This window comes from Levilinea saccharolytica (assembly GCF_001306035.1).
Lineage (GTDB): Bacteria > Chloroflexota > Anaerolineae > Anaerolineales > Anaerolineaceae > Levilinea > Levilinea saccharolytica.
Window position 1 is genome coordinate 1 of record NZ_LGCM01000035.1, and the last position, 114,491, is coordinate 114,491.

Sequence of the window (114,491 nt, forward strand, 5' to 3'; positions counted from 1 at the left end):
CGTGTCCCCCCCAACAGCAAAACACCCCCACCCAGCAGCATATACAGGGCAAAGGTCTCCGTCAAGGTCATATACGCGGCGTAAAAACCAGGGGCCAGTCCCAAAGCGCCCGCCAACCAGGCCAACCCGCGCCGGCCCGTCAGGCGGTACCCCAACGCCGCGCTCACCACCGGCACGCCGGCCGCCAGGAGCAAAAAGGGCAGCTTCGCCGCCCAAAAAGAGGTTGTCCCGGATACCAACATGCCCCCCGCCGCCAAGATCGAGGCCAACGGCATCCAATATGCGTGCGAAGGGTGCGGCAGCCCCGCCGGATCATCCAGATAATTCCACAGCACATTCTCCCAGAAGCCCTTCCCTTCGGCCAGATGCACCCCCCCCAGATAATAATAATCCGCATCCATATACCCCGGGGCAGCTTGAAAGCTCGCCCAGGCTGCTGCCAGGATCAGGCCAATCAGATATAGGATGCAGTAGTCTCTTCGTGTCATTCCCACCCGCCCTGCTTCAGGGTTTTTGGTAGCGGCGAATAATCAAATCGTTAAACCGAATTTGTTGCACTTCCTGATACTGCTCCTCCAGCCAGGCCAAAGAGGGGTGTGCGGCCCCTGCGGTCTGGTATTCGGCTTCCACCAAGGCAAACGTCACATAAAAAACATCGTCCGCGTCGCCCACCGCTGTTTCCACAGCCGCCTCCGGCATCAGGTTCATCGCGTTCTGAGTCGCATACGCCAGCGTGTCATTATGCGATCCCGGCTCATCCGCCAGGAATTTCTGCGGCAGGGTAGGGTCGTACACACGGCTGGGGAAAAAGCTCAGTTTATTGTCGTGCACAATCACCGCTCCCGCCGGTGCCTGTTCCCGCAGCCAGGCAGTAGCCTCACGGAATGGTGAGCGCGGAAAAGATGCATAAGTCATTTGATACGGCAGCGAGATTATCACCGCCGCCCCCGTCAGCCCAACCAGAATTGCCGATGCCCCCTTTGGCCATCCTCTTGCTATCACCCATCCACACAATCCGCAATAAAGTAAACCAGAGATCAAAAACCCACGGGTCACAAAGATCGGCCGCATCACATAAGAAACCAGAAACATCACCACCGGTGGCGTCAGGCAAGCTGCAATCAAAAATCCCCGTTCCGCCCCTTCCCCTTTGCTGCGCGCCAGTTCCAAAACCAATAGTGCAGCAATTTGCAGGCTGATGACCGCAGCGGCTGCCATTTGCCACCCCGGCAGCGGCAGCGAAGCGTTGAACAGGATCAGCGTTTGCAGGATTTCAATCAGCCCCGGCCGCGGCGTCCAAAAGGCCCTTTGAATTTTCTCCACCTGCCCTGGGATCATCCACAACCAGGGTGTCGCCAGCAGCCCCACCACAAGCTGTAGGGCTGTCAGCCGCAGCAGCAGCCGCCAATCGCGCCGCACCAGCAAAAACAGGCTGGGCGCCGCCAGGCCGAAGATGGCCAGATTGTGGCTGTACATAGCCGCCGTCCCCATTCCCACCAACCCCGCGCCCGCCCAACCTAAAACGCGTTGATGGGCCTGCCAATGCTGCCAGATGCGGATGAAAAACCACAAATATCCAATCTGGCAGAAAGCCAGCAGCGCGTACATGCGCACATCCTGCGCATGAAAAATTTGCAGGGGTGACATCGCTGCCAGCCCCACCGACCATAAAGCTGCCCGCCGTCCCACCAGGTCGCGCATCAGCAGGTACAGGAACACCAGGCTGCCCAGGTTCAGCAGCGTGGGCAGCAGCCGCAGCCACAGCATCTCGCGGCTCACCATCCCCCAAAAATGCAGCATGAAGTAAAACAGAGGCGGCATGGTATCCGCCGCGGTTCCCGCCACAATATTCGCTAAAGGCTGTTCAGCCAACAGAATCGTAAAAGCATCATCATATTGAATACTGCGCGTCTGGGCAAACAGCAGCCTCAGAACCAAACCGGCCGCCAGTTCCAACCCCAAGATCACCCGTGCGCTCTTCATGGCTCAGAAAATATCTTCGTCGGCAGCGATGGGTTCGTATAAGGTCGCCGGAGGGCTAACCGCCCACCAGCGGATCCAATACAAGGTCACCAGCAGGTAAGCCGGCAGCGGCAGAAAAAGCAGCGCGCTCTGCTGCGGCTGATCCCCATAAGACACCGTGCTGATGAATAACCACCAGATCCCCACCAGCAAAATCAGCAAATTCACACCAGTCAAAGTTTTCCCCGTATTCCGCCAGCGCGCTTCCCAGGTCGCATACACCAGCGCAAGGGCTGGTAAGAGAACAATAAAGTTGCCCGGGTCGGTTTGAATGCCAATCCATTGGCTGACGGTCAGCGTTAAGAAGAACACCCACAAAAAAGCGTGGTAAGGTTTGCTGCGGCCGTAGTTCCATTCCACCAGGAGTACCAGGGCCAGCACGCCCGAAACCACCATGCCGATACGCCGGCCCACGCTGGGAAACCAGCTTGCCAGGGCAGCGGTCAAGGTCCCCGGCGGGTTATACCCTGGGTAACGCAGCACCTCGCGCAGGTTCTCCAGCAGCCAATTGGGCAGCAGCAAGAAGCCCACCGCGATCAAGATCACCTCAGTGCCCACCAGCCAACTCACCAGCCGCCAACGCCGCTGGGTGATGCCCCACACCAGCACCCACGCCACCACCAGCACTACCACCTGCGGCTTGATCGTGGTCAGAGCGAACAGAATCCCCGCCAGCTCATCCATTCGCGCCCGCAAAGCCACCAATCCCCCCACCAGCCCCAAAGCCACCAGGATGACCGCGTTCCCGTTGATCAACGGCCGCACCGAGTGATACCACAGCACGCCAAACACAAAAAAAGCCGCCAATGACAGCAGGCTCGGTTTCCAATTTACCAGGCGAATACTGAAATAAGTCAGCAGCAGCAAAGCCGCCTCCAGCAAAGTCATCCATAACGCCCGCGCCAGGTTAAAATCGTTGACCAAGGCAAATGGGAAAAAGACCGCCACCGAATATACCGGATACGCCACCCGCAGTTCGTGCTCTCCCGGGCGCGCAGGCCGTCCATATGCCATCTCTTGAATCTGCAGCGCCGTTTCATCGCTGTAAGGGCTGATGCCGTCCAATAAAAGGGCTCTCGTCCCCACCCAATGCACCATAAAATCATTTCCCCCCGGGTTCTGGCGCGAAAAATTCAAGTTAACCACCGTCAGACCGGTGAGGATGATCAAAACAAAACCAGCAATACCCAGCACCATCCACAGCTTTTTTGGTTTCGGTTTCAAAGGCTTCTCCTTGTGTTTGGCTGAAATCTATTATATCATTCAGCTATGAACCATCTTGTGGCATTGTTCCAGTTTCAAATCCACCTCGGCCGTCCAGAAGAAAACTTCGCCCGCGCAGCCGAAGCCGCCCAGCAGGCCGCAGAGAACGGCTGCCAGCTGCTGCTCTTGCCCGAACTGTGGAGCAGTGGGTATGACTTACCCAACCGTGCCGCTTATGTCGAGGAAAACGCCCGGCTGCTGCCGCGCCTGCATGCCCTGGCCCAGCAGCACCAGCTTTGGATCGCCGGCTCCATCCTCACCCAGCGCAGCGGCAAATTCTTCAACACGCTGCACTGTCTTTCCCCGGACCCCCTGAGTGTTACGTTCACCTACGACAAATTGCACCCCTTCCCCCTCATGCAGGAGGACGTTTACCTTACTCCCGGCGCGGCGCCCGTACTCGCCGATCTAAATTGGGCGTCTGCGGGCTGCGCTGTGTGTTATGACCTGCGTTTTCCCGAACTTTTCCGACGCTACGCCCTCTCCGGCGCGAACCTCTTCCTGCTCCCCGCAGAGTGGCCTCAAGCCCGCGTTGAAAATTGGAGAACCCTCATCCGCGCCCGCGCCATCGAAAATCAGGCCTTCATGGTAGCCTGCAACACGGTTCAGCAAATCGGCACCGAACGCTTCGGGGGCTTCTCCGCAGTCATCTCCCCTAATGGGGATGTCTTGGCCGAAGCAGACGGCAGCAGTGAAACCTTGCTGATCGCCGAGTTAGATTTTGCCTTCCTCGCCGATCACCGCCAACAGATCCCGGTTTTCACCAATCGCCGCGCGGATCTTTTCGGTTCGTAATCTCGGAAGTTACTCCGTTTCCACCGCCCCGCGCGTCTCCCCCAATCCCACTTCCGCAGGCCGCACCGCCCGCGAAAAGGCGTAATACACCCGGTACGGGCCGATTTCTGCTTCGCTCCATTCCACCCCCAGCCCTGCAAACCCCTCCCGCAGCCACACATCCAGGTTTGGATTGGACGCCGTGATGTACGCGATTTTCTCGTTGGCCTCCACCCGTTCTCGGTATGGCGCATAACGGTCATCCCGCGTGGTGTAGCGCATGTCGTGGTGATACGGCAGCCGTGGGACAAAAATCAGCCGTTCTTCGCTCAAGAACGCCAGCGGATAGGCCACCCAATAGGTGCTGTACCCGCGGGTTTCCCCCTGCTCTTCCAAAAAAGTGATCAATTCCTCCTGGTAGCCGTCTTCGATTACCGTCTGCAAATCAAACTGCGTGGTCAGGGCGGGCGGCTTGCGCAGCGCACAGTCCAACGTCCCTCCCCATTGGTACGCCAGCACCACCGCCAGGGCCGCCAGCGCCCACCAGCGTCTGCGCTGATACAGCCAATCCAGCAGTCCCCCCCCAGCCAAAGCCAATAAAATGGAATACGGCGCAAAGTACCTGCCGGAAGGGTCAATCCCAAAGGAAGTGAACACAAAGCCCGCCGCCAGGGTCAGACCCACCCCGGCTAAAACCCGCCACACCCAGGACTGCGGATGGTTTCCTTTAACCTGTTTGAATCCATATCCCAAAACGCATACCCAAAAAATGAAAATGGCCGGCATCAACGGCAGCAGCAGCCAGCGCACCTCCCAGGGGGGGCGAAACCCTAGCGTGGCCGTCCCGCCCAGCAAAACCAACCGCACCAGGTGGTTAAAACTGCGCAACAGCCAGCTGCCTCCCTCCACAGCCACCGCGCTGCCCAGCAATTCGCCCACAAGGCTTTGCCAGCCGTTGGTCATTCCATAGCCCCAAAACGGCGCTGCCCCTAACACGCCCCCGGAAATCAACGCCCCCCACAGCAGCCCCCGCCGTGTCCATCCGATTCGCGCGCGCACACTGTAGGCTAGAATGGCCAGCCCCACCGGCGCCGCGTACACCAGGCTCAGTCCGTTCGCCCACACCCCTAACCCCGCCGTCAGCCCCCAGACCGCGCCCAAAGCTGCGTCCCGCGCCTCCAACTTCGCAGGCTCCTCTTTTAAACGTTCCACCAAAATCAATCCCATCCAGATCAGCAAATTGCCAATCAGCAGCGCCTCGCCGTATCCCCCCAGGCTCACGGTGGTGTAGAGCGTCAGGTTGACCACCGGGAACACCAGCAGTCCCACCGCCAGCAGTCCCAGCCGCTCCGATCGCAAAATCCGCGCTCCGATGGCATAGGTGCTCAGTAAAATTCCCAGAAATAGCAGTGTCTGCACCAGCCGCACCACCCACACCGCTGGACCAAACAGGGCAAACCCCGCCGCCACCAGGTAGGCGTCCAGGCTGCCCATATACGCCTGCCCATAGAAAAAGGTTGGGCGCGCGCCTGCAAGAATGTGCCGCCCCATCAGGGCCACAATGGCTTCATCCGCGTTAAACGGAAAAGACCCGCGCGCCAACAGCCAGGCCTTCCAGCCCGCCGCCGCCGTTAGCATTCCGCCTAGAATCCATCTTTTGCGTCTCATTGGTTTGAAATATGCCTCATCCCGCTATCAACATTGGGGGTAAAATCACTTGTGACTTTATTGTACCCGCGATCGCCTCAACCGCACTACCTAGGATACCCATGAACCCAATCCTCCTCCATCTCCGCCGTCACGGCTTGTTTTATCTGGGTCTGATCCTCTTCTCGATTTTTTACTTTTCGGGCCTCCCCCAGGTTCCCTATCACCCTGATGAAAGCACCCAGATTTGGATGAGTGAAGATTACACCCAGACCGTCGAAAATGTCCGTGATTTGGTCTGGTCAGGCAAATCGTCCATCGACGCACGCACTCGCTACCGTCTTATTGACGCCCCCATCACCCGCCTGATGATTGGTTTTGGCCGCTCTTTGTCGAATATGCCCGCCACCCGCAACGATTGGAATTGGGGCCGTTCTTGGGATTTCAACGTCCAAATGGGAGCTTTACCCGACCCCGTCTTGCTGAATCGCGCCCGCCTCTCTGTGGCCTGGCTCTTCCCCATCGGCCTGCTGCTCTTCTACCATACTGCGTACAGGCTTCGCGGCTCTCGTTTTGCTTGGCTATGCGCAGTTTTACTGGCCTCCAACGCCCTCGTCCTCCTCCACACCCGCCGCGCCATGGCCGAAAGCGCCCTGCTCTTCGGCCTCTTCGTTTTCTTCTTCGCTATCACCGTGCGTCCCAGCCTGCGCCCCTTCCTGCTGGCCGCCGCGGCAGCCTTCGCCCTCTGTGCCAAGCAGTCCACCGCCCCTCTGATCGTGGCAGGTGCTGTTCTCCTCCTCCTGGATCCCCAATTTCCCTGGCGCCACCGTCTGCTCTCCCTGGCCGCCTTTTTAGGCATTGTTGCGTTGGTATTCATGGCCTTAAACCCCGTCTTCTGGGGCAGCCCCTGGCAGGCAGCCAATGCCTCCTGGCGCTTTCGCACAGATCTCGTCACCATCCAAAGAGCACAAATTCAGAACGTCAGCCCAGACCTCGCCATCCATTCCTACAGCGACCGCATCGCCATGATGCTGGCTCAGTTGTATTTTTCCGTCCCCGCTGTCGCGGATGTGGCCACCTATGTCCGCAGCACCCAGGCCGCTTCTGACCTGTATTTCTCCAACCCCCTCCACCTTCTCTTCCGCGGCTTCCCCGCTGGGATCCTCTTCCTCACCCTCTCCCTTTTCGGCTTACTGCTGATCCTCCGCCATATCTGGAAGGCCGGCCGCCCCTTGGCCTCTCCGCTCTTCTGGCTGATCTTCACCTTTGCCGGTCTGGCTGGCGGTCTGCTGGTCGCCGTCAGTCTGCCCTACCAGCGCTATTCGCTGCCGGTGCTGCCCGCCGTCCTGTTCACGGCCGCCTGGGGCCTGGATGAAATTCTGATCTTGCTCGCAGCGGGACTTCGCAAAATAAAAACCGGACGGCAGCCCGCCGTCCGGTAAACATACAAGGTTACCATCAGCCCTTAAAAGGCCCGATGGAAGATGCGGTGCACTTTGTAGATTTTCGCGCCCAGCGTGATCATGTCTTTGCGCACCTGCTCAGCCGTATCGGCCATCTGCGTCTGTTCAGCGTGCAAAAAGCCGTAATCAGTGATCGTCTTTTGAATTTCATCGTAGAGAATAGCATTCCCGCCCCGCCCGTGGTACTGCGGCAGAACGCCCACGCCGTTCAAAGACACCCATTTGGTGCGCTTCATCTCCAGTAGGAAATCAATCAAGCCCCACGGGGTAATGCGCCCGCCCTGCCGCTGCAGCGCAGCGGAGATGTCCGGGAACGCAAACAGGAACCCGACGATGTCGCCTTTGTACAGGATCACCTTGATCAGCTTGGGATCCGCGATCGTCAGCACGTTCTCAACCACAAATTTCACTTCGCGATCGGAAATGGGATAATATTCCCAGTTGTTGACAAACGCCTGGTTGTAGGCCCGACCAATGCGCTCTCCCCATTGCAGCAGTTCGCGCTTGTTCTTAAAGTCTTTCACCTCAAACGTACCGCGTTCTTTAACCCGCCGCGCAATTTCCTGGGCTTTTTCCGGCAGTCGAAATCCGCTTTGCGGGATGTAGCACGACACAAAATCTACCTCTTTCTCAAACCCCGCCCCCTCCAGCAGTTCGGCATAATACGGGTAGTTGTAATTCATCATCGTCATCATCTGGCGGTGTTCAAACCCCTCCACCTGAACGCCGTATCCGTCAAACCCACTGAAGCCTTTCGGCCCCACCACCTGATCCATCCCCCGTTGGCGGCCCCATTTGTACACCTCTTCAAACAGGGCTTTCACCGCCTCCAGGTCGTTCAAAGCGTCGAACAAATAGAACTGGATCTTCTTGGTGTTGTGGTATTGGTTGAACGGCTTATTTTCCATCGCTGAAACCCGTCCCACCATTTTCCCATCCCGCTCCACAATGAAAAACGCCGCGTCCGAATGGTCGTAAAACGGGTGTTTTTTGCGGTTGAGCATCATACGGATGTCGTTGCGGAAGGGCGGTACCCATTGAGGGCAATTCTTGTACAGATCATAATGGAATTGGATAAATCTTTCACGCTCAGCTTTCTGATCTGGATCAATTTGAAAAACGCGAATCATTGTTAACTCCATTGGAAAAGGGATAGGGTTCGAGAACCCGTTTGGCGGCCCCATGGGGCAGGAACCAGAAAATAAAACTCAGTATACACCCATTACAGAAAGATGCAACTCAATCCCGCGTCTCTCGAACCTTGCGCTGTCCCTGGTAATTTCTTCGCAGATCGCTATAATTGGAGTTAATTACTCTTCTTAGCTGACAGGAAAGTGCTTTATGGCCAACCATCTGAGCAGTGAATCTTCACCCTATCTTCTGCAGCACGCCAATAACCCGGTGGACTGGTACCCCTGGGGAGAAACCGCCCTGCAAAAAGCCCGCAGCGAGGATAAACCCATTTTCCTTTCTATTGGCTACGCCGCCTGTCACTGGTGCCACGTCATGGCCCATGAATCCTTCGAAGATCCCGCCGTCGCCGAGATTTTGCGCGAACACTTTGTATCGATTAAAGTAGATCGCGAGGAACGCCCTGACCTGGACGCCGTCTATATGTCGGCCGTTATCGCCATGACCGGCCAGGGCGGCTGGCCCATGTCCGTTTTCCTCACGCCCGACGGCCGCCCCTTCTACGGCGGCACGTATTTCCCGCCCACCCCTCGTTTTGGCATGCCCTCCTTTCGCGATCTGCTGCTCAGCCTGGCCCAGTATTGGAAGGAACGCCGCCCCGAAATTGAACGTGTGTCCTCCAACCTCACCCAGCACCTGCAGGAAAGCAACCCGCCCGGCTTACAGCCCGCCGCGCCCTTAACCGCAGATGCCCTGGAACACGCTGTCCAGCTCCTATTATCCTCTTACGACCAACAGTACGGCGGCTGGGGCCGTGCCCCCAAATTCCCTGCCGCCATGACCATCCAGTTTTTGCTCCAGCGCGCCTTCCTCGGCGACGCCGCCGCCCGTGATACCGCCCTGCACGCCCTCAAAGCCATGAACCGCGGCGGGATTTTTGATGTGGTCGCTGGCGGCTTTCACCGTTACAGCACCGATAATTTCTGGCGTGTGCCGCATTTTGAAAAAATGCTCTACGACAACGCCCTGCTGGCACGCGCCTACCTGCACGCTTACCTGCTCACCCAGGATGAAAGCTTTCGCGAGACTGCCGTGGCTACCCTGGAATTTATTCAGGCTGAGATGACCCACCCCGCTGGAGGCTTCTATTCCAGTTTAGACGCCGACTCCGAGGGTGAGGAGGGCAAATACTACCTGTGGACTGTGCCAGATATTGAAGAGGCTCTCCTCGACCCCCAGGAAGCCCGTTTGATCCTGGCTGTTTATCACGTCACCGAACGCGGAAATTTTGAAGGCCGCACCATCTTCCAAAAATTGGCTCAGGATGAAGACCTGGCGGATACTCTGGGAATCCCACTGCCGCAGATGCGCCAGCGCCTGGCAGCCGCCCATCAAAAGCTCAACGCCTACCGTCTGCGGCGGGTTCGCCCTCAGACGGATGACAAAATCCTGGCCTTTTGGAACGCGCTGGCCCTGCAAGCCTTTGCCGAAGCTGGCCGCTATCTGAACCGCCCCGATTTTCTCCGCACCGCTCAGAACAACGCCAGGTTCATTCAATCGCATCTCATCGTCAATGGTCAGCTCATGCGCTCTCACCGTCAGGTGACTGTCCCCATTTCTGCCTTCCTCGAAGACTATGCGGCTTCAATTTTGGCCTTCCTGGCCCTGTATCAGGCCGATTTTAACCCGGACTGGTATCAGCAAGCCCAGCGCCTGGCAGAACAGATGCTTGCGCGTTTTGCCGATCCGCTGGGTGGTTTCTACGATTCACCCACCGGGCAGAACGACCTTCTTATTCGTCCCAAAACGATGACCGACAATGCCGTCCCATCCGGCAGCGCATTGGCTGCCCAGGCCCTGCTGGCCCTTTCTGCCTTTGACCCCCGCACCCCCGGTCTCGACACAGCCCAGGCTATGCTCGCCTCCATGCAGGCCTCAGCCGCCGCCCATCCCACCTCGTTCTCCGCCTGGCTCCAGGCCCTTCAAATCGCCCAACACCCCCTCACCCAGCTCGCTGTGCTCTACCCGCCCAATGGAGGCGAGGCTCCTTCACCAGACGTGCAGTCCATCCTTCAAACCTACCACCCTTACCTCTACGTCGCCGCAGCTCCGTTTCCCCCAGAAAGCCGCCATCCCCCCTTGCTGGCGGAACGCTCCCTGGTCAACGGCTTACCCACCGCCTACCTCTGCCAAAACTACACTTGCCGCCTGCCGACCACCGATTTCGCCGCGCTGCGGTCAGAGGTATTAGGGATGAAGAAAATCTAGCAGAATCTGGTTCACCCGCTCCCATTGGTCCACAATCACCGCGTGCCCGCTGTCCGGTACCACCACCTGTTTCGCGCCGGGAATGTTTTGTGCCAGCACATCCTGAATTTCCCGTGGAACGGTCGTATCCCCCTCCGCTGTGATGACCAGTGTGGGTACCTGGATCTCACTCAGCCTACGGCGCACATCAAACACCGCCAGCTGCCGCATGGCCGCCCGGTAAACATTCCGATCCGCCTGCAAAATTTTCTCCACCAAAAGCTGCCGCAGCCCGGCCTGATCCGGTTGAGGGAATAAGCGCCAGGCCACCAATTCCGCCTGATATTTGACCCCGCGCAAGTTCGCCACCAGGAAGCGCCGCACCAAATACAGCCGCTCCGAAAACGTCTTGGGGCGCAAGCAAGCAAAGGTGTTCATCAGCACCAGTTGATCCACGCGTCCCGCGGCCTCAATCCCCATGCTCACCGCCAGCGCGCCGCCCATCGAAAGCCCTACCACCTTAGCAGGCCGCGCCGTCAGGCTTTCCAAAAAACGAAACATCTCACCGCGTACCTCCGCCAACCTCCACCCTTTGCCGCGGTAAATCGAACGGCCAAACCCCGGCAGATCCGGTGCCACAGGCCGCATCCCCGCCTCGACCAGCGCCCTCAGCTGGTACTCCCACGAAGCCCCGTCGGCGCCCAACCCGTGCAGCAGCAGCACACAAGGACTGCCCGTCGGGTTGGGATCCAAAAAAAACATTTCCCCCAACGTCCCCTCGTACATTCGCTCCGCATCCACCGCCCACCCTTGGTCGCTCATCTGCCCCGCCTTCTATACCTTTGAGATACCATCATTATATATCAGCTCAGGATTCAGCAATCGATAGAACATCCTATCCATTCACCTTCCCGCCCGTCATGCCTTATAATTCAAGCAGGAGGAAGCTATGGAACAATTTAACATCGAAGGTGGCGTGCCCCTTCACGGCGAAATAACCCCCGCCGGCAACAAGAACGCAGCTCTGCCCCTCTTGGCGGCCTGTCTGTTAACCGATGAGCCTGTCATCCTCAAGAATGTTCCTGACATCCTCGATGTCAAGGCCATGCGCGCTCTGCTCGTCAGCCTCGGCGTCGACATGATCCCCCTGGAGCCAAATACCTGGAAAATTCAAGCTAAAGAGGTGCGGCCCGCGGATTTGGATCCCGACCTTTGCCGAAAAATCCGCGCTTCCATTTTGCTGGCCGGGCCCATGACCGCCCGCTCCGGCGATTTACACCTCCCCCCTCCGGGCGGCGATGTCATTGGACGGCGGCGGGTGGATACCCACCTGATCGCGCTGCAAAAGTTGGGCGCGGATGTCTCCTATGAGCGCACCTTCCGTTTCCACGCCCCCAACGGCCTGACCGGCGCCGATATCCTTCTGGATGAAGCCTCGGTCACAGCCACCGAAAACGCCATTATGGCCTGCTCGCTGGCGCGCGGCGACTCCATCATTCGCAACGCCGCCTCGGAACCGCATATCCAGGAACTTTGCCATTTCCTCAACACCCTCGGCGCCAAAATTAACAACATTGGCTCCAACACCCTGCACATTGAGGGCGTCCCTCGTCTGCACGGCGGCGAATTCACCATCGGCCCCGATTATCTCGAAGTGGTCAGTTTCATTGGCGCCGCCGTCGTGACGCACGGCTCCATCCGCATTCACAACGCTGGCTCCAAATATCTGGACATGGTTCGCCTGGTGTTTGGCCGCCTGGGTGTCGATTGGATCGTCGAAGGCGAGGATATCATCGTCCCGGCCGAACAACGCCTGGTGGTCGAAAAAGACCTGGGCGGCGCAATTCCTGAAATCAGCGTCATGCCCTGGCCAGCTTTCCCCACTGACTTGATGAGCATCGCCATTGTGGTGGCCACGCAGTCGCAGGGCACCACCCTCTTCCACGATTGGATGTATCCCAGCCGCATGTACTTCACCGACAAGCTGGTCGGCATGGGCGCGCAAATCGTCCTCTGCGACCCCCACCGCTGTATTGTGCAAGGCGCCACGCGCCTATACGGCGAAAAAATGGAAAGCCCCGACATCCGCGCCGGCATGTCCCTGCTCCTGGCGGCCCTCTCGGCTCAGGGCAAATCGGTCATCCGCAACGTCGGCCAAATTGACCGCGGCTACGAGCGCGTGGATCAAAAGCTCAAAGATTTGGGCGCCCACATCCAGCGCGAATGACGCCGCTGGAAATCATCCCCACCCAACAAAAAAAGATCTGCTCCATTCCGGGGCAGATCTTTTCTATCCTCAAGTTAGCCTTCTTATTCAGAAGCAGACGCCACCACATCCATGAATTGAGAGAACAGATCGCGCAGAACAGGTTCCGGCAGCGCCCCTACTTGCTGGTGAACCAGCTTGCCCTTAGCAAAGAAAAGCATAGTCGGAATGCCCTGCACACCGAAACGACCGGCCCAATCAGGGTTCTCGTCCGTGTTCACTTTGGCCACCACCAGCTTGCCCGCATATTCCTTGGCCAGCTTATCCAGAATCGGGGCAACCATCCGACAGGGTCCGCACCACGGCGCCCAAAAATCCACCACCACCGGCAGTTCAGCCTGCAAAACTGTCTTCTCAAAAGCCGCATCAGTCACATGGATGGGTTCACTCATCATCTTCTTGTTCTCCTTGGTGTATTCGGGCCGCCCCGCGGGGCACCCCGTACTCATTTGATAAATTTTACCAAATTTCACAAATTTTTACGACAGCTTATCCGCTTTGACTAATATACACTGCCTGTATTGGATTTCTACAAGCGATGTATAGGTTTTTTATTGGAATCCTCAGTCGTCCGTTCCCTCGCCGCTCTTACGCCGAAAATCCACAAACCGGTATCCCACCCCTCGCTCGGTCAAGATGTACTGTGGGTTCGAAGGGTCTTTCTCCAGCTTCTGCCGCAAGTAATTCACATACAGCCGCACATAATGCGGTTCATCGCGGTATTCATACCCCCATACCTTAGATAACAATTGATCGTAGGTCATCACCCAGCCCGCGTTCTGTACCAGATGATACAGCAAGCGGTATTCCGTGGGGCGCAATTTTACCAACTCCCCTTCCACCCACACTTCTCTGCGCCCAAAATCAATTTTCAAGCGCTCATCCACCTCTATCAGGTCGCGCGGGACGTTACCGGCCGTTTCCGTGCGCCGCAACACCGCCCGTACCCGGCTGACCAGCTCGCGCGGACTGAAAGGTTTGGTGATGTAATCATCCGCGCCCAATTCAAGCCCATGTACGCGGTCATCTTCTTCACCCTTTGCGGTCAGCATAATCACAGGAACCGAACTGACTTCGCGGATCAACTTTAGAACCTCAAACCCATCCAGGTCCGGCATCATCACATCCAGCAGAACCAAATCTGGCATCGCATCGCGCAGAGCCTGTATCGCGGTCATCCCCCGGTAAGCTTCCACCACTTGAAAGCCGTCGTGTTCCAAATTTAAGCGAATGAAGCGCGCCATGCGCTCTTCGTCATCTACCACCAAAATAATGCGGTTGACAAAGGACTCATCTGGCATAAGGGTTCATTTACTCCCGTACAAAGGTGATGATTTCTTCTTCCTCGGCCATCGGCAGCACTTCAATAAAGTTGATCCGCCAAAACGGCCAAACCACCACATTTACGCTGTTATCCAAATAGGGAAGGTCTTTACCGTCACGTTTTCGAGGGTTTTTTACGATTAACACATTGTCCGCCGCGTTTGGCAAGGCGTCCACATCCCCAATCACAGGATCTTCATTTTGAATATGGATAATTAAAGTTGGCATACCATCTTCCTTTACAGGTTCGCGGTATTCTTTCGGCGCATCAATGCCTGAATTTTCAACCGTCCTAAGGCAATCACATCCCCATGATTAATCGGATACTCAATATGCGGGACGATCTTTTGTCCATTGATCCGCGTTCCATTCGAGGAGCCCAGGTCCATAATAACAACCGATTCATTGATGATCTTAATCGAGGCGTGCAGCCGCGAAACGCCCTGCGCGTACGCCTCAAAAGCGGTCAAATCCACGTCAGGCAAAATCGGCTGTCCTTCCGATACCCGCCCCAATGTGTACTCCATCCGCCCAGACAAAGATAAAATTTCTCCACTGTCGAGCATATTCAGCGAAATGAGAGTCTCACCTTCCGCAGCCGCGGCAGATGGGGCCGCCACAGGCCCAGGGCCTTTAGTCCCGGAGATTGGCTCCGAAACCTTCCGGCGAATGTTATGCGTCGTCAGGTGGCCAGTAGTAATGAGCTGCGCGCCGCATTCGCTGCAAAACAACGATCCGGCAATTTCTTCGTGACGGCAGTTTGGACAAATAATCATGACATTTTTTGCTCCAGTCCAGAGGGTAACAGCAAAGCGCGGGTTCCGTACTTAATCCGTTTCTGTCCCTCAGAACTAAAAGAATGACTTTGTTGAATATGCTCTGCCTCTTTTAATACCACATGCGCCAAATCGCGATCGCCCTGCGAGAGCAAATGGGTCGCCAGGTACTGTAAATGTTTGGTGGCCTCACCCACGTCCCCTGCCTCCACCTCTTGCCGCGCCCGTTCCTGCAGCCGGTACAAGGTCATGCGCGACATCGCATCCACAATGGCAGGCGGCGGCAGCTCAGGATCCGCGGTCGCGGAAATCTGCCTCCGAAAACGCACCGGCACACGTATGGAACGGCCGTCGCTCACGCTTTCCATCCGCAGCCTACCCAGGCTGATGTTCACCCGTTCCATATCTTCCGGCACAGGTTGGGTAACAAACTCGAATAGAACTACATGGTTTTGGCCGTAATGCAGATTGCCCAACGAAATCTTATCCGTCACTGGGATCGGACCAACCTCCGGACGCAGCCGAAATACGTAGCGCAGCTTGGCCTGCGGCCCCGAATCCAATTCCAGCGTCACGCTGTTCGCGAATACCTGCTCATACGTCGAAAACTTCTCTTCCAGGTGTTTGTGAATGTCCTGCGCACCGGAAATAAAGAACGAAGTCCCGCCGCTTAACCCCGCCAGGTGATCCATGAAGGTGTCGTTCCATTCATGTCCAATCCCAAAAGCAGATAAGACGATTCCCTCATTGGCTGCCTGCCGCGCAATCGCTAGGCAGGATTCTTCATCGCCGTAAGTGTGGCCGTCAGTTACCAGTACCAAATGGCGCGTGAAAGCCGCGGCGCCCCGCAAATGCAGCATGCTCATCCCCAGCGAAAGACCCTGGTAAATCTCGGTCCCGCCCATCGTTTCAATCAGGCTGATCCGGTCTGCCACCTTGCCAATTTCTGCGATACGCGTTGGCGGAATCACCACCTCGGCCCGGTCGCTGAAGCTGACCACACTCAGGATATCTTTCGGATCCATTTTTTTGATCAATTGCTGCACGCTGGTTTTCACCATGTCCATGCGCTCACCCTTCATCGAGGTAGAGCGGTCCAGCACCAGGCAAATATTCAGCGGAGCGGCCTTCGCCTTATCCGGCTCCGCCCGGCAGGATAGATCCATAAACACGTAAATGACCTGCGGTTCACTCAAGCGCGGTAGAAAAGACGAACTGTACTGCACAGACACCGCCACGGAGGTTTCCACCGCCTCTGGGGGCAGCAGCCTATCATATTCATGCCGCCGGTCCGGGTTCGAAAGCACATCATACGCCGTCTGAATGCGTATAAACTGCTCCGCAGCCCCAGGGTCTGGGTTCGCGTCCGGGTGAAGCTTGCGCGCATACTCAAAATAGGCCTTCCGAATTTCTTCCGGAATAGCGTCTCTTGAGACACCCAAGACCTCATAATGGTTTTGTTCCACAGGCCTTCCGTTTCACTTACAGCAGATACTGCACCAGAACAGCGGTGATGTTATCCGGGCCGCCCGCGTCGTTTGCCGCGTCAATGAGAGATTGGCAGGCGCTAGTCAATGAGGGCGCATTCAACACAATCCGAGAGATCTCATTTTCGTTCACCACACCCCACAACCCGTCCGAGCAGATCATTAAATACCCGGGGTGAGGAAGCAAATAGCTGTTGATGTCCGGGCGGAAGGGTTCGTTCTGGCCGATGGCCCGGTATAACACGTTGCGCTGTGGGTGAACCAGCGCCTCTTCTTCTGTGATCTGCTTCAGCTGCACCAGACGCCGCACCAACGAGTGATCCTGCGTCAGCGCCTGAACCCGCCCATCCGTAAAAAGGAAGTACGCCCGGCTGTCGCCCACGTGCGCAATCGTCACCTGCTCACCAATCACCAGCGCCGTGGTCAAAGTCGTGCCGCCACCTGGTGCTTTGCGGATCACCGCCTGGTTGGCCTCGTTGACACCCGCTTCCATGATCTCTTGCAGGCTTTCCCCTTGCGCCTCCGGCTTCACCCCTGCCAGCGAGCTGTACAGCTTGGAGATCAAATACTCCGCCATCGCCCGCGCAGCCGTGCCGCTGGCCACTTCCCCATATTGGTGACCGCCCATTCCATCCGCCACAATAAAAACGCCAAACGGCAGGTCGGTCATATCGTCCGCCACCACCGCCGAAAGGGTGATCAGCGTATCCTCGTTGTGATTGCGCTGCATCCCCACCGATTGACAGCTTCCCACCAACAGCTGCGCCGGGCGGACCTCTTTCTTAACTTTCGCAACCGCATCCAATTGATCGGCAGACAAAGGCGCTGTCTCAACGTTTACTGTGGTGCTTTTGGGCTTTTCAAAGAGTTGCTTGATAAATTTCAGCACAAATTCCTCCAGCCTACCGATCTCTCAAAGATCAAGGCATGATTGCATACACCATGTGATCCGAGGAGCCAAAATATAACACATCATTACTCACGGCGACGCCCCCGGTAATCGGTCCGCCAGTCTCAAATTTCCAACGCAGCCGCCCCGTGCGATATTCCAGGCAGTACACCTTGCCGTCCGCAGAACCGCAGTACACCGAATCTTTATGGATCACCGGAGAACCGCTCACCTGGTGCTCAGTCTTAAAGCGCCAGACCTCTTTGGCGTTGCCCGTGTCCAGGCAGTAAATGTTTTCATCCGCTGAACCCACGATGATAAAGCGGTCCACCGCGCAAGGCGAGGAAATACCGCCCTTGCCCATGCGGTAGCGCCAGATCACCCATCCCGTTTTCGCGTCCAGCGCGTACACGGTTGAATCCAACGAAGTGAAATACACCACACCATTCGCAACCTGCGGCGATGCCGTGACTGCCCGCTTAGCACGAAAGCGCCAGCGTGTTTGTCCGCGAAAATCGATGCAAAAAACTTCGCCGCTTTCACATCCAAAATAGATATAGTCCCCGCTCACGCACGGCGTGGAACGGACAGATGCCCCAGCATCGACCAACCAAATCCGCCGGTTGGTCAGCGGATTCACCGCGTGCAGATAGCCGTCGTCCGAACCAATGATCAAGTGGCCTTCCGCCATGCGCGGTGAACTGCGAATGGGGCCCTGAGTTTCATACGCCCACAAAGATTTCCCCGTGCGGGCCGAAACAGCGTAAAAATGACGGTCTGCCGAACCAACGTACACCACGCCCTCGTGCAGCAGCGGTTGGCTGACAATTCCGCCTTCCGTGGGAAATTTCCAAATAAAGTCGCCGCTGGTCGAGTTCAGCGCGTACAGGTTGTTATCATACGAACCCACATACAGCACCCCGCCTTCAATCGCCGGCGTCCCCCGCACCTCATCTTCACACCGGAACGACCACAGCGGTTTCACTGCGGTGTCTTTCACCACGGGTTCGCTTTGCATCGCCACCTTGCTCAGCGCCCCCGTCTTCTTTGCAACCAAAAGCAGGGCTTCTTTCATCGCCGCCGCCGAAGGGAAGCGTTCCTCCGGGTTATATTGCAGCGCGGTGTTCACCACCAATTCCATCTCAGGCGACACCGCCGGGTTGTATTTACGTATCGGCCGCTCGGCAAAGGTAAAAGGCGGCTCCAGGCGCGGGTCTTTCCGCGTCAGCAAGTGATGCAGCGTCGCCCCCAGCGAATACAAGTCTGCCAGCGGCGAAGCCTCTCCCCGGTACTGTTCCGGCGGAGAGTACCCCTCTGTGCCGATCATCGTCCCTTTTTGCCCGGCCTTAAAAATCTTGGCAATCCCAAAGTCCACCAGCACGATATTCCCGTGCGTGTTCACCATGATATTCGAGGGCTTCAAGTCGCGGAAAATGATCGGCTCTGGCTTGTGGGTGTGCAAGTAATTGATCACATCGCACAGTTGAATGGCCCAGGCGATCACCTGGTCTTCCGGGAAGTAAGTTTGCGACTCGTTAAGGACCGCATCCAGGTCTTTTCCGCCAACAAACTCCTCTACCAGATAGGAGCGTTCATCATGCGTAAAATAATCGAAAATTTTCGGAATCGAAGGGTGTGCCAGGGTCACCAGAATATTGGCTTCCCGTTCAAAATTGGCCACAATGGTCTGCCGCACCAATGGGTCTGGTGCCTGATTGATCATCTCTTTCACAGCCACCAGCTTCACCACGTTGGGGAAATGCAAATCCCGCGCGCGGTACACAGACCCCATTCCGCCCAACCCCACTACTTCTTGAATGGCATATCGATCAATCAGAATCGTGCCAGGTTGAAGCTGCTTGGCTGGCGTCTGCCCCTTGGGTAGATTGTGCGTCATCCGTTGAGTTTCCAGGGCGTCCTCCAATACACGCTTCAATCCCCTCGCCTTGGACTTTACAGACAATGAATGAATTCAAACAAAAGAATTGAAGCGTCCAAAACACCAGGGTATAGTTAGATATCGGTTAAATTATAAACAGCATACTGTAGATTTGCAACTAAAACGCTTCACGGGTTTCCAGAACTGTTAAGTGCAGCCCGTTTTTGGGCGTTTTTTCGTCAAATTCTTGATACAATCAAAGCAGCAAGTTCATCCGACCCTCCTGATAAGCCGTTCAGCGCCCATGCATCTCCCTTTCTCCACCCCGCTTTAAACCTTGGGCAGTTACAGGAGCCATTATCTATACGCAGCGGAGCGAGAATCATGGATCATCTCATTCAAGCAATTTTTGATGGCATTGTAGACGGCAGCCGCGCCGTTGTCACCCAAAAGGTGCAGGAAGCCCTGGATGCGCATCTGGATCCCCAGACCATCCTCAATCATGGCCTGGTGGACGCCATGGCGAAAGTGGGCCAGCTCTTTGAAGACGGCGAGTATTTCGTCCCCGAAATGCTGGTTTCTGCCCGCGCCATGCAGGAAGGTTTGAATCTGCTCAAACCCCACCTTCTGGCCGGTGACATCAAACCCATGGGTAAGGTTGTCGCCGGAACAGTCAAGGGCGACCTGCACGATATCGGCAAAAATCTGGTTTGTATGATGCTCGAAGGCGCCGGCTTCACCATCCAGGACTTGGGCGCCGATGTTTCACCGGACGCATTCGTCGAAGCCGTCCGCCAGGGGGATGTGGACCTGGTCGCCATGTCAGCCCTGCTCACCACCACCATGGCCAACATGAAAGTCACCATCCAGGCTCTGGAAGAAGCCGGCCTGCGCGGTCAGGTGAAGGTGATGATCGGTGGCGCCCCCGTCACCGAAGCCTACGCCCAACAAATCGGTGCTGACGGCTACGCCCCCGATGCCAGCCGCGCAGTGAAACTGGCTCAAAAACTCATCGCCGCTTGAGATACAAAAGTATCGATAAATTTTCCTCCAGGTGCACGTCTGTGTACCTGGAGGATTTGATTCAGCATCTCACCGCTGAACCCAATCCATCCCTCCAAATTGCACCACCGCCTTGCGCTGAAAATCGCCGCAAGATAAGATAGAATCAAATCAGTTGAGCCGTATTCAGCGCACAGGAGAGTGCCCGATGAATTTTGATTCCTATCAATCGCCATTTTCCTGGCGGTATGCCTCCCCAGACATGCGCGCCCTGTGGAGCGAAACGCATAAACGCCGCCTCTGGCGTCAAATTTGGGTCGCCCTGGCCGAAGCCCAAATAAGCTTTGGCTTGGTCACCCCCGATCAGTTGGCCGACCTGCGCGCCCATGTCAACGAAATCAACATCTCCCGCGCCCTGGAGATCGAAACCCAGATCCATCACGACCTCATGGCCGAGCTGAAAACCTACGCCGAGCAGTGCCCCCTGGGCGGCCCCATCCTCCATGTCGGCGCCACCTCAATGGATATCGAAGACAACGCTGAAGCCCTCCGCCTGCGCGCCGCCTGCGACCTGATCCTGCAAAAACTCCAGTCCCTCTTGCTGACCCTCGCTGATAAAATTGCCGCCTACCACGATCTGCCCCTCATCGCCTGGACCCACCTTCAGCCCGCTGAACCCACCACCCTCGGGTACCGTCTCGCTTTTTACGCGCAAGATTTATGGACCGATTGGCATACCCTCCAACGGGTGCGCGCATCGATTCGCGGCAAAGGCTTCAAAGGCGCGGTCGGCACAGCCGCAGCTTACATGGAATGGACCGGCGCGGACCGCTATCCCGCCTTCGAAGATCACCTCAGCCGCCTGCTCAACCTGCCCTTTTACCCCATCACCAGCCAAACCTACCCCCGCCGTCAGGATTACGACCTCCTGTGCGCCCTGGCGGGCCTGGGCGGCAGTATTTACAAAATTGCCTTCGATGTCCGCCTGCTGCAATCTCCGCCCATCGGCGAAATCTCCGAACCGTTCAGCCAGCATCAAGTCGGTTCGTCGGCCATGCCCTTCAAGCGCAACCCCATCCAATCTGAGAAAATCAACTCTCTGGCTCGCGCCCTGGCCAACCTGCCGCACCTGGCCTGGGATAATGCCGCCCATTCCTTACTGGAGCGCACCCTGGACGACAGTGCCAACCGCCGCGCCCTCCTGCCAGAAGCGTTTCTCATCGCAGATGAACTGCTCATCACCCTCCAGCGCATCCTTCGCGGGCTGAACGTCAATCTCCCCGTGATTCAGCGCAATCTCAACACGTACGCCCCCTTCGCCGGAACCGAACGCCTGCTGATGGCCCTGGTGCAGGCAGGGGCTGACCGACAGGCCATGCACGAAGTTATCCGTCATCACGCTATGAATGCCTGGCAGGCCCTGCAAACCGGTCAGCCCAATCCGCTCATCACCTCGCTGTCTGCCGATCCAGCCGTCACTGCCTGGCTGCCTGCTGAACGCATTCAGGAGCTCATCAATGTGGATCACTATACCGGCATCGCCAGCCAACGCGCCCAACAGCTGGCCGCGGAAATTCACGCCCTGTTTCCCCCATCCCCCCAAAGTCAGGAATAACCCCGTCAAACCTGCGATTTTTGTAACTACCCATGGCCAAACCCGCTGTTGTAGAATGGAAGATATGACGCTTGAAAGGAGTTCACCATGAGTGACTTTGCCGGCAAAGGTGTCGTAGCCGTCCTGAAAACCTCCCCAGAGACCGTTCTGGAAGATATTCACCGCCTGATGAAACTGGCCGGGGTGGAACAGGCCTTGCCCAAAGGCATCACTACCGGGCTGAAGATCAACATCTCCTGGCAAACCTGGTACCCGGCCTGCTCCACCACACCCTGGCAGCTCGAAGGCGCCATCCAAACCCTGCGCGCCCTCGGCTATGACAACCTGGTCGGCATCCACAATGACACCGTCGTGGTGGACACCTCTGTGGGAGAAACCAATAACAAGCACAAATGGGTCACGGACGCCTACAACGTCCCTTGCGAATATCTCTACCAGGAGCAATTTGAGTGGGTGCGCTATCAGCCCAAAACCCCCTTCATGGTTTTGGATCAGGTCTATCCCGAAGGGGTTTACATCCCCCAGGTGCTCATGGGCAAAAACATCGTCCACCTCCCCACCGTCAAAACCCATGTCTTCACCACCATCACCGGGGCCATGAAGAACGCTTTTGGCGGCCTGCTCCACCGCAACCGCCATTGGACCCATTCCGTCATCCACCAGACCCTGGTGGATCTGCTCCAGATTCAGCAAGAAATTCACCCCGGCATTTTTGCCCTGATGGACGGCACCTTTGCCGGTGACGGCCCCGGGCCGCGCGCCATGCGTTGGCACGAAAAGAACATTCTTCTGGCCTCCGCCGATCAGGTCGCCATTGACGCCGTTTCCGCCCGCCTGCAAGGGTTTGACCCGCTCTCTCTCGATTTCATCCGCCTCGCCCATCAGAAAGAATTGGGGGTCGGCGATCCGCGCCAGATCAAGATCGTGGGCTACGATATCGAACAGGAAGAGCCCTGGAACTTTGTTCAGGAAGACACCTTTGCCTCCCGCGGCCAAAAGGCCATCTATCACGGCCCCCTCAAACCGCTGGAGAAAATCCTGCTCCAATCCCCTCTGGTCCCCTGGAGCTTTTTTGCCAGCAATTTCTACCACAACGTTTATTGGTATCCCTTCGTCGGCCGCAAGCGCGTTGAAGCGGCCCTCAACACCCCCTGGGGACAAAAGTTCAAGTCCTACGGGGACGGTCAGGTTGTTTTGCCCGGTGCTGAACCCAAAACCATCATCCAGGCCGCCGTTGGGCTCACCGCCCTGGCTGCTTTGGCTGGCACTGGTCTTTGGTGGTTATCGCGCCGATCAAAAAAATAGTCGAACCCCACCTACTCTCACGTAAATAGGAGCTAGCATGTTCAAAGATTTTGCGGAAGCCGCGGCTTTTGTCCAAAAAAACCATATCCAAATGGTAGACCTGAAGTTCAGCGACCTGTGGGGCCGCTGGCATCATGTCACCATCTCTGCCAGTGAATTTGAGCCGGAATTGATGGAAGCGGGTGTCGGTTTTGATGGTTCAAGCGTCGGTTTAAAGAGCGTGAAATCTGGGGATATGGTACTCGTCCCCGATTTATCCACGGGCTTTGTGGATCCGTTTTGGGAGGCTCCCACCCTCAGCTTCATCTGCAACACCTTTGAAGCCGACACCAAAAAGCTCTTTGCCCGCGACCCTCGCGAAATCCTGCGCCGCTCCGAAGCCTACATGCAGGCCAACGGCATCGGCGACCATACCCTCTGGGGGCCGGAATTTGAGTTCTACGTATTCAACAACGTCTGTATCGAAAACAGTGTCCACACCGCCAGTTACCGCGTTGATTCCATCGAAGCCAATTGGAACACGTGCAGCGGCGGCCACGGGCATTACATCCCCATCCACGGCGGGTATCACGCCATCCCGCCCAGAGACCAGCTCTTCAACCTGCGCACGCAGATGGTCACCCGCCTGGAACAGATCGGTATTCCGGTCAAGTATCACCATCATGAAGTTGGCGGCCCGGGCCAAAGCGAAATCGAAACACCCCTCATGGGCATGCTGACCGCCGCCGATGCCTCCATGTGCATTAAATACATCACCAAAATGGTCGCCCACAACGCCGGGCAAAGCGTCACCTTCCTCCCCAAGCCCCTGTACGGCGAAGCGGGCTCCGGCATGCACTTCCACCAGCAAATGTTCAAAGGTGGCGTAAATGCCTTCTATGATGCCTCCAGCCCCATGCTGCTCAGCGAAACTGCTCTATATTACATCGGCGGCCTGCTCACCCATGCCCCCGCGGTGTTAGCCTTCACCAACCCCAGCACCAACTCCTACCGCCGCCTGGTTCCCGGTTTTGAAGCCCCCGTCAACGCCTTCTTCTCCACCGGCAACCGCTCCGCCGCCATTCGCATTCCCAAATACGCCACCCAGCCCGATAAAGTTCGCTTCGAATTCCGCCCGCCCGATGCCACCTGCAACCCCTATCTGGCCATGGCTGCACAGCTCATGGCTGGTCTGGATGGCATCCGTCGGAAAATTGACCCCACCGCCGCCGGTTTTGGCCCCATCAACGAAGATATCTTCTCCTGGTCGTCGGAAAAACGCGCCACGATCAAAAGCCTGCCCACCTCACTGCTGGAAGCCCTCCAGGCCCTGCGCGAGGATCACCAGTTCCTGCTGGAAGGCGGCGTCTTTGATGAAATCCTCATCAACGATTGGATCAAAGCCAAAGAAAAAGAGGATATCGCCGTGCGCACCCGTCCGCACCCTTACGAAATCGAAATGTATTACGACCTATAAACCAACCTGAACGAACAACAACCGCCCCAACGAACACAACTTCGCTGGGGCGGTTCAATCTCAGGAGCTAACCGATTGCGCTTACTTCTGCCGGCAAGCCTCACACGGACACAAAGCCCGCAGATAGTGCCAGTTATAGATCCCGTAATGATGGCCGTCTTCCCATTCCACGCTGACCGCGTAGGCCCCCACCGCCTCAATCTTGCGCAAGCGCGTCTCCGGCACATCGCCCAACTTCACTGAAAATACTTCCTCATCCGGCTCTGCACGCATATTCTCATGCCCTCCCCGGCAAGAAGCGCAGGGGCAGCCCGCCCGCAGCAGTTCAAATGGGTAGCGGCTGCTGTGGCCGTCGCTCCATTCAATTCCCAAAATCCGCTCGCTTTTATTAGCCCGAATCTGTACCGGCCTTACATCGTTCATTTTTCCTCCCGCTAAGGCACATCTGTAGGTGCTTCAACCAGGCTTAAGTAGGTCGAAGCTGCCCAGCCGCTGCGCGTTTTATCATAAGGCGCCACCAAATACCACCAGGTGTAAGTATTGCCCAGTTTCGGCCCATCTTCCACCTTGAATACTTCCGCCTCCAGTCCCAAAAACAGGGGGGGAAAATCCGTGCTGGGGCCAGAGCGAAGCCTTAATCCCTGCCCCTCAGTGCCGAAAATCTGCACATACGCACCCACCGCAATCCCGTCTGCGCTCACCAGAGCCTGAGTCGGCGTCGGGGTCAGGTACCCTTCCGGCGTCGCGGTCAGCGTCGGCGCAGGGATCACTGTAAAAATAAACGCCGCGTTATCTGTTTCCGCTGGGTTACTCGGGACAGCCAGCCAAAAAACGCCGAAGCACAAAAAGCATAACATCGCCGTCAGCCCCACCGAGCCTGCCAGCATCCAAATATTCCACTTCGGAATGTGCCTGGAAGTATGCATAGCCTCTTATGCGGGCAGCATAAAAAACGCAATGCCCAGGATCAAATAGACCGCCAGCAGTGCCGCCCCTTCCAACCAGTTGGACTCGCCGTCCGCCGAAACCAGGGCTGCGATCAAAACCCCTCCCACCAGCGCCAGCAGCTCAAACTGGTTGAACACCAACGTCAGCGGGTGTCCCATCAACAGGCTCACAAACACCAACAGCGGCGCCACAAACAAGGCAATTTGCAGGCTGGAGGAAACCGCCACTTCCACGCTCAAATCCATGTGGTTGCGTCCCGCCACCTGCACAGCCACCAGGTGCTCTGCCACATTACCCACGACCGGGATCAGGATAATACCCAGGAAAAATTCCGAAAGGCCCAGGCTGGAAGTCACGGTTTCCACCGCGCCCACCAGCAGCTCGCTCATGAACACCACCCCTACGGTAGAAATTGCAAGAATTCCCAGAGCCTGCCCCACGCTCCAGTGCTTTCCCTGATGGTTCTGAGGGGGAACCGTGCTGTCATACGTGATGGGGCTGTTCGCCGCCACTAGGGTGTACACCAGACCCAACGCATACAATACGATCATCACCACGGAAACGCCCAGGCTCAGCGCCTCCACTTCCATGCTGGTTTCTGGCCCAATGGAGTGGCTGAACAGGGAAGGGATCACCAGCGCCACCACCGAGAGCACCAGCAGAATCGCATTGTTGGAAGCCTGTTTGCGGTCAAACCGCTGCACGCCGTTCTTAATCCCGCCGTACAGCATCGCCATACCCAATACCAACAGCAAATTTCCAATGATGGAGCCTGTGATCGAAGCTTTCACCAAATCCAGCAGCCCTGCACGAATGGCCACCAGGGTGATGATCAGCTCCGCGGCGTTTCCCAGGGTAGCGTTGAGCAAACCGCCAATCTTCGGCCCGGTTCGCTCGGCCAACGCCTCCGTTGCCTCACCAATATACCCCGCCAGCGGGATGACCCCCACTGCAGAAAGCGCGAACACCCACAGTCCGCCCCACTCGCCAAATTCAGCCAGCAGCGCGATGGGGATAAACACAAGCAGAGCTGCAATCGGTTTCTTGCGAAGGTATTGGAAGATTTTATTCATAAGGGTCCCTTGCCATGATGAAAAAATGTCCTGCCCAAAAAACATATGCCATTATATTACCATCGAGCCGAATTTTCATGCAGCCGCGGCCCTTGTTGAAAAATTCAAATGGCCCTGAAAAAAAGCCGATGAAAAGCGAACTAATCATCATCACCGCCATCTCCACCACCGCCGCCATCACCTTCCTGTCCCGTTGGATGGCATTGCAGGCAATTGCTAAAGTTCGCAATGCCTTCCTCCGCGTGCTCATTGGCAATTTCCGCCTGGTTGTGGCAGGTGTAACAGGTCCATGTCCTCAGCGTGGGCTGGTGACAATCCGCACAGGTATTCCCTCGGCCACCGTGATTCATCGGGAAGGTGTGCGGGCCGTTGTACGGAGCGGGCCGCCACGCAGTGGTGGTGTGGCATTGAGAGCAAGCCTGCCCGGCAAACATGCCCAGATGATAGTCCGGTTCTCGATGGCAAGAAGCACAAGCAGCAGAAGTACCCTTAAAGACATTATTCGCATGGCAAGCTGTGCATACCACCTTCACATGGGCGCCGTTCAGCGGGAATTGGGTCAAACCGTGATCAAAAGTGACATCCTTCCAATCGGTGACGGTGTGACAGGCTTCGCATGCCGTCCCATACTCGCCCTGGTGTGCGTCATCCTTTTGGTGGCAGGAATAGCAATCTTTTGGCGTGCCTTTAAAGAGCCCGTCAATATGACATTGTTCGCAGGCAGCAGCATCATGCCGACCCTCAAGCTTGAAATCTGCCAGGTTGTGATCAAATTTGGCTGGTCTCCAACCCTCCGACCTATGGCAGGCCCCGCACTGTTGACCAAATCGCCCGGTATGGGCGTCATCTTTCATATGGCAGGATTCACATGCAGAAGAAAGCCCCTGCAAATCCGCCAGCCCGCGCGCATTTTGATGGCACGCGGAACAGACAGCCTCTGCGTGTTTACCCGCCAATGCAAAACGGGTCTGGCTGTGATCAAACTGGCTGAAGCGGTCCTTCCCGTCGTGACAGTCCAAACACTTCACACCAAAATCAAGAAGGTGTGCCGCAGAATACTCAGGATCCATTTCCCCGTGGCAATCCGCACAGATAGCTGGGTCCAATTGGGTGTACCTCTTCTTATGGCAATCCTGACAGACAAAAGTCAATCCTGGCAGCCGCGTTTGATGCGCAGTCAGGGTAAAACCGGTCACTTCGTGAGGAAAAGTTGTCAGCTCCATCACCGTCAGCTCGCCGTCCGCGCCCACATGTTCCGTGTGGCAGTCCTGGCAGCGGAGATTCCTTTGATTCGCCAATGCACCGTGAAGGGTGCTGCGGTCTCCCAATTCCGTTTGGATTTCCGTATGACAATCCAAGCAATAATCAGTCATATGCTTTGCAGACCAAAATGGGGCGTGACAATCCCCGCAGGCCGGATCCAGATCAGCATGAGAGGTATGCAGCGCACCAGGGCTGAATATTGAGCCGCCAAAGAGCAGCAGTGCGCCAATCAGAAGAAGCAGCGCCGCGAACGCGCTGATTAACGCCAAAGGTGAGAGACAACCAAGTCGTTGGTTCATGGTTCTCCACAAAAGATCAGGCTCACATTATCGTAACAGAGTAGCGTAATAAAGCGCGCCGATGATGTGGACAAATGCAGCCGTAAACAGCGCCATACCAATGGGGATATGAATGGTTTGCCAGAGTGCAAAGATGCGGCGGGCATTCGCGAGCGCGGATGCTTTCATCGCCGCCGCCAGACCAGGGTCTTCCGTGCCGTCAATCCGGCGCGGAATGCGGGTATAAATATACCGCCCGGTAAAGCCGCTAAGGACGATGATCCCTGTCAAGAGGATGGTAACGCCTGCCAGACCGTTAAACTTCCAGGAAGAGTGCAGCAGCACCATAAAAGGGCCGACAATGCCGGTGAAGATGTGAAATTGCAGCCAGTCAGCCATCCGCCCCCACCGGGCCAGGCGGCTGCGCTTGCGCAGGCTGTAAAGGCTTTCCGTCATCAGCATCAGAATGAAACCCAAAATGCCCACAGCATGGCCAAAAAAACCGCCAGCGGCCGGGATTTGCCGGGTGAACAGCAAGACAAACCCGTAGCATGCAGAAATGAGAATGCAGGCCAAAAGTGCAAGGAGAAGTTCTTTTCCACGGATCATGGCAGTTTCACAGTTCCAGGTTTAAGAAATCTGGGTGCGGTGGACAAATTGTACCAACACATCAGCCAGCGGGGCGTGCGGCGCAAGCAGATGCTCGCGGATCGAGGTGATCTCTACTTTCCGGTGGATGATTTTTTGCAAAGAAGCAGATAGTTTTTGGTCGCCCATTACGACCGCGCCCAGAATGTGTTTTTCACCGATAACCAGGCGCAATCGGTTTACATCAAAGCCACTTTGCGCAATAATACAATCCGGCAGCTGTCGCCAGGTCTCGCTGTCGCCGCGCGCAATCGATAAAAGGTCCTGCTCACCTTTGAGATCGCTCGGGGTTGACGGTAAAGATACTGCGCCGATAATGGTCACGGTCAGCCCCGCCAAACGAGTGATGTTTAATGCCGCCGGTTTTTGATAGGGAGTCTTCCGGCCAGCCATGTTCAGACCAGCGGTGCGCCCTTGCTCCAGCGCCGGGCCCCAAAGGCTGTCCAGCAGGTGTTTGCCACTGGCGGGGTCAATTACCTGAGCCACATCCCCAGCAGCGTAAATATCCGCCAGGCTGGTTTCCATGCATTCGTTCACCAAGATACCCCGCTCACAGCGCAGTCCTATCTGCTGGGCGAGCGCGATGCGCGGGGTAACGCCAATAGCAAACGCTATGAGTTCAGCCCTCAGGGTGCGGCCGTCCGCCAAACGCGCACCCGCCACCCGGCCATTCCGGCCCACGATTTCAGCCAATTCGCTTTTTCGATAAATCTGAATATTTTCTCTTGCGAGCAAACTCTCAACAATTTCCGATTCGGCTTCATCCAAAACAGAAGGCCAGTAGCGGTGACTACGCATGACATAATGTACTTTCATTCCGCGTGCCGCCAATCCTTCAGCAATTTCGACCGCGGTAATCCCGCCGCCGGTGACAATGGCCGTGCCGCCGCGTCTGGCATTCCCCAGCATCGCACGCGCATCTGTCAGATGATCAAGCTTGTGGACCCCGTGCAGGTCGGCCCCTGGGATACGGAGAGGGACAGCCTGCGCGCCGGTCGCGATGAGCAGTTTGTCGTACCGAATGAAAGTGCCGTCTTCCAGCGCAGCCTGTTTCTCCTCTGGGTACACCTTTACAACCTGTCCGCGGATAAATCGCGCTCGCAGCCGGAGAAAATCCTCTTTTTGATACGGAAACAGCAGTTGTTCTTCTAATTCCCCTGTCAGATAATAAGCCAATCCAGGCCGTGAATAATAGCCGTAGGGATCATCGCTGATGACAAGAATTTCTCCCTGATCATCCACGGACCGGATACTTTCCAATGCCGATATCGCCGCAACACCCATACCAATCAGCACATATCGGGTCATCATTTAGGCTCCGAAAAAAGGTCCGTATGTTCGAATCTCAATACCCCCCGCGGGCACCGTGCCACACATTCACCGCAGGTCAGGCACCGGCTGTTGATTACTGCCTGGCCCAGCCAAGCGTGCCGACGCACATCGATCCCAATCGGGCAGTTGAAAGAACAGATCCCGCACTGCACACAGCGCACAGAGTCAGGCACCACCTGACCGGCGGTCATCGCTTTTCTGCGCGCTCGTTCGCTGTCAAAAAGATGTTGGAACATAAGGGAATGATACACCGGTTTGTAAAAATGAGCTGAATTTTCTACAGAAAAAGGTATAAATTCCCAGAATAATCCGCTTATTCCAGCGAAGAACGCATCCAGATGCGGTTAGAAGCTTAGAATAACCATCCTCATCATCAAGAATGCCCAGGTATGTTATAATCTGAACGACCTATGGAACAAGCTGCTGCTGCCACCCCATCCCTCTTGGGAAACCGCTACCGGCTCGTGCAAACGTTGGGCACGGGCGGTATGGCGGTGGTCTACCGCGCCCACGACACCATGCTCGAACGGCCCGTAGCCATCAAGATTCTTCGTGAAGATTTTTCCCAAACGGAGGATTTTCGGGTGCGCTTCCGTGAAGAAGCCCTGGCTGCAGCTAACCTTACCCATCCCAATATCGTCACCGTCCATGACTTCGGCTATGACAAGAACAGCCTGTACATCGTCATGGAATACGTCCCCGGGACCGAGTTAAAGACCATGATCAAGCAGCGCGGGCGCTTCACCCTCGACGAAGCCATCCCGCTGATTGTCCAGGCCTGCGCAGGCATTGGCTATGCGCATCGCTCCGGCCTCGTCCACTGTGATGTCAAACCCCAAAATATGCTCGTCACCCCCGACCAGCGCCTCAAGGTCACTGATTTCGGCATCGCCCGCGCGCTGACGACCATCCAGCCCGATGAGCGCTATGATGTGGTCTGGGGTTCCCCCCAGTACTTCTCCCCCGAACAGGCTTCCGGCAGCCCACCTTCCCCCGCTTCCGATGTCTATTCCCTGGGCGTCATCCTCTATGAGATGCTCACCGGCGAACTGCCCTTCAACTCCAACGACCCTTCGGAGCTGGCGCGCATGCATCGCGAGGTCAACCCCGTGGCTCCGCGCCGCCTCAACCGCGACATCCCGCAGCCGCTGGAACAGATCATCCTCAAAGTGCTCTCCAAAGAGCCGTCCGCCCGCTACCGCTCGGCCGATCAGTTTGGGCGCATCCTGGTCAACTTCTCGCAAACCGCCGACACCTATGCGGCCAATATCCCTGCGGCCATGTCTCACCCGGCTGCTCCCGTCCCTGCCCCTGCCGCCCCCCTCGCCCACACCCCCACGCCATCCCCCCGCCCACATTCCGTTGCCGCGGCTGCGCCCGATCGCATACCCGCCTTCGAACCAATCGCCGGCGATCCAGCTCCCGCAGTTTCCTCTGCTGGGTGGGATTGGGTCACCATCGGCCTCGGCCTCATCGCCTTCCTCTCAGTAGGCGGCCTCATCCCCTTCTGGCTCTACGTCTGGCTTTCACTCACTTCCATGCCCCGCTAGGTGCGCTGACTGATGCCCTCCCCTCTCCTTATCTCCGCCTCCCTGCTCTCTGCCGATTTCCTGCACCTGGCAGATCAAATCGCCGCGTGTGAAAACGCGGGAGTGGATTGGCTGCACATCGACGTGCTCGACGGGCATTTCGCCCCCAATATCAGTATGGGGCCTTTCATTGTGGAACACTGCCGCCGCCAGTCGAGCCTTCCGCTAGACGTGCACCTCATGATCGAAAAGCCGGAGCGCTACATCCAGGCTTTTGCCGCCGCAGGCGCAGACCGCCTCTCTGTGCACATCGAAGGCAACCCCAACATACACCGCACACTTCAAGAAATCCGTTCGCTCAACGTTTCCCCCGGCATCGTCATCAACCCCGGCACCCCCGTCAGCGCCATCACGGCCGTGCTGCCTCACGTGGACATGGTGCTGGTCATGTCTGTAAACCCTGGTTTTTCAGGTCAATCCTTCCTGCCCGAAGTGTTAGACAAGGTGCGGGAAATTCGCCAAATTGCCCTGCAAAGCCAGATGGATCTGCACATCCAGATAGACGGCGGTATCACTGCCCAGACCCTGCCCGCCGCCTATCATGCCGGCGTCACCGTGGCCGTCGCTGCCACTGCCATTTTTAAACACCCCCAGGGCATCGCTGCTGGAGTAGCCGCCCTCAGGAATTCCATCGCTTAAAACAAAAATCACGGCAGCCGCCGCGATTCTTGTTGAGGAAAGATCTTGTTGATCTTACGCGCTCTTTACCATCGTCCGGATGCACTTCGCGCACATCACTTTATGCGTCTTGTGCCCGTTCACCATCACCATCACCCGTTGCAGGTTAGGGCGGAAAGAGCGATTGGTCGCCCGCAAAGAGAAACTGCGGTTGTGACCAAAGGTCGTTGCCTTACCACAAACTTCGCACTTAGCCATTTTTCAATATCCTTTCCGTCTATAAGTGCCGCACTACGGTTTTTACACCAGTTTTGAAACTGCAAGCAAAAAGTATACCACAACCCGCATCTTCCATCAAGAATTGGGTTTTAACATAAAAAAGGGCGAAACATGAACGAAAGCAATAATTTACTCGGAAACATCTATATCTCGCATCGCGCGATTGCTTCCATTGCCCATCGGGCCGCGATTGAATCGTACGGCGTTGTCGGGCTGGCCGCCAAGAATTTGGCCGAAGGCCTGGCGCAGGCGCTGGTCAAAGATCCTTCGATGGGCGTGGATGTTCGCTATGAGGGCAGCGCGGTCATCATTGATTTATACATTGTCGTTGAATACGGCACGCGTATTAAAATGGTCGCCAGCAGTGTGTCTGATTCTGTGCGCTACCAGGTTGAGCGTGCCTTGGGCCTTCAGGTTCGCGAAGTGAATGTACATATTCGCGGATTGCGCATCAGCAATCCCGATTAGAAATTTTACGTGGTAATTATAGGAGTTCTGGATGACAACTGAATTAAACCCATCAACCACATCCGCACCATCTGCCGTTTCATCGAACCTGGTTTTGGATGGACAAGGGTTGAAAGATCTGCTCAGCGCTGGCCTGGCCTGGCTCAAAACCAATCAGCAAATCGTGAATGCCCTCAATGTCTTTCCCGTTCCAGACGGCGACACCGGCACCAATATGCTCCTGACCATGCAGGCCGCCTACAACGAAATTGCCAACCTCAAAGAAACACGGGTCGGCAAGGTCGGCCATGCCATTTCTCAGGGCGCATTAATGGGTGCGCGCGGCAACTCCGGTGTCATACTTTCTCAGTTATGGCGTGGATTTGCCCGCGAATTGGACAACCTCGAAACGATGGACGCCGAGTTGTTCGTCCGCGCCCTGGGCGAAGCCCGCAACACCGCCTATAAAGGCGTCGTCCGTCCTGTGGAAGGCACCATCCTCACCGTAGCCAAAGATGTGGCCGCCGCGGGGGAAGCTGCCCTGGCCGAAACTAAAGACCTGCACCTCATCCTTGAAAAACTGGTTCAGGCCGCCGACGCCTCCGTCCAGCGTACCCCAGAGCTGCTCCCCATTCTCAAGCAGGCGGGTGTGGTCGACTCCGGCGGCAAAGGTTTGTTTTTCATTCTCGAAGGCATGCTGCGTCATCTCAACCATCAGTCTCTCGAAAGCCCGCTGATGCCGGTTCAGTCATTATCCGCAATCAATATGGACGATACCATGGAAACCATCGAGCCTGGGCAAGATTTGGAATGGGTGATTGACTTTGAACCCAAACAGCCGTTGGAGTTGGAGAGTTTCTACAACGCCCTCACCGACATCGGCACATCCATCCAATTGGGCGAAGGTGACGGCATGTACCGCCTGCACATCCATGTAGCCAACGAGGCACGCTACAAAGCCTATGAGTACGTCGAGAGCATCGGAACCATCATCAAAGGCACCTTCGAGAATCTGGTGTACCAGCTCAACCAAAAAGAAGGCGACCAGATCCCCAATTTCAACCTGGCGGGGGTCGAACCCGGCACCATTGCCGTCATCGCTGTCTCCCCTGGCGCCGGCATCTCGCGCATTTTCGCCAGCCTGGGCGTCAACGCCATCGTCGAAGGTGGGCAGACCATGAACCCCAGCACGGAAGAAATCCTGCGCTGTGTCGAAAACCTGCCCACCGATCAGGTCATCATCTTGCCCAATAACAAAAATATCGTCATGGCCGCCCAAAATGCCGCCTCCATGACCACCAAAAAAGTGCGCGTCATCCACTCCGTCAGCGTCCCTCAGGGTCTCAGCGCCATGCTGCGCTGCATGCCCGACGGCAATCTGGATAAAGTCGCCGAGGATATGAAATCAGCCCTCCAGGATGTTGAAACCGGCGAAGTCACCACCGCAACCCGCTCGGTAGAAATCAACGGCATCGAAGTTCGCGAAGGTGAGGTCATCGCCCTCCTGAACGGTAAACTGGTACTGTCCTCCCAAAACCTCTCCGAGGCCATCTTCGGGCTGCTGGAAAAAGCCGAGACCGCCGATCGAGAACGCATCACCCTGTTCTACGGTGCAGATATTGCCAAAGACGAAGTCAACCGCATCGCAGACCAAATCCGTCAGCAATATCCAACCCACGAGATCGAAATTCATGAGGGCCGCCAGCCCCATTATCAATTCATCATCGCCATTGAGTAAGCCGGTACCGCGTATGCCTTCGATTTGCATCGTCACAGACAGCACCGCCCAATATTCCCAAATGAACGCCGCCACCCGCGGTTTCGTTCATCAGATTTCGCTGCCGGTCAGCTATGCAGGCCGCACCTACGCCAATAGTGACGAGCTGCGCGCTGCGAATTTACCAGCTTCTGTCCTGGCAAATCCACACCCCCAGTTAATCATCCCCTCGGTGGAACAGATCCGCGATCTGCTGATCAGCCTATCGGCCCGGTTCGATAAGATCCTGTGCGTCCTCCATTCCAGCCATCTCACCCCCCTGGTGGCCAACGCTCAAGAAGCCGTCCGCCTGCTCCACAACGGTTCCAATTACCAGGTGATCGACTCCTGCGCGGTCTCCGTCGGCCTGGGACTTCTGGTCGAAACCGCCGCTGAAATTGTCCTACAGGGCGAATCCTTGCCCGCCGTGGAACATGCCATCCGCAGTCAGATTCCCCACATTTACACCGTCCTGTGCACACCAGGCGCCTCGTACCTGCACCGCAACCAATTCATTGACCAGGGCCAGGGGTTTGTTACCGAAATGATCGGTCTTTACCCCATCTTTACCCTCGAAGAAGGCAAACTCACCCCGATGGAAAAGGTCAAAAGTGTGCGGCACGCCGAGAACTATTTCCTGGAATTTCTGGACGAATACGACCAGCTCAAGCATGTCGCTGTACTGCAAACGGCCGCGCCCGCTTCGCCAGAGATCCATGCGATTAAGGAACATTCTCATGAAATGTTCCCCAAAACGCCTTTCACCACCCACTCCATCAACCTTTCCACAGCCGCCATCTTTGGCCCGCGCACTTTCGGCCTCTTCGTTGCCGAAAAACCTTTGGGGGCACCTCGGCTCAACTAATGCAGGCTCACTTGACCTCATTCATTCGGCGGCTGCGTGCCGCCGAATGTTTTTCGGATGAATTCACTGGTTTAGATCACTTTGCGGTAAAATAAACGCATGCCATCACCGATCGAGAAATTGCAAAAATTCTTCAAACTGGAAGCCGAGCGCGGGTACGATAATCGCGCTGTGGTGGGCGGCCTGGATAAAATTGTGCCTGCCTGGGATACAGAAGCCCAAACGCTCAATTATCCCGAAACGTTAATCGAAACGGTCCGCACCAGGCTGTTGAACTACCCCAACCTGGAAAGCGAAGAACGCAGCCAGGCACTGGCGGACCTGTTAACCCTGCTGAAAGAATTTCAAAGCGAACATCCCCAATTGGCTGCCAACCAGGCTCAACCGGCAGCCCCGCGCAAACCCATTCCCCCCGCTCGCCCCAAACCCGCCCGGCCGGTGGAAGCAGGCCCCGCGGACGATTTGCTCCCTCCGCCGCCCGCCGCCCCAAATCTGCGCCCTGCTCGTCCGGTTCCGCCCAAATCCGAACCGGTTCAGGGTCTGGATGCGCCGCTCACCGTCATCAGCGGCATCGGTACACGCTACGCCCAATCGCTGCGCTCCCTGGGCCTGGAGACCCTCAACGACCTGTTGTATTTCTTCCCCCGGCGCTACGATGACTATTCCCAGTTTAAGCCCATCAACCGCCTGGAATATGGAGACGAACTCACTGTTTTGGGCACCATCCAGAGTATCATCGTGCGCCCCATCCGCGGCGGTCAGTCGCAGTTAACCGAAGCCGTCATCACCGACGGCACAGGTTTCTTGCGGGTCACCTGGTTTAACAGCCCTTACATCGCCAATAAGCTAAAATCCGGCGATCAAATTGTCCTCTCCGGCAAAGTGGATATGTACCTGGGCCGTAAGGTCATGAACAATCCCGATTGGGAGAGCCTGGAACAGGAACACCTCCATACCAACCGCATTGTGCCGGTCTATCCACTCACCGCCCAGGTCACCCAGAAGAATCTGCGCCGCATCCTGCACCAAACCGTCACCTTCTGGGCCTCCCGCCTCACAGACCATCTCCCTAACTCGGTGCGAGAAGAGACCAACCTGCCCGACCTGTCCACCGCCATCCGCAACGCCCATTTCCCCGATTCGATGGACAGTCTCACGGCCGCCCGCCGCCGTCTGGCCTTTGATGAAATTTTCCTGCTCCAGCTCGGCGTTCAGCGCCAGAAGCAAAGCTGGCAGTCGCTCACCGCTCAGGTGTTCGAACCGCCTGCGGGCTGGTTGGATGAACAGATCCAGCGCCTGCCCTACGAATTGACCAATGCCCAGCGTAAAGCCCTGGCCGACCTGGAAAGCGATCTGCGTTCCGGCCGCCCCATGAACCGCCTGCTCCAGGGCGATGTCGGCTCCGGCAAAACGGTTGTTGCCGGCCTGGCCGCCGCCGTCGTCATTCAGGCAGGCGCCCAAGTGGCCTTCATGGCCCCCACCAGCATCCTTGCCGAACAGCATTACCGCAGCCTCTCCCGTCTCCTGGCTGCTGAGGACGGTTCCAACCTGCTGCGCCCCGCTGAAATTGCCCTGTTGGTAGGCGACACCTCCGAAGCTGAAAAAGCTGCCATCCGCTCTGGCCTCGCCGATGGGTCCATCCGTCTGGTGATCGGCACCCACGCCCTCATCGAAGACCCCATCACCTTCCAACGCCTGCAAATGGCCGTGATCGATGAACAGCACCGCTTCGGTGTTGCCCAGCGCGCCGCCTTGCGCGGCAAAGGTGAAAACCCCCACCTGCTGGTCATGACCGCCACACCCATCCCTCGCTCGCTGGCCCTCACCCTCTACGGCGATCTCGACCTGGCTGTGATGGATGAGATGCCCGTAGGCCGTATGCCCATCGAAACCCACGTTCTCCACCCGCTGGAGCGCGAACGCGCCTATCACCTCCTGCGCACGCAGATTGAACAGGGCCGCCAGGCCTTTATCATTTACCCCCTGGTAGAAAAAGGCGAGCGCGAAGATGACAGCAAAGCCGCCGTGGAAGAACATCAACGCTTACAGCGCGAAGTCTTCCCGCATCTCAAATTGGGCCTGCTGCACGGGCGGATGCGCCCGGATGAGAAAGAACAGGTGATGGCTCGCTTCCGCGACGGAGAATACCAAATCCTGGTGTCCACCTCCGTGGTCGAAGTCGGTGTAGATGTTCCCAACGCCACCGTCATGCTCATCGAAGGCGCCAACCGCTTTGGTCTGGCCCAATTACACCAGTTCCGCGGACGTGTGGGCCGTGGGCCAGATCAATCCTACTGCCTGCTCATTCCCGAATCCGAAAATGCGGTCGAAAATGAGCGTCTGGTCGCTATGGAACAAAGCAGCGATGGTTTCGTCCTGGCCGAACGCGACCTGGAACAGCGCGGCCCCGGGGATTTCCTTGGCTCGCGCCAGTCCGGCTTCATGGAACTCAAGATGGCCAGCCTCACCGATGTCCGCCTGATCGAAATTGCCCGGGAACAAGCGCAAAAGCTCTTTGCCATGGATCCAGAACTCCAACTTCCCGAACACGCTAACCTCAGCCGCGTTTTTGACCGCTTCTGGGCGGCGACGAAAGGGGAATTGAGCTAATGGTACGCGCTGTTTTTCCGGGGACCTTTGACCCCATCCATTACGGCCATATGGACATCGCCCGTCGGGCCTCCCGTCTCTTTGACGAAGTCATTGTGGCCGTCTACAACAAGCCCCTTAAAAATTCGCTCTTCTCCCCAGAAGACCGCCTGGAATTGACGCGGCAAACTTTTGCAAATGACGCTAAAATAGTGGTAACTGGATATTCCGGCCTGACGGTAAAATTCTGTCAAGAAGTCAATGCTCAGGTGATCGTCCGCGGTCTGCGCGTATTCTCAGATTTCGAATACGAATTCCGCATGGCCCTCGCCAACCATCATTTAGAAGCGGATGTCGAAGTTGTAGCGCTCATTACCAGCGAGGAGCACACCTTCATCTCCTCCACCACCGTGCGGGAGGTGGCCTCATTGGGCGGCGACGTTTCTTTCATGGTTCCACCCCTCGTCGCCGATGCGCTCTACGCCCGCTTTCGCGAATTAGGCAACGACCAACAAATTGTTCCTTTGACCTCTCTACGGGATTGAAAGATGGGTCAGCGGGTGTCAACCTTGCAACTTGAGGTCTACACACAGATGGAGGGATAACATGGATATTCTGCATTTGGTGGACCGTCTGGAAGAGCTCTTCAACGAAAGTCGCTCCATTCCGTTTACCCACAGCGTCATCATTGATGAAGACCGCATGTTGGATATCATCGACCAGATGAAGACCTCCATCCCTGAGGAGATCAAACGCGCCCAGCAGCTCACCGCTCAGCGCGACCGTATCCTCGCACAGGCCACCGAAGAAGCTAACCGCACCCTGGCACTCGCGCGGGAAAAAGGTGAACAGATCATCGACCAGACCTCCATTGTTCAGGCTGCCCAGGCTCGCGCCGAACAAATTCAGGCCCAAGCCCAGGCTGAGGCTGAAAACACCCGTCAGCAGGCCGATGAGTACGTCATCAACAGCCTCCTGGCCCTGGAAAGTGAGCTGGACCGCACCCTTACCCAGGTGCGCAACGGCATCCGCAAGGTGCAAACCGACATCGTTGAGAAATACCCCAACCAACCGCCAAGGGAATAAGTTCCAACATCATCAAATAAGAAGAGCTGCCCGAAAAGCGAGCAGCTCTTTTGATTTAATGATAGAAAAGCTGTATCACTCAGCTGCCGCAGGCGGTGCCCCTGCGCTGCTGTCCTCGCCAGCTTTGACCTTCTCTTTCGGCTTGCTTTTCGAAACCCGCGGCGGGCGGCTGGCCTCAGGGGCAATCGCCACCGCCAGTACCTGATCCATGTGGCTCACCGGTACCAGTTTCAATTCATCGCGTACCCGCTTGGGCACATCCACCAAGTCTTTCATGTTGCGTTCAGGCAAAATCACCGTTTTCAGCCCGGCGCGGTGCGCCGCCAACACTTTCTCGCGCACGCCGCCCACCGGCAGCACCCGCCCCCGCAGGGTAATTTCACCGGTCATCCCCACCTCTTTAAATACCGGTCTTTCGGTGAAAGCCGAAATCAGCGCCGTCGCCAGGGTGATCCCCGCGCTGGGGCCGTCCTTCGGAATGGCGCCCTCCGGTATGTGAATGTGAATGTCCAGCCCTTCAAACACCTCGCTGTCGATTTTCAGCTCGCGCGCCCGCGACTTCAGGTACGACAAAGCCGCCTGAGCCGACTCCTGCATCACCTCGCCCACCTGACCGGTGATCTGCAAGTTGCCCTTGCCCTCCAGAATCAGAACCTCCACTGGCATAATTTCTCCACCGTTTTCGGTCCAGGCCATGGCCGTGGCCACGCCCACCTCATCCTGCCGCTCCGCTTCCGTCTGGAAGAACTGCGGCGGGCCCAGGAATTTTTCCACCTGGGCGGCCCCCAGACGCGTGGGGTACGGTCGTTTCTCCGATTTCAAGCGCGCCACTTTCCGGCACATGCGCCCAATCTCGCGTTCCAGATTGCGCACCCCCGCTTCATAGGTGTACTCACGGACAATGCGTTTGACCGCTTCGTCCAAGAATTTGATCTCCAGATCCTCCAGGCCGCTTTCTTCCAACTGGCGCGGAATAAGGAACCGCCGCGAGATTTCCAGTTTCTCTTCCTCGATATAACCTGGGAATTCAATCACTTCCATACGGTCCAACAGCGCCGGAGGGATAGAAGCCATACTGTTGGCCGTGGTGATGAACATCACCTGCGACAAATCAAAGGACAGCTCCAGAAAATGATCTGAAAAAGCGTTGTTTTGCTCCGGATCCAACACCTCCAGCAGCGCTGCCGCCGGATCACCCCGAAAATCCGCCCCCAACTTATCAATTTCATCCAGCATAAACAGCGGGTTAATGCTCCCCGCCCGCTTGATCGTCTGTAAAATTCGCCCGGGCAGCGCCCCGATATAGGTGCGTCGGTGGCCGCGAATTTCCGCCTCGTCGCGCACTCCGCCCAAAGACAGGCGTACAAATTTTCGCCCCAATGATTCAGCGATGGATCGCCCTAGCGAGGTCTTGCCCGTTCCCGGGGGGCCCACAAAGCACAGAATCGGCTGACGCAGGCGTTTTGGCTTCAGGCTTCGCACCGCTATGTATTCAATAATGCGGTCTTTGGCACGTCCCAACCCGTAATGGTTATCTTCCAGAACCTTGGCGGCATGGCGCACATCCAGGTTGTCTTCCGTGGCCGTGCGCCAGGGCAGGTCCAGAATCCAATCCAGATAATTACGGATGATCCCCACCTCGGGGGCCATCGCCGGCATCTGCGTCAGCCGTTCCAGTTCGCGCACAGCCGCTGCCCTGGCCTCGTCCGGCAGGTCAGCCTGCTCCACCCGGCCGCGCAGCTCATTGATTTCCCTCAGCCAGATATCCCCCTCGCCCAGCTCAGTTTGAATCGCCTTCATTTGTTCACGCAGGTAATATTCGCGCTGACTGCGGTCAACTTCGCTTTGCACCCGCGTTTGGATCTCATCCTCCAGCTGTAAAACATCCAGCTCCTGCGCCAACAGCCAGTTCACCCGCTTCAACCGTTCAATCGGGTCAGGCAGCAGCAGCAGAGCCTGCCGCTCCTTAAAGGGCAGGGAAATGGCCGTAGCGATCATATCCGCCAGCCATCCCGGTTCGCTTAAATTCATCGAATACAGATGAGCTTCGTCCGGCAAACTACGGTCAAGCTGCACGCAGCGTTCAAATAAATCCCGCGCCGTGCGCATCAGAGCGTCAATCGTCCGGTCCACATCCGCCGGTTCCTCAATCACCCGTGCCCGCACGCGGAAGAACGGCTCTTCCTGCACAAATTCCACCACTTCCACACGCCGCCGTCCCTGCACCAACGCCGAATTGTTGCCCTCCGGCATAGACAGCAGCCGTCCTACCGCCAGTTCCGTACCGATCGGCAGAAAATCTTGCGCGGTCGGCTCATCCACTTCGGGGTCGCGCTGCACCAGCCCGATTACCGTCTGGAAATTAAACTGGGCTTCCTGAATCGCGAGCAAGTTAGCCCCCGGCGGGATAAACACCGGGGAGATCATCCGCGGGAACACCACAATATCCCGCAGAATCATCACAGGGCATTCAATGATACCGTCTTCGTCCGGCTCGCAATCCGGCACGCGGTACAACTCTTCCGTCCGCTGGTGAATCGCGGAAGAAAAATCTTCAGGGTTGCTTTGCCGGGAATACCAATCGTCAGACTTCATATTCACTATTTTTTCCTCATCCCTATTGTACCCTCACCGGAGCGGTGATTCATCATCCATTTCATCCCATGTCGCAAACCGGCGCAAGGGCAGCCCCAGTGCCTGCCATGCATCGCGGGCCTCAGCTGAAATAAACAGACTCCCAGCCACCACAACCGCCGCCGAACTGCCCGCCAGGGTCATGGCGCGTTGCAGCGCCGTCCGCGCCGGCCGCACTATTTCCACCGGGCGCCCAAAACGCCGCACCAAAGCGGCCAGATCTTCTGCCTTGGCTGCCCGCGGATGAAAGGATTCAGTCACCACCACCTGCCGCACCCGCGGCAGCAGTTCCGCGAACATCCCCTCTAAATCCTTGTCTTCCGAGGCCCCAAACAGCAGCACAACCGGTCTCCCCGGAAGGTAATCTTCAATCGCCAGCCGCAGCCGCAGCGCGGAATCGCGGTTATGGGCTGAATCAACCACCACCGGCGGTTCCTGCCGCAGCACCTCAAAACGACCTGGCCAAAAGACCTCGGCAAAGCCGCGCTGAATGGCCGCGTCCTCCACCGGCAGACCGGCTTCGCGCACGCTCAGCAAAGCCGCGTAAGCCGTGGCCGCGTTCTCCACCTGATGATAACCCAACAAAGGCGTGCGCAGCTGCACCGGCCCATGCGGCCCGTCGCCGCCCGCGTCTATCCAGCGGTTCACGGTTTCTTGCTCTTCGGCCCGCCATACCAGGAATGTTTGTCCATCCATCTGGTGTGTCCAGTCAGCGAACAGCACATCTCGCCCCACCACCGTCAGCGCAGATTGCCGGCTTTCGGCCGTGTGCTCGATCACTTCCAGCGCTTCCATCTTTTGCGGTGCGCTGACCACTGGCCTGCCCGGCTTGATGATCCCGGCTTTCTCTGCCGCAATCTGTCCCAAGGTGCTGCCCAACAGGTTCATATGGTCATAGGAAATCGATGTGATCACCGAGACTAACGGAGAAACCACGTTCGTGGCGTCCAGCCGCCCCCCCAGCCCCACCTCAATCACCGCTGCCGTGGCCCCCTGGCGCGCAAAAAACAAAAACGCCGCCGCTGTGGTCAGCTCAAAGGTGGTCAGTTGCGGTATCTCCGCCGCCACCGGTTTCATCTCCGCCACCAGGTCGGCCAGCTGCCGATGCGAAATCAATCTTCCGTCCAACTGCATCCGTTCGGAAAAATCTTGCAGATGGGGAGAGGTGTAAAACCCCACCCGATACCCCGCCGCGGTCAACACCGAGGCAATCATGGCTGCTGTAGAGCCTTTGCCCTTGGTGCCGGCCACATGCACAATGGGGTAGCGCTGCTGTGGGTTCCCCAGCCGCTCCAACAGGCGCTCCATGCGTGATAAATCAAATTTCTCAGGCGAAAATTGCAGCGCCCGCGTCATGCTGTAATCCACAAAACTGTACAGGTAGGTTAACGCCTCTTGATAAGCGGTCTCAGTATCCATCCAGGTCCTTTTCATGCCGGCTTCTTGCTCCCCGGCAGGCATTTGTGTCAGGCATTGTACCCGGCGCTGACCCAATCCGCAAGAGGGAAGCCCAGCGGCAAATCGCAGCGCAGCATGAATTGACTCTCTCCCTTCAATGCATTAAAGTAAATGCATCTTGACTGACAGAGGTTTTGAGATCCGCGATGGTCATTGGCATCCTCACTCTGCACATCGAAATCCCCGGCTGCCGCTCGCTGAAGGAGAAACGCAGCCAGATTAAGCCTGTCTTGACCCGTCTGCACCGCGAATTTAACCTCTCCACCGCAGAGCTGGATCTCCAGGATCACCGGTCTCAGGCGGTCATTGGCGCAGCTCTGCTCACCTCAGATCGTAATGTAGCCCAGGCCAGCCTGATGAACGTCCTCACCTACTTTGAGAATCACTGGCCTGACCTTCCTGTTCTCCAACACCAAATCGAGTTAATCTAGGAGGCTTCAATGGACCTTAACCTCAAAGGGAAAGTTGCCCTCATCACCGGCGCCAGCCGCGGCCTGGGCTATGCCACTGCTCTGCTGCTGGCCCAAGAAGGCTGCCGCATCGCCCTCAACAGCCGCGGCGGCCAAACCCTCACCCAGGCCGCCGAGAAAATTCACCAGGAAACCGGCGCTCAGGTGCAGCCCATCCCCGCCGATATGACCTCTCCCGAAGGCCCAGCCGCCGCCGTCAAAGACACCCTGTCCGCTTTCGGCAGCCTGGATCTGCTGGTATGCAACGCGGGCGGTCCGCCTTCCGGCGCTTTCGAAACCTTTGATGATGCCACCTGGGAAAAAGCCGTTGATCTCTCTTTCCTCAGTCAGGTGCGCCTCATCCGCGCCGCCTTGCCCACCCTGCGCCAATCTTCTGCCGCTTCGGTGCTCACCATCACATCTTATTCTGTCAAGCAGCCCATCCCCAATCTGGTGCTTTCGAACAGCATCCGCGCTGCCACCGTCGGCCTTACCAAGTCCCTTGCGTTGGAACTGGGCCCTCAGGGTATCCGCTTCAACTCCATCCTCCCCGGCTGGACCGAGACCGAACGCGTGCGCGACCTGATGGAATTCCGCGCCCAGAAGAACAATACCAGCGTGGAAGAGGAAATTCAAAAGCAGGCCGCCGAAAGCCCCTTGGGCCGTCTGGCCAAACCGGAAGAATTTGCCCGCGCTGCCGTTTTCCTGCTTTCCCCAGCCGCTTCCTACATCACCGGGGTCATGCTCACCGTAGAAGGCGGCATGTACAAAGGTGTTCTCTAACGCCTACCCCCTGGTCCACCCCACACCCTGCCCCACCTATCGGCAGGGTGTTTTTTCATCCTGCCGCCCAAGGTGCAAAAAAACGGGTACAATTAGGCACATTTTGGCCGAATACAACAAAGGATGAGAGCTTGTTAACTCCCCAAGAGATTCAGGACCGCCTCGAGCGGATTTTATTAACGGTTGAAAAACCAGGCCGCTACCACGGCGGCGAATTTAATCAGGTGCGCAAACCCTGGGATTCCGTTTCCACCCATGTTGCCCTGATCTTCCCGGATATCTACGACATCGGCTTGCCCAACCTGGGTCTGGCTATCTTCTACGAATCCCTCAACCAACGCCCAGACGTGCTCGCCGAGCGCGCCTACGCCCCTTGGCTGGATATGGAAGCCGCTATGCGGCAGGCCGACATCCCGCTCTATGCCCTGGAATCCCGCCGCGCCCTGGCCGACTTTGACATCCTCGCCTTCACCCTGCCCTACGAGACCCTTTTCACCAACACCCTCAACCTCCTCGATCTGGCGCAAATCCCCCTGCGTTCAGCAGAACGTGGGGACAATCATCCCCTGGTCATCGCCGGCGGACACACCGCCTACAACCCCGAGCCAATGGCCCCCTTCATCGATGCCTTTGTGGTCGGCGAAGGCGAAGAGGTCATCCATGAGATCGTCGCCGCGCATCAGGCCTGGAAAACCTCGAACGCTCCTCGTCCCGCTCTGCTGGAGCGCCTGGCTCAGATTTCCGGCGTGTATGTGCCCTCCTTCTACGAGCCGGAATATCACCCCGATGGAACCATCGCCCAGGTACGCTGCATTCACCCTTCCGCACCCCCAACCATCCTCAAGCGCATCGTCCCCACCCTGCCGCCTCCGCCGACGCGCTTCCTGGTTCCCAACATTGATGTCGTCCATAACCGCATCGCCGTGGAAATCATGCGCGGCTGCACCCGCGGCTGTCGTTTTTGTCACGCCGGGGTCATCAACCGCCCCGTTCGCGAGCGCCCCGTGGCCGAGGTCGTCGACGCCATCCAACAAGCCCTGACCTCCACCGGCTTTGAAGAGGTCGCTCTGCTCTCCCTCTCCTCCTCCGATTACCGACCCATCCTCGAACTGGTCGAAACCATGTCGGAGCGCTTTGCACAGCGTCACCTGACCATTTCTCTGCCTTCTTTACGTATTGATTCCTTCTCCATTGACCTCATGGAAAAACTGCGCGGATCACGGCAGGGCGGTTTCACCCTCGCCCCCGAGGCCGCCTCCGACCGCATGCGCCGCATCATCAACAAGCCCATCGCCTCCCAGCAGCTCCTGGACACGGCCCGCGCCATCTACAGCCGCGGCTGGACGACCGTCAAGCTCTATTTCATGATCGGTCAGCCCGGAGAGACGATGGAGGATGTGCAGGCCATTGTGGACCTGTGCAAAGCCGTCCTACGCGAAGGCCGCTCGGTCATCGGCAGGCGTGCCAACCTCAACATCGGCCTGGGCACCCTGGTTCCCAAACCGCACACACCTTTCCAATGGGCTGCCACCAATTCCTTCGATCTCATCCGCTCTAAACTGCGTATCGTTCGGGATGAACTGCGTACCGCCGGGGTAAAAGTCACCTGGACCGACCCGCACGACACCCTGCTCGAATCCTGGCTCAGCCGCGGTGACCGGCGCATGGCCGAAGTGGTCTACGCCGCCTGGAAGCGCGGGGTCAAATTTGACGCCTGGCAAGATCAGCACAATTTTGAATCCTGGCAGGCTGCCTTCGAAGAAGCTGGCCTCGATCCCGATTTTTACAGTCACCGTGAACGCCCCCTGGATGAGATTTTCCCCTGGGATCACATCTCCCCCGGCGTTCGCAAAAGCTACCTGATTCAGGAATTCAAGATGAGCCAAGAAGAATGTCTGCGCCCTGATTGCCGCGAACAGTGCTACGCCTGCGGTATTCTGCCGGCTTTCAACGAAATGCGCCGCTCCCTCGGCGAGGATGAATGGTTCTGTCCCATTCCCGCCCCCCGCTCAACCCCCGTTCCGGAGGAAACCGCATGACCATCCGCTGCCGGATCCTGTACACCAAGGGACCAGACCTGCGCTACACCGCCAATCTGGATGTTCACCGCATTTGGGAGCGCACCTTCCGCCGCGCACAGCTTCCCCTGGCCTATTCCCAGGGCTTTCATCCCCAACCCCGCCTCAACCAGGCCTGCCCCCTGCCCCTAGGTATGACCAGTCAGGCTGAGGTACTGGACGCCTGGCTGGAGGAAGACCTCCCACCCGCCCAGGTGCAATCCGCCCTGCAAAAAGCCGCCCCTCCGGGGTTACTCATTCAGCAAGTTGAAATCGTGGATCTTAGCTTGCCGTCCCTGCAAACCCAGGTGCGTTCTGCCGAATACACCCTCTGGCTGCTCGATCCGCCGTCCCTCGAAGCCCTTCGCGCCGCCGTAGACGACCTGCTGGCCGCTTCTGAACTCATGCGCGTGCGCCGCGAAAAGCAGTACAACTTGCGCCCGCTCGTTGAGTCCCTCACCGTGGCCTCCAGCCAACCGCCGACCCTGCACATGCAGCTTTCCGCCCGCGAAGGCGCCACCGGACGCCCAGAAGAAGTTCTGGACGCCCTCGGCATTCCTGCCAACGCGGCCCGCGTCGAACGCACTGCCCTGCATTTTCAATCCTCCTGAATTTTTCCCCTGCGGAGATCGCTGTGGCCCTCCTGGTATCCATCTTCTTCGGTTTTGTGCCCATGCTCCTCTTTGCTGTCTTTGTCTACTGGCTCGACCGGTACGAAAAAGAACCGAAGATTTTGCTGGGCGCGGCCTTCACCTGGGGCGCGCTGGTGGCCGCTGGGCTTTCTTTTGTGCTCAACACCTCGGTTGGTGTGGGTGTATACCTGCTCACTGGCTCCGAGATGGCCGCGGAGATCACCAGTTCCACCCTGGCCGCCCCCATCATCGAAGAAATCTTTAAGGGGTTGGCTGTCCTTCTGGTTTTTCTGGTCTTCCGCAACGAATTTGACTCCATCCTGGACGGCCTCATCTATGCCGCCGTCACAGCGCTGGGTTTTGCCGCCACCGAAAACGCTTTTTACATCTACAATTACGGTTACCAGCAGGACGGCTGGAGCGGCATTTTTGCGCTGGTCATCATCCGCGTTCTAATTGTCGGCTGGCAGCACCCTTTTTACACCTCCTTCACCGGCATTGGCCTGGCTGCAGCGCGCCTCAGCAAATCCTCCACCGTCAAGATCCTGGCCCCCCTGGCGGGCCTCACCGCCGCCGCTTTCACCCATTCCGTGCACAACCTCATCGCCAGCGTCGTCCCTGGCCTGGGCGGGTTCGTCTTTGGCAGCCTGCTCGATTGGCTGGGTTGGGCGCTCATGTTCGCTTTCGTGCTCTACCGCGTCTACGCCGAAAAACGACTGCTGGTTCAGCACTTACAAGAAGAGATTGCTCTTGGCGTCCTCACCGCCCCCCAATACCAGACGGCCTGCTCGCCTTGGAGCCGCACCGCTGCCCATATGAACGCCCTCTTCAACGGCCGCTACACGGCCACGCGCCGCTTTTATCGCCTGTGCGGCGAACTGGCCCACAAGAAACACCAGTTGGCCAAATTGGGTGATGAGCAAGGCAATCAACGGATCATCGACCGCCTGCGCACCGAGATGCAGTCCCTCTCGCCCACCGCCGCCGCCTGATTTTCGCTCGACGCTTAACCTTTGCGTATCCTTTCCGCTATGGTAAAATAGTACTGTTGCGCCCGTAGTGAAGTGGACATCACGTTGCCCTCCGGAGGCAGAAGCCCGAGTTCGAGTCTCGGCGGGCGCGCCACAAACCCAAAACGCTCCCAATCGGGGGCGTTTTTTATATGATTCTTGTACAGCTTTAAACTGTTTTTAATCATTTCCAGATAAAATAGAACCGATGTACAAAGATGTCACATAACCTTTAACCGTAAAACACAGGAGATCAAGCGAGGATCTATGTTCAGCTTTTTGGGTGGGTATGGGTTATACCTTCTTTTCAGCCTTCCAGCTTTGCTGCTCGGCTTTTGGGCCCAGTTCAAAGTCAAAGGTGCGTTTGACCGCTATTCGCGCCAGCGCAGCTATGTGGGCCTCACCGGCGCCGAAGTTGCCCGCCGCATGTTGGATTCCAGCGGTTTGCGCTCCGTGCGGGTAGAGCAGGTCTCTGGCTTCCTCAGCGACCATTACGACCCCGCGCACAAAGTTCTGCGCCTGTCCCCCAACGTGTACGGCAGCCCCAGCCTGGCCGCCGCGGGCATCGCCGCCCACGAGGCCGGCCACGCCATTCAGGACGCGGAAAATTACGTTCCCCTGCGCTTCCGCACCGCTATGGTCCCTGCTGTGCAAATTGGCAGTTGGGTGGGTCCCATCATCTTCATGGTCGGCCTCTTCCTGGCCGGCACCATCGGCACGCAGATCGCTTGGGCCGGGCTGCTGCTCTTCGCCGCCACCGCCCTCTTTGCCTTCATCACCCTGCCGGTGGAGTTCGACGCCACCCGCCGCGCCAAGGCCTGGCTTACCACCTCAGGTGTGATCTACCAGCAGGAATCCAAGGGCATTAACGCCGTTCTGGATGCCGCCGCCCTCACCTACGTCGCCGCCGCCATTCAAGCGGTGTCCACCCTGCTGTATTACGCCTTTTTGCTCATGGGCCGCGATCGGGAATAAACGTGTATTCAGGGGCAAGCCTGCGTTCACGTCTGTGTCTTGCCGCACTTCTGGCTTTGCTGGTCACGGCGCTGGGTGCCTGCCGACCCGCAAAGCCAGTTCTTTTTTCACCCGCCGACCCCTGGCAGGCGCAAAATGTGCGCTGGCTCAACCCTTGTCCCGCCGCGCCTCCTTGCCAGCTAGCCGCATTTTCCGCCCGTGCCATCCCGGATGCTGTTCAGCTCCGCGCCGATTTTCTGCTCCCGCCTTCCCGGCCCCTGCCCGCGGGTCAGCTCGTCCTCCTTGTGGATGAGCGTCCCGGCTCCCACCTTGTCTCTCCTGTCGATCTGCCCGCCGGTTTTTCCAGCCAGGATTGGGATTCAGCCCAGATTTTGACCCTGACCGCTGACCAACCGCCTGTTCTGCGTTCGGTCGGCACGCCCACCCAGCTTGCACCCCCGCAAACCCCGTCTCTCTCTGGAGCCGTATCCTGGGAGTTTCCGATCTCTGCGGATCCAGCGCGGCTTCGCCTCCAACTGCATTGGATTCCCTCTGAAAGCGGTTCAAGAGCCGAAGTCACCGATCGACTCTCCCTTTCCGATCCGGCCCCAGCCCAGGCTCCTCTGCTGCTCGCCTTTTGGGACACCCTCGACGCGCGCACCCCCGCCGCCCTGCTGCGCTCCTGGGATGGAGCCCACACCGGCCCCAACGGCACCCGCCACGGGCTGAAGCACCTCTTGTCAAACGCCGCCGCCGCCCAGGTGCCGCTGACCCTCCTGGACCTCAAAACCCCTCAAAACCTCCAGGCTCTCGATTTCTTGGGCCAAATCCCCAACCTGGCCGCTCTGCAGCAGGCTGGCTTGCTGGATTTAGCCGACGGCAGCAAGACCGCGCCCTATGCCGCCGCATATGCTCTGGTCCAATCTCGCAAACTGACCGAAACTTATGGCCTGCCTCTTGGCAACGCTGCCTTTTCACCTCTGCTTTCGGGTGAATACGACACAGCTTTTGCCTACCTGCCGGGGGCTACCCGTTTGGTGGTGCGCCGCGGTTCCCAGCGCCTGATTCCCCTTCCCGCCCACCCCTATGCTTCCAAATCGACCGCTCTGGGCGTTGATGCCTCCTTGCTGCACCGCCTGCTCCTCTCGGCCCGCTCCCCAGACCCCTATGACGGTGTGGTCGCGGGCGGTTCTCTCGCCTCCACCGCCTGGGCAGACGCCGATTCCGCCGATCTGGCCTATCTTGCCAGCCTGCCCTGGGTAAAGATACTCTCCATCCAAGATCTCACCGCGTTTTCTCCAGTTTCTGCCCCTGCCAGCCTCTGCCCCGATTTGCTGTGCACACCGCGTCCTTTTGCGCTGCGTCCCACCTCAGAGACCGGCCAGTTCCTGCCCGCAAACTCCGCTTACGCCGCCCTGCAGCCCTCCATTGCCTCCCAGCTTCAGTCCCTGCCCGCCAACGCCCTCACAGACGCCGCCTGGCAGGCTTTTCAGCAGGCTGCCCAACCCGCAGCCTCCTATCTCCGCCAGCGCCTGCAGGCCAATTACCTGCCTAACCTGCGCTTTCTGCTTTACGCCGCGCAATGGGCCGAAGCACCCGTCAGCCATCAGGACTGCGTCCAAGACTTAGACCTCGACGGCCAGGCCGAATGTGTCCTCTCCAACGCCCATTGGCTGTTGATTCTGGATCCCCTGGGCGCTCGTCTGGTCACCGCCGTGTTTTCAGACGGCGGCCGCCCGCAGCCGGTGATTGCCCTGCCTTCCCAGTTCGCCGTCGGCAATTCTGACCCGCTGGATTGGAAATATTCCATCGGCCCATTGGCCGACTCGCGCGAAATTCCAGGGGCTTTCTTCCACCCTGACGAGCCGCTGGAGGTTTACACCCCTTCCCTTTCCCCCAACACCCTCGCCCTGACCGCTCCCTCTGGCCGCCAGCTGACCGTCTCCTTAAACGGAACTGAGGTGGTTTTCACCCTGCGCCGTGCTGGCGACGGTCTGACTCGCTTCCCCCTCCGGCTCGCCCCATCCGCCTGTATGCACTCAGCCTCACCTTTTCAAGCCCAAGCAACATCCTTGAGTTGGATCGTCTCACCCACCCAGGCCTTCACCCTCACCCGTTCCACCGCGCAGTGGTCGTTTTCCACCAGCTGCGATTCCGCCGCTTACCTCTCTCAGCCGGAAGACCCCAGCCGCGAGAATCCCCCCGGTCACTACCTGCCCTTCCCGCTGGCCGTGCTAGATATTGGCTACACGCAAATTTTGGAGCTCCACCTCGCCCCTTCAAGCCCATTCACGGACCTTTTTTATTACCAATAACTTGATTTCTTTGTGTGTTTCGGTACAATCTGGTAATATTGGTACAGATTATCAATCTTTCTTCCTACTCTGCCTTTGGAGGATGCGCATGAACCGAAAACTCATCATCCCAGATATTGTCGTTGGACGTTTACCCCGCTACCTCCAGGCTCTCCAACGCCTTCAAAAACGCGCCGTCCAAACCACCTCCTCCAAAGAACTGGGAGACATTTTGGGCATCTCCGCCGCCCAGATTCGCAAAGACCTCTCCCAGTTCGGCGAATTCGGCAAACAAGGCACCGGGTATTCCGTCCCCTTTTTGATTGACCGTCTCGAAGACATTCTAAAGCTCAAACATGATTGGGATATCGCCCTGGTGGGCGTCGGAGACCTTGGCCACGCCATCATCCGCTATCAAGGCTTTTCGAATCGCGGCTTCTGCGTGTCTATGGCTTTTGACAACGATCCAGAGAAGATCGGAACCTCGATCAACGGTTTGATCGTAGAGAACATTCAGAACATGCCTGCCCGCATCCAGGAGGCCCAGGTCAAGATCGCCATGCTCACCGTGCCCGCCGCCTTCGCTCAGCAAGTTGCCGAAGACCTGGTCAAAGCTGGCGTAACCGCCATCCTCAATTACGCCCCCCTGGTGCTCAGCCTTCCCAAACACGTCCAAGTCGAATACATTGACCCCATCATCAGCCTGCAGCACATGACTTATTATCTGGAATAAGCTTTTACCCTTTAAACAAAAAGACCGGAGATAAACCAATCCTCCGGTCTTTCTCATTCTTCTTATGGTGGATTATACCATCACCAGGCTGCGCCGCAGCGCCTCGCGCATGCCAATCGCCCGCGCGGCCCCTTCTGCGGTGCAGGTATTGGGGTTATCCACCAGATACGCCGGAATGCCCAGCGCCTTGGTCAGATATTTGTCAATACCGCGCATCAAAGCCCCGCCGCCGCACAGCGCCACGCCGCGGTCAATGATATCAGAAATCAGTTCCGGCGGAGTTTTTTCCAGCACCCGCCGCGCCGTGTTCACTACCTCGGCCAAAGGCTCCTGCAGCGCATCCACCACGTCGTCCGTGGTCAGCGAAATCGGCCGCGGCAGTCCAGTCACCTGATCTTGCCCCTGGACCTCAACGCTCTGCACCTGCTCCTGAGGCACGGCCGCACCGATGCGCAGTTTCACCTGCTCCGCGGTCGGCTGACCGATGATCACGCCAAATTTCTTACGCACATAGCTGATGATGGCTTCGTCCATGCGCAGCCCGCCCGCCCGGCTGGTTTCAGCGGTGACAATGTTATTCATCGCCAACACGCCCGCCTGGGCGGTTCCCCCGCCTAAACAGATGATCATGTTGCCAGTCGGGGTCGAGATGGGCAAATCCACGCCCAACGCTGCCGCCAACGGGGCTTGAATCAGATACACTTCGCGGCTGCCAGCCCCCAATCCGGCCTCATGCACCGCGCGCGTTTCCACCGAGGTGATCCCGTAAGGAACTGTCAGCATGATCCGGGGACGGAAGAACAAGGTCATCCCCGAAACCCGCTCCAACATCACCCGCAGCAGTGCCTCGGTCACCTCATAGTCAGCAATCACGCCGTTTTGCAATGGGCGCAGCACCTGAATATTATCCGGCACCCGCCCCATCATATCCTTTGCCGCCTGTCCCCATTCGACCATTTTCCGCTCTTCAGGGATGATCGCAACCACGGACGGTACCTGGATTAAAATCTGGTTCCCCTCAGCCACCACAGCGTTGAGGGTCCCCAGATCTACCCCAAATTCTCTAGAAAAGACAGGCATACTGCTCCAAGTGTCTAAAAGTTAGGATCGCCGCGAGCGCCGCAGCCGCTGCGCCGCATCAATGCGCAGGTTCGAACGCCGCAGCGCCGCCTGAATCGCCAGGTATTGGTCGGTATCCGGCCCAACACCCTTTTGCAGCAGTTCCTCCGCTCGTTTCCGCGCTGCTTCCGCTCGCTGAGTATCAATTTCTTCCACATTTTCGGCGGCGTCTGCCAAAACCGTCACCTGATCTGGCTGCACCTCAGCCACGCCGCCCGCCACGGTGAAGAACTGCTCTTCACCCTTCTTGCGAACCGTGATAATCCCAAACTGCAAGGTGGTCAGCACCGGTGAGTGGTTGGGCAAAACACCCATCACACCCCCCGCGCCGGGCAGAACGACGATATCCACGTCGTCCGTGTACACCACCCGATCCTGAGAGACAATTTCACAGCGGATGGGCATCCTCAGTCTCCTTAGGCCATTTCCTTGGCCCGCTCCACCACCTCATCGATTGCCCCGGCCATGTAGAAGGCTTGTTCGGGGAGATCGTCGTGCTTTCCATCCAAAATCTCACGGAAACCGCGCACCGTCTCGCGCAGGGGCACATAGCGCCCTTCCCGGCCCGTGAACTGCTCGGCCACAAACATCGGCTGCGAGAAGTAGCGCTCGATCTTGCGGGCGCGCGCCACGATCAGCTTGTCATCTTCGCTCAATTCGTCAATACCCAGAATCGAGATGATGTCCTGCAAATCTTTGTAGCGCTGCAAAACCCGCTGCACATCGCGTGCGGTGCGGTAATGTTCCTCACCCACGATATTGGGGTCCAAAATACGCGAAGTTGAGGCCAGCGGATCTACCGCCGGATAAATGGATTTCTCGGCAATCGAGCGTTCCAAGGCGATGGTTGCATCCAGGTGGGTGAAGGTAGCCACCGGCGCCGGGTCGGAATAGTCGTCAGCAGGCACGTACACAGCCTGCATGGATGTGATCGAGCCGGTGCGCGTGCTGGTGATGCGCTCCTGCAGTTCACCCATCTCGGTCGCCAGGGTCGGCTGGTAGCCCACCGCCGAAGGCATACGCCCCAACAGCGCCGACACTTCCGAACCCGACATGGTGAAGCGGAAGATGTTATCAATGAACAGCAGCACGTCCATGCCCTGATCGCGGAAATATTCCGCCATCGAAAGCGCCGTCAGCGCCACGCGCAGACGCACGCCCGCAGGTTCGTTCATCTGTCCGAACACCATCACCGTGTCTTTCATCACGCCCGATTCCAGCATTTCACGGTACAGCTGCGTGCCCTCACGAGTGCGCTCGCCCACCCCCGCGAACACAGATTTGCCTTTGTGTACCGTCGCGATCGAGCGGATCAGCTCTTGAATGATCACCGTCTTGCCCACACCCGCGCCGCCAAAAATGCCGGTTTTGCCGCCTTTGGTGAACGGGGCAATTAAATCCACCACCTTCAAGCCGGTTTCAAACACTTCCACCCGAGTCGCCTGTTGGTCAAACGAAGGTGCAGGCTGGTGAATGGGGTAGCGCATCGCGCTTTGAATGGGCCCATGACCGTCTACGGGTTGTCCCAAAATGTTGAAAATCCGGCCCAGGGTCTCGGGTCCCACCGGCACCTGAATCGGCTTCCCGGTGCGGTGAGCTGGCAAACCGCGCAGCAAACCGTCGGTGGAATCCATCGCCACGCACCGCGCCATGTTCCGGCCCAGGTGGCGCTCCACCTCCAAAACCAGAGTCCCTTCCGGGGCTTCTACCTCTACCGCTTCATAAATTTCTGGGAGGCTGCCCTCCCCAAATTCCACATCAACTACGCTGCCCTGGATTTGTACAACGCGCCCGGTAGTTGCTTCCATTTGCTTCCTCCAATTAATTTCGCTTCAAACCCTGCGACATGACCCCTTATGCGCCCGATTGGGCCAGGGCTTCTGCGCCGCCGCTGATATCCAGGATATCGTTCGTGATCGCCTGCTGGCGCGCCTTATTGTAGTCCAGCTGTAAGGAATCAATCAAATCCAGCGCGCTGTCAGTCGCATTTCGCATCGCCACCATGCGAGCAGCATGCTCGCTGGCTTGCGACGAAAGAATCGCCTGGTACACCTGCAAGGCGGTAAAGCGCGGCACAATTTGATTCAGGATTTCATTTTGATCCGGCTCATAGGTGAACACAGAGTGGGTTCTGTGGGTGCCCATTTTATCATGCTTGCCGTCCGCCACAAATTCCACCTCCAGCGGCAGCAATTTTTGGATCACCGGTTCCTGACGCAGCATGGTCACAAAATTGGTGTAGCACAAATACACCTGGTCGTACTCGCCGCGCAGAAAATCATCCACCAGCAAGCGGCCCACCTGTGAAACATCCAAAAAGCTGGGCGGCGAGGGCAAATCGCTGAATTCTGCGACCACATTCAGCCGCCGCCGCAGGAGCAAGTCGCGGCCTTTACGCCCCACCACCACAAACGACACCGGCTGCTTGAAATCCTTGAAGGCGTCCAGCGTGTAACGCAAAATATTGACATTATACGCACCCGCCAACCCGCGGTCGCCGCTCACCATTAACACCAGCACCCGCTTCACTTCATCCCGTTCTTTCAGCAGCGGATGCAGCGCATTATGTCCAGGCTGCCGCGCCAGGTGCACCAGCACTTTCCAGGCTTTTTCGGCGTATGGCTTGGTCGCCGTTACCGCCTGGGTTGCCCGCCGCACTTTGCTGGCGCTCACCGCTTCCAACGCGCGCGTCACCTGGGCAATGTTCTTAACGCTCCGAATACGAAGCCGCATTTCTCGAGTGGAAGGCATGGATCAGTCCTCCAGCGCCTAAGCCTGCCAGGTCATGTTGAAGGTTCGCAGCGCTTCCATCAATTTTTCTTTGGTTTCCGCCGTGATCTGCTTCTTCTGGGCAATATCCCGCCCCAACTCGGGGTGGTTGGTTTCCATAAAGCGCAGCAGATCCAGCTCCCAGGCGCGAATGCGCTCCACCGGCACCTGATCCGCAAAGCCGTTCGTCCCCGCAAAAAGCCCGATCACCTGGTGTTCCACCGACATAGGCTCATATTGCGGCTGTTTCAACAGCTCCTGCAGCCGCTGACCGCGGTTCAACTGGCCTTGCGTGGTCTTGTCCAGCTCCGAGCCAAACTGCGCAAAGGCTGCCAGCGAGCGGTAGTTAGCCATATCCAGGCGAAGACTGGCCGCTACCTGCCGCATGGCTTTGATCTGGGCCGAGCCGCCCACGCGCGACACCGAAATACCCACGTTCACCGCGGGGCGGATGCCGGCGTTGAACAAGCTGTTTTCCAGATAAATCTGCCCGTCTGTGATGGAAATCACGTTCGTGGGCACATAAGCCGAAACGTCGCCCAACAGGGTTTCAATGATCGGCAGCGCCGTCAGCGACCCGCCCGTGCCTTCCAGCGGCACAGCCTTATACGCATCCGCGTTGTCCATCGTCTTCAGCGTCTCTTCAGCTTCATGCTGTCCGCGCACGCCCTTATATTCCACGCCGTTCACGCTGTCTGACAGGGCCGCTTTGGCCTTATCCAACGTCTTGGGCACAATCACATAATGCACAGCCATGCGAGCTGCCCGTTCCAGCAAGCGGGAATGCAGGTAGAACACATCCCCCGGGAAGGCCTCGCGTCCCGGCGGCCGCCGCAGCAGCAAGGAAACCTGGCGGTAAGCCCATGCGTGCTTGGAAAGATCGTCGTACACCACCAGCGCGTCTTGACCGCGCTCCATGAAGTCTTCGCCAATCGCACAGCCCGAATAGGGAGCGATATATTGCAGCGCTGCCGCATCATCCGCCGCTGCCATCACCACAATGGTGTGCTCCATCGCGCCAAAGCGCTCCAAAAGCGCCACTGTCCGCGCCACGGCCGCCTTCTTCTGCCCGATAGCCACATAGATGCAGATCAGGTCTTTGCCCTTCTGGTTGATGATGGTGTCAATCGCGATGGCCGTCTTGCCCGTCTGCCGGTCGCCAATGATCAATTCGCGCTGGCCGCGGCCAATCGGGATCATCGAATCAATTGCTTTGATCCCGGTCTGCACCGGGGTGTCCACATCTTGCCGGGCCACAACTCCCGGCGCAATGCGTTCAATCGGGCGGTATCCGGTAAAACTCAGCGGGCCTTTGCCGTCAATCGGCTGACCCAGGGGGTTAATCACCCGCCCCACCAGTCCCTGACCCACCGGCACCGAGGCGATGCGCCCCGTGGTGCGGACCATCATCCCCTCGTGAATTTCAGAATACTCACCCAGAATGATGATGCCTACCCGGTGCTGTTCCAGGTTGAACGCCACACCGATCACCCCGTTGGCAAATTCAACCAGTTCCTGGGAGCGGACGCCGGTCAGACCTTCTACCATTGCGATCCCATCGCCTGCTTCCAGCACCGTGCCCACATCGCGGGCTTCAAACTGCGGCTGGAAACCTTCAATTTTCTTCTGCAAATCTGCGGTAATGTTCTTAAAAAACTGGTCGGACATTGAGCCTCCTGGTCACAAGGGGGATCGAACGCACAATTATTGAGTCAACCCGGCCACCGTGGCCGCATCCAGGCGCTTCAGCAGCGCCGCCAAGAGCTTCACCGCCGCATCGTAATCGTCGCGGTGCAAAATCGAGCTGTGCGAATGAATGTGGCGGCAGGGCACACCCAAAACCACCGTCGGCACACCCGTTTTGTACAGATGGATCACAGAGCCGTCCGTCGCCCCACCTTCAATCGTAGAGGTTTGCAGCGGCACGCCAATTTCTTTGGCCGTCTCCATCACCAGATCACGCAGTTTCAAGTTCGGGATCATACGCGCATCGTACATCAAAAGCGAGGGGCCTTTGCCCATCATCACGCTGGATTCTTCCGGTTTTACCCCAGGTACGTCCCCAGCAATATCCGATTCAAGGATAATCGCCACATCTGGCTGCGCAATTTCCACGCTGGTGGTCGCCCCGCGCACACCGACCTCTTCCATCACAGTGGCCGCGCCGTAGATCGTATTCGGGTGGGTCTCCCCTTTCAGGGCCTCCAACGCCGAGATGATCAGCGCCACACCCACGCGGTCGTCAAAGGCCTTCGAGAGGTAGGTCTTACCGTTGGCCAGTTCCACAAAATCCGCCCGCGGTACAATCGGGTCGCCCATACGCACGCCCGCCGCTTCCACTTCCTCTTGGCTGGTCGCGCCGATGTCAATGTACATGTCTTTCTTCGCCACCACCTTGCTGCGTTCTTCCGCACTCAGCATGTGCGGCGGCTTCACCCCAATCACCCCCACCACCGGGCCTTTGGAGGTCAAAATCACCACCCGCTGCCCCAGCAAAACCTGATCAAACCACCCGCCCAACGGTAAGAAGTAGATAAAGCCGTTCTTGTTGATGTGTTTGACCATGAAGCCAATTTCATCCATGTGGCCGGCGACCATCACCCGCGGATTCTCTGCGCTGCCAGTCGCCTTCACAATCAAACTGCCGATTTTGTCCTGGAGCAGTTCGCCATAAGGTGCAAAATACCGGCGCACGACCTCGCGCACCGGACCTTCATATCCAGATATTCCAGAAGCTTCTGTCAATTCTTTGAGTAACGCGGGAACCTGATCCATATCCTCTCCATCGAGTGCCAATGGCGTGGTCGAAAGGCTTGCGCTTTATCGTCACCCATTGCACTGGCGCAAACCCTATCACAAAATCAAATCATACCTGAAACGCTCGTACTTGTCCAGTTGAACAGTTCACGGATTGCCCATTCCAGGGGGGTATAAGAAAGCGCAAGAATTAAAGAAGAATTAAAGAAGATGAGGCCGCAGAGCGGCCTCATCCAGTTCGATAATCTTTATGTCAGCTGGTACAACTCCACCAGCACACCCCCCGCAGCCTTGGGGTGAATAAAAGCCATCTTACGGCCCGGCAGCTCCAGTGCAGTCTCGTTGATCAGCCGCACGCCCTTGGCCTTCAGTTCAACCAGCATCGCATCAATATCGTCCACTTCCAGGCACAGGTGGTGCATCCCCGGCCCGCGTTCGGCCAGGAATTTCGCTGTGCCCGTATCGTCCGCAGTCGGCTTCACCAGTTCCACTTCGCTTTCACCCACCGGGATAAAGGCCACCACAGCTTTTTGGCTGGGCACCTCTTCTACATGATGCACTTCAAGTCCCAAACCGTCCCGCCAAAAGCCTAAGGCGCCGTCAATATCCGGCACAGCGATCGCTACATGATTAATTTTGCAAACCTTAGCCATTTCACTCTCCTCAACAGGGTCCTACACCCAGGCCGGTGATTGGTATTCGCCCCAAACCTTGCGCAGCAAGCCGCAAATTTCGCCCAGGGTGATGTAGTTTTCAACACATTCCACCATCAGCGGCATCAAATTGTCGCTGCCGTGCGCGGCGCTTTCCAGGCGGGTCAGCAGCTCGCTCACCTTTTGGTTGTCGCGGCGCGCCCGCAAAGCCGCCAGCCGCTGCCGTTGGTTCATCTCAATACTGGGGTCAACGCTCAGTTTTTCCAATTCCAGGCTCTCTTCTACCTGGAAGTTATTCACGCCCACCACCATTTGATCTTTGGATTCCACAGCGCGCTGATAGCGGTAGGCGGCGTCTTGAATTTCGGACTGCATGTAGCCTTTTTCAATCGAAGCCAATGCCCCGCCCATTTCGTCAATGCGTGTAATATAGGCTTTGGCCTGCCGCTCGATCTCATCCGTCAGGTATTCCACCAGGTACGACCCTGCCAGCGGGTCAATCGTATCCGCAATGCCCGATTCGTAGGCGATGATCTGCTGCGTGCGCAGCGCCACCCGAACGGATTTCTCCGTGGGCAGCCATAAAGCTTCATCCATACTGTTAGTATGCAGCGACTGCGTCCCGCCCGCCACGGCTGCCAGCGCCTGAATGGCTACGCGCACTACATTGTTCTCTGGCTGCTGCGCGGTCAGCGTGGACCCAGCCGTCTGTGTGTGGAAACGCAGCATCATAGACTTGGGATCTTGCGCTTTGAAGCGCTCTTTCATGATCTCCGCCCATAACCGCCGCGCCGCGCGGAACTTCGCCACTTCTTCCAGGAAGTTGTTATGCGCGTTGAAGAAAAATGAAAGCTGCGAAGCGAAGTCATCCACCTTCAGACCCGCTGCCAGGGCCGCTTCAGCGTACGCAATCGCATTCGCCAGGGTAAAGGCCACTTCCTGCACCGCCGTCGAGCCTGCCTCGCGGATGTGATAGCCCGAAATGCTGATCGTATTCCAATGCGGCACGTCCGTCTGGCAGAATTGGAAAATATCCGTGATCAGGCGCATCGAGGGCTTCGGCGGGAAGATATACGTCCCGCGCGCCACATATTCTTTCAAAATGTCATTTTGAATCGTCCCGCGCAGCTTATTGGCTTCCACCCCGTTGCGCTTGGCCGCCGCGATATACATCGCCAGCAGCACCGACGCCGGAGCGTTGATGGTCATGCTGGTCGAGACCTTATCCAGTGGGATGTCGCGGAAGAGGGTTTCCATATCCTCCAGCGAGGAGATCGAAACGCCCACCTTGCCCACCTCACCCGCAGCAATCGCCTCATCCGCGTCATAACCAATTTGAGTCGGTAGATCAAAGGCCACTGACAGTCCAGTTTGCCCTTGTTCCAGTAGAAAGCGGTAGCGTTTATTGGATTCCTCGGCCGAAGCGTATCCCGCGTACTGTCGCATCGTCCAGAACCGTCCGCGATACATGGTCGGCTGGATACCCCGCGTAAACGGATATTCCCCCGGAAAGCCCAATTTCTCCAGGTAATCACCCTCCGCAGGCGTTTTCACCGCGGGCAGCGGAATCCCAGCTGGGGTGGTAAATTGCGGCTTTCGCTCCGGAAAGCGCTTAATGACGGGGCCTAAAACCTGCTCTTCCCATCGTTTTAGCTCAGCATCAAGATTCATTGGTTTCCCTCGATCGCATGATTCAATACAGAATTAAAGTATACCCTAACCCCCCTCACAAGATAGTGAACTTATTTATGGTAAACTAAGACAAATTTCCTGATATTGCAGAAGGACAAACCGCATGACGCCTTTTCTTCAACTGGCTTTTGTCCTCGTCATCATCTTGTTCATGGCGAAAGTCGCGGGATACCTCTCCACCCGCCTGGGACAACCTTCCGTATTGGGTGAATTACTGATCGGTTTAATCTTAGGCCCGTCATTAATCGACTTAACCCATCTGGGTTTCATTACCGATACCCACCTTCAAGAAGTCGTCCTCGAAATGGGCGAGATCGGCGTCTTACTGCTCATGTTCCTGGCCGGTTTAGAACTGAACATCTCCGATCTCACCAAAAATTCCCGCGTGTCAGCCTATGCAGGAATCTTGGGTGTTTTGGTTCCGGTTGGATTGGGTTGGCTGATCGGTTCTCTTATGGATATGCCCTCCAGCCATGCGCTGTTCCTGGGCCTCACCCTGGGCGCCACGAGCGTGAGCATCTCTGCCCAAACCCTCATTGAACTCAAAATGCTGCGCAGCCGTGTGGGTCTCGGCCTTTTGGGGGCGGCCGTTTTTGATGATGTTCTCGTCATCTTACTGCTGTCCGGTTTCCTGGCCCTGGCCAGCGGTCACGGCGGCGCAGCCGATATCCTCACCGTCTTCCTGCGCATGCTCCTCTTCCTGGGCCTCTCCGTTGCCTTTGGCCTCTATCTCCTGCCGCGCATCGTCCGAAAGATTAGCCGCATGCCCATCAGCTTTGGTGTGGTCACCCTTTCCATCGTCATCCTTTTCACCTACGGCCTGGCCGCCGAACTGATCGGCGAAATGGCGGCCATCACCGGCACCTTCATCGCCGGGCTCATGTTTGGGCGCACCTCCGCCAAAAACGAGGTGGAAAGCGGCATCCGCGCCCTCTCTTACAGTTTCTTCGTGCCCATCTTCTTTGTCACCATCGGTCTCAATGTCGACCTGCACAATATCGAGCTGGATATCATCGGTCTGCTTCTGCTCATCTCTGCGGTGGGCATCCTCGGCAAAATCATCGGAGCTGGCATTGGCGCGCGTATCGGCCGATTTTCCTGGCGCGAATCCCTCCAATTGGGTATCGGCATGGTCTCCCGCGGCGAAGTCGGCCTGATTGTTGCCCAGGTAGGCCTGACCAATCAATACATCACCCCGCAGATCTTCTCTGCTGTGGTCGGCATGGTGCTCATCACCACCCTGGTCACCCCGCCCATGCTCCGCGCCTCATTTAACTCACCCAAGAAAACAACTCCGCTTGAACCCTCTCAGGAGAAAACCCCATGAACATGGTTCTCTTTGTTCTGAACGATCCCGAAGCGTTGGACGACCTACTCACCGCCTGGGAAGAGGCCGGGGTGAAAGGCATCACCGTGCTTCCCTCCACCGGTCTGGGTCGTCTGCGCCAGTATGCCCTGTTTGAAGATTTGCCCCTCATCCCCAGCCTGGACGACATGGAAATCCACCTGGAAAAACTGAGCCGCACCCTTTTCACCATCTGCGACGACGAGCGCACCATTGACCGCCTGGTGGAAGCCACTCAAAAAGTGGTCGGCAATCTCAACGAACCTAACACCGGCATCCTGGCTGTCATCCCCCTGGCGCGCGTGTACGGCTTAAACAAAATCAACTGAGTCGTCTCTACGCTCATCTGGGATTTTGAGCTGATTCCTCTATGAAACTTCTCACGCTTGATATCGGGACGGGAACACAAGACATTTATTTATTCAACAGCCGGGTTTCGCCTGAAAACGGCTTCAAGCTTGTCTTGCCCGCCCCCACCATGATCGTTCGCCGCCGGATCCAACAGGCCACCCGCCAAAAACGCGCTGTCCTGCTCACCGGCCGCATCATGGGCGGCGGGCCTTGCGCCTGGGCTGCCGAAGACCACGCCAAAGCGGGTTTGCCCATTTATGCCACCCCCAGCGCCGCGCGCACCCTCAACGATGACTTGACGGCGGTTCAAGCCGCAGGCATTCAAGTGGTCAGCGAGGATGAAGCCCTCCGATTGCCCGCATCCGTCCTCCGTATCCCCCTGACCGACCTCGACCTCCCCCTCCTGGAGCGCACCCTCAGCGGCTTTGGGCTGTCCCTGTCCGAAATCGACGGGTTGGCCGCGGCCGTGTTTGATCACGGCAACGCGCCGCCGGAGGTATCAGACCGCCAGTTCCGTTTTGATTACCTCGCCCGCCAGGTGCAGCGCAGCCGCCGCCTGAGCACCTTTGCCTTTCCCGCTCAGCAAATTCCCGCCGATATGACCCGCCTGCAGGCCGTGGCCGAGGCTGCCCAGGGATTTGACGGCCCTGTTTTCCTCATGGACACCGCCCCCGCCGCCGTCATGGGTGCTTTATACGACCCCCAGGCTGCCAAAACCAATCGCCAGATGGTGGTCAACCTGGGTAATTTCCACACCATCGCATTTCAAATCAGCGCCGAGAAAATTGAAGGTCTTTTCGAACACCACACCGGCCTGCTCGACCGCGCATCTCTGGAAAACTACCTCACCGCCCTGGCTGCCGGAACGCTCACCCATGCCCAGGTCTTCGATGACCACGGCCACGGGGCGTTGCTTACCCACCATATCCCCTTCGATCTTGCCGCGCCCGATGTTCAGCTCACCGTCACGGGCCCCCGCCGTTCCATGCTGGCGGGCTCCCCTCTTCGTCCCCATTTTGCCGTCCCCTTTGGTGATATGATGATCGCAGGCTGCTTTGGTCTGTTGGGAGCACTGGCAGATCACGTTCCCAACTGGCGTGAGGAAATTCTCACCGCCCTTTCCAGTACCCAGTCTGCCCCACCCTGGGAATCCGACTGACCCACGCCGTCGGAGTCTTATCTGCGCCGCCGCGTGGCCACTCCCCAGCCAATCAGCACCACCCCCAACACCACAAAGCCCTCGATCACGTACAAAATGGTCGTCTGAGGGCTTTTTTCTTTGGCCTCATCCGGCGGGCTGCCCTCATCGTTCGCCGCCGCAGCCAGCGTCGGGGCCGGCGGCGGCGTGGGGGTGCGCACCACCGTTGTCACCCTCGGCGCGGCCGCAGTGGCGGTCTCCTTGGGCTGCGGGGTCGCGCTGGGCAATAGGAGCGGGATCAGCAGCTTCTGCCCCGTATAAATGGTCGGAGAATCCGCCGATAACCCGTTGGCATCCAAAATCGCCTGGATCTTGACCCCATAAGCCATCGCAATCGCCCACAGCGACTGCCCCTGCCGCACGGTGTGCACCAGCTTGCCGTTATCCTGTGGGGTCGCCGTCACCACCGCAAAGATGTATTGTGAGGCCAGGTCGGCTGCCGCGGGGGTTCCAGAGCGGGCCGGCACAGCCGTTCCAGGGGTATAGGCCGGCCCTGGGTGGCGGTCGGTATAGGCGGCGATTACAATGTAATACACCGTGCCGTTGTATTCCGCCACCCCCGCGCCGATATGATAATATCGGGCGTCGGCCATCGGCTTCATATGCAGTTCGTCAGACCACATCATCAGAATGTCGTCAATGCTGGCCGGTCCCATCGCAAAATTTTCGGTCGCCCAGGGCGTGTCCATCACCCCATACCCCGCCGCCCAAACGCGGTCTTTCACCCCGCCAATGTGGCCGGTCATTTCATTCAAAGCCATCGTCGTAGCCGTATCCTGCGCCACCTGCATCAAGATTGGGTGCACCACCAGCGCAGGCAGACCCAACCCCACGCGGATGGTGTTCACCGCGGTGATCAAATCCTGAGCGGTCACCTCCGGCGCGGGTTCTTCGGTCTGCGCGCGCCCCACCTGCACCAGGTTTGCCCACAGAAGCACAGCCAAAAACATCGCCGCGGCCATTTTTCGCATGCTTCGATTATACAACGCCCACTTTGCCTTTCAACCTGTCATTTTCGAAGTTGACGCCTGTGCCCACCTCTGGTAAAATCCATCCGCTGGGCATGTTGTACCCTTCATACCTGGCGAAAATCCAATTTTGAAAGGGCTTGAAATGAAAGTCTTACTGATCAAAGATGTGTACAAACTGGGACACGCGGGCGACATTAAAAAGGTCGCGGACGGCTACGGCCGCAACTTCCTCATCCCCCAGGGTTTGGCTGTGCTCGCTACGCCGGGCGCCGTCAAACAGGTCGAACAGATCCGTGCTCAGGCCTCCGTTCGCCGCGCGCAGCTCAACAACGAAATGAGCGGCCTGGCCGAACAGGTCAAACGCATCACGCTGGCCTTCCCCGGCAAAGCGGGCGAAACCGGCAAACTCTACGGCTCGATCACCGGCCAGATGGTTGCGGATGCCCTCTCCACCCGCCTGGGCGTCACCATTGACCGCCGCCAGGTGGAAATGGAACCCATCCGCGCCCTGGGTGATCACAAAGCCCGCGTCCGCCTGACGATTGATGTCATTCCTGAGATCAAAATCGTCGTTCACCGCGAAGGCGAAACGGTTCAGTTCGATGAGCCCGTCGCCGAAAAGGTCGAGGCCCCGGCCGCAGAGGAAAGCGCGGAATAATTTCTTTCCGCTCGTCATGGATCATACCGGCCAGGTCAGCGAGAGCTGGCCGGCCGGTTTTCAATCTTAGGCGCATTGAGCATGAACAACTCCGTGGGTGAAAAGCTTCGCCAGATGCGGCAATCCAAAGGACTGTCATTGGAGCAGGTCTTTGAAGATACGCGCATCGCCCCAGCCTACCTCCGGGCTTTGGAAGAAGACCGCTGGGAAGACCTGCCTTCCCAGGTGCAGGGCAAAGGCTTTCTGCGCCTGTATGCGGGTTTCCTGGGCATTCCGGTTCAGCCCCTGCTCCAGGAAATGGAGATTCAATCTCAGCCGCCACAACCCACTGAGCCTGCTGCGCCCGCACCCATCGCGCCGGAGGCCACTTCTGCCGCCCCCGCGCCTACTGAAGAAACGCCAATCCCCAGCGAAACCACCAGCCCGCAGCCCAGGCCTGCGCTGCTTACTGCCCTGGCCGCGCGAGTACAGTCCTTGCGCAGCCGCCTTCCCCAAAAGATCGCCCTCCCCAAAATCACCCTGCCGCGCCGGCCGCAGCAGCAGCCTTCTGTTCCCACCCCACCGGTTGAACCCGCCAAGCAGCCCGCCTCCACTCCGCAGCCTGACTCCCCCGCTGCTTCCGTACCGGCCATCCCCCAGGGTTCTTCCGCCGAAGTCTTCCAATCCATCGGACAGTCGCTGCGACTCCAGCGTGAAAAATTGTCTCTCTCTCTCGCCGACGCTGAACGCTTCACCCATGTGCGCCTGCACTTCTTAGAAGCCCTGGAAAACGGCGACCTATCTTCTCTGCCCTCCCCGGTGCAGGGCCGCGGCATGCTCAATAATTACGCCCATTTCCTCGGGCTGGATTCAGAAAAACTCCTTAACCAGTTCGCCGAAGGCCTCCAGGTTCGCCGCGAGGAATTCGCCGCCCGCACCGCCCTCCCCACGGCCAAACCCCGCCCTCGCGCTGCTCAGGCTCCGGGCTGGCGCCGATTCCTGACCCCCGATGTATTCATCGGCGGCGCTGTCATTCTCATCCTACTCTCTCTGGCCATCTGGACCACAGCCAACATCACCGCCCGCTCCAGTGAGCGCGCCCGCACTGCCCTCCCAGGCGTGGGGGATGTGCTCCTCTTCACGGCCACTCCCTCGCTGACCCCCGATATGACCGAGGCGCTCACCCTCACCGTAGCTCCCCCGTCCGTTTTGGCGGGTGAAGGTAACGCTGTCATCCCAACCGCCCAGGCCGACCTGGAACTCACTACCCCCACACTGCCCGTCCTGGACGATCTCCCCCTGCAGGTGTACATCGTCGCCCGCCAGCGCGCCTTTGTCCGCGTCATCTCCGATAACCGCATACGCTTCAACGGGCGCGTCGCCCCGGGTAATGCCTACCCCTTTTCAGCCAAAGAAAAATTGGAACTGATCAGCGGAGATGCCTCTGCCATCCAGGTCTTTTATAATCAAAACGATCTCGGCACCCTGGGTGACAGCGGCGAGGTGGTGCGTCTGATCTTCAGCGCCGAAGGTGTGCTCACCCCCACCCCCGCCTTCACCTTCACCCCCACCCCCACCCTGCCGCCCACGGCCACCCTGGAGCCTTCGCCGACCGTTCCCACGGCCACGGTGACTCCCTTCATCCCTTAAAGGTACCTTGCTATGAAAAACGCCAAAAATTTTTATTTGGTCTCCCTCGGCTGCGCCAAAAACACCGTGGATTCCGAATCCATGGCCGCCCTGCTGGAAGATGCGGGTTACCGCGGCGTGGACCAGCCCAGCAAAGCCAGCATCCTCATTGTGAACACCTGTGGGTTTCTCAAGCCCGCCATCCAGGAATCGCTGGAAACCCTTCAGGGGCTGGCCCACCGTAAGCGCCCCGGACAGCTGCTCATCGCCACTGGCTGCCTCACCGAACGCTACCGCGACCGCGTGGCCCAGGAAGTCCCCGGGGTGGACGGCATTCTCGGCACGCGCCGCTGGATGGACATCGTGGATGTGATTCACACCCTGCGTGCCGAAAAACCGCCCGCCGTCCTCTATCACTTGCCCGATGCTCCCACAGTCGGCAAAGATGAACGCGGTGTGCTGCGCGCGGCCATTCAGGGCGGCAGCAGCTACCTGAAAATCGCCGACGGCTGCCGTCGGCCCTGTGCCTTTTGCGCCATACCTGCCATCAAAGGCACCGCTGTGTCCCGGCCGCCGGAAGTTATCCTGGATGAGGTTCGCATCTTACAGGACATGGGCTTACAGGAGATCATCCTCATCGCTCAGGACACCTCCGATTACGGTCACGATCTGGGCCTTCGAGACGGGCTGTCCGATCTGCTGCTGCGCATCACCCAGAGCGCCCCACGCATCCCCTGGCTGCGCATTTTATACACCTACCCCGGCTACGTCACTGACCGGCTGATCGAGGTCATGGCCTCGCAGCCCCAGGTGCTGCACTATCTGGATATGCCCCTCCAGCATGCCCACCCCGACACCTTGCGCCGTATGCGCCGCCCGGCCAATATGGAATGGGTGCATTCCACCCTGGCCAAAATCCGTACCGCCATGCCCGATGCGGCTTTGCGCACCACCTTTATCGTCGGCTACCCCGGCGAGACCGAAGCCGAGTTTCAAGCCTTGCTGGATTTTGTCAAAGAGGTTCACTTTGACCATATTGGCGCCTTCCCCTTCTTTATGGAAGCTGGCACAGCCTCCGAACCCCTGGGCGATACTGTCCCCGAAGAAGTCAAACAAGACCGTCTGCAGCGCCTGATGACCCTACAAGAGGGCATTTCCCTTGCCCGCAACCAGGCTCTCGTGGGACGCACCCTGGATATGCTCATCGAAGGCGCCCAGGACGGCATCTCCATCGGGCGTACCTACCGCGATGCACCGGAAATTGACGGGCTGGTTTTCGCCACCGGTGAAGCCCCCGTGGGACAGATTCTGCCGGTCAGGATCACAGGCGCCCTCACCCACGATCTCACTGCGGAATTCATCAGCACCAGCCGCCCACGCTGATCGTCACCACCCAGAATCAAAACAGCCGCCGGATGGCTATCGTCGGGCGGCTGTTCATTTTACGGAAGATCGCTCAGGACACTCTGGCCCAAGCCGTGAAGATTAAGACCAGTGCCGCCAGGATCAAGTTTGCCGCCATCAGGCGGTTTTCCCTCGCCAAAAGACGCTGGTAATCCTTCTCACTCACGCTTTTTCCCGCCGCCCGCAGCAGCGCAGTTCGCCGCAGCGCCGGGTACATAAACCAGGTCTGGTACACACCCACACCCACCATTCCACCAATGACCACATGTTTCAGCAGAATGGCGGTAGCCCACGGGCTGCCAATCGCTAAGAAGCCTTCGTACTGCGGGGCAGCGCTCATCTGAAACATGCCCGTGCCGATCAACACAAACAGGCTCAGCCAGCCAATTTGCTGCACGCGCGGCACGATTCCATCAAAGAAGGCCGCATAAGTTTCCGAGCTGAGGCGTTTACGCCCCACGGGGATAAAGATCACCGCCACAGAAATTAATGCACCCACCCAGGCGACGGTGGCAAACAGGTGCAGGCTGTATGCGGCCGTCATGGCCCAGGTGGGTGAATTCATTGGGTTCAGTTCCCCTTCAGCAGATGAGAGCCGACTAGACTCCGCCCTCCGTTGTGGGCGTGGGAGCTTCGGGGGTCTCTTCGGTCGGCACCGGAGTTTCCGGGGTCACCGGTGTGGTTTCCATCACCTCAGGCGTCTTAGTGGGAGGCTGCGGGGTCGAGGTGGGCGGCGAGCACAAAAGCTGTACAGCCGTCGCCGTCGGGCCCAGGTTGTTATCTTGGCTGATCGAGAGCGCGTTCAAATATTGATCGCGCGCCATGCAGTACTCACCCTTGGCCAGCAGTTGGTCGCCGTAGCGGATGGAAGCAATGCGGAAACGTTCCACCGCCGTCCAGCCTGAGCCGTCGCGCAAATTGGGAAGAGAGGGGTAGATTTGGCCAAAATATTCCAGCACCTTCACCCAGTCAATCTCCCAGAAACTTGCGCCCGACATATAAAAGCGCGCCCAATTGCGGTAGGAATCAGCTTCTTTATCAATCGGGCCAAAGTTTTCGGTCAGCGCCAGATCGTACATGCCGCCTTCCAAATTGCCCTGAGCGATGATTTTATCCACCCCGCGGAAGCGCAGCGCGATGTAATACAGGCCGTCCACATCCACCGCTCGGTAACTGATATCTTCTTTCCGCAGCGCATCCAGCGTGTTGATCGCGTTTTCCCATTCTTTATTCTGAATGAACTGCACCGCCTGGGCGTACAGTTCTTCAGCGCCGCGGTTATCCGGCGTGGGCGTCATGCTGATCGTGGGGGTGATTTCGGGGGTAGGGGTTTTCACCATCGCCACCGCCATCATCACTTCCGTCAATTTTTCCTGAGCGCCGGGGAACTTGGGGTCGATCGAAATGACGTACTCAAATCGGCGCTGTGCATTTTCCAATCGGCCGGCGTTTAAATCTTCCACACCCAGTTGATATTGGGTGGTTGCGATTAAGGCCACCTGGCTGGCCTGTTTGGCCTTACGGGCCTGAACGGCGGTGCCGTATCCCAAAAGGCCGCCCACCACGGTGGTCAGGATCACTAAGACAATACCGCCCAACACCCACAAACCCCGCCGGGGTTTGCGTGGAGGCGCTGGCGGCGCGATTGGCTGCGTATCATGTATGGGGGTAGGAACAGTTGGTTCAAGGTTGTCCATAGTCATGGGCCTAATTATACTCTAGACTGATCACATTTTTAGCAGGATGCGAATTTCCCGCCAAATCACCGGAAGGGCTGCGGCTCCACCAGCGGCCATGCTGGCCGCGCCCACCAACAGCGGGGAAAGCCCTCCGGCTGCTGCCTGCACCGCCAAAACAACGCCCCCGCTCACCAGCCCCGCCGCCAGGCTGCGCCAGGGGGTAGTACCCAGCTGCACCGGGGTCAATATCCGCAGGTCTTCCGCTGCCGCCCCGTCTTTCGTGCGGAACCGACTGCGGATCCAGCGCACAATCCCCACTGGCGGCCTTCCCAGCAGCACCAACAGCAGCACCGCCTGCACCGTGAAGGCCACAGAATCGGTCAGGCTGATGCCAGCCGGGCCGAGAGGCCGGTAGAGCTGGCTGCCCAGGGCAATGTAAATCGTTACATTCACCACCGCCCCCAACAATGGGGTCAAAGCGTCCTGCTGGGCATAGAAGGAGCGCGCCGCAACTTCCAGCAGTGAGTGCCCGATCAGGCCCAGCAAAAACCCGCGCGTCGCCCACATCAGCAAATCGGTTCCGGCCGCGTCAAACCCAAAGGCAGCCGCCACCAAAGGACGGAGTCCCAATCCTAAAACCACCGCCACGGGTACGGTCAGGGCCGTCAGCACCTGCACCGCACGCGACAGGGTCTGCTCAAATTGTAGACGTTCTTTGCGCGCCACTTGTTCCGCCAATGTGGGCAGCAGAGCTGTGCCGATGGCCGTTCCAATCAACGTCTCCGGCAATTGCTGGATCATCCAACCGTAGGTCAGGGCCGTCACTGCCCCCGCTGCCAGGCGCGAAGCCAAATTATCGCGCACCAGGAAAATCAGCTGCACCAGGAACACGCTGAGCAGCCGCGGCCCCATCACGCGCAGCACCTTCTGCACCTCTGCGGTGCGCAGGCCCAGCCCGAAGCTCCATTGAAAGCGGTAGCGGATCAGGCCGGGGATCTGAATGGCCAGATGCAGGATGGCGCCCAGGATCACGCCGTACACCAGTCCATACACCCCCAGCCCCATCGCGGGCAAGGTGACCCCCCCCAATTGGTAGCCTTTCTCCGGCGAAAGCACCAGCGCGCCGAAGATTTGGCCCAGGTTGTACAGCAGTGGGGCCATCGCCGGCAGCAGGAAATGCTGGTTGGCTTGCAGCCCTGCCATTACCAGCCCGCTGATCGAGAAAATCAGCGTGGCAACCAGGTTCAGGCGCATCAAGGTGATCACCAGGGCCTGCTGTTCGCCGCCAAAGCCAGGGGCAATCCCCAGTTCCCATTCCACCATCGGCCGCGCCGCTGCAAACACCACCAGCCCCAGCCCCGCCGTCACCAGAAACGCCAGATTGGCTACGTTGGAAAAAACCCGCCAGGTGGCCTCACGTCCCTGCCGTGTGAGCACTTCAGTCAGCACCGGGATGAAGGCGATGGCCAGCGCCCCGCCGGAGATCAGCGCAAACAGCAGATCCGGCACGTTGTTGGCTACGTTGAAAGCGTCCAATTCCGGCGACAGGCCAAACTGTCGGGCAATCACCACCTGACGCAGAATCGCCACGGCTTTATCCGCCGCGAAGAAAAACGCCAATAGCAGAGAGGTGCGGGTAAGGTGTGTCATCGAGTCCCAAATATAGCATAACCCCACCTTTCCTGCCAGGACAGTCTCATCCAATATCCGTCCGCCCCGGCTGCGTCTCAAGCCGGGTTATAATCTAGGTGTACTTCTCATTCTTCTGGAAAGGATCCTCCGCATGCCCGCTGCCATCGGCACCTTATCGATTGTTGCCACGCCTATTGGGAATTATCAGGATATCACCCTGCGCGCCCTGGAAGTGCTCAAGGCGGCGGACTGCATCATCTGTGAAGAGCTGCGCGAGGGCAGCACCCTGCTGAAAAAGCTCAACTTGCCCCCCAAGCCCCTCATCACCCTCAACGAGCACAACGAAAAACAGCAGATCGCCGATATTGCCGTGCGGCTGGCCCAGGGTCAGCAGTTGGCCTTGGTGTCAGATTGCGGCACGCCGGTCTTCGCCGACCCAGGCGCAGCCCTCATTCGTGAAATCAGCGAAATGGGCTTTCCCGTCACCCCTATCCCTGGCCCGTCCTCGTTGATGGCCGCCTTTTCCATCCTGGATTTCAAACTGGAACGCTACTTCTTCGCGGGGTTCCTCCCGCGCGACCCGCAGACCCGCCAGGCCGAGCTGCTGCGCCTGCGCGCCATGCGTGTGCCGGTGGTGCTCATGGACACCCCCTACCGCCTGGACCGCCTGCTGGATGAGGTTGCCCGCGCCTTTGGCAAAGGCCACCCCCTTACCCTGGCCTGCGACCTGACCCTGCCCACCGAGCAAATTTTCCGCGGGCCGGCAGCCGAAGTGCGTCAGGCCGTCAACGGCCGCAAAGCCGAGTTCATTTTGATCCTGCATGAGTCGTCTTCCCCCGGCCCCCGCACCCCCCAGCGTGACCGCCCGCCCCGCTAGCCTCGCGCCAGATGTCGTGGCCTGCCGCCGTTTTTTTAGCGGCACGGCGATCTCTACCTCGCCATGTCATCGCGACCACCGAAAACCGGTGGCCTGGCCGCCGTTTTTTGGCGGCGTGGCGTTCACCACTTCACCATGTCATCGCGAGCCCCCCCCCGTTCTTTGGGGGGCGTGGCGATCTCCGCGCCAATCAATAATCACTCGATTGTAAAGAACTGGCCTAGCCCCCGCCTTTTAGGGGTGCAGCGATCTCCGCTTCACCCTGTCATCGCGACCACCGAAAACCGGTGGCCTAGCCGCCGCACTTTGGCGGCGTGGCGTTCACCACTTCACCATGTCATCGCGACCACCGAAAACCGGTGGCCTAGCCGCCGCACTTTGGCGGCGTGGTGATCTCTACGCCAATCTTCTAATTACCCAAAAAGAAAACGACCCTTCTCAGGGTCCTCATTGTGCCCCAACGAGATTCGAACTCGCGTTTTGGTCCCTCGTCTCTCGATGAGATTGAAAGGGCTAATAAAAAACGACCCACTTCTGGGTCGTTTGTGTGCCTCCAGCGAGATTCGAACTCGCGTTTGGGTCCCTCGTCTCTCAATGAGATTGAAAGCGCTAATAAAAAACGACCCACTTCTGGGTCGTTCTTGTGCCTCCAGCGAGATTCGAACTCGCGTTTTGGTCCCGCGTCTCTCGATGAGATTGAAAGGGCTAATAAAAAACGACCCTTCTCAGAGTCGTTTTAGTGCCTCCAGCGAGATTCGAACTCGCGTTTTGGTCCCTCGTCTCTCAATGAGATTGAAAGGGCTATATTCCCCAAGAAAAAACAGCCCTAATTGGGCTGTTTGTGTGCCTCCAGCGAGATTCGAACTCGCGTTTTGGTCCCTCGTCTCTCAATGAGATTGAAAGGGCTATATTCCCCAAGAAAAAACAGCCCTAATTGGGCTGTTTGTGTGCCTCCAGCGAGATTCGAACTCGCGTTTTAGCCTTGAAAGGGCTGCGTCCTGGTCCCCTAGACGATGGAGGCTTGATTGCGAGCAAGATTTTATCACGGCTCCCCCAAAGGGTCAAGCCATTGCGAAAAAATTCGTCAAATTGCTTTTCCCCTCAGGCAGAAACCTCCACCTTCTGAATGCACTCCGCCGTATCCACGCCGGCCCGGTTCACCAACCGTGACACCGCATAGGCCGTCATCTCCTCCGCCGGGTACGGGCGCAGCAAAGCCTCCAACCCCGCGCGTGAATCCCCATGCAGCCACCCGCCCATGGCCTCACCGCGCAGCAGCACCGGCATACGATTGTGATACTGTGCCAGCAGCGTATTCGGCGCACAGGTCAAAATCGTGCAGCTCAGCAGCGGCTCGGCAGCCCCCTCCGGCTGCCAGCGTTCCCACAGCCCCGCGAAGGCGAACGGACGCCCGTCTCGCATCCGGAAATAATACGGCTGGCGCGGCCCTTTCTGCCCCACTTCTTGTTTCCACTCGAAAAAGCCGTCCGCAGGGATCAAGCACCGCTGTGCTTGAAACGCCCGCCGGAAGGAAGGTTTCTCCGCCGCCGTCTCCGCCCGCGCGTTGATCAGCTGGCTGCCTACGCTGGGGTCTTTGGCCCAAAACGGCACCAACCCCCACCGCATCCATTCCACCAACCGGCGCGGCCCCTCGCGAATCACCCCCACCATCTGAGTGGGCGCCACGTTGTAGCGCGGCTTCCAATCCGGGGGAGCGCTCTCCAAATCAAACGCCATCTGCAGGCTGTCTGCATCAATGGTGATCGTAAATCGTCCGCACATCTTCGCCTCTCCCTTCCTGATCCGAACCGCGCCCCCTGTCTGGATTGTAGCACAGCCCATCACCCGAAAGACCATCCGATCTCCATAAGGCGAGTATAATTACCATCATCCCATACAGAGAGGACCTCCCATGCCCAATCCCCTCGTTGAATGTATCCCCAACTTCTCCGAAGCCCGACGCCCCGAGATCGTGGACCGCATCGTCGCTGCCATTCAGGCCGTGCCCGGCATCCACCTGCTCGACCGCCATTCCGACCTGGACCACAACCGCACCGTCATCACCTTTGTCGGCGCACCCCAGGCCGTGGAAAAAGCCGCTTTCGATTCCATCGCCGAAGCCTCCAAATGGATTGACCTCAACCAGCATCAGGGCGAACACCCCCGCATCGGCGCCACCGATGTAGTCCCCTTCGTGCCCATCAGCGATATCACCATGGCCGAGTGTGTCGAAATGGCCCGCCGCCTGGCACAAAAAGTCAGCTCTGAGCTAAAAATCCCCACCTATCTCTACGAAGAAGCCGCTTCCCGCCCCGACCGGCAAAATCTGGAAAACATCCGCCGCGGGCAATTTGAAGGTCTTAAAGCTGAGATTCAAACCAACCCCGACCGCGCCCCCGATTTCGGCCCCAGCTTTTTAGGCCCTGCCGGAGCCACCGTCATCGGCGCGCGCCAACCCCTCATCGCCTTCAACGCTTACCTCACTACCAATGACGTTTCCATCGCCCAGAAGATCGCTAAAGCCATCCGCCACTCATCCGGCGGGCTGCGCTACGTCAAAGCCATGGGGGTATTGGTGGAGGGTATGGCGCAGGTCTCCATGAACCTCACCAATTTCCGCCAGACGCCCATCGCGCGCGTGGTGGAAATGATCCGCCGCGAGGCAGCCCGCTACGGCGTGGGCATCCGCCACACGGAACTGGTCGGCCTCATTCCTCAAGAAGCCCTGACCCACGCCGCCCAGTGGTATCTCCAGCTGGATCAATTTGAATACGACCAGATTTTGGAAAGCCGCGTTATGGAAAGCGCCCAGCAGCCCACCGCGCCTGATTTCATTGAAGCCCTGGCCGCGGCCACGCCCACCCCGGGCGGGGGTTCCGCCGCCGCCCACACCGCCGCTGCCGCCGCGGCCCTGGCGGGCATGGTCGCCCGCTTAACCCTGGGCAAGAAGAAATACGCCGATGTCACCCCTCAAATGGAAGCCATCGCCGCCTCAGCAGACAGCCTGCGCCAGGAATTGATCACGGCCGTTGCTGAAGACTCGGCCGCCTTTGAAGACATCTTGGCCGCCTTCCGCCTGCCCAAAGATACCCCTGAGCAGGCAGCCGCCCGCGATGCGGCCGTTGAAGCCGCCACTTTCCACGCCTCCGCCGTGCCGCTGCGCGTGGCCGCCCGCGCGGTGCAGGTCATGGATCTCAACCTCCAGGCCGCCACCCTGGGCAACCTCAACGCCATCAGCGACGCAGCCAGCGGCGTCTTCTTGGGTAACGCCGCCTTTGCCAGCGCCGGCCTGAACGTGCGCATCAACCTGCAAAACGTCAAAGATCAGGCCCAGGCTGCCACCATGCTCACGAAATTGTCTGCTCTGCAGCAAAAAGCCGCTGCCGTCGAATCCTCACTTTTATCCGTACTCAAGGAACGCGCCAATCTGGGCTGACGCACCACCGCCTATGTTCAAACCCTTCTTATCTGTAAAACTGTGGGGAATCCTCGCGCTGCTCGCTCTGGCGAGCAGCGCCTGTTCTGCCGCGCCCCAAACTGCGGCAGCCTCTGGCCCCACCGCCGCCCGGCCAACATTCATTTCAGGAAGGGGACCCCACCATGGATTTAAACTGCGACCTTGGAGAAAGCTTCGGAGCCTATCAAATCGGCAGCGACGAAGCCATGATGCCGTTGATCACCTCGGCCAACATCGCCTGCGGCCTGCACGCGGGCGACCCCGTGGTCATGCAGCGCACCGTGCAGTTGGCCGCCCAGCAGGGCGTGCGCATTGGGGCGCACCCCGGCTACCCCGACCTGCAAGGCTTTGGCCGCCGCAACCTGGACCTCACCCTGGAAGAAGCCGCCGCCTTCACCCTCTACCAGTTGGGGGCGCTGTCGGCCTTTGCCCGTCTGGTGGGGGCAGAATTGACCCATGTCAAACCCCACGGCGCGCTGTATAACCAGGCCGCCCGCGACGCCTCTTTGGCCTCGGTCATCGCCCGCGCCACCGCCAAATTCAGCCGCTCGCTGGTGCTGGTGGGGCTGGCCGGTTCACGCCTGCTCAGCGCCGGTCTGGACGCGGGCCTGCGCGTGGCGGGCGAGGGCTTTCCCGACCGGGCCTACGAGCCGGACGGCAGCCTGCGTTCGCGGCGCCTGCCGGGGGCCCTTCTGGAAGACCCCGCCGACATCGCCGCCCAGGCCATCCGCCTGGCGCGCGAAGGGGTGCGCGTGGAAACCGGCGGCGAACCGCGCTTTTGGATGGTGGAAACTCTGTGTCTGCACGGAGACCATCCCCGCGCCGTGGAAAATGCCCGCGTGGTGCGCGCCGCCCTCAAACAGGCCGGGGTCTTGATTCAGCCCCTGTCTTAACCCCCAATTTCGCTCATCGTGCGGTTAAGGGCCACCTCCCCCTGGGCCAGTCCGTGGCCCCAGGGCTTGTGCCATACCCCGTCCAGAATCAACTGGCGCAGTTCGTCTATGCCCGCCCCCGCGCGCAGCGGGGTGAGCAGATCCACCTCTTTTTCCCGCAGCAAACACAGCCGCAGCTTGCCGTCCGCGGTCAGCCGCGCCCGCGTGCAGGCCGCGCAAAATGGCGCGCTGACCGACGAGATAAAGCCCACCTGCCCGGCCGCCCCCCGCAGGCGAAAAATGCGCGCCTCTCCATCCAGCTGACCGTCGTTCTCCGGCTGCAAAGGCCCGTGAACGGCCTCAATCCGCGCCATGATCTCCTCGGCGCGCACCACATGGTTCAATTGGGTGTCCGTCTCCCCCGCAAAGGGCATCATCTCAATAAAGCGCACCTGCCAGGGGTGCTCCAGGGTCAGGCCCGCCAAATCGGCGGTGTCCGCCTCGTTGTACCCGCGCACCACCACCGCATTCAGCTTCAGCGGAGTCAGCCCGGCCCGCTCCGCCGCCAAAATCCCCTCCCACACTTGATCGAAGGATCCCCAGCGGGTCAGCTGGCGAAAACGCTGCGGGTTGAGGGTGTCCAGGCTGATGTTCACGCGCTGCAGCCCGGCGGCCTTCAGCGGCTGGGCCAGTTTGCCCAGCAGCACCCCGTTGGTGGTCATGCTCACCGCGCGAATACCCGGGGTGGCGGTGATGGCCTGCACCAGGGGCACAATCTGGGCGCGCACGGTCGGCTCGCCGCCGGTCAGGCGCAGCTTGTCGAAACCCAGGCTGGCGAACAGGCGCACCAGCAGCAAAAGCTCGTCATCCTGCAGCATTTCGGCGTTGGGGCGAAAGGTCATATCCTCCGGCATGCAGTAGCGGCAGCGCAGGTTGCAGTGGTCGGTCAGGCTGATGCGGAGGTAATGGATATGGCGGCCAAAACGGTCAAAGGACATGAGCGCCTCGATATATTCAGAGTTAATTACTCCAATTATAGCATAGGCACAAACAAACGCCCCGCCGGTGAGGGCGGGGCGTTCAACGGGGGAAGAACCTACCTATAAGGAATTTCCGCAGTAAGGGCAGTGACTCCATCCCTCCTGCACCGGCTTGCTGCACTGCCCGCAAACAGCCGTCGAAACGCTTTCCACCGGGGCTGGGACGGCTGCGGGCTGCCGCCCGCGCCGCACCAGGGCAACCACGCCCCAGGCCGCCAGCCCCAGCAAGGCCAGGGGGATCACCAAACGGCCCAGCATGAACAAGCCGCCGCCCAGCATGCCCCAGGCGCCCATGCGGCTGTTCATCATCGAACGGCCGTAGTTATCATACATGCGGCCGCGGCCAAAATCGCGCGGACCGTCAAACCCTGGACGGTCAAAATCGCGCGGGCCATCAAACCCTGGGCGGCCCCAATCGCGGTCCATCATGGGGTGTCCCCAGGTCGGCCCGCTGAAGCTGCTCATGCGCTGCCAGCGCGTGCCCATGCCAAAAGCCAGCGCGGCCAACAGGGCCAAAACAGCCACCGCGCCCACACTGATCAAAATCCACCGAACGGTTTTACTCATGGTTTTACTCCTAAAAGAGAATCGCGATAGATACAGGTTCCAACACACTCCAGCATACCCAAAACTTATGAAGATTTGATGAAGATCTGATGTAGACTTTGAAAGAAATGGGCGCGGGTGTTGACGTTTGGACGGGCAGCAAAATTTCTATGCCCGGCGTAGGGGTCCAATCATGTCACCGCGACCCTCAGTGCGGGGGCGCGGCGGTCTCTCCTCCATTTTACAATGAGATCGTACGGACACCGCTTGGGCAGGCAGCAGGTTTCCATGCCCGGCGTAGGGGTCCAATCATGTCACCGCGAGGCCGGTGATCTCCCGGCCGTGGCGGTCTCTCCTCCTGTCAACAATGAGATCGTACCGAGGCCGTATGACCGCCAACAAAAAAGGGGCGCGCCGCTGGCGCGCCCCGTATATCATCTTTTCTCAGCTCGCCTCAGGCGGCCTGATATTTTTCCGTGCCCAGCACCGCCAAAATCTCACCAAAGTAAATGCGGTGATAATCTTTCAGGGAATAATGGCGGGCGATGTCATCCGCGATGAACCGCGCCGGGTCCATATCATCCCAGTACTGCTTGCGGCACTCCACCACCAGCTCCGCCTCGGCAAAAGCCGGGGCCGCCACGCTGGAAGCAGCCACCGGGGTCAGCCCCGCCGCGGCAATCTTATCCCCATCCCGACCGGAGCGCGTCCCCAACAGATTCAGCGCCTCGTGGTACTGCATGGGAAAAGCGCACAGGGTGAAGGTGTCGTATTTCTCCATGAATTCAAAGGTGTAGCGGGTGGGCCGCACCACAACCTGCGCGAAGGGCTTGTTCCACATACGCCCAAAACTGCCCCACCCCACCGTCATGGCGTTAAACTTCCCGCTGGCAAAATCCCCGGCGGTCAGCAGCAGCCAATCCTTACCCCACAGACTGCAGCAGCGCAGCAGCCAATCTTCGACCTGAATCGGTTTCACAGACATCTTTCCCTCCAGTTCTGGTCTCATGGGTGAAGCCGCCGGTCCGAGCAGCCCCTACCCGTACAAATCCCGATTCTTGAAAGGAATCAGGGCCAACACAACCCCCTCGCTGATCAATCCGGCGCGATCCAACACATCACCCGTCAGCAGCCCCACCGCCCCATTCTGGCGGCTGGAACCGTTTCTGCCAAACACACGGTCGTCGGCCTCGCCCAGCGCCACCCCCTGCCGCACCCATTCGGCCACCGCCGGGGGCAGGAAGAACGCGCCCGTGCGCGCCTTGCCCGAGCAGCCTTCGGCCAAAATCACCACCCAGGCAAAGGCCGCCAGCCCGCCGCCCATCTCTTCCACCCCACCTTCCACGCCCACCCAAAAATCCGCCTGCGGATTCTGGCGGGCGGCGTTGCGCGCGCGGTTAAAAGCGCCCCGCAGCGTTTCTTCATCCGAAAACGGCTGTTCCGCCACTTCGGAAGGCACGTTGACGCCATCAAAGGCCAGGGGCTCTTCAGGGAACATGCGCTGAAACCCGCTGCGCACCGCCGCCAGCTTGGCCGGGTTATCCGAAGCCAACACCACGCGCCTCACCGGATCAGCCTCCCCGAAGGGTCAAAATCCTGCGGGGTGGTGAACCCCAACACAAATTGGGCCGCCGGGCCGGAAAGATGCTCTACCCGGCACCAGCTGACCAAATCCGCGCGCACGCGGCCGTTGCATTCCGCCAGGCGAATTTCACTGATGGAGCAGTTTTGGTTCGGTTCGCGCCGCAGCGCCATCGCGTCCACATCCGGACACAAATCCTGCAAACAAAACGAGAACATGCCCCCGTGGCCGACCACCGCCATGCGCTGGCCGGTTTTTCCCGCGCACATCTGGCGCAGCCCGTCTTGAAACCGCGCCCACACCGAATGGTAATTTTCGCCGCCAGGCATGGAAACGTCCAGCTGGCCCGCTTTCCAGGCTGCGATCACCTGGTCGTGCGCTTCCCACACATCCTGCGTGGGGGGCACACCCTCCAGGTCGCCCACGTTCACCTCGCGGAAGGCCTCAATCTCCACCGGCTGCAAGCCCACCGCCGCCCCAATGATCTCGGCGGTCTGGCGCGCCCGCCGCAGCGGGGAACAGTACAGGTGATCAATGGCCTGACCGCGGAAAAACTCCGCGGTCTGCCGCGCCTGCAGCACGCCTTTGGGCGTCAATGCATAGTCTACTTTTCGATAGGAAAATTCTTTGGTCAAATTCGCCAGGTTTTCAGCATGGCGAACCAGGAAAATGGTGTTCATCCCTTACCCTTAAGTTGAAATGTGAGAACAGGCTCATTTCCATTCTACCCTAAGATGGCCGCAGGAAAACCCTCGCAGCGGTATTTTTTTCGGTCACCCTGATAAAAATACCCCCCTGGTGCAGGCACCAGAGGGGTGGGAAGGGGGGAAACCGAGGAATTAGCGGATGGTGTAGGTCAAATCAGCGTTCACGGTGATCATCAGCTGGCCCGCCGAAACCGGAGGGGCCGCCGCGTCCATGGCCATGCCGCCCTTGCCTTCAAACACCGGGATAGGCGCGCCGGAGGTGTAGGAGTTGAGGCTCATCAGGTCGCCCAGTTCAACCCCAGCCGCACCGGCCAGTTCCACCGCGTTGGCTTTGGCGTTGGCGATGGCCAGCTTGCGCGCCTCAGAAACCGCGGCGCTCTTGTCGGCCACATCAAACGAGATGCCGTTGATGGTGTTGGCGCCCACCGAGACCACCTTGTCCAACAGTTCGGGAAGCACCTGCAAACTGCGCACGGTCACGTACACGGTGTTGTTCACCTGGTACACTACGCCCGTCATCTCGCCCGTGGGGCTGTACTGCTGCATGGGGAAGATGTTGAACGAGCTGGTCTGAATGTCTTTGCCCTCCACGCCCAATTCCTTCAGCGCGTCTGCCACAGCCTGGGCTTGCTGGTTGTTCTCACGCAGCGCCGTGGCCACGTTGGGCGACTGGTTCTGCACACCGATAGAGACGTAGGCCAGGTCTGGGGTCAAATACACCTCACCCACACCGTTAGCGGTCATCTGACGAACGGGCGCATTGGCAGCCGGGGCGGCCACTGAGGCCAGCGGAGCGCAAGCACCCAAAGCCAGAGCCAGAACAGCGGTGATCATTAAAACTGCAAAACTTCGTTTCATTGTTTCCTCCTTAATCGGAACCTCTTTTGATGTACCTAAGACGAACACCCTGCCAAAAAGTTCCAGGAACTGCCCGTCAAAAAATGAGAAAACTCTAAGCTCCAGGTAGTTGAATTAATTCAATAAACGTGATACTATATCGTTAGTTCGTCAACCGGTTGCCCCCCTCAATCGGTTGGCGAACTGCTTTTAACCTCGAATTTTCACCAAAAACCGCCGCCTGACAGCATGCCCAGGCGGCGGTGATTTTTAACCGTTGAGAAGAAGCCTTTACGGCAGGGTGACGATGCGCAGGCTGCCCATAGGCACTTCCACGCGTACGCGCAGCACATTCGCCGCGCCTTCGGCCCCGGGGGAATAGATGCTGCGGCCGTTTTTGCTGTAGCCCGCCGGAAGCGAGATGCCGGTGATGCCCGTGTCGGTGTCAATCTGCACATGCGCACCCGCCGGAACGCGCAGCACCACCGAACCGATCGCCACCTTGACCTTCGCGTCCAAAGTCCCCTCGGCCGGCAGGGTCAGCGTGGATTCGCCGATGGCCATTTCCACCGCCGCCTCGTTCACCTGGGTGCCGCTCAAATCCACCTGCTGCTCGCCAATAGCCAGATGCGTGCGCAGAGACAGCGGCACAGCCTTGGTAAGAGTGAAATCCAACCCCATCTGGCGGTTGAAGCCCAGGAAGGTGGTGGTATCACCCACCGCGCTCACGCGCAGACTGCCCACCCCACCCGACACCGCATAATCTTGAGTCAGGCGCAAATTGGAAGGCAGGCTGGAAACGCCCGAAATCAGTTCACCCGCGGCAGCTCCCCCCTCCAGTTTCAGCGAGCCGACCGGCAGATCCAGGTTCACATCCGCGCTGGTGGCGCCCTGCAGCGGCTGGCTGAAGTTGGAACCCTGCACCACCAGGCCCGCCGCCGAAGAGGACAGCACCAGCCAGAAGAGCGCCGCCACCACCACCAGCCCCAGGCCCACACCCAACAGGCCCGAAAGCAGCCCGCGGCGGCCGATGAGCAGATCCAGACCCCAGGCGATGATGAAAAACGGCCAGTAGCGGATGAGAATGCCGAAGGAACTGGCGGTCACCATCCCCAGGTTCGAAAGCAGCAGCAGCACGCCGAACCCGATAAAAATGACGTTGCCCGCGAAGCCCTCGCGTTGGTAGAGCCCGTCCAGGCCGCCCACCACGAACAGCAGCGGCCACAAGCGCCAGATGGAACTCCAGGTGGTCTGCGGCAGAACGTTTAAGGTGTTGAGCAGCAGCAGCGCGCCCGCCAGGATCATCATCAACGGCCAAAAGATGCTGTGCGGCCGCCGACGAACTTCCCATTTCACAGAGGTTTTTTCAGACATGGTTAACTCCCTCGCAAACTGCGGGTCAGCAAAGCCACACCCGCCACAATCAACAGTCCCGCCCACACCACTTCCCCGCGCAAAAAGTGCAGCCAGGGGATATTGAGGCTTTGCAGCAAGAAATACACGCCCACCAGCAGCAGGGCAATCCCCACCAGACGGGTGCGGTTGGTGTCTGAACGGCGCATGGCCTCGCCAAATTCCTCACCCATCCGCCGGGCGCGGTCGCCAAAATCTGCCTGCGAATCCGGCTCATCTTTCACCGGCAGCAAAATCCACAGCAGGAGGTAAATGCCCACCCCCATGCCGCCGGTCAAGGTGAACAGGAGGAAGAAAAGGCGCACGATAGTCACATCAATGTTCAGGTATTCCGCCAGCCCAGCGCACACCCCGCCCAGCATAGCTTCTTTCCGTATCCGGTATAGACGGTTCATCTTAACCTCAAGACCCGCGAATGGAGCGGAAGATCAGGTACACGCCGCCCAAAATCAGCGCGGCAGGCCAAACGTAATTCACCAGCGCGCCCGCCGAAAAGAGCACGCCCACGCCCAGCACCAGCAGCACGCCCGCCGGAATCCAGGGCCAGCTCATGCGCTCTTTGGGCAGCAAGGCCACCAGCGCAAAGGTGAGCGCCAGACCCAGGAAGAAGACCCCGCCGCCTTCCAAGGCAGCGAACTCATCCAGCGCCGCCACCACCGCCAGGGTGGTCAGAGTCCCGGCCGGAATCAGCGCCCACCAGAAATCGCGGCGCAGCACATAAACCAGCCAGAAGGCCAAAGCGATGCCGCCCAGGAAGAACCCGCCGCCCTTATCCGCAAAAGCGGGAAAGAACTGAGTCAGCAGCATCAGCCCGCCCAAGGAAAGCAGCACCATGCCGGGGATGACCGCCCACCAATGCTCGGTGCGGTTGCCCCACACCACCGAAAGGAAAGCCAGCCCGCCCAGGGCAAACAACACGCCGAACAAAACCGCCACCAGGCTGCCGGAGGGGGATAAAATCCCCAGGCTCTGCAGCAGTGCCAGCGCGCCCAAAGCGATCAGACCCACCCCCAAAATCGTACGCCAATCCCGTGCTTTCATGATTCCCATCCTTCCGCAAACAAGTGAAACTTATAGAATTTGAATAGAAGCCGCGCCGCCCTCGACGAAGATATCCACGCGGTTGGCAGCCGTGGCGTAAGAGTCGGATTCATAGAAGCCGTCGCGCTTGGGGAAGCGGCTGGTGTTCACGTCAATGCCCATCAGGCCCGACGAAACTTCAATATGCGCCGCCACACCTTCAGGCACGCGCAGCCGCACCGAGGCCGCGCCGCATTCCACCTTCACGCGCGTCATGCCCGCCTGCTCCGGCAGCATCATCACCAGCGAGCTGGCCCCGGTTTCCACCTTGATGTCCGCCACCTTCAGGTGGGTCAAATCCACCTGGGCTTCATTGGCGCCCATCTCAAACTTCAGTTCCAACGGAATTTCACGCGTCAGGCGCACATCCCAGGAAAAACCTTCGGTGTTCAACAGGCCGGGGACGATCACCAGATTATCGGCTTTCAAATGGACCTCGGCCAGGTCGCCCAACCGCTCGGCCGTGGGCTGCACCCCGCCCACAAAGGTGCCTTGCAGCAGCGCGCCCGTCCCCGCCCCATCCCGCACGGAAAGCCGCCCGGCTCCGTGGTTAAAGCGAATGGAAGCCCGCCGCGCGCCTTCCAGCGGCAGGTCCAGGGTTTCTTCTTCCCGGTTGGGCTTAAACAGGCGCGGGCCGATCAAAAACCACAGCCCCGCGAAGATCAGCAAGCCCGCCCAAAAGAAATTGAGCCAGCCCTGGGGCAGCACCCCAATGGAATTCGCCAGCAGGGTGATGCCGATGACAGTGACGACGATTCCCCAAAACAGTGTGTTCTTACGCATGATTTTCGCTCCTGAACAACAAAAAAAGTGAGACGACGGTCTCTATCCATGTATACGCAGATGAAAGCCAAGAGTTGCAAAATGATACTGCAAACCCGCCGCAGCGGCGCAGAAATGGACACCTGACCAACCAAAACCCTACTTACGGCCAGGATGCAGGTGCGGTGTATTCGATTGGGTGCAACCTTTAAGAAGAAGTGTGCGCGAGATTAAACCAATGGATAACCGGCGGCGCGCAGCGCGGCGCAGGCCGCCTCCAGCGTTTCCGCTTTGACCAGCACATAATCGGTGTCAAAGGTCGAAATGGCAAAAATGCTGATACCCGCCTCCGCCAGGGGACGGGCAATCCCCGCCAACACACCGGTCAGGCCAAAATCCAGCGGGCCTGAAACCTTCAAGATGCGCCATCCACCTTCGCAGCGCCCCTGCGCGGGGGCGGCGGCCTGCGGCACCACCAGCGAAAGCTCCTCATCCGTGCGCACCGCCGCCCAGAACGGTCCGGCAGCCCCCTCCGCGGGCCATTCAGCCCGCCGATCGAGGCGGCACACCGCATATTCCCCCGGTAAAACCGTCAGCGCCGGTAAAGCGGCCATACTCACCTTTCCCATCAGGCGTCGTCGGGTTCGTTCCGGCTGGCCAGCAGGCGCGCCTTCTGCCATTCCGGCACATGACTCTCTTCGGCCAGCATCAGTTTCAGCTCATACATCTGGTCGCGCAGGGCGGCCGCTCGTTCAAATTCCAGGTTGCGCGCCGCCTCTTTCATCTGCTTTTCCATCTCCGCGATCACCCGCTTCAGCTCGTTCTTGGGCAGCACCCCGGCGCCTTGCGCCCCGGCCTGATATTCTGCCCGCGCCTCGGCCACATAAGAGGGCGACAGGCGCGCGGTGATGTCTTTGATGGCCTTGAGGATGGTCGCCGGTTCAATGCCGTGTTCCTGGTTGTAGGCCTGCTGCTTGGCGCGGCGGCGGGTGGTTTCGTCAATCGCGCGCGCCATCGAATCGGTGATGCGGTCGGCGTACATGATCACCCGCCCGTGGGCGTTGCGCGCCGCCCGCCCGATGGTTTGGATCAGGGCGGTGTCGGAACGCAGGAAACCTTCTTTGTCCGCGTCCAGGATGGCCACCAGAGAGACCTCCGGCAAGTCCAAGCCTTCGCGCAGCAAGTTGATGCCCACCACCACGTCGAACACGCCCAGGCGCAGATCGCGCAGAATGCCGATGCGCTCCAGCGTCTCCACTTCCGAGTGCAGGTAATGCACCTTGATGCCCAGCTCCATCAGGTACTCCGAAAGGTCCTCGGCCATACGCTTGGTCAGCGTGGTCACTAGGGTGCGTTCGCCAATCTCTATCCGCTTGCGGATTTCGCCCAGCAGGTCGTCCACCTGCCCCTGGGTGGGGCGCACCTCCAGCTCCGGGTCCACCAGACCGGTGGGGCGGATGATCTGTTCCACCACCTGATCGGTCAGCTTCATCTCATACGGGCCGGGGGTGGCCGAAATGTACATGGTGTAGCCCTTGTGCGCCTCAAATTCATCAAAGGTCAGCGGGCGGTTATCCAGCGCGGAGGGCAGGCGGAAGCCAAATTCCACCAGGGTGCCCTTGCGTGAACGGTCGCCGTTAAACATGCCGCGCACCTGCGGGATGGTCATGTGCGACTCGTCAATGATCAGCAAATACTCGCTGGGCAGGTAATCCATCAGAGTCCAGGGGGCCGAACCCGGCGCGCGCTGATCCAGATGGCGGGAGTAGTTCTCGATGCCGGAGCAGTAGCCCACCTCGCGCAGCATTTCCAGATCGTAGCGCGTGCGCTGCTCAATGCGCTGGGCTTCCAGCAGCTTCTCGTTGGCGCGGAAGTTCGTCAGCTGGCTTTCCAGCTCGTTTTCAATATCGGTGATGGCCTGCTTCAGGCGGTCTTCCTGGGCGATGTAGTGCTTGGCGGGGTAAATATCCACCTGGGTCAGCGTTTCCACGATTTCGCCCGTCACCGGGTTAACTGCCAGGATGCGCTCCACCTCATCCCCAAAGAAGGTGATGCGGTAGGCCAGGCGGTCTTCATAGGCCGGAAAGACCTCCAGCGTATCCCCGCGCACGCGGAAGATGCCGGGGCGCACTTCCAGGTCGTTGCGCTGGTACTGGCTCTCAATCAGTTGGCGCAGCAAGGCGTTACGGCGGTAAATCGCCCCCGTCTCCAGGTGGATGACCACCTTGCCGTAGGCCGAAGGGTCGCCCAGACCGTAGATGCAGGAAACCGAGGCGACGATGATCACATCCCGCCGCGACATCAGCGAAGTGGTCGCCGCCAGACGCAGCCGGTCAATCTCTTCGTTGATTTGCGTCTCTTTTTCAATGTACAGGTCGTGAGCCGGGACGTAGGCTTCCGGCTGATAGTAGTCGTAATACGAAACGAAATACTCCACCGCATTGTTGGGGAAGAACTCTTTAAACTCGGCGTACAGCTGTGCGGCCAGGGTCTTGTTGTGGGCGATGACCAACGCAGGCATCTGCGCCTGCTGGATCACATTGGCGATGGTGAACGTCTTGCCGGTGCCGGTGGCGCCCAGCAAAACCTGGTTGCGGTATCCTTTACGCAGGCCTGCAACCAGCTCCTGAATGGCTTCAGGCTGGTCGCCGGTGGGCTGGTAGGGCGAATTCAGTTGGAATTGCATACGGATCAACCCCTTTGCTAAGCAGGCAATTGAAGGACAGAAATTCTATTATACCGGAAAGGCGGAGGATTTTCACAACGAGTTCAAAAAAGAAGGCAGCAGCGGGAGGGAGGGGAGATCCGCTGCTGCCTTAGGAAGTGGGCAAAGAAGGGGGTTAGGGTGTCTCCACCGGCGGCGCATAATAGTGGAAGATCCAGATGCCGGAGCCGGGTTGGGTTTTCTTTTTCAGGTCAAAATAGGCGGTTGAATCGACAGTTTCATTATACTGAATTCCGCGTCCAATTACCATCACCCAAGTTTGCCCAGGTTTTAAAGGAAAGGGCTTTCCCTGGGCGTCCACAAAGCGAATCGGGCGAATTTTGCCGGTGGTCTTTTCGTAGGTCTCGTTGCGCGTGCTCCAAAACACTTCATACATCTGCCCGTCGCGGAAAACCACCGCCGGCATCTTGGTGATGTACAGGAAATCAATGCCAATCACCGTCTCGGCCTCGGCGTGGTGATCGGCAAACAGCACTACCACGTTCTCAAAGCTCAGCGGCTCGCCGGTCAGGCGGTCGGTCATCTCGGTAAAGGTGCTGCCGTCGGCGTTGTCCTGCCAGCGGTGATAGCCGCCGGTTTTTTCATCGTAGCGCCAAAAGACCTGGTTCAAGAAGCTCCACGGCAGCCACAGCACCGTGCCGGCCTTGCCGCCTTCCGGCGGCACAGAGGCGTAGCGCTGCCCGCTCAATTGGACCTCACCCAGGCGCTTCTGCTCAGCGCGGGCCACCTCTTCCAGGCGGGTCACATCCACCATCGCGCTGTTGATGTCGTCGCTGTCGCTGCCGAACACGTTGGTGACGTAATTCAACTGGCGGGCGATCTTCTCCGCCGCCGAAGCCATCACCAAAAAGCCGCTGTACAGTTTGCGCAGGGCCTCATACGGCTTGCGGCCAGAACGCACCGGCCCCACCGCGGGGTTCTTGGATTGATCCTTATCTTTTGCGTCCGCCAGGGTGGGGTAATCGCCGTAAAACACCGCCAGGAAGCGCGAAGTGCCTTCGCCGATGTACATTTCATACACCACCGGGCTGAAGGACAACCCCGCCTGCGGGCGCGCCGAGGGTGGGAAATTGGTGATCGAAACCAGCGCGGGCGGGATCTTGAGCGCATCGGGATCTTTCACCGGCAGACCGGTGAGGGGGTTGACCCCTGCCGGAAAAGTGTCGGGGCCAACATCCACCCCCGCATCCTTTTTGGACTCGGCGGAGGCAGCGGTGGGTGCGGTTGTGGGGACGGCGCTGGGCGCCGTGGTGGGGGTAACTTTCGGAGTTGGAGCCGTGACCGTGGGGGCAGCGGCCGCCGGGGCCTGCGCCTGGGCCGTGATCGGCGCGGCGGATAACCCCGCGCGCTGCAAACTGCACCCGCTCACCAGTAAACTCAGCACTAAGAACAAATAAATCGCCTTACGCATACCCTCTCCCATCCATACCAAAAGCGTGGGGATACCCCAATTGGAATCCCTTTAAAGCCATTGTACTCGTTTCAGCGCCAGATTCACCTTTCAAAATTGATGCGTTCGGCGTAGGGTACAGCCCTTCACGGCGTGCTCATGCGCCACACCGCGTCCAGGGCCTGCAGCGCCGTCAGGTTGCGGTTGGGCCAGCCGTATTCGGGCAGCTGCCAGCGGTCAAACTGACACAGCCCGCCGGTGCTGGGGGAATAGGTGAAATGCGCCCCATCCTCGCGCAGCCCAAAGCCCGGCAGATCGCGCGTGGCCCGCCACAAATTCCACACCGGCACATTGTATTCCATCGCCAGGCGGGCGATGATGCCGTTAAAGCTCTCATCCCCTTCCAGGTTGTCTGCCTTGGTGGCCACAATGGGCACAATCCCCTGTTCCAGGGTGAATTCCAAAATGCGCCGCAGGCTCTGTTCAAACAGTGTGGGGCCTTCGTTCACGTCATTGGTCCCCAAAGCCACAAAGGCGTAACTGGGGCGGTACAGACGGTATTCGCAGGCCAGCGCAGATTCGTTCTCCAGGCAAGCCCCGTCCTCCCCCCAATCCAGCGAAAGCGCCCCGGTGGCGGTCAGCCCATTGCGCGCCACGCGGCTGGTGCGCGCAAACGACCCGGCAAATTGCTCAACGGCCGGCTGTAAATCCGTGTAGGCCCCCAGGTTGTAGGCGTGCGGCCCCTGGTCAAAACAGGCCAGGAAAAACGGCATGGTGCTGTTGCTGTCGCCCACCTTCGAAAACACGCGCGGGTTGGCGCCGCGCTCTTGACCCAGGGCGAAGATTTGCGCCGCATGCGCGTTGGCCGCGGGGATCACCGGCCATTCGCGCCAGCCGCTGGAATCCGGCGTGGACGTGGGCAGCGAGGTGTAGGTGGGAGCCAGCGTTTCGCTTGGGCGCGGTTGAGGGGTGCGGCTGGGCAAGGCTGTGAGGCTGGGCAGGGGCGCAGGCGTGGACGTGATCGTGGGTATGGGGTTGGGCGCCAGCCAGGCGGCCGCCGACCAGGGCGCGACGAAACCCGCGCCAAACAGCAGAATTTGCAAGCCCAGGCAGACTCCCATGCCAGCCGCCGCCGCAAAGAGCAGCCAGCGCCGCACATTTTTGGTGCGCGCGGCATGGGGCGCTCTTGGAAGGGTGGGAATTTCGTGTGTCACAAGCGCTATTGTAACTTAACCTGAGGCCCCCTGCAGCCCCGCCGGGTGGAAATATTCACCAAACAACTCAGGATTAATATCAGGCAAAATGAGTGCTTTACTCTTAATGAAATGCCCCCCTGGGTTGATACAATGATTGCGGGCGGATACCCCCTGGGGGGTGTGTTTCGTGACCCTCCGATCCGATCTAATCCATTTTTTCATGAGGAATTCTTATGCCAGAAGAAGATCCCCGAATCCTTGAACTGCGCGCTATGCGGGAAAAAGCCCGTCAGGGCGGTGGGAAAAGCCGGATTGAGAAGCAGCACGCCAAAGGCAAGCTGACCGCGCGGGAGCGCCTGGAACTGCTCCTGGACCCCGGCACCTTCCACGAATTGGAACCCTTCGTCGTGCAGCAGGCAGACGAGCTGGGCATCAGCGATGAAAAATTCCTGGGCGACGGCGTTGTCACCGGCTACGGCATGATCGAAGGCCGCACGGTGTACACCTATGCGCAGGATTTCACCGTCAACGGCGGGGCCCTGGGCGAGATGCAGAGCCGCAAGATCTGCCGCGTGATGGACCTGGCCGTGGCCAGCGGCGCCCCCATCGTCGGTCTGATTGATTCGGGCGGCGCGCGCATTCAGGAAGGCGTTCACAGCCTGGGCGGCTACGCCGAAATCTTCCGCCGCAACGCCCTATATTCCGGTGTGGTGCCCCAGATCAGCCTGGTATTGGGGCCTTGCGCGGGCGGCGCGGCCTATTCCCCCGCCGTCACCGATTTAATCATCATGGTGGATCAGCAGTCCTACATGTTCCTCACCGGCCCCGAAGTGATCAAGTCCGTCACCGGCGAGATCATTGACTTCGAAGGCCTGGGCGGCGCCGCCGTTCACCTGGGCGTCAGCGGAACCTGCCATTTGATGGCCGCCAGCGAACAGGACGCCCTGACGCTGTGCCGCACAGCCCTGGGCTACTTCCCCGCCAATTACATCGAGAATCCCCCCGCCCAAGACAATCAGGACGACCCCCAACGCATGGACCCCGCCCTCAATGAGATCGTCCCTCTGGATCCTGGTTTGGCTTACAGCATGCACGAAGTCATCAACCGCGTGGTAGACCGCGGCTCCTTCCTGGAAACGCAGAAAACCTTCGCCTGCAACGCCATCACCGGCCTGGCCCGCATGGGCGGCATGCCCGTGGGCATCGTGGCCCAGGAACCCAGCGTGATGGCCGGCGTGATTGACATTGACGCCGCCGATAAAATCTCGCGCTTCGTGCACATGTGCGATGCCTTCAACATCCCCCTGGTCACCTTCGTGGATTCGCCAGGCTTCCTGCCGGGTGTGGATCAGGAACACCGCGGCATTATCCGCCACGGAGCCAAAGTGCTGTATGCCTATTCGGTCGCCAGCGTGCCCAAGGTGAGCATTGTCACCCGCAAGGCCTACGGCGGCGCGTATGTGGTCATGAGCAGCAAGTACATGGGCTGCGACGTCAACTACGCCTGGCCCTCCGCCGAGATCGCCGTCATGGGGCCGGAAGGGGCTGCCAACATCCTCTACCGCAAGCAGATTGACGCCGCCGCTGACCCCGCCGCCGAGCGCACCCGCCTGACGGATGAATACCGCAAGAGCTTCCTGAACCCCTATGCTTCCGCCAAAGCCGGTTACATTGATGACGTCATCGAGCCGCGCGAAACCCGCCCCCTGGTCATCGCCGCGCTGCAGGCCCTGCGCACCAAGGTAGCCCAGACCCAGCCGCGCAAACACGGCAACATGCCGGTATAAAGGAGATTGGTGATGGGATCTGCGTTGACAAACGCCCTGTTAATCACCGCCATCGGCATGGGCCTGGTATTTTTGGCCATCCTGGCGTTGTGGGGGCTGATGGAATTGATGGTGCGCCTGGGGGCAGACCGGGCAGAGGCTGCGGAAGAAAGCTCCGCTTCCGAAGCTGCCGATGAAACCCCCGTGCTGACCGACCCGCGCAAAGCGCGCGCGGCCGCCCTGGCGGTGTCTGTGGCCCTGGCCCTGCGCCAGCGCTCCGCCGCTCCGGCTGCCCCGGCCAGCGGGTTAAGCGCCTGGCAAGCCGTTCTGCGCGCTGGCCAGCTGACCCAGCAGATGCAATCTTATAACCGACGATCTCGAGGAAATCAGCGATGAAAATTCGTGTCAAAATTGATGAACAAACCTATGATGTCGAGGTCGGCGACCTGAACGCCCGCCCCATCCTGGCCACCCTCGAAGGCGAGACCTTCGAAGTGTGGCCCGCGGAGGAAAGCGCAGAGCTGAGCCCCGCGGCGGTGGAACCCGGCTGCGAGCCCACCCTTGCCGCTCCCGCTCCTGCGGCGGCGGGCGGCCCGGCTGTGGATAAATCCAAATCCGTGCAGGCCCCCATCCCCGGCGTGATCCTCTCCGTGGCGGTTAAGGCCGGCGATACGGTCAAAACCGGCCAGGAACTCTGCCTGTTGGAAGCCATGAAGATGAAAAACGCCATCCGCGCCAACCGCGATGGGAAAATTGCCAACGTGCTCGTCGCCTCCGGCGACGCCGTACGGCACGGCCAGGTATTGATGGAATTTGCGGATTAAGGGGCGGTCTGATGGACTTTACCCAACTGCTGCAAGATATCTCGCGCGGGGTCACCTCCTTCACCTGGGGTAACGCGGTCATGATCGCCGTCGGGTTGATCCTGATCGCCCTGGCCGTGGTGAAAGAATATGAACCCGTGCTGCTGCTGCCGATTGGCTTCGGCTGCATTTTGGCTAACCTGGGGATGTCGGTAGAATCCGGCATGATGAAGGTGATTTACGACGCCGGCATCAAAACCGAGCTCTTCCCCCTGTTGATCTTCATCGGCGTGGGCGCCATGATTGACTTCCGCCCGCTGCTGGCCATGCCTCACATGGTGCTGCTGGGCGCCGCCGGACAGTTCGGCATTTACGGCACGCTCATCCTGGCCACCCTGCTGGGCTTCCCCCTCAACCAGGCGGCCTCCATCGGCGTGATCGGCGCCATTGACGGCCCCACCGCCATCTTCGTGGCCAGCAAACTCGCCCCCGAAATGTTGGGCGCTATCGCCGTGGCGGCCTACTCCTACATGAGCCTGGTGCCCATCATCCAGCCGCCCGTCATGCGCCTCATGACCACCCGCAAAGAGCGTCTGATCCGCATGGAATACACCGCGCGGCCCGTCTCCAAGCGCGTGGTCATCGCCTTCCCCCTGGTGGTCACCGTCATCGTCAGCATCCTGGCCCCCGACGCGCCCCCCCTCATCGCCACCCTCATGCTGGGCAACCTGCTGCGCGAAAGCGGCGTGGTGGAACGTCTGAATAAGACCGCCCAGAACGAACTGATCAACATCACCACCCTCTTCCTGGGCCTCGCCATCGGCGCCACCATGACCGCCGCCTCATTCATCAAGTGGCAAACCATCATGGTGCTGCTGCTGGGTCTGCTGGCCTTCGTGCTCGACACTGTGGCCGGTCTGCTGTTTGGCAAGCTGATGTGCTTCATCACCCGCGGCAAGATCAACCCGCTGATTGGGGCCTGCGGCATCAGCGCCTTCCCCATGGCCGGGCGGCTTTCCGCGCAGATGGCCCAGCAGGAAGATTACAACAACTTCATCCTCATGCACGCGATGGGCTCCAACACCGCGGGGCAGCTCGGCTCGGTCATCGCCGGCGGCCTGCTGCTGGCCCTGGTGAGCGGCATGCTCTAGACCTTTTTCTGGCGTAATCCCCCCAACGGGGCAGGGAGCAAGCAGCCCTGCCCCGTTTTGTTTGTTCACCTGTACAATAAAGAGCAAAGGATTTCAACGCCCAAAAGGAGAGAACCATGAGCGAGCTGCAGCCCAATTTCAGCCTGGCCGGTCAGGTGGTGATGTTAACCGGGGCCAGCCAGGGCATCGGTTACGGCCTGGCCAAGGCGCTGGCGGGGGCCGGGGCCAAATTAGCCCTGTGCGCGCGCAGCCTGCCGGCTTTGGAAGGGCTGGCCGCCGAAATTCGCGCCGCGGGGGGCGAAGCCCAGCCCTACGCGCTGGATGTGCGCGATCTGGCCCAGATTCAAAGCGCGGTGCAGGCCGTCCAGCGCGACTTTGGCCGGATCGACGTGCTGGTCAACAACGCCGGTTTAGGCTCCAACCAAAAGGCCGAGGAAGTCACCGAAGCCGAATGGGATGAGATGATGGATGTCAACCTGAAGGGGCTGTTCTTCTGCGCCCAGGCCGCCGGTCGGGTGATGCTGGCCCAGGGGCACGGGCGCATCATCAACATGTCCTCCCAAGCCGGGGTGGTGGGCATCCGCGAACACGCCGTCTACAGCGCATCGAAAGGCGGCGTCAACCTGCTCACCAAAGTGCTGGCCCTGGAATGGGCCGCGCGCGGGGTGACCGTCAACGCCGTAGCCCCCACCTTCATCTACACCCCCGGCACCGCCGAACGCCTGGATAACCCCGACTATCTGCGCGGGGTGCTGGATCGGCTGCCCATCGGGCATGTCGGCACCATCGCGGATGTGGCCGCCGCGGTGATTTACCTGGCCTCACCCGCGGGCGGCATGGTCAACGGCACGGTGCTGCTGGTGGACGGCGGCTGGACGGCGCAATAATACAGCCCGCGTCTCAGCGTCCCATCTGAAAAATATCCCCGGCGGCGATCCACCCGGCCCGCTCCACCCAGGCGGCAATCCCCCGGCGGTGCACGGCCGCCTTGGGAAAGGCCCCCGCCAGATCCGCCCGTTCGGGGAAATGGCGGTTCACCTCTGCCCCCGCCACGCGGCAAGGCGCGTTTTCCCCCTCCACCACCAGCACCGCATCGCCGGGGAAAAACAGGCGCTTGCCCGGCGGCAGCTGGGTCAGGTGGGGCAGGCCGGAAATCAGCAGGTTAGCCCCCAACCATTCGGGCAGCAGCGCGGGGATACCCAGCACGCCGGCCACCTCCGCCAGCTCTTCCACCGACACGATCGTCAATTGGCGGCTGTTGCGCATGGGCGTTCCACGCGGATACCAGGGCGTGCGCGCGTCCGCCGGGCGGGTAAAGCCGTAGTGCTTGTCCCCCACCACGCCTTCCAGGGTCACTTCGATTCTGTCCTGCGCCTCCGCGGCGATAGAATCGGCCTGGGATGCCGTCAACACCTGTTCCACACGGGCCGTCTGATCCAGATTCATATTTCTTCCTCCAAGGGCGTAAAAATATGCGGGTGCGCGTCTAAATTATAGATGATTTTTGTCTGATTTACAAAAAGCACCCCTCCATTTCGGCCGTCAAAATCCCCACCCGCCGGTATAATCAACAGCAGCGCAAGTCAGGCTCGCGCTGATTTCACCCCACCTCAGGGAGACTCATCCCATGCACACTTCCAAAACCGTCCGCTACGCCATGTTTGGGCTGCTGTATTTTGCGCAAGGAACCATCCTGGCCTATTTCACCGCCCTCAACGCCCTGTACTTCCTCTCCAAAGGGCTGAGCATGACGGATGTGTCCATTTTCGCCACCATCGCGCTGATCCCCTTTGTGATCAAGATCTTCCTGGGCATGCTCAGCGACCGGGTCAACCTGCTGGGCATGGGCCACCGCAAGCCCTACATTTTGCTGGGACTGCTGGTGCAAACCCTGTGTCTGATCCTGGCTCCGTGGATTGACCCCGCCAAACATTACTGGGGCTTTGTGGTTCTGGCCTTTGTGCTGCAAATGGGCATGGCCCTCTACGACACCTGCACCGACGGCCTGGCGCTGGATACCACCCCCGAATCGGAGCAGGGCACGATCCAGGGCTTCATGGTCGGCGGGCGGGCGGTGGGGGTCATCGTCACCTCCTCGCTGGTGGGGCTGCTGGCCCAACATGTCTCCTGGAGCGCGGTCTTCTGGAGCCTGGCCGGCCTCACCCTGCTTCCGCTGGTGCTGGTGCTGGGTGTGCGCGAAGCGGCTCAGCCGGTGGAACGCCAGTTCCAATGGAGCGCCTTCCGCGCCTTCAAACAAGGCCGGGTGCTGGCCCTGGCCGGCCTGGGGATGATCTTCTTCTTGATCATCGCCGGAGCCAACCAGTTGGTCAATCCCTTCCTGCAGGCCACCTTTAACATCTCCCTCAGCACCGCCGGGTTCTTGACCACCGTGTGGGGCCTGGGGGTGGTGCTGGGCGGGGCCACTGGCGGCCAGTTATACAGCCGGGTGGGCCACCGCCGCGCCGCGCTGATCTGCATGGCGGTCGGCCTGGGGGCCATCGTGCTGCTGGCCTTCACCCCCAGCGCCGCCCTGGCCTGGGTGCTGGTGGCCTTCTTCGGGCTGGCCTATGGGGCTTACCAAACCCTGTACTTCGCCCTGGCCATGCGCTTCACCGTGCCGCAGATCGCCGCCTCCATGTTCTCCATCCTCATGGCCGTCACCAATATCGGCCAGGGCATTGGCCTGGGGCTGAGCGGCTTCCTCTCCGACAACATCGGTTTCCAGATGGCCTTCCTGGCCTTTGCCGCCTTCAACCTGCTGGCCCTGCCCCTGCTGCCCGCCGTCTTTGGCAAAAAGGCGGCCTGAGATGAGCGTGCCGCTGTGGATGCACATCCTCAATTATCTGGAAATCTCCGAGCGCCTGGGCACGGGCGGCATGCCCACCCGTGAACAGTTGGCCGCCCTGCCCGCGGCGGGGTATCAGGTGGTCATCAATCTGGCCGTGCCCGAATCCCCCAACGCCGTCCCAGAGGAAGCCGAACTGGTGCGTCAGTTGGGCATGACCTACCACGCCGTGCCGGTGATTTGGGAACAGCCCACTGCCGAAAATTTGCGCGCCTTCTTCGCCGCCCTGGAAGCCCACCCCGAGGAGAAGATCTTCGTCCACTGCGCCATGAACATGCGCGTTTCCATCTTCGTCTGCCTCTACCGCGTGCTGCGCCAGGGGCTGCCCCTGGTTCAGGCTCTGGAAGATGTGCACCAGATCTGGCAGCCCAACCCCACCTGGCAGGCCTTTTTAGAAGAAATGCTGTCGGCAGGATGACTACCGCCCACTCGGCCCGCTTTCTGGTAAAATCTACTGTCAGGCTCGCCCTGTCCATTTTTCCCCAACCGCTGCAGGAGGTTGTGCATGCCCTTTGTAATCGGTGAAACCGTAGGGCCGTATCGTCTGACCGAGCAATTAGGTCAGGGAGGCATGGCCACGGTATTTAAAGCCTACCATGCAGCCCTCGATCGGTACGTGGCCATCAAAGTCCTGCATCTGGCTTTTATGGAAGACCCCAGCTTTTTGGCGCGCTTTCAGCGCGAAGCCCGCGTGGTGGCCCGGCTGGATCATCCTCACATTGTGCCCATCTACGATTTTGCCGAACACGAAGGCCGCCCATATCTGGTGATGAAATTCATCGAGGGCGACACCCTCAAGGCCCGCCTGGAACAGGGACGGCTGCCGCAAAGCGAAATTCTGCGCATCATCGAGACCATGGGCGCCGCGCTGGAATATGCCCACCAGCAAAATGTGCTCCACCGCGATATTAAGCCCTCCAATGTGCTTGTCGCTCAAGACAACCAACTGTACCTGACCGATTTTGGCCTGGCGCGCATGGCCGAAACCGGCGAAAGCAGCCTGACCGCCGACCGCATGGTGGGCACCCCCCAATACATGTCCCCGGAGCAGGCCCTTTCTAAGCCCGACCTGGACGCACGCTCTGATATTTATTCCTTCGGCGTGATGATGTACGAAATGCTGGTGGGCCGCGTGCCCTACAACGCCGATACCCCCTTCGCCATCATCCACGATCACATCTACACCCCCCTGCCCCTCCCGCGCGAGGTCAACCCCGATATCCCCGCGCCGGTGGAACGCGTGCTGCTCAAGGCCCTGGCCAAAGACCCGCTGGACCGCTTCGCCTCGATGAGCCGCCTGATCGAAGCCTACCGCGCGGCGGTGGCCCCCGGCGGCGAAGACCTTCTGGCGGGCGAGGTGGGGCTGGACGCCACCCAGTCTGCCCCCAGCCTGTTCTCCACCTCCACACCTGCGCCTGCGCCCGCGGCGGAGCCTGCCGCCAAGGTGTCCGTTTCGCTCGAAGCGGATGTACCCAAAAAGCGCCGTCCCACAGGCTGGATGCTGGGCTGCGGCATCAGCGCGCTGGTGATCACCGTGCTGTGCCTGTTCATGGGCCTGCGCGCCTTGATCATGGACACAGATGGATTTGTCACCCAGGTGCAGACCGGCCAGGCCATGGCCACCAGTATTAACCATCCCGACTTTAACCCCGAAAGCCTGTTAACCCTGGTCCCGGGAGAATTTGGCCCCGAAGCGATGGCCACCTTAAACGTCCTCTTTGAGGAGAATGGCAGTCAAACCCCCACTCTGGCCGTTTCGCCGTCCACGCCCATTCCCTCGGCTGACCGTGAGGCAGCCCTTGCAACCCTGCACGAGGCCATCACTGCCTGGGATCAGGGCAACCCCCAAAAAGCGCGCGAACTGCTCAATAAAATGCGCGAACAAGCCGCTGGAGATGTGGACGTTTATGAGCAAGGGTTTCAGGTGGTGCGCGAGCGCAACGCCTGGGCGCTTGGAGCCATGATCTTGCTGGAAAAAGAGCGCCGCCTGCCGGGGGATCTGGTCTTGCTCAAGCTGCCCGCAGCGCATGAGATTGTTTTTGAGGCGGCCAAAGACCCCGCTGTAAAAGATGTGTTTGAGCGCAATGCAGACGACCCCTTGCTGGCCGCTGCCCGTATCCGTTATGTGCTGCACCACGGTCGTTTGGAAACCGCCCAGCAGGAACTAGAAAAAGCCCTGAAAACGCCCAAAACTCTGCGCGATTTCCCAGAAATACATTTGGTTGAAGCCGAGCTGTACATTAAACAGGGTGATGCCGTCAAAGCCCAAAAAACCCTGGAGCAGCTGCTCAAAAACCCCGATCTGCTGCCGCCCTGGCTGCAGAAACGGGCTGAAGAAACCCAAAAGGGCTTGCAGTAAACCTCTAATTTGGCAATCTAAACCCAATGGAAAGGGAGAATTTTTGATGAGAAAACCTTTTGTTGCTGGTAACTGGAAGATGAACAAGACCGCGGCCGAAGCCCGCGCCCTGGTGAGCGAGATGCTGCCGGGTCTGCGCGCGGTGGAAACGGTGGAACGGGTGATTTGCCCGCCCTTCACCGCCCTCAGCACCGTGGCCGAACTTCTGGCGGGCGGGCCGGTGGGCCTGGGCGCGCAGAATATGCATTGGGAAGCCTCCGGCGCTTTCACCGGTGAGGTGGCCCCCGCGATGGTGAAAGAATTTTGCCAGTACGTTATCCTCGGCCATTCGGAACGGCGCGCCTACTTTGGCGAGACGGATCAAACCGTCAACCGCCGCCTCAAGGCCGCTCTGGCCGCGGGTCTGACCCCCATTGTGTGCGTGGGCGAGACCCTTCAGGAAAATGAAAGCGGTCAGACCTATAAAGTTGTTTCCGGGCAGGTGCGCGGCGGGCTGGAAGGCCTGAGCGTGGAAGAAGTCGGCCGCCTGGTCATCGCCTATGAACCCGTGTGGGCCATCGGCACGGGCCGCGCCGCCAGCGGCAGCGACGCCAACGCCGTGGTGGACGGCATCATCCGCCCCACCCTGCAGGAAGTCTTCGGCAATGCCGCCGCCGACGCCATGCGCGTGCTCTACGGCGGCTCGGTCACCGGCGCCAACGCCGCCGAGTTCTTCCAGATGCCCGGCATTGACGGCGCCCTGGTGGGCGGCGCCAGCCTGAAACCCGCCGATTTCGTCAAGATCGTGCAGGCAGCCGCGCAGTGAGCCTGGCCACCTGGGACGGCGTGATCTGGCTTTTGGCCTGTTTCCTGCCCTTCCTGTGGGTTCAGCGCAGACTGCACCGCGAAATTCAATCGTTTTTTCTGCTTCTGACCCGGCGCCCGCAGGTGGCGCTGGGTCTTTTTTCTTTGCTGTTCTTCCCCGGTGTGCTGCTGCACGAAGGCAGCCACTACCTGACCGCGCGTCTTTTGGGGGTGCGCACCGGCAGCTTTTCCCTGCTGCCCCAGGCCCTGCCCGACGGGCGGCTGCGCCTGGGCTATGTGGAAACCGCCCAGGCGGATGTGCTGCGCGAGGCTGCCATCGGCACCGCCCCGCTGATCACCGGTGCCCTGGTCACCGCCTGGTTGGGGTTGGGGCCGCTGGGTCTGGGCGCGCTGCCCCCCCTGGCCTTCGCTGGAGATTGGAGCGGCCTGTGGTTGGGGCTGAAGGAAATCCCCCACCGCCCCGATTTTTGGCTGTGGTTTTACCTGGCCCTCACCGTCAGCAGCACCATGCTGCCTTCGGCCTCCGACCGGCGCGCCTGGCTGCCGCTCTTTTTGGGGCTGGGGGCGCTGGTGGGGTTGGCCGTGCTGGCTGGGGCCGGGGAGTGGATGCTGGCGAATCTGGCCCCCCGCCTGAACCAGGGGCTGCACGCCCTGGCGGGCGTGTTTGGCATCAGCCTGGCCGTCCACGCCGCCCTCATCTTACCGGCGGCCTTGCTGCGCTGGGGGCTCAGCCGTTTGACCGGGCTGGAAGTGCGCTAAGACTTCACAGATTTGTTAAAAAATCAATCCCGCAAAGAGATTGTCATTTTGCGGGGTTCTGCATATAATAGAATATCGTTTGGGTTTTGCCCTATAGCGATCTTCTTTGCCCCCGTTCGCGGGTGGGGAGGGTCACTATTTTTTTTGCCTACACATCTCTTTGTGCAAAACCTCACCTGAACCGTGTTTAACAAAGGAAGATTTATGTCCCCCAAACTGTCGAAAGGCAACGTCCCCACCGGCAAACTATTAGATTTCAGGTAAAGGAGCTCGAATGCAAAAATTTCCCACCTCTTCCTACACGTCTCCCAAGATGGAGTTACGCTCTTGCCCAAAGAAGGGCAGCTATGGATTGTTCGCCCGAGAGGCGATTGACGCAGGTGAGATCCTGTGTGTGTGGGGCGGTGAGGTTGTGACCGAAGAAATGCTTGAACACATCCCCGCCGAACGAGCGCAGCATGGTCTGCAAGTAGAAGATCACATTTACCTGCTTCCATTGGTGGAAGGGGATCCGGCGGATTACGTGAACCATTCCTGTGATCCCAACGCCGGGCTGAGCGGCCAGATCTGCATGGTCGCCATGCGGGACATCCGTGAAAACGAAGAAGTTTGCTTCGACTACGCCATGTGCGACAGCACGGATTACGATGAGTTTGTGTGCGGGTGCGGCAGTGAAAAATGCCGCCACGTCATCACCGGCAACGATTGGAAAATTCCCGAATTACAAGAACGCTATGACGGCTACTTCGTGCCCTATCTGCAGCGCCGCGTGGACGCCATGCGCGCCAAGAACAACGGCCACAAGCACAAAGCCGTCGAGATGGAACTTTCCCTGGGCGACTGAAACACCCAAACCGCAGCATCCATACAAAGACGACCCGTTACCGCTGGGTCGTCTTTATTTTTCGCTCCCGCTCTCCGCCCACACCGTCGGCAGGTCAAACACGCGGGCAAAGACGCGCGCCAGAGCCTGCGCCGCCGCCTGGGTGTCCGGCGGGGCGTCCCGCAGCTCCGCCAGGGCCGTCATGCGCACGCCCGCCAGACCGCAGGGCACAATCCCCTGCCAGTAATGCATCTCCGGGGCCAGATTGAGGGCCAGGCCGTGGCGGGTGACGCCGTGCGCATCCACCTTGACCCCAATGGAAGCGACCTTGCCCCATTCCTCGCCCTCCAGCCGCACCCACACCCCCGTCAGCCCCTGGCGCGCCTGCCCCTCCACGCCGTATTCCGCCAGCAGTTGGATAATCACCTGCTCCAGGCGGCGCAGATACCCGGTGAAATCAGCCTGCGGCAGGCGCTCGCCCACCCAACCCGGCGGGGCCAGACGCAGCAGCGGGTAGGCCACCAGCTGCCCGGGGCCGTGATAGGTGATGTCGCCGCCGCGGTCCACCCAATGCACGGCAGCCCCCTGCTGACGCAGCTGGTCGGCATCCCACAGCAGATGTTCGGCATGTCCCTGCCGCCCCAGGGTGTAGGTGTGGGGATGTTCCAGCAGCAGCAAAACCGGCCCGCGCTGCCCCGCCGCGATCTCCGCTGCCAGTTGATTTTGCAGCTCCCAGCCTGCGCCGTACTCCACACATCCCAACCAGCGGCATTCCAGCGAAGTGTTCATGCGCCGATTGTACCCGAACTGCGCCCGGAAAGCGATTCTTAGAACGGATATACGCAAAGCAGGTCGTTTCTGTCTTGTTTCCTGGGGCACACCCATGTAGAATATAGGCAGTAGAAATTCGCTTCACAGGAGATCTGTATGGAACTATCCCTCGTTCCCATCGAAAAGCCTGAGGAGATCAATTTCATCCTGGGGCAGTCGCATTTCATCAAGACCGTCGAAGATATCCACGAAGCCCTGGTCAACAGCGTCCCCGGCATCCGCTTTGGGCTGGCTTTCTGCGAAGCCTCCGGCGCCTGTCTGGTGCGCTGGAGCGGCAACGACCCCGATCTCATCGCCCTGGCACAGAAAAACGCCCTAGCCGTGGGGGCCGGCCACAGCTTCATCCTCTTTTTGGGATCCGGCTTCTACCCCATCAACGTGCTCAAAGCCGTGCAGAACGTCCCCGAAGTCTGCCGCATTTTCTGCGCCACCGCCAACCCCACCCAGGTGATCGTGGCCGAGCAGGACGGCGGCCGCGGCATTTTGGGGGTGATTGACGGCAGCAAACCCCAGGGCATTGAGCAGCAAGATGGAATCGAATGGCGCAAGGGCTTTTTGCGCATGATCGGCTACAAATTGTAGGCTCATCCGCGCCCCTGGCACGCCTTTTGCACGCATCCAGCCTACGCCGGTTGGTTGCGGCGCGCACGGAAACTCACACTTAAGGAGATACGCTTATGAAGAAGATTCTGCCCTTGCTCCTGATGGCAGCCGTGCTGCTCGCCAGCTGCAGCGGCGGGGCTGGCGGTATGTCTGACAGCGATATGGCCACCCAGGTGGCGGCCATCCTGACCGGCATGCCCAGCAACACCCCTGGCCCCACCGAGCCGCCCACCGCCACCAGCCAGCCGACCGAACCCAAAGTGATCGAAATCACCCTGGAGCCCACGGCCACCGCGACGGAACAGCCCACGGAGACGGTTGAACCCACCGCCACCGAAGAAGCCGCAGCCGAAGTCTCCCCCACCACCGAAGAGAACCAGTCCGGCGGCGGCAGCCCAGATTCCACCGCGGCCCCCACCTCGGCCCCCGGCACCCCCGGCAGCCCCACCGCTCCCATCACCCTGACCCCCGGCGGCACGCCCACGGCCACCGTCATCCCCCCGGATGACCCGCGCGCGCGCCTGGGCAAGCCCACCTCGCAGGACCCCCTGGACGACGCCGACGCCTGGGTGTGGCCCACGGGCGCCAGCGATTACACCGAAGTGGCCTTCAAGAACGGCTCCATGTTCCTCAAGGGCCTCACCGAAGATTCCGGCTGGCGGCTGCCGCTGATTGACTCCGTGCCGGATATGTACATCGAGATGACAGCCGCCCCGCAGAAATGCGACAAGGCCGATAACTACGGCATTATCTTCCGCGTGCCCAACCTGCGCGACCCCCAACGCGGCTATCTCTTTGCCGTTTCCTGCGAGGGCAAGTTCGCCGTGTGGAAATGGGACGGCGAGGCCAAGCCCAAGGGCAAAGCCACCATGCTGATCTATTGGAAGGCCGACAAGGCCATCAACGCTGGGGCCGACCAGGTGAACCGCCTGGGCGTCATGGCCACCGGCAATCAGTTTGACCTGTACGTCAACGGCGTCAAGGTCGGCAGTGTCAGCGACACGTCCTACACCAAAGGCTCCTTCGGCGTCTTCGTCAACCCTGCCGCCGACACCGAATTCACCGTGCGCATTGACGAAATGACCGTCTGGCATCTGCCTTAAGTCACCTTCGCTTTGAGGAAAACAAATCCCCGGTGACCGCTGCGGCGGGCCGGGGATTTTTTATGTGCATTCTGCGCCGCGCTATTGCAGGGCGGCCTCCAGCTCCAGCAGCCAACGGTCCAAAATCTCCAAATCCGTGGCGGCGGTGGCCGGGTCGCGGGGCAGCTCACTGCGGGCCAGATCCAAGCGGCTGGCAATCCGCTCGGCGTCCGCCGGGCTAAGCGCCTGCAAACTGGGCAGGCTTTCGTTCAGCTGCGCCTGGGCGTCCTCCAGAGATTTATGCGCCATCTGTCCATCGCGGCGTTCCAGGGCCATGCGCGCCGTGGTCACCGCATAGAGCACTTTGAGCACCTGCGCGCGCGTCTGTCCGCGGGCGGCCAGGCTCTGCGCCTGGTCTCGATCGGCGCGGGCCGCGGTCAACTGGGTTTCCAGGCTGGCGGCCTGTTCCTGAGCCTGACTGAGCTGCGCCTGGGTGTCGGTCAACTGCGCCTGGGTGCGCTCCAGGCTCTGCTGGCTGGGCCGCCACAGCAGCAGCACGGCCGCCAGGAATCCCAAAGCCAACAGGCCCACCGTCACCCCGGCGATGCGCACCGCGGCGCGCATGCCGCGCCCCAGGCGGGTTTCCGGGTTGAACAAAAAGCCCATCACGCGCCGAAAGAGCGGCGGTTTGGGCGGCTCGGTGGGAGTTCCCCCTTCGGCTTCCCCCAATACGGGGGCTTCCTCCGCTGCCGGGCTTTCGCTCGTTTCGGGCTGGATGGGGGCTTCACCCTCCGCTGCGGCATCCGCAGGGGCCTCCCCCGTTTCAGGCTGCACCGGAAGTTCACCTTCCGGGGTCTGTTCCGTTTTTTCAGTTGTTTCTTCTGGTTTTGGCTCCAAAGTTTCGGTCATTCGGCCCTCCTAGGGGATAGGGGTTGGGGTGATCACCGCGGTGGCGGTCCAGGTGGGAATCAGGGTGACGGTCGCGGAAAACTGCGCCGGATCAGGCGTCAGGGTTGGCCAGGGGGTCGCGGAAAGCAAGCCTGGGTCGGGGGTCACGGTTGGCCAGGGGGTGGCGGTGGCGCCGCGCCCGGCGGCCTCTGGCTGCATGGCATCCCACCCAGCGGACATCAGATTCCAGACGGCTTCCAGGTCTTGTGCAGCCAGCCAGGGGTCTTGGGGCAGGGCACGGATGACCCCATCCAGCCGTTCCAGCCACACCCGCAGCAGGGCCGCGCGCGGCTCTGGCAGAGTGAGCGGGTCCACCCCGGCCAAAAGGTCGCGTGCGGCGCGGGCTTCGCTTTGGGCCAGCCCATAATTGGCCTGCGCCGTCCAGCGCCGTGCCAGATCCACGCGCAGCAAAGCGGTTTGCCAGATGCGCTGCAATTGCAGTTCGTCCAGGGCGGCCTGCCCCACCTGTGAGGTCAAGATCAGCGACCCAATCTGCGTGCTTTGATAGGGAACCACGGTCTCCAGCCAGAGATTGGCCTGAGCAGTGCCCTGCAAGGCTGCCGCCTGGGTGTGAACGCGCTCCAGCTCCTGCGCCTGTCCCTGGCGGGCAGCCTCGGCCGCCTGCAGGGTGGATTCCACCGCCTGAAGCTGTGCGCGCAGCGTGGCCGCCTGGGCCTGGTCGCCGGCCTGGCGGGTGGCAAGCTGATCCATGCGGGTTTGGGCGGTCACCGCGGCCCGGTTCACCTCGCGGGTCAATTTCTCCGCCCCCAGATAGATGGCGGTGACGATTCCGGCGGTCACCACCAAAATCAGCAGCAGGCGTCCCAACGCGCGTAGAAAGGCCAACAGCGCCCTGCCCAAAGGGGAGCCGCCCGCCGGGGGTGTGGAAGTTTCCATGCTCATAGGGCCTCCCATCAAGGCAGGGCCGGCAGTTCGCTGAGGACACGCTGCAAACCTTCCAGGAAACGCTGGAAGGTCTCTGTGCGCGCTTCGGCCCGCGCCACCCGATCGCTCATCAAATCCGTTTCCTGGCGCAAAGCCGCCAGGTCTGCTTGGGCGCGTTCCAGGCTTTGGCGAGCTTCATCCAGGCTCTGTTCCACAGCAGAAACACGCCCGCCCAGGGCCTCCACCCGTTCCAGCCGGGCGCGCTGGGTTTCCAGCTCGCTTTGGGCAAAACCCAGGCGCAGATCCAAATCTTCCACCTGAGCCTGGGTCTGGCTGAAGCGCCCCTGAGTCACAAAAGACAGGCCGCCGCTGGTGAGGGCCAGCAAGCCCAGGATCAGCAGAATTCCCAAAAGCATCCCCGCCAGGCTGAAGCCCGCCGCGGTGAGATACAGCTCTCTGCGCGTCACCGGCCGCGGGGCAGCGGCCGCGGGCTTTTGCGGCTCCGGCGGGTTGGCTGCCGGGGCAGGTTCTTCCACCGGCAAAGGCGGCAGCGGCTCGGCGGCCAGGGCTGGGGCGCCCTCCGGCGCTTTCACGGGCGCGGCAAGCTCCTCGGCGGGGAGTAAAAGCGCTTCACTGGGTGCAGGGGCCTCTTCGACAAGGGCAGCCGCGGGCAATTCAACCGGTGCAGGGGTTTCGTCTGTTGAAGCCGCGGGCATTTCCGCCAGGGCCGGGGCGTCCTCGTCTGGGGACGCGGAGGGTTCGGCCAGCACAGCCTCCAACGCCGCTGCGGGCGTCAACGGCGACACGGTCAACTGATTGCGCAGTTCCGCCACCTTCACAGCGTTCAGCCCCGAAACGCGGGCCAAATCTTCCAGCGCGGCGAAAGGCCGCTCCGCCAGAATCCGCTGCGCCAGCACTTTGCCAATCCCGCGCACGCTGCGCAGTTCGCTTTCCGTGGCCGTGTTCACATCCACCAAATTGGGGGTCAAGTCACTCATGGCATTCCCTTTCACAAAAATCCCAAACCGCCGTTCACTTCTTGCGCTCACCCGCCCCCGGAGCCGCCGGGCGGGTGGGGTAAGGCATGGGGATATACTCCACCGAAGGCCGCCGTGCCGCCGCCTGGGGGAAGAGGTTCATCAGGCGGTAGACTTCCGCGGGCATCTCGGTGGAAATATTCAGCCCCAAAGAGCGCGCTTCTTCCACACTGATGGGGTAATCGTGGGTCCAGCGCCCCGAAACCAGGGCTTCCTTCAGCTTTTCCACCGCCTCCGGGGTGTAATGACAGCAGGCAATCCGCCCCACCGTGGCTTCCACCTGACGCACAGCCTTTTGGGCCACTTCCGCCAGGATCAAAGTCTCATCCTTCACGCGGTTCACATCCTTTTGGGCCACCGCCGCCAGGATGGACACCGCCGGATACTGGCCAATTTGCGGATCTACCGGCCCCAAGACGGCATTTTCATCCATGATGATCTCATCTGCCGCCATCGCCAGAAGCGTGCCGCCCGACATGGCGTAATGGGGCACCATCACCGTCACGCGCGCCGGGTGGCGCGCCAGGGCGTTGGCCACCTGCTCCGCCGCCAAAACCAGCCCGCCGGGGGTGTGCAAAATGAGATCAATGGGCACATCATCATCCGTGAGCTTGATGGCCCGCAAAATGGCCTCAGAATCCTGAATGTCAATGTAGCGCGCCATGGGAAAGCCCAAAAAGGACAGGCTTTCCTGGCGGTGGATCAGGGCAATGACGCGCGAACCGCGCTTCTCTTCCAGGCTGCGCATCAGCCGCAGACGGCTGGCGTCTAACATACGCTGCCGGATCACCGGCGTGACCGCGGCGATGACCAGAAAGATCCAAAACAGGTTGAGCAGATCCATACACGCTCCTTATCCAGGCTTTACCAGGGGTAATACTCATCCGCATAGCTGCGCGGGGCGCGCCGCCGCGGAGAAAGGATCATCGCCAGCAGCAGCCCAAAGACAAAGCCGCCGATATGCGCCCACCAGGCCACCCCGCCCATCGCCATGCCCCCCGCCGCGTTGAGCGAAAGAAAACCGGAATATAACTGCGACACGAACCAGACCCCCAAAAAGATCACCGCGGGAATTTCGACAAACCAGGGGATGATAAACACCGGGATCAGGGTGATGACCCGCGCCTGCGGGAAAAAATAAAAATACGCACCCATCACCGCGGCGATCGCCCCGCTGGCGCCGATGGCCGGGATGGTGCTGCCCAGGTTGACCACCGTCTGCAGCCCGCCTGCCGCCACACCCCCCAGCAGATAAAACAGCAAATAACGCCCCGACCCCAGGCGGTCTTCCACGTTATCACCGAAGATAAATAAGATCCACACGTTGCTGAGGAAATGGAACCAGCCGCCGTGCAGGAACATATGGCTTAAAAAGGGCAGCCAGGTGAGGGGATTGAGCAGGTCAATTTGCGCAGGGATCAGCCCAAAGCGGGCAATCAGCCCCTCCAGGCGCGGGGCGCTCAGGCTGATTTCAAAGAAAAACACCAGAGCGTTGGCCGCAATCAGCAGCCAGTTGACGATGGGAAACGTGCGAGAATGGATGGTATCGCGCAGCGGCAGCATAACACTCCTCGCCAGGCGGCAAGCTCCGCGGCAGTCCCAGCCAACGCTGGCCGGTGAAGGTCGAAAGGCTTGCCAGGTGTGCTTTTAGTATATCCCGCTTGGCGCGAAACCGCAAACACGCCCGTCCGCTGGGACGGGAAAAAAAGCTTCTCCCCTGAGGGAGAAGCGTAGGTTTTATTCGATCAACTGAATGGGATACCCCATTTTTGCCGCCGCCGCCGTGATCGCCTCCAGCGGCAGGCGCGCCTCATCAAAGGTCACCTCCATCTGCTGGCGGTGATAGCTGGCCTCCACCCGTTCCACCCCTTCCAGCTCATCCTCCAGCCCCTCCAGGCGCATCACGCAGGCAGCGCAGTGCATATCGGCAACCTGAAAACGAACCGTGCGCATGCGCCCTCCCTATTGAAAGCGGATCTGGCCGCCGTACATGCCCATCGAACAGGTGAAAGGCATCACCGTTCCGGCGGTCTGCGGCGGAATCTGGATAATTTCGGTTCCGGTGGCGGGCAGCAGTTTTTCCACCTTCAGCGCCGGGATGACAAAGGCCCGCGAGCAGGAGCGGGTGTTGTTGGTGACCACATGCAGCTCCAGCGGCTGCCCGGCTTTGGCCATCAGCACCTCCGGCGCGTAGCCGTCGTTGAGGGCTTCCAAAACCAGGGGGGCGTTCTCATCCGCGAGGGCCGCCGCCGCTGTTGGAGCGGCGCTGTTGGCCTGCCACAGGCGGCTGACGGCGAAGGGCGCGCCTGCCAGGTTGAGGCCCGCGTCCACCGTCACCAGACCCAAAATCAGAGTGACCGCGGCCACAAAGATGCGGAAATTCTTTTCCAGGCGTGCGCCCAGCTGGGTGGTTAAGAAGGCCACGGCGAAGAACACCGGGCTGGTGCCCAGGGTGAAGGCGAAGAGGATGGCCGCACCCGCCCAGGGGCTGCCCGCCCCCACCGCCAGAGCCATCATGGTCTGCGTCACGCCGCAGGGGATGAACACGGTCAGCGCGCCCAAGAACACAGGGGCCAGCAGTCCCTCACTGCTGCTGCGCGCTTTGCGGCGGATGTAGCGCGTCAGGAATTTGGGCGGCTCCAGGTTGAAAAAGCGAAAGATGGGGTGCACGTTCAGCAGGCGCAGGGCGTTGCCGATCATAAACACGCCCACCGCCAGCATCAAGACCGCGCGGGTCAGGGGGGTCATTTGAAACACGGAGCCTAAGGCCCCCAACAGAAACCCCAGCAGCGTGTAGGCCGCCAGCTTGGCCAACAAGAAACCCGCGATGGGCGCGGCCAGCTGCGCCGAGCGGCGCGGGGAGGCGGCCACGTCGCGCTCCACCTGATGCGAAAGGGAACTGGCCAGCAGCCCGCCCTGCACCGCCAGGCAGCTCAGTCCGCCGGTGGTCAGCCCGGTGATAAACAGCACCAACAAATTAGCAAAAGAAAGGGATTCCATAGTTACCTGTAAAGTGATCGATATGACTTATTTTGTCGCATTTATCCTGCAAAAAAATTGTATCATATTTTCCCCCCAAACCTACCCCCCCATTTTCACCAGGGCCGGTCTGGGCTGGCCCATTCCGGCAGGGAACGCACCGCCCGATCCACAATCTGGTCGCCGCGGTAAGCGAAGTAATATTCCCGCGGGCGCGCCCCGCCCAACACCGCCGGGGCCACATGGTGCAGATTCGACACCACCGCCGGGGCCGTCCACACCCAACGGCGCGGCACCCACGCCAACCGTCCCTCGCTGCAGGCGCGAAACGGGCCGTCGGGGGCCTGCGCGGTGAACAGGTACAAACCGCCGTCCGAAATCTCAAAGCCGCTCCAGGTCAGCACCCCCGCAAAGCGCACCGTGCCCAGTTGGTAACCGGCCTCCTCCTGCACCTCACGCAGGCAGGCCGCCCGCGGCGTCTCCCCTGGCTCAATGTGCCCGCCGATCCCGTTCCACAAGCCGCGGTTGGGCGGGTTGGAGCGCAGCAGCATGAGCACATGCCGGTCGCGCTGCAAAAAACACAGCACAAAACGGGCCAGGGTAGGGCTCATGCGCCCTCTGCCTGCGCCAAAAAGGCCGCCAGCAGATTCACCATCCCGGCCACGTCCTCCAAATCGGCCTGTTCCACCGGTGCGTGGTGGTAGCGCACCGGCAGCGAAAGGGCCGCCGCGCGCACGCCTGCTCCCGAGTACACCATCGGCGTCAGCGCCGTGCTGATGCCGCTGACCACCTCATCCTGTAGGGCTAGCTTTTCCTGTGCCGCCAGCGCCCGCAGCCGCCGCGTCAGGGCCAGATCGGGCACAAAGGCCGCCAGCTTGCCGCGGATGGCATCCATCCACTTCAGCGCCGGGCCGCTGCCCAACCGGATGCCCCCGCTCGATTCCTGAAAATCGGGGGTATCGGAGGCCAGGGTGCCGTCCACGCCGATGAGCAGCTCCGGCTGCCAGGCCGCCATCAACGGCACGCCCCCCGCCAGCATGGTCTCTTCCTGCACAGTGAAAGCCAGCAGCACCTGGGCCGGGGTGGGCGGCAGGTGGTGGGCCAGGGTCAGCAGGGCAAAACAGCCCAGACGGTCGTCCAGCGCCTTGGCCTGCACGCGTGTGCCGCCCAAAGCCTGCAAGGGTCCGTCCCAGGTCAGCCCATCCCCCACCTGCACCCCCCACTGCGCCGCCTCTTGGGCCGAGCGCGCGCCGATATCGATAAACAGCTCTTCCAACGGCAGCGGCTTGCCGCCGTCCAGATGGGCCGGGGGCAGCCCCACCGCCGCCGCCAACTGCCCCGTTTCCGTCCACAGGGTCAGGCGGCTGCCGGGCAAGGCCCGCGCGCTGGTGCCCCCCAGGCGCTCCACACGCAGAAAGCCGTCCGCGCTGATGCTGCGCACGATCAGCCCGACCTCATCCATATGCGCCGCCAGCATCACCCGCGGCCCAGCACCGGGGCGCAGCGCCGTCAGGTTGCCCAGCGCGTCCGTGTGCGTCTGCCAGTCCGGCGGTAAAAGCCTGCGCAGGCAGTCTGCCACCGGCTGTTCACGCCCCGGCAGCCCCGGGGCGGCGGTCAGCTCGGCCAGCCAGGCGCGCTGCAGATCCTGCGCGCTGATCATAGCACCGGCCTGAGGGCGCGCATACGCGCGGTTTTGGTTTCCAGGGTGGCATAGGCGCCGATGTCGCGGCGGTGGCGCAGTTCGGGGGGTTCCATCTCGCTCAGCAGCGCTTCCAGTTTTTCACACAGCGCCCCCGGGTGTTCGCCCAGCCCCACCAGCGCCAAAGCCCGCGAGCCCAGCGCCTTCCAGCGCCCCTCTTCCAGCGCGGCGGAGGAAACGATCAGCTCAAAACCGGCCTGGCGGGCGCGGGCCGCGTCAAAATCAAAGTACACATCCCCCGGCAGCGGGCCGGGGTAGGCCTGGGGCACCAGATATTTCACCAGCGAGGCCTGCGGGGCAAAACGCACCTGCCCAACCTGCAAACTGCCCGCCGCCAGAGCTGAGAACAGCTCCACGCCGTCCGATTCAAGCAGCGCGCACAGGTTGATCGCCTCCGGGTCGCCGAAGCGGGTGTTGTACTCGATCAGGCGCACTCCGCGGGCCGTGACCATGAACTGGCCGTAGAGCATCCCGCGGTAGGGCTGGCCGGTCTCTTCCGCCAGGGCCGCCAGGGTTTCCACCATCAGGCGGTCAGCCTCGGCCAATTCTTCGGGCAGCAGGAAAGGCATGCCGCCGTCGGCCAGGGTATACGCCCCCATCCCGCCGGTCATCAGCCCCTGGTCGCCTTCATACGCATACTTAAAGTCCTGGGCCACGGGCATGGGGAAAACCCCGCTGTCAGTGGCAAAAGCCATGCGCGAAAACTCCTCGCCCACCAGGCGCTCTTCCAACAGTACGCTGCCGTCTTTTTGGATCCAGGTGTCCGCATAGGCGGCCGCTTCCTGAGCATCGCGCAAATGCACGCCCATCACCTGCACCCCTTTGCCGCCCGTCAGACCCAAAGGCTTCACGGCCGCTTCGCCCACCACATCCAAAAAACTCAGCACCTCGGCCCGACTGCGGGCCAGGCACCACTGCGGCGCGCCCCACCCCACCCGCCGCTGCAGCAGGTCGCGCATGAAGAACTTATCGCCTTCCAGGCGCGCCTGAGACTGCGTCGGCCCCACAGTGGGGATGCCCGCAGCGCGCAGCGCATCCACCGCGCCCGCGTTCAGCGGCGCTTCTGGGCCCACCACCACCAGGTCCACGTGCGCGGCACGCATGGCCCGCGCCACAGCCTGGGCGTCGTTTAAACTGCCCTTGATCCATTCCCCCGCCAAAGGACGGATTCCGGGGTTGGGGGTGTTGGAATACACCACCAGCCGTTCTGGGTGGGGGCTGTGTGCCAGAACCCGTGCCAGAGCATGTTCCCGTCCGCCGCTTCCGATTAATCCAATTCGCATGGCCGATCCCTCCGCAGGAGAAAATGTACTGCTTACGCACCGTTGTACCATAGATTCGGGGGTCTGAAAAGTCAGAGGCTGACCAGGGTTTGCGTTCGCCGCGCAGACGCAGTCAGGCGGCCACCTCTCGGCATTCAGGGGTGAAAGCCTCAAAGTTTTTGTATAAGAAATGTATAAATTCGCCCTTTTTCATCTTGTATTTCTACTCCGCATCCGCTATTATTATGAAAATTAAGATAAATATTCACCTGGCTTATCGGTTGAAAACTTTGGGTTCAGTACCTCGAAAGGAGGCAGGAAATGAGAAACGGCATACAAATCGCGACGATCTGGAAAGTCCCCGTTCGTCTGGATCTCAGTTGGTTCATCATTTTTGGGCTGGTCACCTGGTCTTTGGCCGGGGGCGTGCTGGCAGAAGGCCTGCCTGGGGCTGCCCCTGCCCTGCGCTGGGCGCTGGGCGCCGCCGCCGGACTGCTCTTTGCCGCCTCGGTGCTGCTGCATGAGCTGGGGCACGTCTTCTTTGCCCTGCGCAATCAGGTGCCCGTGCGCGGCGTGACCCTGTTCCTGTTTGGCGGCGTGGCCGAAATCACCCGCGACCCGCAGACCCCCGGCGCCGAGCTGCGCATCGCTGCGGCCGGCCCCGCTGTCAGTCTGGCCCTGGCGGGGATCTTTGGCGCGGCGGCCTTTTTCACCCAGGGCTGGCTGGCCGAGGCGTCGGTTCCAGCCGCCTGGCTGGCGCGCATCAACCTGATGCTGGCGCTCTTCAACCTCATCCCTGGCTTCCCCCTGGACGGCGGCCGCATATTGCGCGCCCTGGTGTGGATGCGCACCGGCAGCTTCGCCCGCGCCACGCGCGCTGCTTCCACCGGCGGGCAGGGGGTGGGTTACGCCTTCATGGGCGTGGGTTTGTTCTCGCTGCTCACCGGAGGCGCCTTTAACGGCCTGTGGCTGATCTTCATCGGCTGGTTCCTGCGCAACGCCGCCGCCTCCAGTCAGGCCCAAACCAGCCTGCAGGAAGCCCTGCGCGGCCTGACCGTGGCCGAGGTGATGGACCGCCGAGTGGACAGCGCGGCCGCCCATCACACCCTGGAACAGGTGGTGCGCGAGCACGTCCTCAGCGGCAGTCAGCGCGTGCTGCTGGTCACCGACAGCCTGGGCAACGGCATCCGCGGCTGGGTGACTCTGGAAGATATT

The 114,491-nt window shown here is 59.6% G+C and carries 110 protein-coding genes and 2 tRNA genes (1 of these 112 running past the window's edge); 48 read left to right on the top strand and 64 right to left on the bottom strand.

The annotated features are described in order from the left end of the window. From ADN01_RS09205 to ADN01_RS09215, 3 genes are all read right to left on the bottom strand, one after another. A partial coding sequence (locus tag ADN01_RS09205; RefSeq protein ID WP_201778665.1) for a hypothetical protein occupies positions 1–488 on the bottom strand: 488 nt, incomplete at its 3' end. 16 nt (positions 489–504) lie between these two features. Next, on the bottom strand, positions 505–1,983 hold the full coding sequence (locus ADN01_RS09210; protein WP_082142784.1) for a glycosyltransferase family 39 protein: 1,479 nt from the start codon (positions 1,981–1,983) through the stop codon (positions 505–507). 3 nt (positions 1,984–1,986) lie between these two features. Then, positions 1,987–3,246 carry a glycosyltransferase family 87 protein gene (locus ADN01_RS09215; protein ID WP_113918860.1) on the bottom strand — a complete coding sequence of 420 codons (1,260 nt, stop codon included), beginning with the start codon at positions 3,244–3,246 and terminating at the stop codon, positions 1,987–1,989. A gap of 45 nt (positions 3,247–3,291) precedes the next feature. Between ADN01_RS09215 and ADN01_RS09220 the strand changes: the two genes are divergently transcribed. Further along, positions 3,292–4,080 carry a nitrilase-related carbon-nitrogen hydrolase gene (locus ADN01_RS09220; RefSeq protein ID WP_062418348.1) on the top strand — a complete coding sequence of 263 codons (789 nt, stop codon included), beginning with the start codon at positions 3,292–3,294 and terminating at the stop codon, positions 4,078–4,080. A gap of 9 nt (positions 4,081–4,089) precedes the next feature. Here ADN01_RS09220 and ADN01_RS09225 read toward each other — a convergent pair whose 3' ends face one another. Further along, positions 4,090–5,727, bottom strand: a complete 1,638-nt coding sequence (locus tag ADN01_RS09225; protein ID WP_152974014.1) for an ArnT family glycosyltransferase — start codon at positions 5,725–5,727, stop codon at positions 4,090–4,092. A gap of 101 nt (positions 5,728–5,828) precedes the next feature. On the opposite strand from ADN01_RS09225, the gene ADN01_RS09230 reads away from it, so the two are divergent. After that, positions 5,829–7,148, top strand: a complete 1,320-nt coding sequence (locus ADN01_RS09230) for a hypothetical protein (RefSeq protein ID WP_062418346.1) — start codon at positions 5,829–5,831, stop codon at positions 7,146–7,148. A gap of 23 nt (positions 7,149–7,171) precedes the next feature. Here ADN01_RS09230 and ADN01_RS09235 read toward each other — a convergent pair whose 3' ends face one another. Beyond that, positions 7,172–8,299, bottom strand: coding sequence for a hypothetical protein (locus ADN01_RS09235; RefSeq protein ID WP_062418345.1), 1,128 nt, complete (start codon positions 8,297–8,299; stop codon positions 7,172–7,174). 211 nt (positions 8,300–8,510) lie between these two features. On the opposite strand from ADN01_RS09235, the gene ADN01_RS09240 reads away from it, so the two are divergent. Then, on the top strand, positions 8,511–10,568 hold the full coding sequence (locus ADN01_RS09240) for a thioredoxin domain-containing protein (RefSeq protein ID WP_062418344.1): 2,058 nt from the start codon (positions 8,511–8,513) through the stop codon (positions 10,566–10,568). Here ADN01_RS09240 and ADN01_RS09245 read toward each other — a convergent pair. Continuing rightward, complete coding sequence (locus ADN01_RS09245; RefSeq protein ID WP_062418343.1) at positions 10,548–11,369, bottom strand: alpha/beta fold hydrolase; 822 nt, start codon at positions 11,367–11,369, stop codon at positions 10,548–10,550. The two genes, ADN01_RS09240 and ADN01_RS09245, sit on opposite strands and share 21 nt — an antisense overlap. A 127-nt stretch (positions 11,370–11,496) precedes the next feature. On the opposite strand from ADN01_RS09245, the gene murA reads away from it, so the two are divergent. Then, positions 11,497–12,774 carry a UDP-N-acetylglucosamine 1-carboxyvinyltransferase gene (gene murA / locus ADN01_RS09250; protein WP_062418342.1) on the top strand — a complete coding sequence of 426 codons (1,278 nt, stop codon included), beginning with the start codon at positions 11,497–11,499 and terminating at the stop codon, positions 12,772–12,774. A gap of 83 nt (positions 12,775–12,857) precedes the next feature. Here murA and trxA read toward each other — a convergent pair whose 3' ends face one another. From trxA to ADN01_RS09285, 7 genes are all read right to left on the bottom strand, one after another. Continuing rightward, the gene (gene trxA, locus ADN01_RS09255; protein ID WP_062418347.1) at positions 12,858–13,205 is read right to left on the bottom strand and encodes a thioredoxin; all 348 of its coding nucleotides are present in this window, start codon (positions 13,203–13,205) and stop codon (positions 12,858–12,860) included. 171 nt (positions 13,206–13,376) lie between these two features. Next, on the bottom strand, positions 13,377–14,114 hold the full coding sequence (locus tag ADN01_RS09260; protein ID WP_062418341.1) for a response regulator transcription factor: 738 nt from the start codon (positions 14,112–14,114) through the stop codon (positions 13,377–13,379). A 10-nt stretch (positions 14,115–14,124) separates the two neighbouring features. Then, positions 14,125–14,364 (bottom strand): hypothetical protein, encoded by a 240-nt coding sequence (locus tag ADN01_RS09265; RefSeq protein ID WP_062418340.1) that lies wholly within the window; start codon positions 14,362–14,364, stop codon positions 14,125–14,127. Positions 14,365–14,375: 11 nt separating this feature from the next. Continuing rightward, positions 14,376–14,912, bottom strand: coding sequence for an FHA domain-containing protein (locus tag ADN01_RS09270; protein WP_062418339.1), 537 nt, complete (start codon positions 14,910–14,912; stop codon positions 14,376–14,378). Continuing rightward, positions 14,909–16,378, bottom strand: coding sequence for a vWA domain-containing protein (locus tag ADN01_RS09275; protein WP_062418338.1), 1,470 nt, complete (start codon positions 16,376–16,378; stop codon positions 14,909–14,911). Before ADN01_RS09275 ends, ADN01_RS09270 begins: the two co-directional genes overlap by 4 nt. A gap of 16 nt (positions 16,379–16,394) precedes the next feature. Continuing rightward, positions 16,395–17,219, bottom strand: a complete 825-nt coding sequence (locus ADN01_RS09280) for a PP2C family protein-serine/threonine phosphatase (RefSeq protein ID WP_147239046.1) — start codon at positions 17,217–17,219, stop codon at positions 16,395–16,397. Positions 17,220–17,319: 100 nt separating this feature from the next. Further along, positions 17,320–19,224 (bottom strand): beta-alanine-activating enzyme beta-propeller domain-containing protein, encoded by a 1,905-nt coding sequence (locus ADN01_RS09285; RefSeq protein WP_236691002.1) that lies wholly within the window; start codon positions 19,222–19,224, stop codon positions 17,320–17,322. Positions 19,225–19,551: 327 nt separating this feature from the next. On the opposite strand from ADN01_RS09285, the gene ADN01_RS09290 reads away from it, so the two are divergent. The 4 genes from ADN01_RS09290 (at position 19,552) to glnA (ending at position 24,545) form a co-directional block, all read left to right on the top strand. Continuing rightward, positions 19,552–20,190: a corrinoid protein gene (locus tag ADN01_RS09290; RefSeq protein ID WP_062418335.1), complete on the top strand. Its 639-nt coding sequence runs from the start codon at positions 19,552–19,554 to the stop codon at positions 20,188–20,190. A 187-nt stretch (positions 20,191–20,377) separates the two neighbouring features. After that, positions 20,378–21,784, top strand: a complete 1,407-nt coding sequence (gene purB, locus ADN01_RS09295) for an adenylosuccinate lyase (protein ID WP_062418334.1) — start codon at positions 20,378–20,380, stop codon at positions 21,782–21,784. 87 nt (positions 21,785–21,871) lie between these two features. Next, the gene (locus ADN01_RS09300; RefSeq protein WP_062418333.1) at positions 21,872–23,089 is read left to right on the top strand and encodes a DUF362 domain-containing protein; all 1,218 of its coding nucleotides are present in this window, start codon (positions 21,872–21,874) and stop codon (positions 23,087–23,089) included. A 37-nt stretch (positions 23,090–23,126) separates the two neighbouring features. Continuing rightward, a complete protein-coding gene (gene glnA / locus ADN01_RS09305; RefSeq protein ID WP_062418332.1) occupies positions 23,127–24,545 on the top strand; it encodes a type I glutamate--ammonia ligase in 1,419 nt (472 codons plus the stop codon). Between the two features lie 81 nt (positions 24,546–24,626). Here glnA and ADN01_RS09310 read toward each other — a convergent pair whose 3' ends face one another. From ADN01_RS09310 to ADN01_RS20350, 8 genes are read right to left on the bottom strand one after another with little or no spacing between them, the layout of a single operon-like run. Then, the gene (locus ADN01_RS09310) at positions 24,627–24,968 is read right to left on the bottom strand and encodes a gamma-butyrobetaine hydroxylase-like domain-containing protein (protein WP_075071091.1); all 342 of its coding nucleotides are present in this window, start codon (positions 24,966–24,968) and stop codon (positions 24,627–24,629) included. Positions 24,969–24,979: 11 nt separating this feature from the next. Beyond that, the gene (locus ADN01_RS09315) at positions 24,980–25,432 is read right to left on the bottom strand and encodes an SH3 domain-containing protein (RefSeq protein ID WP_062418330.1); all 453 of its coding nucleotides are present in this window, start codon (positions 25,430–25,432) and stop codon (positions 24,980–24,982) included. Positions 25,433–25,477: 45 nt separating this feature from the next. Further along, positions 25,478–26,566, bottom strand: a complete 1,089-nt coding sequence (cax, locus tag ADN01_RS09320; protein WP_062418329.1) for a calcium/proton exchanger — start codon at positions 26,564–26,566, stop codon at positions 25,478–25,480. Then, a complete protein-coding gene (locus ADN01_RS20340; RefSeq protein ID WP_062418328.1) occupies positions 26,559–26,744 on the bottom strand; it encodes a hypothetical protein in 186 nt (61 codons plus the stop codon). The genes cax and ADN01_RS20340 overlap by 8 nt, the downstream gene beginning before the upstream one ends. Next, on the bottom strand, positions 26,707–28,128 hold the full coding sequence (locus ADN01_RS20345) for a cytochrome c3 family protein (RefSeq protein ID WP_075071092.1): 1,422 nt from the start codon (positions 28,126–28,128) through the stop codon (positions 26,707–26,709). Before ADN01_RS20345 ends, ADN01_RS20340 begins: the two co-directional genes overlap by 38 nt. Positions 28,129–28,155: 27 nt before the next feature. Continuing rightward, entirely contained in the window at positions 28,156–28,716 is a 561-nt protein-coding gene (locus ADN01_RS09335; RefSeq protein ID WP_147239044.1) for a hypothetical protein, read from the bottom strand. A gap of 21 nt (positions 28,717–28,737) precedes the next feature. Next, on the bottom strand, positions 28,738–30,066 hold the full coding sequence (locus ADN01_RS09340; RefSeq protein WP_082142783.1) for an NAD(P)/FAD-dependent oxidoreductase: 1,329 nt from the start codon (positions 30,064–30,066) through the stop codon (positions 28,738–28,740). After that, entirely contained in the window at positions 30,063–30,323 is a 261-nt protein-coding gene (locus ADN01_RS20350) for a 4Fe-4S dicluster domain-containing protein (RefSeq protein ID WP_082142782.1), read from the bottom strand. The genes ADN01_RS09340 and ADN01_RS20350 overlap by 4 nt, the downstream gene beginning before the upstream one ends. 174 nt (positions 30,324–30,497) lie before the next feature. Here ADN01_RS20350 and ADN01_RS09350 point away from each other — a divergent pair, with 174 nt between their 5' ends. Continuing rightward, positions 30,498–31,637: a serine/threonine-protein kinase gene (locus tag ADN01_RS09350; protein ID WP_075071095.1), complete on the top strand. Its 1,140-nt coding sequence runs from the start codon at positions 30,498–30,500 to the stop codon at positions 31,635–31,637. A gap of 12 nt (positions 31,638–31,649) precedes the next feature. Next, positions 31,650–32,315 (top strand): ribulose-phosphate 3-epimerase, encoded by a 666-nt coding sequence (gene rpe, locus ADN01_RS09355; protein ID WP_062418323.1) that lies wholly within the window; start codon positions 31,650–31,652, stop codon positions 32,313–32,315. A gap of 54 nt (positions 32,316–32,369) precedes the next feature. On the opposite strand, the gene rpmB is transcribed toward rpe, so the two are convergent. Further along, a complete protein-coding gene (gene rpmB, locus ADN01_RS09360; RefSeq protein WP_062418322.1) occupies positions 32,370–32,552 on the bottom strand; it encodes a 50S ribosomal protein L28 in 183 nt (60 codons plus the stop codon). Positions 32,553–32,684: 132 nt separating this feature from the next. On the opposite strand from rpmB, the gene ADN01_RS09365 reads away from it, so the two are divergent. The 6 genes from ADN01_RS09365 to ADN01_RS09390 all read left to right on the top strand — a co-directional run bounded on the left by ADN01_RS09365 (position 32,685) and on the right by ADN01_RS09390 (position 39,316). Then, positions 32,685–33,041, top strand: a complete 357-nt coding sequence (locus tag ADN01_RS09365; protein WP_062418321.1) for an Asp23/Gls24 family envelope stress response protein — start codon at positions 32,685–32,687, stop codon at positions 33,039–33,041. A 31-nt stretch (positions 33,042–33,072) separates the two neighbouring features. Continuing rightward, on the top strand, positions 33,073–34,758 hold the full coding sequence (locus ADN01_RS09370; protein WP_075071096.1) for a DAK2 domain-containing protein: 1,686 nt from the start codon (positions 33,073–33,075) through the stop codon (positions 34,756–34,758). 13 nt (positions 34,759–34,771) lie between these two features. Further along, complete coding sequence (locus tag ADN01_RS09375) at positions 34,772–35,641, top strand: DegV family protein (RefSeq protein WP_062418319.1); 870 nt, start codon at positions 34,772–34,774, stop codon at positions 35,639–35,641. Between the two features lie 99 nt (positions 35,642–35,740). Beyond that, positions 35,741–38,251, top strand: a complete 2,511-nt coding sequence (gene recG / locus ADN01_RS09380) for an ATP-dependent DNA helicase RecG (RefSeq protein ID WP_062418318.1) — start codon at positions 35,741–35,743, stop codon at positions 38,249–38,251. Next, positions 38,251–38,775 carry a pantetheine-phosphate adenylyltransferase gene (coaD, locus tag ADN01_RS09385; RefSeq protein ID WP_062418317.1) on the top strand — a complete coding sequence of 175 codons (525 nt, stop codon included), beginning with the start codon at positions 38,251–38,253 and terminating at the stop codon, positions 38,773–38,775. Before recG ends, coaD begins: the two co-directional genes overlap by 1 nt. Positions 38,776–38,836: 61 nt before the next feature. Continuing rightward, positions 38,837–39,316, top strand: a complete 480-nt coding sequence (locus tag ADN01_RS09390; protein ID WP_062418316.1) for a hypothetical protein — start codon at positions 38,837–38,839, stop codon at positions 39,314–39,316. Positions 39,317–39,391: 75 nt separating this feature from the next. Here the strand turns inward: ADN01_RS09390 and lon are convergent, their stop codons facing one another. Beyond that, positions 39,392–41,911, bottom strand: coding sequence for an endopeptidase La (gene lon / locus ADN01_RS09395; RefSeq protein ID WP_082142780.1), 2,520 nt, complete (start codon positions 41,909–41,911; stop codon positions 39,392–39,394). 33 nt (positions 41,912–41,944) lie between these two features. Further along, positions 41,945–43,369, bottom strand: a complete 1,425-nt coding sequence (locus ADN01_RS09400; RefSeq protein WP_062418315.1) for a bifunctional folylpolyglutamate synthase/dihydrofolate synthase — start codon at positions 43,367–43,369, stop codon at positions 41,945–41,947. A gap of 185 nt (positions 43,370–43,554) precedes the next feature. On the opposite strand from ADN01_RS09400, the gene ADN01_RS09405 reads away from it, so the two are divergent. The 9 genes from ADN01_RS09405 (at position 43,555) to ADN01_RS09445 (ending at position 52,320) form a co-directional block, all read left to right on the top strand. Further along, positions 43,555–43,839 (top strand): DUF503 domain-containing protein, encoded by a 285-nt coding sequence (locus ADN01_RS09405; protein WP_062418314.1) that lies wholly within the window; start codon positions 43,555–43,557, stop codon positions 43,837–43,839. Between the two features lie 9 nt (positions 43,840–43,848). Further along, positions 43,849–44,640, top strand: a complete 792-nt coding sequence (locus tag ADN01_RS09410) for an SDR family oxidoreductase (protein WP_062418313.1) — start codon at positions 43,849–43,851, stop codon at positions 44,638–44,640. Between the two features lie 131 nt (positions 44,641–44,771). Next, positions 44,772–46,679, top strand: coding sequence for a TIGR03960 family B12-binding radical SAM protein (locus ADN01_RS09415; protein WP_062418312.1), 1,908 nt, complete (start codon positions 44,772–44,774; stop codon positions 46,677–46,679). Then, a complete protein-coding gene (locus ADN01_RS09420) occupies positions 46,676–47,308 on the top strand; it encodes a TIGR03936 family radical SAM-associated protein (RefSeq protein ID WP_062418311.1) in 633 nt (210 codons plus the stop codon). Before ADN01_RS09415 ends, ADN01_RS09420 begins: the two co-directional genes overlap by 4 nt. A gap of 23 nt (positions 47,309–47,331) precedes the next feature. Continuing rightward, positions 47,332–48,321, top strand: coding sequence for a PrsW family intramembrane metalloprotease (locus tag ADN01_RS09425; protein WP_062418310.1), 990 nt, complete (start codon positions 47,332–47,334; stop codon positions 48,319–48,321). Between the two features lie 58 nt (positions 48,322–48,379). Further along, positions 48,380–48,454, top strand: a tRNA-Arg gene (locus ADN01_RS09430). A gap of 152 nt (positions 48,455–48,606) precedes the next feature. After that, a complete protein-coding gene (locus ADN01_RS09435) occupies positions 48,607–49,314 on the top strand; it encodes a zinc metallopeptidase (protein ID WP_062418309.1) in 708 nt (235 codons plus the stop codon). 284 nt (positions 49,315–49,598) lie between these two features. Continuing rightward, on the top strand, positions 49,599–51,608 hold the full coding sequence (locus ADN01_RS09440; RefSeq protein WP_147239043.1) for a hypothetical protein: 2,010 nt from the start codon (positions 49,599–49,601) through the stop codon (positions 51,606–51,608). A gap of 88 nt (positions 51,609–51,696) precedes the next feature. Then, the gene (locus tag ADN01_RS09445; RefSeq protein WP_062418307.1) at positions 51,697–52,320 is read left to right on the top strand and encodes a redox-sensing transcriptional repressor Rex; all 624 of its coding nucleotides are present in this window, start codon (positions 51,697–51,699) and stop codon (positions 52,318–52,320) included. 72 nt (positions 52,321–52,392) lie between these two features. Here the strand turns inward: ADN01_RS09445 and mreB are convergent, their stop codons facing one another. From mreB to ADN01_RS09485, 8 genes are all read right to left on the bottom strand, one after another. Further along, on the bottom strand, positions 52,393–53,400 hold the full coding sequence (gene mreB, locus ADN01_RS09450) for a rod shape-determining protein (protein ID WP_062418306.1): 1,008 nt from the start codon (positions 53,398–53,400) through the stop codon (positions 52,393–52,395). Between the two features lie 21 nt (positions 53,401–53,421). Continuing rightward, a complete protein-coding gene (atpC, locus tag ADN01_RS09455; protein ID WP_062418305.1) occupies positions 53,422–53,844 on the bottom strand; it encodes an ATP synthase F1 subunit epsilon in 423 nt (140 codons plus the stop codon). Between the two features lie 11 nt (positions 53,845–53,855). Continuing rightward, complete coding sequence (gene atpD, locus ADN01_RS09460; protein WP_062418304.1) at positions 53,856–55,247, bottom strand: F0F1 ATP synthase subunit beta; 1,392 nt, start codon at positions 55,245–55,247, stop codon at positions 53,856–53,858. 46 nt (positions 55,248–55,293) lie between these two features. Next, entirely contained in the window at positions 55,294–56,190 is an 897-nt protein-coding gene (gene atpG / locus ADN01_RS09465; protein ID WP_075071097.1) for an ATP synthase F1 subunit gamma, read from the bottom strand. A gap of 18 nt (positions 56,191–56,208) precedes the next feature. Beyond that, the gene (gene atpA / locus ADN01_RS09470; RefSeq protein WP_062418302.1) at positions 56,209–57,876 is read right to left on the bottom strand and encodes a F0F1 ATP synthase subunit alpha; all 1,668 of its coding nucleotides are present in this window, start codon (positions 57,874–57,876) and stop codon (positions 56,209–56,211) included. 36 nt (positions 57,877–57,912) lie between these two features. After that, positions 57,913–58,983: a M42 family metallopeptidase gene (locus tag ADN01_RS09475; RefSeq protein WP_062418301.1), complete on the bottom strand. Its 1,071-nt coding sequence runs from the start codon at positions 58,981–58,983 to the stop codon at positions 57,913–57,915. A gap of 230 nt (positions 58,984–59,213) precedes the next feature. Next, the gene (gene mce, locus ADN01_RS09480) at positions 59,214–59,618 is read right to left on the bottom strand and encodes a methylmalonyl-CoA epimerase (RefSeq protein WP_062418300.1); all 405 of its coding nucleotides are present in this window, start codon (positions 59,616–59,618) and stop codon (positions 59,214–59,216) included. 21 nt (positions 59,619–59,639) lie between these two features. Continuing rightward, positions 59,640–61,289, bottom strand: coding sequence for an acyl-CoA mutase large subunit family protein (locus tag ADN01_RS09485; protein WP_062418299.1), 1,650 nt, complete (start codon positions 61,287–61,289; stop codon positions 59,640–59,642). A gap of 124 nt (positions 61,290–61,413) precedes the next feature. On the opposite strand from ADN01_RS09485, the gene ADN01_RS09490 reads away from it, so the two are divergent. The 3 genes from ADN01_RS09490 to ADN01_RS09500 are packed head-to-tail and all read left to right on the top strand — an operon-like array spanning position 61,414 to position 64,165. Then, on the top strand, positions 61,414–62,637 hold the full coding sequence (locus ADN01_RS09490; protein ID WP_062418298.1) for a cation:proton antiporter: 1,224 nt from the start codon (positions 61,414–61,416) through the stop codon (positions 62,635–62,637). Continuing rightward, entirely contained in the window at positions 62,634–62,984 is a 351-nt protein-coding gene (locus tag ADN01_RS09495; protein ID WP_062418297.1) for a P-II family nitrogen regulator, read from the top strand. The genes ADN01_RS09490 and ADN01_RS09495 overlap by 4 nt, the downstream gene beginning before the upstream one ends. Before the next feature lie 41 nt (positions 62,985–63,025). Next, on the top strand, positions 63,026–64,165 hold the full coding sequence (locus ADN01_RS09500) for a DUF1786 domain-containing protein (protein ID WP_062418296.1): 1,140 nt from the start codon (positions 63,026–63,028) through the stop codon (positions 64,163–64,165). Positions 64,166–64,182: 17 nt separating this feature from the next. On the opposite strand, the gene ADN01_RS09505 is transcribed toward ADN01_RS09500, so the two are convergent. Beyond that, a complete protein-coding gene (locus tag ADN01_RS09505; protein WP_082142776.1) occupies positions 64,183–65,175 on the bottom strand; it encodes a LysM peptidoglycan-binding domain-containing protein in 993 nt (330 codons plus the stop codon). A gap of 142 nt (positions 65,176–65,317) precedes the next feature. Between ADN01_RS09505 and rplI the strand changes: the two genes are divergently transcribed. The 3 genes from rplI (at position 65,318) to rimO (ending at position 68,824) form a co-directional block, all read left to right on the top strand. Then, positions 65,318–65,833, top strand: coding sequence for a 50S ribosomal protein L9 (gene rplI / locus ADN01_RS09510; protein WP_062418294.1), 516 nt, complete (start codon positions 65,318–65,320; stop codon positions 65,831–65,833). A gap of 81 nt (positions 65,834–65,914) precedes the next feature. Then, positions 65,915–67,462, top strand: a complete 1,548-nt coding sequence (locus ADN01_RS09515; RefSeq protein ID WP_075071098.1) for a helix-turn-helix domain-containing protein — start codon at positions 65,915–65,917, stop codon at positions 67,460–67,462. A 12-nt stretch (positions 67,463–67,474) separates the two neighbouring features. Next, positions 67,475–68,824, top strand: a complete 1,350-nt coding sequence (rimO, locus tag ADN01_RS09520) for a 30S ribosomal protein S12 methylthiotransferase RimO (protein WP_062418292.1) — start codon at positions 67,475–67,477, stop codon at positions 68,822–68,824. 73 nt (positions 68,825–68,897) lie between these two features. Here rimO and ADN01_RS09525 read toward each other — a convergent pair whose 3' ends face one another. From ADN01_RS09525 to murJ, 3 genes are all read right to left on the bottom strand, one after another. Further along, positions 68,898–69,410 (bottom strand): CopD family protein, encoded by a 513-nt coding sequence (locus tag ADN01_RS09525; RefSeq protein ID WP_062418291.1) that lies wholly within the window; start codon positions 69,408–69,410, stop codon positions 68,898–68,900. A 34-nt stretch (positions 69,411–69,444) separates the two neighbouring features. After that, on the bottom strand, positions 69,445–70,425 hold the full coding sequence (locus ADN01_RS09530) for a hypothetical protein (RefSeq protein ID WP_147239042.1): 981 nt from the start codon (positions 70,423–70,425) through the stop codon (positions 69,445–69,447). A gap of 147 nt (positions 70,426–70,572) precedes the next feature. Continuing rightward, on the bottom strand, positions 70,573–72,174 hold the full coding sequence (gene murJ / locus ADN01_RS09535) for a murein biosynthesis integral membrane protein MurJ (RefSeq protein ID WP_062418289.1): 1,602 nt from the start codon (positions 72,172–72,174) through the stop codon (positions 70,573–70,575). Positions 72,175–72,307: 133 nt separating this feature from the next. On the opposite strand from murJ, the gene ADN01_RS09540 reads away from it, so the two are divergent. Then, on the top strand, positions 72,308–73,033 hold the full coding sequence (locus ADN01_RS09540) for an SAM-dependent methyltransferase (protein ID WP_062418288.1): 726 nt from the start codon (positions 72,308–72,310) through the stop codon (positions 73,031–73,033). Between the two features lie 948 nt (positions 73,034–73,981). On the opposite strand, the gene ADN01_RS09545 is transcribed toward ADN01_RS09540, so the two are convergent. Next, positions 73,982–74,054 (bottom strand) — tRNA-Glu (locus ADN01_RS09545). Between the two features lie 80 nt (positions 74,055–74,134). Further along, positions 74,135–74,815 carry an SOS response-associated peptidase gene (locus tag ADN01_RS09550; protein WP_062418287.1) on the bottom strand — a complete coding sequence of 227 codons (681 nt, stop codon included), beginning with the start codon at positions 74,813–74,815 and terminating at the stop codon, positions 74,135–74,137. A 130-nt stretch (positions 74,816–74,945) separates the two neighbouring features. On the opposite strand from ADN01_RS09550, the gene ftcD reads away from it, so the two are divergent. After that, positions 74,946–76,469 carry a glutamate formimidoyltransferase gene (gene ftcD, locus ADN01_RS09555; protein WP_075071099.1) on the top strand — a complete coding sequence of 508 codons (1,524 nt, stop codon included), beginning with the start codon at positions 74,946–74,948 and terminating at the stop codon, positions 76,467–76,469. A 164-nt stretch (positions 76,470–76,633) separates the two neighbouring features. Next, entirely contained in the window at positions 76,634–77,383 is a 750-nt protein-coding gene (locus tag ADN01_RS09560; protein WP_062419664.1) for a LamB/YcsF family protein, read from the top strand. Here the strand turns inward: ADN01_RS09560 and moaA are convergent. The 14 genes from moaA to ADN01_RS09630 form a co-directional block, all read right to left on the bottom strand. Next, positions 77,380–78,360 (bottom strand): GTP 3',8-cyclase MoaA, encoded by a 981-nt coding sequence (gene moaA, locus ADN01_RS09565; protein WP_062419665.1) that lies wholly within the window; start codon positions 78,358–78,360, stop codon positions 77,380–77,382. The two genes, ADN01_RS09560 and moaA, sit on opposite strands and share 4 nt — an antisense overlap. Positions 78,361–78,462: 102 nt before the next feature. Continuing rightward, positions 78,463–78,969, bottom strand: coding sequence for a zinc ribbon domain-containing protein (locus tag ADN01_RS09570; protein ID WP_062419666.1), 507 nt, complete (start codon positions 78,967–78,969; stop codon positions 78,463–78,465). Positions 78,970–79,402: 433 nt separating this feature from the next. Beyond that, positions 79,403–79,933, bottom strand: a complete 531-nt coding sequence (locus tag ADN01_RS09575) for a flavin reductase (protein WP_062419667.1) — start codon at positions 79,931–79,933, stop codon at positions 79,403–79,405. Between the two features lie 51 nt (positions 79,934–79,984). Continuing rightward, positions 79,985–80,515 (bottom strand): inosine/xanthosine triphosphatase, encoded by a 531-nt coding sequence (gene yjjX / locus ADN01_RS09580; protein ID WP_062419668.1) that lies wholly within the window; start codon positions 80,513–80,515, stop codon positions 79,985–79,987. Beyond that, positions 80,512–81,210, bottom strand: a complete 699-nt coding sequence (locus ADN01_RS09585) for a histidine phosphatase family protein (RefSeq protein ID WP_062419669.1) — start codon at positions 81,208–81,210, stop codon at positions 80,512–80,514. Before ADN01_RS09585 ends, yjjX begins: the two co-directional genes overlap by 4 nt. A gap of 159 nt (positions 81,211–81,369) precedes the next feature. Next, positions 81,370–82,095, bottom strand: coding sequence for an SIMPL domain-containing protein (locus tag ADN01_RS09590; RefSeq protein ID WP_082142964.1), 726 nt, complete (start codon positions 82,093–82,095; stop codon positions 81,370–81,372). 270 nt (positions 82,096–82,365) lie between these two features. Next, positions 82,366–83,448: a LiaF transmembrane domain-containing protein gene (locus ADN01_RS09595; protein ID WP_062419671.1), complete on the bottom strand. Its 1,083-nt coding sequence runs from the start codon at positions 83,446–83,448 to the stop codon at positions 82,366–82,368. A gap of 2 nt (positions 83,449–83,450) precedes the next feature. Then, entirely contained in the window at positions 83,451–83,882 is a 432-nt protein-coding gene (locus ADN01_RS09600) for a PspC domain-containing protein (protein WP_082142965.1), read from the bottom strand. A gap of 7 nt (positions 83,883–83,889) precedes the next feature. Further along, complete coding sequence (locus ADN01_RS09605) at positions 83,890–84,528, bottom strand: hypothetical protein (protein WP_062419673.1); 639 nt, start codon at positions 84,526–84,528, stop codon at positions 83,890–83,892. 30 nt (positions 84,529–84,558) lie between these two features. Beyond that, positions 84,559–85,350 carry a hypothetical protein gene (locus tag ADN01_RS09610; protein ID WP_062419674.1) on the bottom strand — a complete coding sequence of 264 codons (792 nt, stop codon included), beginning with the start codon at positions 85,348–85,350 and terminating at the stop codon, positions 84,559–84,561. A 209-nt stretch (positions 85,351–85,559) separates the two neighbouring features. Further along, complete coding sequence (locus ADN01_RS09615) at positions 85,560–85,943, bottom strand: ACT domain-containing protein (RefSeq protein ID WP_082142966.1); 384 nt, start codon at positions 85,941–85,943, stop codon at positions 85,560–85,562. A 14-nt stretch (positions 85,944–85,957) separates the two neighbouring features. Continuing rightward, entirely contained in the window at positions 85,958–88,015 is a 2,058-nt protein-coding gene (gene uvrB, locus ADN01_RS09620) for an excinuclease ABC subunit UvrB (protein ID WP_062419676.1), read from the bottom strand. A 154-nt stretch (positions 88,016–88,169) separates the two neighbouring features. Beyond that, complete coding sequence (locus tag ADN01_RS09625; RefSeq protein ID WP_062419677.1) at positions 88,170–89,465, bottom strand: DUF3048 domain-containing protein; 1,296 nt, start codon at positions 89,463–89,465, stop codon at positions 88,170–88,172. A gap of 125 nt (positions 89,466–89,590) precedes the next feature. Further along, the gene (locus tag ADN01_RS09630; protein WP_147238930.1) at positions 89,591–90,658 is read right to left on the bottom strand and encodes a hypothetical protein; all 1,068 of its coding nucleotides are present in this window, start codon (positions 90,656–90,658) and stop codon (positions 89,591–89,593) included. Between the two features lie 215 nt (positions 90,659–90,873). Between ADN01_RS09630 and ADN01_RS09635 the strand changes: the two genes are divergently transcribed. From ADN01_RS09635 to ADN01_RS09655, 5 genes are all read left to right on the top strand, one after another. Then, the gene (locus ADN01_RS09635) at positions 90,874–92,427 is read left to right on the top strand and encodes an acyl-CoA carboxylase subunit beta (protein ID WP_082142967.1); all 1,554 of its coding nucleotides are present in this window, start codon (positions 90,874–90,876) and stop codon (positions 92,425–92,427) included. 12 nt (positions 92,428–92,439) lie between these two features. Continuing rightward, on the top strand, positions 92,440–92,802 hold the full coding sequence (locus ADN01_RS09640) for an OadG family protein (RefSeq protein ID WP_062419679.1): 363 nt from the start codon (positions 92,440–92,442) through the stop codon (positions 92,800–92,802). After that, positions 92,799–93,230: a biotin/lipoyl-containing protein gene (locus tag ADN01_RS09645; RefSeq protein WP_062419680.1), complete on the top strand. Its 432-nt coding sequence runs from the start codon at positions 92,799–92,801 to the stop codon at positions 93,228–93,230. Before ADN01_RS09640 ends, ADN01_RS09645 begins: the two co-directional genes overlap by 4 nt. Positions 93,231–93,241: 11 nt before the next feature. Next, complete coding sequence (locus ADN01_RS09650; RefSeq protein ID WP_062419681.1) at positions 93,242–94,360, top strand: sodium ion-translocating decarboxylase subunit beta; 1,119 nt, start codon at positions 93,242–93,244, stop codon at positions 94,358–94,360. Positions 94,361–94,485: 125 nt separating this feature from the next. Further along, complete coding sequence (locus ADN01_RS09655; RefSeq protein WP_062419692.1) at positions 94,486–95,247, top strand: SDR family NAD(P)-dependent oxidoreductase; 762 nt, start codon at positions 94,486–94,488, stop codon at positions 95,245–95,247. 13 nt (positions 95,248–95,260) lie between these two features. On the opposite strand, the gene ADN01_RS09660 is transcribed toward ADN01_RS09655, so the two are convergent. After that, the gene (locus ADN01_RS09660; protein ID WP_062419682.1) at positions 95,261–95,806 is read right to left on the bottom strand and encodes an MOSC domain-containing protein; all 546 of its coding nucleotides are present in this window, start codon (positions 95,804–95,806) and stop codon (positions 95,261–95,263) included. Between the two features lie 181 nt (positions 95,807–95,987). Here ADN01_RS09660 and ADN01_RS09665 point away from each other — a divergent pair, with 181 nt between their 5' ends. From ADN01_RS09665 to ADN01_RS09690, 6 genes are all read left to right on the top strand, one after another. Beyond that, on the top strand, positions 95,988–97,166 hold the full coding sequence (locus ADN01_RS09665; protein WP_062419683.1) for an MFS transporter: 1,179 nt from the start codon (positions 95,988–95,990) through the stop codon (positions 97,164–97,166). Between the two features lies 1 nt (position 97,167). Beyond that, positions 97,168–97,623: a protein tyrosine phosphatase family protein gene (locus tag ADN01_RS09670; protein WP_062419684.1), complete on the top strand. Its 456-nt coding sequence runs from the start codon at positions 97,168–97,170 to the stop codon at positions 97,621–97,623. A gap of 87 nt (positions 97,624–97,710) precedes the next feature. Beyond that, positions 97,711–99,564 carry a serine/threonine-protein kinase gene (locus tag ADN01_RS09675; protein WP_062419685.1) on the top strand — a complete coding sequence of 618 codons (1,854 nt, stop codon included), beginning with the start codon at positions 97,711–97,713 and terminating at the stop codon, positions 99,562–99,564. 46 nt (positions 99,565–99,610) lie between these two features. Further along, positions 99,611–100,369, top strand: a complete 759-nt coding sequence (gene tpiA, locus ADN01_RS09680; protein WP_062419686.1) for a triose-phosphate isomerase — start codon at positions 99,611–99,613, stop codon at positions 100,367–100,369. After that, on the top strand, positions 100,366–101,127 hold the full coding sequence (locus tag ADN01_RS19265) for a hypothetical protein (RefSeq protein WP_062419687.1): 762 nt from the start codon (positions 100,366–100,368) through the stop codon (positions 101,125–101,127). Before tpiA ends, ADN01_RS19265 begins: the two co-directional genes overlap by 4 nt. Before the next feature lie 274 nt (positions 101,128–101,401). After that, a complete protein-coding gene (locus tag ADN01_RS09690) occupies positions 101,402–101,971 on the top strand; it encodes an SET domain-containing protein (protein ID WP_062419688.1) in 570 nt (189 codons plus the stop codon). Positions 101,972–102,025: 54 nt separating this feature from the next. Here the strand turns inward: ADN01_RS09690 and lipB are convergent, their stop codons facing one another. Next, positions 102,026–102,739: a lipoyl(octanoyl) transferase LipB gene (gene lipB, locus ADN01_RS09695; protein WP_062419689.1), complete on the bottom strand. Its 714-nt coding sequence runs from the start codon at positions 102,737–102,739 to the stop codon at positions 102,026–102,028. A 138-nt stretch (positions 102,740–102,877) separates the two neighbouring features. Here lipB and ADN01_RS09700 point away from each other — a divergent pair, with 138 nt between their 5' ends. Continuing rightward, complete coding sequence (locus tag ADN01_RS09700; RefSeq protein ID WP_062419690.1) at positions 102,878–103,363, top strand: adenosine-specific kinase; 486 nt, start codon at positions 102,878–102,880, stop codon at positions 103,361–103,363. Between the two features lie 95 nt (positions 103,364–103,458). Then, entirely contained in the window at positions 103,459–104,487 is a 1,029-nt protein-coding gene (locus ADN01_RS19270; RefSeq protein WP_075071100.1) for a hypothetical protein, read from the top strand. 81 nt (positions 104,488–104,568) lie between these two features. On the opposite strand, the gene ADN01_RS09710 is transcribed toward ADN01_RS19270, so the two are convergent. The 10 genes from ADN01_RS09710 to purD all read right to left on the bottom strand — a co-directional run bounded on the left by ADN01_RS09710 (position 104,569) and on the right by purD (position 113,297). Further along, positions 104,569–105,375: an HlyD family secretion protein gene (locus ADN01_RS09710; RefSeq protein WP_062419693.1), complete on the bottom strand. Its 807-nt coding sequence runs from the start codon at positions 105,373–105,375 to the stop codon at positions 104,569–104,571. 9 nt (positions 105,376–105,384) lie between these two features. Next, a complete protein-coding gene (locus ADN01_RS09715; protein ID WP_062419694.1) occupies positions 105,385–106,317 on the bottom strand; it encodes a hypothetical protein in 933 nt (310 codons plus the stop codon). Positions 106,318–106,328: 11 nt separating this feature from the next. Then, positions 106,329–107,297 carry a helix-hairpin-helix domain-containing protein gene (locus tag ADN01_RS20215; RefSeq protein WP_062419695.1) on the bottom strand — a complete coding sequence of 323 codons (969 nt, stop codon included), beginning with the start codon at positions 107,295–107,297 and terminating at the stop codon, positions 106,329–106,331. Positions 107,298–107,331: 34 nt separating this feature from the next. Then, positions 107,332–108,180, bottom strand: a complete 849-nt coding sequence (locus ADN01_RS09725; protein WP_062419696.1) for an SDH family Clp fold serine proteinase — start codon at positions 108,178–108,180, stop codon at positions 107,332–107,334. A 20-nt stretch (positions 108,181–108,200) separates the two neighbouring features. Next, positions 108,201–108,899 carry a rhomboid family intramembrane serine protease gene (locus ADN01_RS09730; RefSeq protein WP_062419697.1) on the bottom strand — a complete coding sequence of 233 codons (699 nt, stop codon included), beginning with the start codon at positions 108,897–108,899 and terminating at the stop codon, positions 108,201–108,203. A 174-nt stretch (positions 108,900–109,073) separates the two neighbouring features. After that, positions 109,074–109,289 (bottom strand): heavy-metal-associated domain-containing protein, encoded by a 216-nt coding sequence (locus ADN01_RS09735; protein WP_062419698.1) that lies wholly within the window; start codon positions 109,287–109,289, stop codon positions 109,074–109,076. 9 nt (positions 109,290–109,298) lie between these two features. Then, positions 109,299–110,336, bottom strand: a complete 1,038-nt coding sequence (locus tag ADN01_RS09740) for an urease accessory protein UreH domain-containing protein (protein WP_062419699.1) — start codon at positions 110,334–110,336, stop codon at positions 109,299–109,301. 95 nt (positions 110,337–110,431) lie between these two features. Then, positions 110,432–110,926 (bottom strand): NUDIX hydrolase, encoded by a 495-nt coding sequence (locus ADN01_RS09745; protein ID WP_062419700.1) that lies wholly within the window; start codon positions 110,924–110,926, stop codon positions 110,432–110,434. Continuing rightward, positions 110,923–111,975 (bottom strand): M42 family metallopeptidase, encoded by a 1,053-nt coding sequence (locus ADN01_RS09750; protein ID WP_062419701.1) that lies wholly within the window; start codon positions 111,973–111,975, stop codon positions 110,923–110,925. Before ADN01_RS09750 ends, ADN01_RS09745 begins: the two co-directional genes overlap by 4 nt. Further along, complete coding sequence (gene purD / locus ADN01_RS09755) at positions 111,972–113,297, bottom strand: phosphoribosylamine--glycine ligase (RefSeq protein WP_062419702.1); 1,326 nt, start codon at positions 113,295–113,297, stop codon at positions 111,972–111,974. The genes ADN01_RS09750 and purD overlap by 4 nt, the downstream gene beginning before the upstream one ends. A 300-nt stretch (positions 113,298–113,597) precedes the next feature. On the opposite strand from purD, the gene ADN01_RS09760 reads away from it, so the two are divergent. Next, positions 113,598–114,491, top strand: the 5' portion of a protein-coding gene (locus ADN01_RS09760) for a site-2 protease family protein (RefSeq protein WP_062419703.1). The gene runs 231 nt beyond the window's last position; 894 of the gene's 1,125 nt are visible here — the first part of the coding sequence; its start codon is at positions 113,598–113,600; its stop codon lies beyond the right edge, outside the window.

Coding starts and splice junctions, on each gene's coding strand:
- ADN01_RS09500 (WP_062418296.1), top strand. CDS start 63,026: ATGAAACTTCTCACGCTTGATATCGGGACGGGAACACAAGACATTTAT.
- ADN01_RS09235 (WP_062418345.1), bottom strand. CDS start 8,299: ATGATTCGCGTTTTTCAAATTGATCCAGATCAGAAAGCTGAGCGTGAA.
- ADN01_RS20215 (WP_062419695.1), bottom strand. CDS start 107,297: ATGAGTGACTTGACCCCCAATTTGGTGGATGTGAACACGGCCACGGAA.
- lipB (WP_062419689.1), bottom strand. CDS start 102,739: ATGAACACTTCGCTGGAATGCCGCTGGTTGGGATGTGTGGAGTACGGC.
- ADN01_RS09245 (WP_062418343.1), bottom strand. CDS start 11,369: ATGAGCGACCAAGGGTGGGCGGTGGATGCGGAGCGAATGTACGAGGGG.
- ADN01_RS09310 (WP_075071091.1), bottom strand. CDS start 24,968: ATGAACGATGTAAGGCCGGTACAGATTCGGGCTAATAAAAGCGAGCGG.
- ADN01_RS09210 (WP_082142784.1), bottom strand. CDS start 1,983: ATGAAGAGCGCACGGGTGATCTTGGGGTTGGAACTGGCGGCCGGTTTG.
- ADN01_RS09575 (WP_062419667.1), bottom strand. CDS start 79,933: ATGTCTGTGAAACCGATTCAGGTCGAAGATTGGCTGCTGCGCTGCTGC.
- glnA (WP_062418332.1), top strand. CDS start 23,127: ATGTTCAAAGATTTTGCGGAAGCCGCGGCTTTTGTCCAAAAAAACCAT.
- ADN01_RS09635 (WP_082142967.1), top strand. CDS start 90,874: ATGCCAGAAGAAGATCCCCGAATCCTTGAACTGCGCGCTATGCGGGAA.
- atpC (WP_062418305.1), bottom strand. CDS start 53,844: ATGCCCATCCGCTGTGAAATTGTCTCTCAGGATCGGGTGGTGTACACG.
- ADN01_RS09550 (WP_062418287.1), bottom strand. CDS start 74,815: ATGTGCGGACGATTTACGATCACCATTGATGCAGACAGCCTGCAGATG.
- lon (WP_082142780.1), bottom strand. CDS start 41,911: ATGAAGTCTGACGATTGGTATTCCCGGCAAAGCAACCCTGAAGATTTT.
- ADN01_RS09640 (WP_062419679.1), top strand. CDS start 92,440: ATGGGATCTGCGTTGACAAACGCCCTGTTAATCACCGCCATCGGCATG.
- ADN01_RS09340 (WP_082142783.1), bottom strand. CDS start 30,066: ATGATGACCCGATATGTGCTGATTGGTATGGGTGTTGCGGCGATATCG.
- rplI (WP_062418294.1), top strand. CDS start 65,318: ATGAAAGTCTTACTGATCAAAGATGTGTACAAACTGGGACACGCGGGC.
- recG (WP_062418318.1), top strand. CDS start 35,741: ATGCCATCACCGATCGAGAAATTGCAAAAATTCTTCAAACTGGAAGCC.
- ADN01_RS09270 (WP_062418339.1), bottom strand. CDS start 14,912: ATGATTATTTGTCCAAACTGCCGTCACGAAGAAATTGCCGGATCGTTG.
- ADN01_RS09670 (WP_062419684.1), top strand. CDS start 97,168: ATGAGCGTGCCGCTGTGGATGCACATCCTCAATTATCTGGAAATCTCC.
- purD (WP_062419702.1), bottom strand. CDS start 113,297: ATGCGAATTGGATTAATCGGAAGCGGCGGACGGGAACATGCTCTGGCA.
- ADN01_RS09290 (WP_062418335.1), top strand. CDS start 19,552: ATGGATCATCTCATTCAAGCAATTTTTGATGGCATTGTAGACGGCAGC.
- ADN01_RS09315 (WP_062418330.1), bottom strand. CDS start 25,432: ATGCTGGCAGGCTCGGTGGGGCTGACGGCGATGTTATGCTTTTTGTGC.
- atpG (WP_075071097.1), bottom strand. CDS start 56,190: ATGCCTTCCACTCGAGAAATGCGGCTTCGTATTCGGAGCGTTAAGAAC.
- ADN01_RS09740 (WP_062419699.1), bottom strand. CDS start 110,336: ATGGAATCCCTTTCTTTTGCTAATTTGTTGGTGCTGTTTATCACCGGG.
- murJ (WP_062418289.1), bottom strand. CDS start 72,174: ATGACACACCTTACCCGCACCTCTCTGCTATTGGCGTTTTTCTTCGCG.
- ADN01_RS09475 (WP_062418301.1), bottom strand. CDS start 58,983: ATGGATCAGGTTCCCGCGTTACTCAAAGAATTGACAGAAGCTTCTGGA.
- ADN01_RS09730 (WP_062419697.1), bottom strand. CDS start 108,899: ATGCTGCCGCTGCGCGATACCATCCATTCTCGCACGTTTCCCATCGTC.
- ADN01_RS09365 (WP_062418321.1), top strand. CDS start 32,685: ATGAACGAAAGCAATAATTTACTCGGAAACATCTATATCTCGCATCGC.
- ADN01_RS09495 (WP_062418297.1), top strand. CDS start 62,634: ATGAACATGGTTCTCTTTGTTCTGAACGATCCCGAAGCGTTGGACGAC.
- ADN01_RS09625 (WP_062419677.1), bottom strand. CDS start 89,465: ATGCGTAAGGCGATTTATTTGTTCTTAGTGCTGAGTTTACTGGTGAGC.
- ADN01_RS09300 (WP_062418333.1), top strand. CDS start 21,872: ATGAGTGACTTTGCCGGCAAAGGTGTCGTAGCCGTCCTGAAAACCTCC.
- ADN01_RS09610 (WP_062419674.1), bottom strand. CDS start 85,350: ATGCGTAAGAACACACTGTTTTGGGGAATCGTCGTCACTGTCATCGGC.
- ADN01_RS09750 (WP_062419701.1), bottom strand. CDS start 111,975: ATGATCAGCGCGCAGGATCTGCAGCGCGCCTGGCTGGCCGAGCTGACC.
- ADN01_RS09595 (WP_062419671.1), bottom strand. CDS start 83,448: ATGTCTGAAAAAACCTCTGTGAAATGGGAAGTTCGTCGGCGGCCGCAC.
- purB (WP_062418334.1), top strand. CDS start 20,378: ATGAATTTTGATTCCTATCAATCGCCATTTTCCTGGCGGTATGCCTCC.
- ADN01_RS09690 (WP_062419688.1), top strand. CDS start 101,402: ATGCAAAAATTTCCCACCTCTTCCTACACGTCTCCCAAGATGGAGTTA.
- ADN01_RS09375 (WP_062418319.1), top strand. CDS start 34,772: ATGCCTTCGATTTGCATCGTCACAGACAGCACCGCCCAATATTCCCAA.
- ADN01_RS09240 (WP_062418344.1), top strand. CDS start 8,511: ATGGCCAACCATCTGAGCAGTGAATCTTCACCCTATCTTCTGCAGCAC.
- ADN01_RS20345 (WP_075071092.1), bottom strand. CDS start 28,128: ATGAACCAACGACTTGGTTGTCTCTCACCTTTGGCGTTAATCAGCGCG.
- ADN01_RS09725 (WP_062419696.1), bottom strand. CDS start 108,180: ATGGATCTGCTCAACCTGTTTTGGATCTTTCTGGTCATCGCCGCGGTC.
- moaA (WP_062419665.1), bottom strand. CDS start 78,360: ATGTCCTTTGACCGTTTTGGCCGCCATATCCATTACCTCCGCATCAGC.
- ADN01_RS09400 (WP_062418315.1), bottom strand. CDS start 43,369: ATGGATACTGAGACCGCTTATCAAGAGGCGTTAACCTACCTGTACAGT.
- ADN01_RS09660 (WP_062419682.1), bottom strand. CDS start 95,806: ATGAATCTGGATCAGACGGCCCGTGTGGAACAGGTGTTGACGGCATCC.
- ADN01_RS09605 (WP_062419673.1), bottom strand. CDS start 84,528: ATGAAAGCACGGGATTGGCGTACGATTTTGGGGGTGGGTCTGATCGCT.
- ADN01_RS09390 (WP_062418316.1), top strand. CDS start 38,837: ATGGATATTCTGCATTTGGTGGACCGTCTGGAAGAGCTCTTCAACGAA.
- ADN01_RS09645 (WP_062419680.1), top strand. CDS start 92,799: ATGAAAATTCGTGTCAAAATTGATGAACAAACCTATGATGTCGAGGTC.
- atpD (WP_062418304.1), bottom strand. CDS start 55,247: ATGGAAGCAACTACCGGGCGCGTTGTACAAATCCAGGGCAGCGTAGTT.
- ADN01_RS09735 (WP_062419698.1), bottom strand. CDS start 109,289: ATGCGCACGGTTCGTTTTCAGGTTGCCGATATGCACTGCGCTGCCTGC.
- ADN01_RS09715 (WP_062419694.1), bottom strand. CDS start 106,317: ATGAGCATGGAAACTTCCACACCCCCGGCGGGCGGCTCCCCTTTGGGC.
- ADN01_RS09490 (WP_062418298.1), top strand. CDS start 61,414: ATGACGCCTTTTCTTCAACTGGCTTTTGTCCTCGTCATCATCTTGTTC.
- ADN01_RS20340 (WP_062418328.1), bottom strand. CDS start 26,744: ATGGCGGCGGTGGTGGAGATGGCGGTGATGATGATTAGTTCGCTTTTC.
- ADN01_RS09665 (WP_062419683.1), top strand. CDS start 95,988: ATGCACACTTCCAAAACCGTCCGCTACGCCATGTTTGGGCTGCTGTAT.
- ADN01_RS09745 (WP_062419700.1), bottom strand. CDS start 110,926: ATGAGCCCTACCCTGGCCCGTTTTGTGCTGTGTTTTTTGCAGCGCGAC.
- ADN01_RS09615 (WP_082142966.1), bottom strand. CDS start 85,943: ATGGCCGCTTTACCGGCGCTGACGGTTTTACCGGGGGAATATGCGGTG.
- ADN01_RS09560 (WP_062419664.1), top strand. CDS start 76,634: ATGGATTTAAACTGCGACCTTGGAGAAAGCTTCGGAGCCTATCAAATC.
- murA (WP_062418342.1), top strand. CDS start 11,497: ATGGAACAATTTAACATCGAAGGTGGCGTGCCCCTTCACGGCGAAATA.
- trxA (WP_062418347.1), bottom strand. CDS start 13,205: ATGAGTGAACCCATCCATGTGACTGATGCGGCTTTTGAGAAGACAGTT.
- ADN01_RS09405 (WP_062418314.1), top strand. CDS start 43,555: ATGGTCATTGGCATCCTCACTCTGCACATCGAAATCCCCGGCTGCCGC.
- ADN01_RS09505 (WP_082142776.1), bottom strand. CDS start 65,175: ATGCGAAAAATGGCCGCGGCGATGTTTTTGGCTGTGCTTCTGTGGGCA.
- ADN01_RS09585 (WP_062419669.1), bottom strand. CDS start 81,210: ATGAACACCATTTTCCTGGTTCGCCATGCTGAAAACCTGGCGAATTTG.
- ADN01_RS09265 (WP_062418340.1), bottom strand. CDS start 14,364: ATGCCAACTTTAATTATCCATATTCAAAATGAAGATCCTGTGATTGGG.
- ADN01_RS09370 (WP_075071096.1), top strand. CDS start 33,073: ATGACAACTGAATTAAACCCATCAACCACATCCGCACCATCTGCCGTT.
- ADN01_RS09260 (WP_062418341.1), bottom strand. CDS start 14,114: ATGCCAGATGAGTCCTTTGTCAACCGCATTATTTTGGTGGTAGATGAC.
- ADN01_RS09485 (WP_062418299.1), bottom strand. CDS start 61,289: ATGAATCTTGATGCTGAGCTAAAACGATGGGAAGAGCAGGTTTTAGGC.
- ADN01_RS09435 (WP_062418309.1), top strand. CDS start 48,607: ATGTTCAGCTTTTTGGGTGGGTATGGGTTATACCTTCTTTTCAGCCTT.
- rpe (WP_062418323.1), top strand. CDS start 31,650: ATGCCCTCCCCTCTCCTTATCTCCGCCTCCCTGCTCTCTGCCGATTTC.
- atpA (WP_062418302.1), bottom strand. CDS start 57,876: ATGTCCGACCAGTTTTTTAAGAACATTACCGCAGATTTGCAGAAGAAA.
- ADN01_RS19270 (WP_075071100.1), top strand. CDS start 103,459: ATGAAGAAGATTCTGCCCTTGCTCCTGATGGCAGCCGTGCTGCTCGCC.
- ADN01_RS09515 (WP_075071098.1), top strand. CDS start 65,915: ATGAACAACTCCGTGGGTGAAAAGCTTCGCCAGATGCGGCAATCCAAA.
- rpmB (WP_062418322.1), bottom strand. CDS start 32,552: ATGGCTAAGTGCGAAGTTTGTGGTAAGGCAACGACCTTTGGTCACAAC.
- ADN01_RS09650 (WP_062419681.1), top strand. CDS start 93,242: ATGGACTTTACCCAACTGCTGCAAGATATCTCGCGCGGGGTCACCTCC.
- ADN01_RS09445 (WP_062418307.1), top strand. CDS start 51,697: ATGAACCGAAAACTCATCATCCCAGATATTGTCGTTGGACGTTTACCC.
- ADN01_RS09220 (WP_062418348.1), top strand. CDS start 3,292: ATGAACCATCTTGTGGCATTGTTCCAGTTTCAAATCCACCTCGGCCGT.
- ADN01_RS09225 (WP_152974014.1), bottom strand. CDS start 5,727: ATGAGACGCAAAAGATGGATTCTAGGCGGAATGCTAACGGCGGCGGCG.
- rimO (WP_062418292.1), top strand. CDS start 67,475: ATGAAAAACGCCAAAAATTTTTATTTGGTCTCCCTCGGCTGCGCCAAA.
- ADN01_RS09590 (WP_082142964.1), bottom strand. CDS start 82,095: ATGAAACGAAGTTTTGCAGTTTTAATGATCACCGCTGTTCTGGCTCTG.
- uvrB (WP_062419676.1), bottom strand. CDS start 88,015: ATGCAATTCCAACTGAATTCGCCCTACCAGCCCACCGGCGACCAGCCT.
- tpiA (WP_062419686.1), top strand. CDS start 99,611: ATGAGAAAACCTTTTGTTGCTGGTAACTGGAAGATGAACAAGACCGCG.
- ADN01_RS09540 (WP_062418288.1), top strand. CDS start 72,308: ATGCCCGCTGCCATCGGCACCTTATCGATTGTTGCCACGCCTATTGGG.
- ADN01_RS09710 (WP_062419693.1), bottom strand. CDS start 105,375: ATGACCGAAACTTTGGAGCCAAAACCAGAAGAAACAACTGAAAAAACG.
- ADN01_RS20350 (WP_082142782.1), bottom strand. CDS start 30,323: ATGTTCCAACATCTTTTTGACAGCGAACGAGCGCGCAGAAAAGCGATG.
- ADN01_RS09570 (WP_062419666.1), bottom strand. CDS start 78,969: ATGAGTAAAACCGTTCGGTGGATTTTGATCAGTGTGGGCGCGGTGGCT.
- mce (WP_062418300.1), bottom strand. CDS start 59,618: ATGGCTAAGGTTTGCAAAATTAATCATGTAGCGATCGCTGTGCCGGAT.
- ADN01_RS09525 (WP_062418291.1), bottom strand. CDS start 69,410: ATGAATTCACCCACCTGGGCCATGACGGCCGCATACAGCCTGCACCTG.
- mreB (WP_062418306.1), bottom strand. CDS start 53,400: ATGCCTGTCTTTTCTAGAGAATTTGGGGTAGATCTGGGGACCCTCAAC.
- ADN01_RS09600 (WP_082142965.1), bottom strand. CDS start 83,882: ATGAACCGTCTATACCGGATACGGAAAGAAGCTATGCTGGGCGGGGTG.
- cax (WP_062418329.1), bottom strand. CDS start 26,566: ATGAATAAAATCTTCCAATACCTTCGCAAGAAACCGATTGCAGCTCTG.
- ADN01_RS09350 (WP_075071095.1), top strand. CDS start 30,498: ATGGAACAAGCTGCTGCTGCCACCCCATCCCTCTTGGGAAACCGCTAC.
- ADN01_RS09675 (WP_062419685.1), top strand. CDS start 97,711: ATGCCCTTTGTAATCGGTGAAACCGTAGGGCCGTATCGTCTGACCGAG.
- ADN01_RS09420 (WP_062418311.1), top strand. CDS start 46,676: ATGACCATCCGCTGCCGGATCCTGTACACCAAGGGACCAGACCTGCGC.
- coaD (WP_062418317.1), top strand. CDS start 38,251: ATGGTACGCGCTGTTTTTCCGGGGACCTTTGACCCCATCCATTACGGC.
- ftcD (WP_075071099.1), top strand. CDS start 74,946: ATGCCCAATCCCCTCGTTGAATGTATCCCCAACTTCTCCGAAGCCCGA.
- ADN01_RS09335 (WP_147239044.1), bottom strand. CDS start 28,716: ATGATCCGTGGAAAAGAACTTCTCCTTGCACTTTTGGCCTGCATTCTC.
- ADN01_RS09230 (WP_062418346.1), top strand. CDS start 5,829: ATGAACCCAATCCTCCTCCATCTCCGCCGTCACGGCTTGTTTTATCTG.
- ADN01_RS09700 (WP_062419690.1), top strand. CDS start 102,878: ATGGAACTATCCCTCGTTCCCATCGAAAAGCCTGAGGAGATCAATTTC.
- ADN01_RS09410 (WP_062418313.1), top strand. CDS start 43,849: ATGGACCTTAACCTCAAAGGGAAAGTTGCCCTCATCACCGGCGCCAGC.